Raw genomic sequence first — 113,222 nt, 5'->3', positions numbered from 1 at the left:
GGCATTGCCGCCCGACGAAGAAATAAAGCGCTTGGCGCCGCGCTGCACATAGGTTTGGCAAGCAAAGCCGACGCCGCGAATCTTGAACGAGCCGGGTGGCTGCAGCGCCTCCATCTTGAGCCAGACTTGGCGCCCGGTCGGGCCGGCCATGGCGCTTGATGCGATCAGCGGCGTTTCGATATGCAGGGGCGTACGCGTATTCACAGGCGCGACAGGAAGCGTCATCGTGGTCCCGGGTAAAAATCAAAGTTGGTCGAGCCGCGAACGCAGGTCGGCGGCGTGATTCTGGAAGGCGGCGCGCGCTTCATCGTCCATCTTGCCCAGGTTGCGGTACACCATGGCCAGGCGCTGGTTGCCCGACAGGCGCTCGGCGTTGCGCGCGAAAAAATCCCAGTACAGCGCATTGTAGGGGCAGGCGCGCTCGCCCAGGCGCGCCTTTTTATCGTAATGGCAGCCCTTGCAGTAGTCGCTCATGCGGTCGATGTAGGCCGCGCTCGAGACATACGGCTTGGTGGCCAGCAGACCGCCATCGGCGAACTGGCTCATGCCCACCGTGTTGGGCATTTCGACCCACTCGAAGGCGTCGATGTACACGCCCAGGTACCACAGGTGGACTTGATGCGGGTCCAGGCCCGCCAGCAGCGCGAAGTTCCCGATCACCATCAGGCGCTGGATGTGGTGCGCATGCGCGTCGTCAAGCGACTGGCCGATGGCGTGGCGCATGCAATTCATTTTAGTCTTGCCGTCCCAGAACCACGAGGGCAAGTCCTGCGTGTGGCCAAACACATTGTGCTCGCCGTAGCCGGGCATGTTGGCCCAGTAGACGCCGCGCACGTACTCGCGCCAGCCCAGTATCTGGCGAATAAAACCTTCCACCGCGTGCAGCGGCGCATGCCCGGCGCGCCAGGCATCCTCGGCTTCGGCGATGACTTCGCGCGGGTGCAGCATCTTGGTGTTGAGCGCAAACGAGAGCATCGAGTGAAACAGGCGCGAGGCCTTGCTGCTCATGGCATCCTGGTAGTCGCCAAAATGCGGCAGGCCGTGGTCGATGAACTGGTCCAGATGCACCAGCGCTTCGGCGCGGTTGAGCGGCCAGACGATGCGCGCGCTGTCGGGCCGGCCAAAGCTTTGCACGCCGGCCGCGACGATGGTGTCCCATAGCGCCGTGTGATCGTGCAAGGCGCGCGTGTCGGGCGGCTCGGGCGGCTCGCCGCGCCAGCTCTTGCGGTTCTCGACGTCAAAATTCCATTGGCCGCCAGCCGGTTTTTTGTCTTTCTCGATCAGCACCTTGTGGACAATGCGCATTTGGCGATAAAAGTATTCCATCAGCCACTGCTTGCGGTCGGCAAACATGCGCTGCGCCTCGTCGCGCTCGGTAAGGAAATGTTCGCTGCCAACCATGACGGCGCCAGGAATCGTGGCCAGCTGCTGGTCCAGGCGCCATTCGTCAGGGCACTGGTATTCGAAGGCGGCGCCGGCGTGGCGCTGGCGCAGCCACGCCACGTTGTCGGGGATCGAATGGGTGTTCTCGGCGTCGTCGATGGCCAGGTAGTGAACCTGGTGCCCCCCCGCCCGCAGCGCACGCGCAAAGTCGCGCATGCCCGCGAAGATGGCAATGATTTTTTGCGCGTGGTGGTGAACGTAATCAGTTTCCTGACGCACTTCCATGAGCGTGTAAAGCACGTCGGTGCTAACGGTGGCAAACCAGCTGTGCAGCGGGTTGAGCTGGTCACCGAGGATGAGGCGTAGTGTAGTCATGGTTGAAAGTTTAGCATGGCCGCGTTGACCGCGCTGCACCTGTCGATCTGTCCCGCGAAGCGGTCGCGAACGATGAAGCTGTCGGCCCAGCTCAGGCCGCCGCAGCGTCGTCGGCCACGCTCAACAGCAGCGCCGCCAGCTCGGCCGGATCGACCGGCTTGACCAGATGGTGATGAAAGCCCGCTTCCTGGGTTTTGCGCCGGTCTTGTGCCTGGCCGTAGCCGGTAATGGCAATCAAGGTGGCGCACGCCATGCCCGGTACAAGGCGAATCTGCTGCGCCAGCTGGTAGCCATCCATGTCGGGCAAGCCGATATCGAGCAGGCACACGTCGGGCAAACGCGCGCGCGCCCGCGCCAGGGCTGCCTGCGAACTGTTTTCCGTCATCACTTCGTAGCCGCTGGCTTCCAGCAGCATCGAGAGCATCAGCGCCGCATCGGGATTGTCGTCGACCACCATGATGCGCAAGGCCCGTGCCGGCGTCCCGGCCGGGCGCTGCTCGTCGGGCTGCGCGTGTGCGTCGTCGCCATCGAGCAGCGGCAGGATCAGCGTAAATATACTGCCCAGGCCGGGCCCGTCGCTGGCGGCGAGCACCTGTCCGCCATGCAGCTCGGCCAGGCTCTTGACCACCGCCAGCCCCACCCCCAGGCCGCCCTGCCCCCGGTCCGCGCTGCGTGCGCCCTAAGTGAACAGGTCGAAAACATGCGGCAGCAGGTCGGGTGCAATCCCAATGCCGTTGTCGCGCACCTCGAGCTTGACGTGTGCGCCTTCGCGCGTCATGACCAGTGCAATCTGGCCGCCCTGCGGCGTATATTTGGCGGCATTGTTAAGCAGGTTGGTAATGACTTGCACCACCCGTTTCTGGTCGCCCAGAATGCGCAGCCGCTGCGGCGGCACGCTCACCGCCAGGCCGTGGCGGCGCGCTTCGATGGTCGGTCGCACCTGCTCGACGGCGTCGTTGACGATACCTTGCATATCCTGCGGATTTTTCTCGGTCGAGATCAAGCCGCGCGTCACGCGCGAGACGTCGATCAGGTCGTCGACCAGGCCGGTGATATGGCCCACCTGGCGGATGATGATGTCGGTGATGTCGCGCATGCGCGTTTCGTCCAGCCGCGCGTGGCGCAGCAACTGGGCCGCCGAACTGATGGGCGCGAGCGGATTGCGCAGTTCGTGCGCCAGCATCGCCAAAAATTCATCCTTGCGCCGGTGCGCTTCGCGCAGGTCTTCTTCGGCCTTCATGCGCTCGGTGATGTCGAGCGTGACGCCGCGCACCGAATGCACCTTGCCCGCTTCATCGCAGCGCACCTTGCCGCGGATGTCGAGCCACAGCAGGCGCCCGTCATCGGGCCGCTTGAAGCGCACGATCTACTGGTAGCCGCCTTTGTCGGCAATGGCGCGCGCGCGCGAACGGATCAGGCGCGCGGCGTCTTCGGAATGGATGGACTGGGACATGAGGTCGATATTATTTTCGCTGCGGCCCAGCACCAGCGCCGCATTGTCTAAAAAGTCCATCCGGCTAGAGGCGACGTCCCAGTCCCACACCAGCATGCGCGCCGCGTTCATGCCGTCGGACAGGCGCTCGGCGCTTTCGCGCTGGGCGAATTGGGCGGTGACCGCATCGGTGACGTCGTGGCCCTGCACGAAAATCCCGATGGCCTTGCCATCGTTGCCGAACACCGGCTGGTACAGCATGTCGATATAGCGCTCCGACACCGGCCCGCCCGCCACCGGCTGCACGCGCAGCTTGATGCCGCGCCCGACAAACGGCTCGCCGGTGCTGGTGACCCGGTCGAGCAGCTCTTCGTAACCCTGGCCCTGTACTTCGGGCAGCGCCTGCCACACCGGTTTGCCGATCAGTTCGCGGTGGCCCACCAACTGGTAATAGGCTTCATTGACCATTTCGAACACGTGCTGTTCGCCGGTCAGCACGGCGATAAAGCCGGGCGCCTGGTTGAACAGGTTGCGCAGGTGGCTGCGCTCGTCGTTGATGATGCGGCTCATCGCCTCGTGCATCTGGGCGTGCGTGAAGTGGTCGGCCACGCTGCGCGCCGGTGGCGCCGTCTCCACGGCAGCGACGTGCGAGGTACGGTCGAAGCGGTACAGATCGGTTACGTCGATCGCGTTTTGCGCCACAAAGGCGACCTTGCCGTCCGCACCCTTGACCGGGGTGTGCACCGTGCTCCAGAAGCGCTCATCAAATACCTTGCCCTGCGCCGTTTCGCGCGGCACCGAGTAGCGCAGAAAGGCCGTGGTAAGCGGCTGGCCGCTTTCAATGGCATACAACAGCGAGCTGCGCACTTCCTCGATTGCGGTCGAATCGGGATCGTCCGGGTTTTGCGGAAAAGCGTCGAACACATAGCGCCCCAGCAAGTCGCCCTCGATGCGCCCGGTCGCGCGCAGGTAGGCGTCGTTGACGCCAATGATGTTCAGCTCGAGGTCCATCACGAGGTAGAAATAAGGCGAAACGCGAAACAGCGCTTGAAAGTCGGGCAGAGGATTCATCGCGGAATTGTCTCATACGCAAGCGTGCGCACAAGGGCGCTTGTTGTCGTTTTACACCACGACGGCGCGTGAATATGCCGCTGCGCTTAGTCTTACGCGCAGAGCGCAAATCTTCCGACGGGCGCGTGGGTGAACATCCGATGAATCACGGTCGCGCTGATGGCTAAGATAAACCTACCTGAACAATTTCTAGGAGCACAGCATGAACAAAAACAACCAGGCCGGTGGCCACAACACGCCACAAGGCGGCAACAAATCGGGCTCGTCAGGCAAAGACAAAGCCGGACAGCAGAACCAGCAGTCAAGTTCCAGTGGCAACCAGGGCGGCGCGCGCCAGCAGGCTGACGGCGGCAAACAAGGCCACCACGTGAACCCGGCCGCGCAGCAGGCCGGTTCGCAAGAGCCAAAGGGCAACCAGGGCGGCAAGTAAGCCAACTGTTGATCTGGCGAGGTCGGTGGGGGTCGCGTTTTGCGAAACGCGGCCCTTTTTTCAGTCCAGCTCGATCAGCAAAGGCTGGTGGTCGGGGCCGAAGTTGCCCGGCATGACGCGCAGCTCGCGCACGCGCGGCGCCAGGTCGGCGCTGGCGAAGATGAAGTCGCTCGTAAAAGGTACGGTGCGCTCGTCATGCAGGCAGACGGTAGGCGCGTGCGTCAGCGCGGGATGGCGCACGCGCCACGCATCGCGCATGGCCGGCACGCCATCTTCGTACGGGTCTTGCAGGCGCAGGTACTCGGCTGAACCGGGCAAGAAATTGAAGTCGCCCGTAAGCAGTGCCGGCATGGCGCGCGGTACCGCGCAAAAAGGCCCGTTGTCGCTGTCGCCCGGGCGCGTGGCTGCTGCGTGCAAGCAGGCGTCGCGGTGCAGTTCGCGCAAACGCTCCACTTGCGCCGCGCGCTGCACAAGCGAAAAATATTCAAGATGGGCCGTGCTTACGCGCAGCAAGCCGCGCGCTGTGTCGAGTGTGGCTTCAATGGCGCCGCGCTGCATGCTCATGACGGCGGCATCGGCCGGCCAAGGCAGCGCATGGCGCAGCACCTGCACGACCGGAAAGCGCGAAAAAATCATGTTTCCAAATAGTAGCCTGGCGTCGCCCTCCCCCTGCGTATCGGTGGCTACGCCGGCAAGGGGCGTGTAGCCATGCAGCAGGCGCGCCAGTTGCATGAACTGGTTGCCGCCGTCGGCGCCCGGCAGATCGGTATAGCCGGACGAGACTTCCTGCAGGCAGAGTACGTCAAAGTCGGCCATGTGGCGCAGGTCGGCCACCACGCGCGCGATGCTGCAAGTGTCGCGCAGGCCATGCCCACGCTGGATATTCCATGAAAGCAGTTTCATCTTTGCCCCTCCCAAACGGACAGGCTAGCCCAGCGCTATGCAGTGGGCATGAGGCACATCATTTGTTCGCGGAATAGAAAAACAGGCAGGCGGGCACTGTCCACTTGGCAAGACCACGATATCGCAAATACAACACCATTCGCGTCATTTCTTGTTGAAAAACAAATTACGAATTGACAATAATCATCGAAGAACGATAAGTTAGTGGGAAGCGCCTGCAGTCTGCTTGTTGCAGCCGGCCACGAAGCCATGGCGAGACCAACTACCGGGACCATACGATGAAAACAGCTTTCAAGCGCATCTTGGCCGTTGCAGCGCTGGTTATGGCAGCGCCGATGGCGACCGCGACGGTTCTCAATTTCGATGACCTGACCGGTATCGGCGCGATGAGCTCCTATGGCGGCTTCACTTTCAGCGACTGGAATTATTACGACTTCGCGCAGTCCCCCTACAACCCGGCGTCGGGCCAGACCCGCCTGTTCAGCTTGAGCAACAAGAACGACTTTGGCAGCGCCACCGCATTTACTTTCGAAGGCGCCAGCCTGGCCGGCGACGCGCGCGTGCTCGTGCATTTCAACATGTTCCGCGGCGGTGCCCTGGTCGGCTCATCGGGCACGCTGGAAGTGTCGGACCGCCCGACCTTCCTTTCCAGCGGCTATGCTGGCCTGGTGGACCGCGTCACGGTCTTTAGCAACAAACCCGAATACTTCGTCATGGACGATCTGACCTTTAACGCCGCAGTGGCCGTGCCGGAACCGGGCAGCCTTGCGCTGCTCGTCGCTACCATGGCTGCGATGGCTGCGATGGCTGCGATGGGCTGCGTGGCGGGCCGCCGCAAGGCATCAGCGCGCGCCGTTCCCCAGCAAGCCATCCTGGACGACGGCCTTTGTTCGCCTCGCGGTCCCGGTCAATCCAGCTTAAGGCGGCTGCGCGCGGCCGCCAGCAGGGCGACATCGTAGGGATGCAGGTTTTCGAGGAACAGCATTTCGGCCTGTGCCGGGTCGTCCAGGCACATTTCGAGCATCACCGGACCATCTTCCTCGACGCCCAGAAAATCCTTGCTCCAGCGATTGTTGCGATGGGTGCGCAGGACGTCGCAGCCCAGTTCCGCCAGCGGCGCGGCAACGCCGGCGGCCACGGCCGCCAACTGCCATTCATCCCAGAATTGCACAGATTTCGCGAGATCGTTCATGGTTGTCCAATAAGTAAAACTGCAATAGAAAAAGGGCCACACCTCGCGATGTAGCCCTACAATTCTGGCTCCCCGACCTGGACTCGAACCAGGGACCTGCGGATTAACAGTCCGTCGCTCTACCAACTGAGCTATCAGGGAAAAGAGGCCGCATTATAGCGGCCCGGCAGCAATATTAGAAGTAGTAATTGCCGAAAAGGCCGACATGATTGCCGTCGAATTTGTAATTGGTGCCGCTCACCGTGTACTTTTCGCGGACGTAGCGTATTTTCACGCCAGCACTAGGGGAAAACATGTACTCAACTTCCCCCAGCGCGCCCGTGGTGTTGTCGAACTCGGTGTCGTAGCCGTCAATCACGCCGCTGCTCTTGAGGCGCACGTTGGTCACGTGGCGAATACCGGTGCCGAAGCGCCATTTTGGCGAGACGTGGTAATAGCCGATGACTTCGATCGGATAACGGCGGAAATGAATGTCGCCATTCTTGGCGGTCGAATTGTCGACGTGAAAACCAACGTTCCCCTGCACCGAAAACTGCTCATTGATGCGATGTTCAACACCAACCGTGAAGGCGACCAGGCCGCCCGAATGGATGGTCTGGCTCGAGCCGTCGGTAAATTCGGTCGTCGCAATGTCGTCGCCGCCGCCGGTGATACCCATGCCGATCATGAAGTGGGTCTTCTTGACTGCCAGGCGCGCAGGCTGTTGCTGCGGCTGTGCGCTCTGAGGCAATTGTGCCTGCTGCGCCGGTTGCGCCGACAGGGGAACACCGTTTTGCATGTCGGCATTCTGGGCTTGGGCCGCGCCGATGGAGGCGATGACCAGGGCGATCGAAAGAAAAGTAGTTTTCATGGGAATATAAATGGAGAAATTGGCGAGACACTAAGCTTGTGTTTTGTCCATGCGCATCATGATAAGGAGTTACTTACCTGCAAGCAAATTTAACTATTGCACTTGTAGCAAATTGCCGACAAACAGATACAGGCGCTGCCGATAGCAGCGCAATAACAAAAAAGGCCACGCTTTTCAACGTGGCCTTTCAAATTCTGGCTCCCCGACCTGGACTCGAACCAGGGACCTGCGGATTAACAGTCCGTCGCTCTACCAACTGAGCTATCAGGGAAAAGAGGCAACATTATGTACTTCCCAGATTGCACTGTCAAGATGATGACATTCGCACAAAGTGTTGCCGTACTTCCTGATGCCTTTCGAACCGCGCAGTGCGCGATCCGAAGAAGCAAGATTTTAGAGGACTTTCGCAATCGCGTCAATGACGCGATCAATATTTTTCGAATTGAGCGCGGCAATGCAAATGCGGCCGGTGTCGATCGCATAGATCGCATGCTCGGTGCGCAAACGCTCGACCTGCTGCCGGGTCAGCCCGGAATACGAAAACATGCCGACCTGCTCGCGCACGAATGCAAAGTCGTGTTCGGGAGCCTGTAGCCTGAGTTTTTCAACGAAGGCCGTGCGCATCTCCTTGATCCGCACGCGCATGCCGGCCAGCTCGTCTTCCCACAGGGCGCGCAATTCCGGCGAAGTGAGCACGGTGGCGACCACCTTGCCGCCATGGACCGGCGGGTTCGAGTAGTTGGTGCGCACCACGCGCTTGAGCTGCGAGAGCAGGCGCGCGGCCTCCTCGGCGCTCGCGCCCACCACGCTGAGCGCACCCACGCGCTCGCCGTACAGCGAAAAGGATTTGGAAAAGGAATTGGAGACCAGCAGCGGCCCGCCGGCTGCGGCAAACTTGGCCACGACCGCGCCGTCGGCTGCGATGCCAGCGCCAAAGCCCTGGTACGCCATGTCGAGGAACGGCACCAGGCCGGCGTCTGCCACGGCGGCGACGACTTGATCCCACTGGGCCGCGGTGAGATCGGCGCCGGTCGGATTGTGGCAGCATGCGTGCAGCAGCACGATGGCGCCGCGCGGCGTGGCCTGCAGGTCGGCCAGCATGCCGGCAAAGTCGACGCCGCGGGTGGCCGCGTCGTAGTAGCGGTAAGTTTGGACGGTGAAGCCGGCGCTTTCGAACAGCGCGCGATGGTTTTCCCAGCTCGGGTCGCTGATGTAGACGCACGAACCGGGCGCAAAGCGCTGCAGGAAGTCGGCGCCGATTTTCAGTGCACCCGTGCCGCCGATGGCTTGCACGGTGACGGCGCGCCCGTCTTGAATAATCGGGCTGCCGGCACCAAATACCAGCTCTTGCACCGCCTTGTCGTAGGCAGCCAGGCCTTCGATCGGCAGGTAGGTGCGCGGTGCTTGCTGTTCGATCAATATTTCTTCAGCTTTGCGCACGCAGGCGAGCAGCGGCACTTTGCCGTTGTCGTCATAATAGACCCCGACGCCAAGGTTGATTTTCGCTGGATTGGTGTCGGCGTTGAACGCCTCGGTGATGCCCAGGATCGGGTCGCGCGGGGCCATGTCGATCGCGCTGAACATACTGGCGGAAGCTGTGGAAGTCATCTGGATAAAAGGGTTGTCGGCTGTGGTTGTATAGACAGCGGACCCATATGAACATTGGGTCCGTTTGCGGGACCACCATTCTAACAAAGGTCAGTACCCATGGCAGAACTATCAATTGCAACCGAGAGCGCGCCGAACGTCATCACGTTCCCCGGCTCCCCCTTCAAGCTGCACCAGCCGTTCGCGCCGGCGGGCGACCAGCCCACCGCCATCGCCGGCCTGATCGAAGGCATCAACGACGGCCTGTCGTTCCAGACACTGCTCGGCGTGACCGGTTCCGGCAAGACCTACACCATGGCCAACGTGATCGCCCAGGCGGGCCGTCCGGCCATCGTGTTTGCGCCCAACAAGACGCTGGCCGCGCAGCTGTACTCGGAGTTTCGCGAATTCTTCCCGCAAAATGCGGTCGAGTATTTCGTCAGCTACTACGACTACTACCAGCCCGAAGCCTACGTCCCGCAGCGCGACCTGTTCATTGAAAAGGACTCGTCGATCAACGAGCATATCGAGCAGATGCGCCTGTCGTGCACCAAGAGCCTGATGGAGCGGCGCGACGTCATCATCGTGGCTACCGTGTCGGCCATTTATGGCATCGGCAACCCGAGCGAATACCACCAAATGATCCTGACGCTGCGCGCCAAGGACAAGGTCGCGCAGCGCGACGTCATCGCGCGCCTGATCCAGATGCAGTACACGCGCAACGAAGTGGACTTCGGGCGCGGCACCTTCCGCGTGCGCGGCGACACCATCGACATTTTCCCGGCCGAGCATGCCGAACTGGCGATCCGCCTCGAGATGTTCGACGACCAGATTGAGTCGCTCCAGCTGTTCGATCCGCTCACCGGGCGCGTGCGCCAGAAAATTCCCCGCTTTACCGTCTACCCCGGTTCGCACTACGTCACGCCGCGCTCCACGGTGCTGCGCGCGATCGAATCGATCAAGCTGGAACTGGCCGACCGGCTCGAGTTTTTCCGCAAGGAGAACAAGCTCATTGAAGAGCAGCGCATCGAGCAGCGCACCCGTTTTGATCTGGAGATGATGGCCGAAATCGGCTTCACCAAAGGTATCGAGAACTATTCGCGCCACCTGTCGGGCGCCATGCCGGGCGAGCCGCCGCCAACGCTGGTCGACTACCTGCCCAAGGACGCGCTGATGTTCCTCGACGAGTCGCACGTATTGGTCGGGCAGCTCAACGCCATGTACAACGGCGACCGCTCGCGCAAGACCAACCTGGTCGACTATGGTTTCCGGCTGCCGTCGGCGCTGGACAACCGCCCGCTCAAGTTCGAAGAATTCGAGGGCAAGCTGCGCCAGACGATCTTCGTCTCGGCCACCCCGGCCGAGTATGAAAAAACGCACTCCGACAATGTCGTCGAGCAGGTGGTGCGCCCCACCGGCCTGGTCGACCCGCAAGTGATCGTCAAGCCGGCCCTGTCGCAGGTCGACGACCTGATGTCCGAGATCCAGGACCGGGTCAAGAAGGACGAGCGGGTGCTGGTCACCACGCTGACCAAGCGCATGGCCGAGCAGCTCACCGACTACCTGGGCGACCATGGCATCAAGGTGCGCTACCTGCACAGCGACATCGAGACGGTGGAACGGGTCGAGATCTTGCGCGACCTACGTCTTGGCACCTTTGACGTGCTGGTCGGGATCAACCTGCTGCGCGAGGGCCTGGATTTGCCGGAAGTGTCGCTGGTGGCCATCCTGGACGCCGACAAGGAAGGTTTCCTGCGTTCCGAGCGCAGCCTGATCCAGACCATCGGGCGCGCGGCGCGCAACATCAATGGCGTGGCGATTTTGTATGCGGACCGGGTCACCGATTCGATGCGCCAGGCGATCGACGAAACCGAGCGGCGGCGCGCCAAGCAGCAGGCGCACAACATCTTGCACGGCATCACGGCAGTGGGCATCAAGAAGCAGATCAAGGAGCTCATCGACGGCGTCTACAGCCCGCAGCAGGCGCGCGAGCATATGGAGACCGAAAAGGAAACCGCGAAGATCGAGTCGATGAGCGAAAAGCAGATCGGCAAAGAGATCAAGCGGCTCGAAAAGCTGATGCTCGACCATGCGCGCAACCTGGAATTCGAAAAGGCGGCGCAGGTGCGCGACCAGCTGCACGTGCTCAAGACGCAAGCCTTTGGCGCGCCGGGCACCGACAACGTCGTCTCGATTCTGGGCAAATGAAAGTCAAGCGCATCGTTGCCAACGTCGGCACCGGCGACCCGGCGCGGGCGCAGGTCTTTTACCAGGACGTGCTCGGCCTCGAGCTGTTGATGGATCAGGGCTGGATCAGGACCTACGGGTCCGAGCAGTCCATGCGCTTGCAGCTGAGCTTTGCGTCGGAAGGCGGGGCGGGCACGGCCGCACCGGCGCTGTCGATCGAAGTCGATGACGTCGATGAAGCATGCGCACGCATGGGTGCTGCCGGCTTCATGGCAGAGTACGGCCCGGTCGACGAACCCTGGGGCGTGCGGCGATTTTACGTGCGCGATCCGTTTGGCCAGCTGGTCAACATCCTGGCTCACCAAAGCGCGGCGCCTGGTGGGGCGGAAAAGCGCTAGCGCATTGCGCCAAGGGCAGCGTCACCGAGACATTAGCCATGGCGGAATGCGCTGCGCTTTTCCGCCCTACTTGTTCGCGCAGCTGGCTAAAATCCTTGTCCAGAAGCACGGCGTCCGGTAGGGCGGAAAAGCGCTAGCGCATTCCGCCAAGGCGAGCGTCATGGAGACACTAGCCATGGCGCAATGCGCTGCGCTTCCCCCTACGTGTTCGCGAACTGATTAGCGAAATGCCCCGGGAATTGCTTCGGCAAACGGATACATACCGAAGTATGGCTTGGCTTGCTCCAAGACGCGCGCCACTGACGGGCGCGCCATCAGCCTGTCGAAGTATGCCCGCAATTGCACGCATGCATCGGGGAACGGCTGCACCGTGCCGGCGTAGAACAGCGCCGGCGCCGCCGCGCAATCGGCCATCGAAAACGCGTCCGCGCCCACCCAGGTGCGCCCCGCCATGCGCTCGTCGATCATGTGGTATGCGCTGCCCAGCGCCGCGCGCTGCGCTGGTAAGTCGCCGCCCGCTGCACGCAAACGGTCGAGCACGATCTCCTGCATCGGCCCCTGCACATGATGGTCGAACACCCGATCCCACAGACACACGTCGAGCGCCGCTTCCCACTGCCGCGGGATCAAGATGTGCGGCGCCGCGTGGTGATGGTCCAGGTATTCGATAATGACCGAGCTCTCGGCCACGGTGCGTCCGCGCGCATGTTCGTTCAATACCGGAAACTTCATCATGGGCCAGAGCGCCCTCAGCGCGGCCCGGTCGGCATCATTGCCTAGGTCGATCAAGCGCGGTTCGAACGCCGTCCCGAGCTCGTACAGCGCGACCAGCACTTTGTGGCAGTACGATGCCAGCGGGTGGTAATACAGCGTGGGCGACACCGGTTTCCTCCTGCGATGGCAACAAACGTCATGCTTGCATCAATGGCCGGCCAGCGCAAGCACTGCACCTACTTACGCGTCTTCTTTACATTTCCTTTACAGCTAAGCCCCTAGTCTTTACGACATTTTTAACGGCCCTTCGCTAAGCTAGACTTCCCTGCAAACAAGGAAGCGAGCCATGATCAGAAAAATTTTTGTCGTCAGTGCAGTACTGGCCGCAGGCGCCGTCTCGCTTGCCGCCGCGCGCGTATTTATCGCGCCCGCCATGGGTGCGGCCACCGTGGCGCAACTCGATGCATCCGACTCCGCCTACCACCTGTCGATGTTCCTGCTGTACCTGTCGTCCCTGGCGCCGCTCGTCATCACCTGCCTGTTCGCGCTGGCCCTTCACCTGATGCTGCGCTCAAAAAAATGAAATCACTCACCCTGACCCGTTTAGCGCCGATTGCCGCCCTGCTGCTTGCAGGCTGCACCCCTCCCGAAGTGGTTGAAATCAAACCCAACGAAACGGCCTTCCTGATCCAAATGGACGGCAACAGCAAGACCCAGAAAGCCTTCATGTCGGAAGACTATCTGGCCGAAAACAAGGTCGCGTCCAAGCGCGTGGTCATTGCCTACGTGGGCGTACCGGGCGGCGGCTTTCGCCAGCGCGTGCTCGCCGCCAAGCTGATCACCGTCGACCGCACGCCCGTCACGCGCGAATGGACCCGCTCGAACAAGACCGGCACCAGCATGTCGAACCAGGCCATTTCGGTCGAATCGCGCGAGAGCATCGATTTTACCGTCGGCGTGGTGATGACAGCCTCGGTGCCGGAACAGTTGGCGGCGAAATTTCTTTACCACTACGCCGGCACGCCGCTGTCGAGCATTGCCGACACCAACATCCGCGGCTTCGTGCAGGCGGCCCTGTCGCGCGAATTCGGTTCGCGCGAACTGGATGCGGCAAGAAAAGACAAGGCCGCCATTTTCGCCAAAGTGCTGCAAGAAACGCGGGACACCTTCACCATCAAAGGCATTTCCATCGACAACCTGGGCTACTCGGAAGGCATGACCTACGCCGACCCGGCAATCCAGAAATCCATCAACGAAACCTTTGAAGCGAGCATGGCGGTGCAAAAGGCCGAGCAGAAAGTGCGCGAGGCTTACCAGTTGCGCCTTGCGGCCGAAGAATTTGTCAAAGCGAAGGATGCGTCAATCGCGAAAATCGACCTCGACATCCGCCAGTTGCAGGCGCAAGCGCAGCTGGAATCGGTGCGCAAATGGGATGGCCATCTGCCCGCCAATGTCGTCCCGCAGGGGTCAAGCATGCTGTTCGGGCTGGACAAGCCAGCGGGACGCTAGTGTCCTGAGTTGGAAGTTCGTTGTTTATAAATATTCGGAAATCGCCGAGAGACAAGGAACAAAAGCGGAGCAAGGCCGAGGCCTTGCGAGCATTTTTGACGCAGTATCGCGGGGATTCTCGGGATATTTATACACGAACTTCCAACTCGGGACACTAGCATGCAGTCCAAGACTCGCCCACGCTACTCCATCGCGCGCAGCGTCGATGCGCTGCGCATCGCGATCCCCGTCAAACGCAACTGGCTCGCCATCGTCGCTACTTGCGGCTGGCTTATGCTGGTCGCCGGTGCAGTGCTGGGCGGACATGAAAAACACGCCGCCACCGGGGGCAAGGTCGTGCTGTGCCTGATGCTTGCCTATGGCCTGTTGCTCTTGCTGTGGCAGCTGTTCGGCCAGGAAGTGATCATCGATGACGGGGCCGCCCTCACCTACCGGATTGAATTGTTTGGCTCTGGCTACAGCCGCAACTATGCCACGGACCGCATCAGTTCTCTGCGTACGATCGATTTTTCAGTCAGGTGGTTCAGCTGGCGGCGCGACCGGCTCCCGCCCTTCTGGGGCGAGCGTGCCGGCCCCATCGCCTTTGACTGCGGCACGCGCGCGGTCTGCATCGCCCCCTCGCTCACGCCGGCCGAAGCGCAGGAAGTGCTGGCGATCCTCAAGCAGCGCTTGCCTGCCGGCGCGTTCGCCGCGCGCGCCAGCACTGCGCAATAACACCGCACACGGCCAGTGGCGGCGCCCCGCTGGCCGGCCACCGGCATGTGGCTTATTGCGGCGCCGGCGAGGTCGTCACGAGCGTGCGCTGCACCCAGCCGCCGGACACGTTTTCGCCATCGATCTTGACGAAGCCGTCGCGCTCTTCGCCGGTGGCAATGGCTTCTTCCGAACGCTTGAGCGAGCCCATCAATTTGCTGCTCGAACGTGGTTCGCTGTACACCTTGACCGATGCCAGGCGCGCATACACGCTGGCGCCGCCCGCCACCGGCGTGCCTTCGCGGGTCGATGCGGCCGCATTTACGCGGCTGGCCGCGCTGCTGGACTTTACCAGGCTCGGCTGGTTGCGGATGGTGTTGACGATGCGGTTGTAATTGTCGAGCAAGCTGGCGGCGACCATCTTGCCTTCCGGCGTATTGGTGTAGCCGCCCAGGCTGGTGTAGCCACCGCCGCCCCAGTTCCAGCCCGACACGCCAAAGTCCGTCTTCTTGGCCATGCCTTCGGCCGCCGCCACCTGAATGCCGGAGCGCACGTCGGCGATCAGCAGCGAAGTCTGCGCTTCCTTAAACTTGATGTTGCCGGCGATACCGCCCACGATGCCGCCCAGGCCGCCGAGGAAACGCCCGCCATAGCTGCTCAACGCCGCCCCCATGCCGCCGGTGTCGCCGGCGGTAAATTGCACGCCCGGCGTCATCACGAAGTCAGCCGCCTGCAACTGGCCCTGCCCTACGTTCGAGCCAGCCAGCACTTGCCCGCCGGCGGCCAGGGCGCGCTCTTCCTGCAAGTTTTGCATGGCCACGCCGCGCTCGACGACGGTGAAGCAATGCGATTGCTGGATCATGATGCGCAGCAGCGAAATCGGCGAACCGAGACCGTAACTTTGCAACTGGTGCTGGCTGGCGCCCTGATTTTCGCTCACCGCGATCGTGCCCAGCGGCCGTTCGCAGCGCTCAACATTGCTGCTCGTTTCCTGAGCGTGGACCGGAAGGGCGGCGGCGGCGACCGCAAAAGCTAGGGCGAAAGATTTCATGTTGGACCAGGAAGAAAGTTGTAAACCTATAATTTTAGCAACAATTTTCATGCTGGCTGTATATATCTTGCTATTATCGCCAAGGAGGCAAAAAAGCCACAGGCATCAAGCGCTGCGCGGCTCGTCTGCATTGTGACGCGCGAGCTGCCGGTAGGCCACGGCCGATGCCGCCAACAGCAGCACAATGGCAATGTAGGAAAACAGCCGGTACGGGTTTTTGGCGATGCTGGGAACGGCGTTCGAGGGCATGCTGGCCGCATCCATGTGCAGGTCGTAGGTGGCGCCGATGACCAGTTCACTATCGTTGATGGCATTGGTCAGGTGCAAGCCCTTGCCGCCCCGGTGCACCGTCATTTTTCCGTCGCGCCATACGAAGGTACGGCGTTCGTCGCCGGTCAGCACCGTGCCTACCACGTGTCCGCTGCTGTTGATGTCGCTCGCGTAGCTGTTGCCGTAGCCAATCATCGCACCAAGGTCGATCATGCGCTTGCCGTCATGGACGAAGGCATGCCACTGGCGGTTCGGCATTTCCGAGGCGCCGACGACCATGCCGGCGTCGTTGATCGCCGTGGCCGAGCTCAGGCGGCCGCCCAGCGTGCCCAGGTCGCGCATGCCCGCCACGGGGCTGTAGACAAAGGCGTGGCGGTAGTCGTCGGCAGTGGCGGCGGTGCCAACCACCTGCCCGTGATTGTTCATGCCGCTCGCGTAGCTGACCTTGCCGCCCAGCGTGCCCAGGTCGGTCAGCGCGTCCCCGCCTGCGTAGGCAAAGGCGTGCCACTCGCCTGCCTCGGTATCGGCAAAACCGACGGCCTCGCCGGCGTCGTTGATCGCCATGCCATAGCTGCTCGGCCCGCCCAGCGTGGGCAAGTCGCGCCGCCCGTTCACGCGGTCGAACAAAAAGGCGCGCCAGGTGCCATCGCTCTGGCTGGCAGAACCAACGATTTCGCCGCGCTGGTTGATGCCCTTGGCATCGCTGTACTGGCCGGCGCGCGCGGCCAGCTCGGTCAACACGCCTTTTTCAAACAGCACGCCGCGCTGGCGCCCGGCTTCATCCTGCAGCACGGCGGCGACCTGGCCGCGCGCGTTCACATCGAAGGCGATGGTTGACTCGCCAGCGCGGGTGGTAATGCCGAGCGAACGGGTGGCCGTGGCGGTAGCAGGGGCCACGGGCGTTACCGTGGCGCCATCGGCTGCAACTGCGTGGCAGCAAGACACGGATAGGAAAATGAGGGCGTGAGGCAGTGCAAAATGCATGGTTTGTCTCCGTTTTTGTATGGAATGCCGCCTCGGCCAGCGCGAAAACGTTGACAAAGCGATCTCCAGGAACTATACGGTAAGACTGCGATTTAAAATACACAATTTTGCTATCATATAGCAAATATGCCTACCAAGAGATGGATAGAGGCGGACTCCGGCAGTTACAGCGATTTGACGAAGGCGCGTATGCCCGCCAAAAACATCTCGACCGCCATGGCACTGAGAATGAGCCCCATCAAGCGTTCGAAGGCCGTCATGACCTGCGGGCCAAGTTTTTGCTGCAAGCGCTCGGCGCTCAGGAACACGGCCAGCCAGACCAGCGCGACGGCGGTCAAGGCGCCCACGTGCAGCACGATGTCGGCAGCCGTTTCCGACGAGAACAGCAGCACGGTGGCCAGCGCCGAGGGTCCGGCGATCGCAGGAATGGCCAGCGGCACGATGAACGGCTCGGCGCCGCCCTCCTCGCTCACGCCGAACGGGCCGCCCGGCTGCGGAAACACCATGCGCAGCGCGATCAAAAACAGGATCACGCTGCCGCCGATGCGCAGCGAAATTTCCGACAGTTGCATGGCGGCGAGCAAGTGGCGCCCAAAGAACATAAACAGCAACAGCACCACGAACGCGATCAGGCATTCGCGCACCACCACCTTCCAACGCCTTTCCTTGGGCACCTGCGCCAGGGCGCTGACAAACAGGGGCACGTTGCCGAACGGGTCGGTGACCAGGATGAGCAGGATGAAGGTCTGGATGAAGGTTTGGGTCATGTGAAAGTGGCGGGCGGGATTTGCCTACGGTAGGTTTGTCTACCTGATGCACGATCACACTCGGGTAAAAAGGGCGACCATATTATCACGAGGAAACTTTTACACCTATTCGCGGAGCCTGGGCTACCAACAATACAACGCTGCGCACAGTTGCAGAAGGGCATTGCACTACGCTGGCGCGCCGCTGTGTATGATTATCGGTAGTGACCGATAGTTACCGATAATTACCGGTTAACTCCTTTTTGTTACTCAATTTAAGTTACTCAACATGCAGGCAGCACCGCGCTTCGCAATCATCTTGATGCTGTGCTCGCTATGGTCCGCCGGCCCGGCGCCCGTGCGCGCCGCGGACTCCCAGCCGGAGCGCTGGTCCACGCTCACTCACAGCGCTTTCAGGCACATCGCCGCACCCGGCGGGGCCAGCAGCAACGTCATCGTCCAGGATCTGAACGGTTTCCTTTGGCTGGGCACCCAGGCTGGCCTGATGCGCTGGGATGGCTACACGATGCGGCGCTACAGCGCCGACAACCAGCGCTCGCACGCCCTGCCCGACGGCTACATTCTCAGCCTGCATATCGACCCGCGCGGACGCCTCTGGATCGGCACCAGCGCCGGCGGCCTGGCCCGCTACGACGCCGAGCACGACAATTTTGTACGCTACCCGGCCGGACCCAAGGGCGTGAGCGACACGCGCGTCTCGGCGCTGGCGGGCGACGGCGCCGGCGGCGTGTGGATCGGCACTGGCGCCGGGCTGGACCACATGGGCGCCGACGGCGTGCTGCAACGCGCCGGCAGCGGCGCGCCCACCATTGCCGGCGCCGACCTGCCGCAAGGCGGCATCGAGGCGCTGCTGCGCGACCGGCGCGGCAATCTGTGGATCGGTACACGCCACGGGCTGTTGCGTCGCAACGCCGGGGACAGTGCCTTACTGCCCGTGGCGCTGCCGAGCGCCACCGATACGGGAGCGGCGGCGGCAATCAGCACCCTGTACCAGGACAGCGCCGGACGGGTCTGGGCCGGCACCCGCAGCACCGGCGCGTTCACCATCGCCGAAGGCGCCAGCGTCGCACAGCCGGTCCGGGAAGGCGGCCCCACGCCCAGCATCGAGCACGAGCGCGTGCTGTCGATCGTCGAGGTGGCGCCCGACCAGGTCTGGCTCGGCACCGAAGGCATGGGCATCATGGCGATCGACCCGGAGAGCGGGGCCACGCGCCGCATCCGCCACCAGCCGGACGTGCCCGACAGCCTCACTGACAACGAAGTGGACGCGCTGTTTCGCGAACGCAGCGGCATCATCTTCGCCGCAACCACCAGCGCGCTGAGCCAGTTCGACCCGCATCCGAAAGCCATGGTCACGCTGCGCCAGTCCGGCGCGCCGCTGGACGGCGCGCTTAGCATCCCCAGCATGCTGATGCGGGCCGACGGGCGCATGTGGCTCGGCGTGTCGGGCGGGGGCGTGCACATGGTCGATCCGCTCAGCGGGGGCACCGGCTACCTGGCGCCCGGCCCGGTGCCTTCCGGTTCGGGCTTGCCCAGCGGGCGCGTGCTGGCCATGGCCAACGGGCCGTTCGGCGAAGTCTACCTGGGCACCCAGCAAGGCCTCTACCGCACCGACGCCAATGGCGACAAGCCGGTGCGCGTCAAATTAGCGCCGCGCAGCGCCGACGGCGCGGTCTGGACGCTCGCCTTTCACAACGGTGCGATGTGGATAGGCGGTTTGGACGGGCTATGGCAATTTGCGATGGAAGGCGGCGTGCCGGGCAAGGCGCTGCGCCACGACACCAACAGCCTGGGCGACACGCGCGTCACGGCGCTGCTGCCGCTGGCCGACGGCGCGCTGTGGATCGGCACCAGAGCCGGCCTGGCGCGGATCGACGGCGCCAGCGGCAAGCTCGAACGGCTGCCCACCAGCGCCACGCGCGCCGACACCCTGCCGCCCGGCTATGTGTCGTCGCTGCTGCTGGACCGCCAGCAGCGCCTGTGGGTGGCCATTTTCGGCGGCGGCGTGGCCGTGCTCGAGAAAACCGGCGTTGACGGCAGGCGCGTGTTCCGGCGCCTGGGCAGCGCCCAGGGATTGCCCTATATGGGCGTCAATGCGCTGCTCGAAGACCGCGCAGGCATGATCTGGGCCAGCACCGATGACGGCCTGGCCCGGATCGACCCGGCCACCTTCGCCGTGGCTGCCTTCGGCGCCGCGCAGGGCGTGCACATCCTGTCGTACTGGACCAATTCGCGCAGCATGACCGACCAGGGCGAACTGCTGTTCGGCGGACTCACAGGGATGACGGTGGTGCGGCCCGAGCGCGTGGCGCCGTGGACTTACCAGGCCCCGCTGGTGGTGACGGAGGTCTCGGTGAACGACAGGCCGCTGCCGGAGGGACGCTTCAACGGGACGCCGGGCGCAGTCGGGCACACTGCGGGAGTGATCGAGATCACGCCGCAGGCGCGCGAACGGGGCTTCGCGCTGGCCTTTGCGGCGCTCGATTATTCAGCGCCCGAAAAGAATCGCTACGCCTACCGGCTGCTCGGTTTCGACGCGAACTGGATCAGCGCCGACGCCGGCGCGCGCCGGATCAGCTATAACAACCTGCCGCCGGGCGACTACACGCTGCAGCTGAAAGGGTCGAACCGCGACGGCGCCTTTTCGCCCATGCTGGAAGTGCCGGTGCGCGCGCTGCCCGCCTGGCACCAGACCATCGCGGTGCGCATGCTGTTCGCGCTGCTTGTCGCGGCGCTGCTGGCCGCATTGCTGGCGGCGCTGGTGCAGGGGCGCACTGCCCTGCTGCGGCGCCGCCAGCGCGAGCTGGAAAAACAGATCGGCGAGCGCACCGCCGAACTGCAGGCCAGCCAGCGCCAGTTGGAAATTTTTGCCTACGCCGATCCGCTCACCGGCCTGCCCAACCGGCGCTGCTTCAACGACGAATTGCGCCACATGGGCGCGCGCGCGCTGCGCGAGCAGCACAGTTTTACGCTGCTGCTGATCGACCTCGATCACTTCAAGCAAATCAACGACACGCTGGGCCACGACGCGGGCGACGCGCTGCTGATGGAAGCGGCCAGGCGCCTGCAGTTGGCGGTGCGCGAGTCCGACCGGCTGGCGCGCCTGGGCGGCGACGAATTCGCGGTACTACTGCCGCAGACGGGCGACGCGGCCACGGCGGCGGTCATTTGCGACCGGATCGTGGCCAGCATGGCCGAAGCTATCATGTTCGGCGAGCAGCGCATGCAGATCAGCGCCAGCGTGGGCGCGGCGGCGTCGGGCGAAGTGGGGGGCGACCTCGACGCCCTGTACAAGGCGGCCGATGTGGCGCTGTACGAAACGAAGCATCGGGGACGCAATGGGTGGAGCTGGTACCGGGCGCCGGGTTCGTAGCCAGGCTGGTTTCGCGAGAGCGACGCTGTCGCAAAAAGGGGCAACGGTAGAGCGAAGTCACATGGTCCTGTGAACGCCTCGTAGGGCGGAAAAGGGCAAGGCCCGCATTCCGCCATGCGTCTCGGCGGCGCTTCTCGGAATGCGACATACGCGACAACCGACCCTTTGCAACAGCTTCGTCCGCGAGGAGGACGTGACTGCAAAAAAACGGCGGAGGATCTGTCTGATCGTCCACCGTTGTTGGCTCGTTGTTGGCTCGTTGTTGGCTCTTTGTTGGCTATTACTGCTCGAATTTCTTCATCCATGCCGCCAGCTGGTGCGGGCGCAGGCCGTCGTAGTCTTCGAACGGCTGGTGAATCCACGGATTGTGCGGCAGCTCTTCCAGAAAATAATCCGGACGGATCGACGAACAGCCCTTGAGCCAGATGACGGCCGATTTGACTTCGGTCACGCCTTCAAAATTGTCGGCCAGGTGACGGGTAACCTTGTCGAGCGTGACGCCCGAATCGGCCAGGTCGTCGACCAGCAAAATCCTGCCGGCCAGCGGGCCCTTGGTCATCGTCATGTACTTGGCGATATCCAGGTCGCCGCGCACGGTGCCCGCTTCTTCGCGGTAGGAGCTAGTCGACAAAATCGCCAGCGGCACATCGAAGATGCGCGAGAACACGTCGCCCGGGCGCACGCCGCCGCGCGCCAGGCACAGTACCTGGTCGAACTTCCAGCCCGATTCATAGACCTTGAGCGCGAGGCGCTCGACAAGCCGGTTGTACTCGTCCCAGGAGACCCACAGGTCATTCTGGGTCGATGGTGGGGTTGTCATGTCAGCTCCTTATTCGAATGGGTGGCGCAGGACGATCGTCTCGACCCGGTCCGGACCGGTGGAGACCATATCGATCGGCACGCCAACCAGTTCTTCGATGCGCTTGATGTAGGCGCGCGCGGTCGCCGGCAGGTCGGCCAGCGACTTGGCGCCGACGGTGCTCTCCGTCCAGCCCGGCATCTCTTCATACACAGGCTGGCAGCGGCCCGCGTCTTCCGCGCCCACCGGGAAAATGTCGACGTCGCGTCCATCGAGCTTGTAGCCGGTGCACAGCTTGAGCGTTTCCACGCCATCGAGCACGTCGAGCTTGGTCAAGCACATGCCGGAGACGCCATTGATCTGGACCGAACGGCGCAGCAGTGCCGCGTCAAACCAGCCGCAGCGGCGCGCGCGGCCGGTGACGGTGCCAAATTCGTGGCCGACCGACGACAAATGGTGGCCGACGCCGCCATCCGTTGGCAGCTCGGACGGGAACGGACCGGAGCCCACGCGCGTGGTGTAAGCCTTGGTGATGCCCAAAATGTAATGCAGCATGCCGGGACCGACGCCGGCGCCGGCCGACGCATTGCCCGCCACGCAGTTCGACGAGGTCACGAACGGATAGGTGCCGTGGTCAACGTCCAGCAAAGAGCCTTGCGCGCCTTCGAACAGCAGGTTGCCGCCGGCCTTGTGCGCCGCGTACAGCGCGGACGAAACGTCGCCGACCATGGGTTTGAGGCGCGGGACCAGGGCCATCGCGTCGTCGAACGTTTTCTGGAAGTCGACCGCGTCGGCCTTCAGGTAATTGGTCAGCACGAAGTTGTGATAGTCGAGGTTTTCGCGCAGCTTTTCGGCGAAGCGCTCTTCATTGAGCATGTCGGCGATGCGAATGGCGCGCCGTGCCACCTTGTCTTCGTAGGCCGGGCCGATGCCCTTGCCGGTGGTGCCGATCTTGTTCACGCCGCGCGCCATTTCACGCGCCACGTCGATGGCGACGTGGTACGGCAGGATCGCGGGGCACGCTTCGGAGATTTTCAGGCGCGACGCGACTTCCACGCCGATCGCTTGCAGCTTGTCGATTTCACGCATGATGTCCGGCACCGACACCACCACACCGTTACCGATGTAGCAGGCCACGCCTTCGCGCATGATGCCCGACGGGATCAGCTGGAGCGCCGTTTTCTGGCCCTTGATGACCAGGGTATGGCCAGCATTGTGCCCGCCCTGGAAGCGCACCACGCCCTGGGCGTGATCAGTGAGCCAGTCGACGATTTTTCCTTTGCCCTCATCGCCCCATTGGGTACCGATGACAACGACGTTCTTTGCCACGTTTTTCTTTGACATCACACTTAGCCTAAGTTTTTAAGAATCCAGTTACTCTCTTCGAGGACGAGTACGCGATCGCACTCGAACTCGTCCTGCTCATTGTCGTGACCCGGCAAACTCTGGATCACCACTTCGCCGCTCTTGCGCAGAGCGGCGATGACGTCACGCAGCTCGGGGGCATTGCCCCACGGAGCGCGGATCGAATGTTTGCGTTCGGCCGTCGGCAACAGGCGCGCCAATTCGCGCAAGTCGAGCGAGAAGCCGGTGGCGGGACGGGCCCGCCCAAAAGCTTCGCCGACGTGATCGTATCGCCCGCCGCGCGCCACCGCATTCGGCAGGCCCGGCACGTACAGCGCGAACATGGCGCCCGACTCGTAGGCATAGCCGCGCAGGTCGGCCAGGTCGATCGCCACTTCGGCGCGGCCAAGGGCGGAACCTGCGAGCGCGGCAAGTTCGGCCAGCGCGCGCGTGATGCCCGGCAGCGCGGGGAGCACGGCGCGTGCCTTGGACAGCACGTCGATGTCGCCGTACAGGTTAGGCAGCGCGAGCAGCGCGGCGCGCGTGTCCGACGCATAGCCGACGCTCAGCGCTTCAAGCCCTGGCGTGTCCTTGGCGCGCAGCAGCGCATACAGCGCCGCCTCGTCCTTGCGGGCGGCGCCGTCGTGTTCAAGCAGCGCGCGCACCAGGCCCGCGTGCGACAGGTCGAGTCGCACGTCGGGAAAGCCTGCCATGGCCAGCGAAGCGAGCGCCAGTTCCTGGATCTCGGCGTCCGCTTCGAGGCCGGCGTGGCCGTAGATCTCGGCGCCGATCTGCAGCGGCTCGCGCGTGGCGTGCAGGCCGCTGGGGCGGGTGTGCAAGACGCTGCCGGCATAGCACAGGCGCGTGACGGAGTCGCGGTTGAGCAGGTGGGCGTCGATGCGCGCGACCTGGGTCGTCATGTCGGCGCGCAGGCCGAGCATGCGCCCCGAAATCTGGTCGACCAGCTTGAAGGTGCGCAGGTCGGTGTCCTTGCCGGCGCCGGTCAGGAGCGACTCAAGGTATTCAAGCAGGGGCGGCATTACCAGCTCGTATCCGTACAGACGGAAGTTATCGAGCATCAGGCGGCGCAACTCCTCGATCTTGCGCGCTTCGGAGGGCAAGACATCGGCGATATGTTCGGGCAGGAGCCAGTTCGGCATGGGCTGGGACGCAGTTAAAAATCGGACAATAGAAAGCACGGGGCGCACGATAAACGGTGCGCCGAGCCATCAATTTTACCCGAAAATGGGTGGGGGGATCCAAGAAAAGTTGTCTAGGCGTTTGGGGGCGGCAGGATAAGCACCGCACCGCGCGCACCAACCACATCGTCCCCGCGTGCGCGAGGACGATGTGGGTTAAGCGATTACTTCTTCGCCGGCGCGGCGGCGGCAGCGCCGCCAGGACTGCGGAAGTACTTGAAAAATTCCGAATTCGAGTCCAGCACCATGACGTCCCCATGGCTCTTGAAGGTCGCCCGGTAAGCTTCAAGCGAGCGGTAGAACTTGTAGAATTCCGGGCTCTTGCCAAACGCGTCGGCGTAGATCCTGGATGCTTCGGCGTCGCCCTCGCCCTTGATCTTCTCGGCGTTGGCAAAGGCCTTGGCCATGATCTCGGTGCGCTTGCGGTCCGCTTCGGCGCGCAGCGCTTCAGATTCAGCAATACCAGTCGAACGCTGCTCGTTGGCGGCCTTCACGCGCTCGGCCTTCATGCGCTCGTAGACCGACGCATTGATCGCCTCGGCGTAGTCGACCCGTTTGAGGCGCACGTCGACAATGGCGATGCCCACTTCCTTGGCGTCGACCACGACCTTGGTCTGGATCGCATCCATGACCTTGGCCCGTTCGCCGGAAATCATGTCGTGCACGGTGCGCTTGGTGATTTCAGCGTTCAGCGCTGACTTGACGATCTGCGCCAGCCGATTGTTGGCGCGCGCTTCGTCGCCGTTGAAGCTGATGTAATACAGCTTCGGGTCGATGATGCGCCACTTCACGAATGCGTCGACCATGATGTTCTGCTTTTCGGCCGTGATGAAGCGCTCGGCGTCGGGCGTGTCGAGCGTGAGCGTGCGCTTGTCGAGGTAGACCACGTTCTGGAACGGTGGCGGCATCTTGAAGTACAGGCCGGGCTGGGCGATGACTTCGCCCATTTTGCCAAACGAGAACGTGACCGCATACTGCTTCTGGTTGACCACGAAGACGGTCGACGACAGGATCATGAGCGCGATGATGCCCGTGACGATGAAGGTAAGGATGCGGTTCATTAGCGGATCTCCCGTTCGCGTGTGGATTCGCGACTACGGTTGTCGCGCTGGCGCACCGAGTCGATCGGCTGCGCCAGTTCGGACGGCAGCGGCGCACTCAAGACCGGACCGGACTTGGCGCCCACCGCGCTGTCATTGGCTGCAGTTTGCGCAATCAGCTTGTCGAGCGGCAGATACAGCATGTTGTTGTTGGCCTTGGCGTCCACCAGCACTTTGCTGGCGCTGGTGAAAATCTGCTGCATGGTGTCGAGGTACATGCGGTCGCGCGTGACGGCCGGCGCCTTCTGGTACTCGGCATACACCTGGCTAAAGCGCGCCGCGTTACCGGTGGCGTTCTCGGTGACCATGATGCGGTAGGCTTCGGCATCCTTGACCAGGCGGATCGCAGCGCCTTCAGCCTTGGGCAGCACGTCGTTGGCATAGGCTTCGCCGTCGTTCTTGGCCTTTGCCTTGTCCTGGTTGGCCTTGTTGACGTCCTCGAAAGCGCCTTGCACCTGCTCGGGCGGCTGCACGGTCTGCATGGTCACGTTGGTGACCAGTACGCCAAGCTTGTACTCATTGACCAGCGACTGCATGATGGTCTTGGTGTCGAGGGCGATCTTGTCGCGCCCGCCATAAAGCACGAAGTCGGTCTTGTTCTGGCCGACCACTTCGCGGATCGCGCTTTCGGCAACCTGGCGCACGGTTTCTTCGCGCTCCTTGTTGTTGTACAGCCATTCGATCGGGTCCTTGAGCGTGTACTGCACCGCGAACTGCACGTCCACGATGTTGGCGTCGTCGGTGAGCATCAGCGCTTCGGCCGGCGTGCGCTGGCGCGACGTGCCCCGGTAGCCGATTTCCTCGGTGCGCACCTGCGACACGTTGACCGTCTCGTGGGCCTGGAACGGCGCCGGCCAGCGCCAGTTCAGGCCGGACCTGGCGGTATGGCTGATGGCGCCAAAGGTGGTGACCACGCCCACGTGCCCTTCCTGGACAATGAAGGTGCCGCTGGCCAGCCAGATGAAGCCGGCAATAATGCCAATCAGGCCGGCGGTGACCCTGGCGCCCTTGGCGTCGGGGCGGTAGCCGCCGGGGCCGGGGCCGCTGCCGTCATTGCGCGCGCTGAACAGGCGGTTCAGGCGGGCGTTGAAGTCGCGCCACAACTGGTCCAGGTCCGGCGGACCTTCGCCCGGCTTTTTGCCGTCCTGCTGCGTGGGATGGTTGGGCGACGGTTTCAAACCGAGGCGATTAAGTAGTGAAGCAAGCATCTATCGTGGTCCGACATTGGTGGAGGTTTGCGTTTCGGCCGGCTCTGCATCGTTCATAGAGGCCGGTTCGGCTTCGTCCTGCTCTTGATAAAGGTGACTCTGTCCAGGCGCCGCGCGCGCCATTTCGACAACCGACTCGCGCAACAGGTCGAGTCCGGCGCCGGTATGGGCGCTGATGAACACGCGGCTGATCTTGCCGTCTTCGGCGCGTTCCACGGCCGGCTCCAGGCCCGCCGCGTCGATCTTGTTCCAGACCAGGATCTGGGGAATATGATCGGCGCCGATTTCCTTGAGCACCAGGTTGACCTGCTCGATCTGTTCCATGCGCACGGGACTGGCGGCGTCGACCACATGCAGCAGCAGGTCGGCGTGGATGGTTTCTTCGAGCGTGGCGCGGAAAGCGGCCACCAGCTGGTGCGGCAGTTCGCGCACGAAACCGACGGTGTCGGAAAAGACCACGTTGCCGCAGTCTTCGCCCAGGTACACGCGGCGGCTGGTGGTGTCGAGCGTGGCAAAGAGCTGGTTGGCGACATACACGCCAGCTTTGGTGAGCGCATTGAACAGCGTCGACTTGCCGGCATTGGTGTAGCCGACCAGCGACACGGAAAAGGTATGGCTCTTGCCGCGCGCGCGGCGCTGCGTTTCGTGCTGCTTGCGCAGCTTGGCCAGGCGCGCGCGCAAGGCCTTGACGCGTTCGCCGATCAGGCGGCGGTCGGTCTCGAGCTGGGTTTCGCCAGGGCCGCGCAGGCCGATACCGCCCTTTTGGCGTTCAAGGTGGGTCCAGCCGCGGATCAGGCGCGTGGCCAGGTGCTGCAGCTGGGCCAGCTCGACTTGCAGCTTGCCCTCGTGGCTCTTGGCGCGCTGCGCGAAGATGTCGAGGATCAGGCTGGTACGGTCGAGCACGCGGATATTGATGCGTTTTTCAAGATTGCGCTGCTGGGCGGGCGACAGCGCATGGTTGAAGATGACGATTTCAATGTTCTGGTCCACGCACGCCTGGCCAATTTCGTCAGCCTTGCCGCTGCCTACGAAGTAGGCGGCGTCAGGACTGGCGCGCTTGGCGGTAATGGTGGTGATGGGGATGGCGCCTGCCGACTGCGCAAGCAGCGACAGTTCTTCGACGCTTGCGTTAAAGTCGCCGGCGCCGAAATCGATGCCAACTAGTGCAGCGCGCATAGGCCTCCCGCCGGAGCAGTGACGCCCATGGGCTTACTCAGCTTCTGGATCAAGATTGAGATTGACAGCGCGTGCCGGTACGACGGTCGAGATTGCATGCTTGTACACCATCTGGGTGACGGTGTTACGCAGCAAGACGACATATTGATCGAAAGATTCGATATGTCCCTGCAGTTTGATGCCGTTGACCAGGTAGATCGAAACGGGTACGTGCTCCTTGCGCAAGGCATTAAGGAATGGGTCTTGTAACAGTTGCCCTTTGTTGCTCATAACAGCTCCGTGATGTTGTTGTAGTTAAGAATTGGAGGCGACTCGCGAGTTTTCAAGTGCCCGGGGCATCATTCTCAGATCGTGAATGATGTCTTTGAGCCACTGTAACCTGTTTTACTAAAACCTGTCGTTTGAGCGGCTTACTTTCCACCCTTACTTTCCACCCTTACTTTCCCCTTACTTCGCACCCTTGGCGAATGGATTCTTACCCATCCGTAATTCGATACGCAGCGGCGTACCGACCAGGTTGAACGTATCGCGGAAATGCTTTTCCAGGTAACGCTTGTAGGGCTCGCCGATGGCATTCAAGGCATTGCCGTGGATGACGATGATCGGTGGATTTTGCCCGCCCTGGTGAGCATAACGCATTTTAGGACGGATCGAGCCGTGGCGGCGCGGCTCCTGCTTTTCGACCGCCTCGATCAAGGCGCGCGTCAGGCGCGGCGTCGACAGGTCGGCCGTGGCGGCGGCGTAGGCCGCGTCCACCGACTTCATCATGGGCGCGATGCCCTGCGACTTCAGTGCAGAAATAAAATGGGTTTTCGCGAACGACAGGAAATCGAGTTTGCGGTCGAGGTCGATCTTGATCTCGTCGCGCTGGTCAGACTGCAAGCCGTCCCATTTGTTGACGGCCACCACCAGCGCGCGGCCGGACTCCAGGATGAAGCCGGCAATGTGAGCGTCTTGCTCCGAGATGTCCTGCTGGGCGTCGAGCAGCAAAATGACGACGTTCGCTTCCGAGATCGATTGCAGCGTCTTGACGACCGAAAACTTCTCGATCGCTTCAAACACCTTGCCGCGGCGGCGGATGCCGGCCGTATCGATCAGCGTATATTTTTTGCCTTCGCGCTCGAACGGCACTTCGATCGAGTCGCGCGTGGTGCCCGGCATGTCAAAGGCAATCACGCGCTCTTCGCCCACCAGCGTATTGATCAAGGTGGACTTGCCCACGTTGGGGCGCCCGACGATGGCAATCTTGATGCCGCGGTCGGCTTTTTCGAGTTCTTCCGGTTCGTCCGGGCGCGAGGCGAACGCTTCATTGAGCGCTTCCTCGACCAGGTCGACGACGCCGTCGCCGTGGGCGGCGGAAATCACGTACGGGTCGCCCATGCCAAGCTCGTAGAACTCGGCCACGACGGCGGTGTACTTCATGCCCTCGCCCTTGTTCACCACCAGCATGACCTTGCGGCCCGACTTGCGCAGAAAGTCCGTGATGGTCTTGTCATGCGGCGTCAAGCCCTGACGGCCGTCGACGATGAAGACGACCACGTCCGCTTCAGCGACAGCCTGCTTGGTCTGCAAGGCCATCTGGAACATGATGCCCTCTTTGGCCACGGGCTCGAAACCGCCCGTGTCGATGACCAGGAACGGACGTTCGCCGATGCGGCCTTCGCCGTAGTGGCGGTCGCGCGTGAGACCTGGCTGATCGGCCACGAGCGCATCGCGCGAGCGGGTGAGGCGATTGAATAAGGTCGATTTCCCGACGTTGGGGCGACCAACTAGTGCTATTACCGGCTTCATGGTGTTATTCGACCGCGATGGCGGTCACTGTCCCAGATTGTGTTTGAAAAATCAGATTCGAGCCGACCACCAGCGGTTGCGAGGTGATCGCGCTCCCGTCAGTTGCCGCGCGAGCTAAAAATGCGCCATCTTCCCGTGACAGGAAGTGGATGAAACCCTGGTAGTCGCCCACCGCGATGGCGCGGCCGTACGACACCGGCGTGGAGACGCTGCGAAAACCAAGCTTGTCGTTCTTCCAGACCGACGCGCCGCCTTCGCGGCTGAAGGCCGACACGGCGCCCTTGTCGTCGACGGCGAACACGAAACGCTGGTCGACCGCCACGCCCACGTTGGACGACAGTTCCTTGGTCCAGCGCGGCGCGCCGGTGGCCACGTCAAAGCAGCCTACACGGCCTTGGTAGGACGCGGCGCACACGTCGCTGTCAAACAGCACGGGCGCCCCGCCAATGTCGGTGATGCGTTCCAGTTCGGTGGCGCCGCGCGGCTCGCCCACAGCCGTTTCCCAGCGTGGTGCGCCGGTGGCCAGGTTGAGCGCGAGCAGCTTGCCGCCGGGCTGGGCGATGATGATTTCCTTGCCGACGACGACCATGCCGGGCGCGCCGCGCAAGGTCAGCGGTGGCGACACGCGCTGCACGACCCATTTCTGCTTGCCGCTGACGACGTCGAAGGCGACGATGCGGTTGTCGATCGAGCGCACTACGACCACGCCTTCGGCCACCACCGGCGAGGACAGCACTTCGCTGGACGCCTGCGCCTTCCACAAGGCCTTGCCGTTCATGTCGAACGTCAGGATCATGCCCTTGGTGCCGCCAACGGCGATCAGGCTGCCGTCCGAGCCGACACCGGCGGTCAGGCCGGTGTCGGTCTTGATGCGCCACATCTGGCGACCGCTTGCCGCTTCCACGCGCGCCAAGGCGCCGCCGGCGCCGGCCAGCACCACCGTGTTGCCCACGATGGCTGGGGTAAAGACATAGTTGTCGGCCTTGCCCATGTCGAGCTTCCAGGCGGTGCGCACCGCCATCGAGCCCTTGAGTTCGACCAGCTTGGCGGGCTGGTTGCCCTTGCCCTTGCTGGCGAACGGATTGAGCGAACTTAAGGTCGAGCAGCCGGCCATCATGGCCAACATGCCGATGCCGACAAGCTTCTGGGTAATACGCATAGTGTTTAACCTTGTTCTATGACTGTCTATGACGGGTAGTAAATGCAGCCGCAGCAAAAGCTGGCGATTACGCTGCAGCCTTGGGCGCAGCGGCAGCGTCGGCCGGCACCACGCCGCCGATGGCTTCCAGCTTCATTTCGACCAGGCGGCGGCCAGGATTTTTCTTGTCCATCGCGCCAAGGGCGGCCAGGTAGGCGGCGCGCGCTTCGTTCACCTTGTTCTGGGCCACCAGCACGTCGCCCTTGCGGTCGGCTACCGCGCCGGCAAATTGGGCCATGATCGGGGTTGCCAGCAGCGCCAGTGCTTCATCATAGGCTTTTTCGTCGAGCAGCACGCCGGACAGGCGCAGCTTGGCGATCGCCTTGTATTCGTCGCTGCCGTTGGCGGCGACCCATTGCAGCTGGGCCTTGGCCGCTTTCAGGTCGCCGGCGTCAAAGGCGCTCTTGGCCGCGGCCAGCGCGCTCATCTGAGCGTAACTGCTGCCCTTGAACTTGCCCTGGATGTCGCCGGCCACGCGCTGCACCTGGACATTGTCTTTCGCTTCGAGCGCCGTCTGCAGGTTGTTGTACAGGGTCGAGGCGCCGAGCGCTTCATTGCGCTGGTGGTAGTTCCAGTAATTGTAGGCCGCGTAGGCGCCCAGCACCGCGATCAAGCCCCAGGTGATCAGGTTGCCGAATTTTTTCCAGAACGCCTGCAGGGAGGCGAGTTGTTCTTGTTCTTCGAGATCGTATGCCATGGTCGTGTCGTGTAGTTAAGTGGGTGGGTCAAAGCTTAGCGAGCTTGGCTTAGTGGTGATAGTGCACGTGGTCGTGATCATGGTCGTGGCCACCGACGATCTGGTCCACGAGGTAGTCGACCACTTCATCGAACGGCACGCTGGCTTGCTGCTTATCCTTGTCAACTTCGCGCATCGCTTTCACCACCGCGGTGGCGTTGGCGATTTCATCGTCGCCCAGGATCACGGCAAAGGCGGCGCCGCTGCCGTCGGCCTTTTTCATCTGGTTCTTGAAGCTTCCCGGACCGCTCGCAGCCGCGCAATGTAGCACAACATCGAGACCGGCATCGCGAATTCTCTCGGCCAGCACAAAGGCTTGCATCTGCGCCGCTGCGCCCTGGTGCACCATATACACGTCGCATACGCCCGGATCGGCCATCTCGCCGGCGCTTTTCATCAGCATGATCAGGCGCTCGATGCCCATGGCAAAACCGACCGCGGGCGTACTCTTGCCGCCGAACGATTCGATCAAAGGATCGTAGCGCCCGCCCGCGCACACCGTGCCCTGCGCGCCCAGCTGGTCGGTAACCCATTCGAACACGGTGCGGTTGTAGTAGTCCAGCCCGCGCACCAAGCGCGGGTTGACCGTGTACGGAATGTTGTTATGGTCGAGGATGCGCCTGACGCCGTCGAAGTGGGCGATCGATTCGGCTTCGAGGTAGTCGAGCAGCTTGGGCGCATTGTTCACCAGCTCCTGCATGGCAGGGTTCTTGGTGTCGAGGATGCGCAGCGGATTGGCGTGCAAACGGTTCTTGGCCTCAAGGTCGAGCTGGTCGATGTGCGCTTCGAAGTACGCGATCAGGTCGGCGCGGTGGCGGTGGCGCTCGGGCGCGTCGCCGATCGAGTTCAGTTCGAGGCGGATGTTTTCCAGGCCCAGGTCATCCCACAGGCGGCGGCACAGCATGATCATTTCGGCGTCGATGTCGGGACCGGCAAAGCCGATCGCCTCGGCGCCCACCTGGAAGAACTGGCGGTAGCGGCCCGCCTGCATCTTTTCGTGGCGGAACATCGGACCCTTGTACCAGACGCGCTTGGGGCCGTCGTAGGCCAGGTTGTGCTCGATGACCGAGCGCACCACGCCGGCCGTGCCTTCGGGGCGCAGTGTGAGGGCGTCGCCGTTCATGGCGTCGGTGAAGGAATACATTTCCTTTTCGACGATGTCGGTCACCGCGCCGATGGCGCGCTTGAACAGCGCCGTGTCTTCGACGATCGGCGTGACGATCTTTTGGAAGCCGTAGCTTTTCAAGACCGAGTGCACGGTGTTTTCAAACAACTCCCACAGTGGCGCTTCGGCCGGCAGGATGTCGTTCATGCCTTTGACGTGGGTGATCTTTTCAGGTTTTTTATTTTCGGACATCATTATCTTCGTGTAGACACATCGTCCTCGCGAACGCGGGGACCCAGAGAACCGTTGCTCTGAGCCAAAGTTCCATGGATCCCCGCGTGCGCGAGGACGATGTGCTGTGGCTAACTCGAGTCTGCAACAGCAACTTCTTCTTTACCGTAATTGGTTTGCACGTACTTCAGCACGATCGCCTGGAATTCTTCCACGATGCGCTCGCCGCGCAGCGTGACGACCTTTTGGCCATCGACAAACACGGGCGCCGCGGGCGACTCGCCCGTGCCCGGCAAACTGATGCCGATGTTGGCGTGTTTTGACTCTCCCGGACCGTTGACGATGCAACCCATCACGGCCACATTCATCCCCTCCACGCCCGGATACGCCTTTTTCCATTCAGGCATCTGCTCGCGCAGATAGGTCTGGATGTTGTCGGCCAATTCCTGGAACGTGGTCGACGTGGTGCGACCGCAGCCCGGGCAGGCAATCACCATGGGCGCGAACTTGCGCAAACCCATGGTCTGCAAAATCTCCTGGCCGACGATCACTTCGCGCGTGCGGTCGCCCCCCGGTTCCGGCGTGAGCGAAATGCGGATCGTGTCGCCAATGCCTTCTTGCAGCAGCACCGACAGCGCCGCCGTCGAGGCGACAATGCCCTTGCTGCCCATGCCGGCCTCGGTCAGACCAAGGTGCAATGGGTAGTCGCAGCGGCGCGCCAGTTCGCGGTACACGGCGATCAGGTCTTGTACGCCCGACACTTTGCACGACAAAATGATCTTGTCGCGCGCCAGGCCAATTTCTTCGGCGCGCACGGCATTCTCGATGGCGGACGTGATCAAGGCTTCGTACATCACCGCCTGCGCACTCCATGGCTGCGCGCGGCCGGCGTTTTCATCCATGATGCGCGCCAGCAGCGACTGGTCCAGGCTGCCCCAGTTCACGCCAATGCGCACCGGCTTGTCGTACTGCGCGGCCAGTTCGATCATTTGCGCAAACTGGGTGTCGCGCTTGGCGCCCTGCCCCACGTTGCCTGGATTGATGCGGTACTTCGACAGCGCGCGCGCGCACTCGGGATAGTCGCGCAGCAGCGTGTGGCCGTTGTAATGGAAGTCGCCCACCAGCGGCACGTCGATTTCCATCTTATCGAGCTGTTCGCGGATCAGCGGCACGGCTTGCGCCGCTTCCGGACGGTCAACCGTGATGCGCACCATCTCGGAGCCGGCCCGGGCCAGCTCCTTGACCTGGATCGCGGTGCCGATCACGTCGGCCGTGTCGGTATTGGTCATCGACTGGATCACAATCGGGGCGTCGCCGCCCACCCACACCTTGCGCTCGCCGTGCGCAACCAGCACGCTGCGGCTGGCGCGGCGCGCCAGCGGACCGGCAGGAATGGCCATATTTAAAGAAGACACGGATACCATAAGCAAGAACCTGTTACTGGAGTTTGACGCGCGCAACGCGCCCGCCCGGCGTTGCCGGCAGGGGTACGGCGACGCCGCGCAAGGTGGCATCGACCGCGCTCGGTTTGCCAACAATAAGCATGGCCGGCTCGCCCACGGTGACGGTTTCAATGGTGCCGCCCTTGACCATGCGCGAAAACAGGACCGGGCCTTTTTTCAGGGGCCGCACTTCGACCCATGAATCTTCGCGCACGCTCAAGATCAGCGCATTGGGCGAACCTGGTGCACCTGCCGCAGCGGGCGCCGCGCCGGCAGTGGTGGCGGCGACAGGCGGCGCCACGCCGGCCGGGGTATTGGCCGTCACGCTCGCCGCACCCGGCGTGGTGACCGGAGGCACCGAGATGAGCGGGACGGCATTGTTGATCACCGGAGGATGAGCGTCAACGGGTTTGGCGTCGGTTGGCGCGTCGGCGCCGCTAGGCAGAGCCTGGCCCGAGGCGGGCGACGGCAGCACCGTCACGGTGGCGTCGGCCGGCGTGGTGCTGCTCGCCGCGCCCGGCGCGGCGGCGCCGAACAGGCTGCCGGGCACCAGGCCAAATTGCCACGCGGCAGCGGCGGCGGCAATCACCAGCACAGCGCCGCCGATCAGGCCGAGTGGCAACTTGCTGGTGCGCTTGCCATTGCTGGGAAAGCGCGTCTGCGAAAACGAGGCCGGCTTGTCGCGCCGGATGACGGACGGCGAGGTGTCCGGCGCCGGGCTGGCCTGCGCGATCTGCGCCACCAGCGGGACGGGGTCAAGCTTGACGACCTTGGCATAGGCGCGCACGAAGCCGCGCACCACGGCTGGCGGAGGCAAATTGGCGTAGTCGCCCTGCTCGAGCGCCTGCACCTGGCGCACCGCCAGTTTTAACTGATCTGCTACCTGTTCCACCGTCCAGCCCATCGCTTCGCGCTGCGCTGCAAGGGTTTTGCCTGGAATGCCACCGTTATCCGGCACCGGCGGATCGACCCGTTCTGCACTCATCATGTTCCCTGTCTCACTCATCAAAGGCACCACGCTGGAAGGCGGCGAACTCGGGCGAGCTGGCGTGACGGCGCCGCAATTGCGTTCCCAGGCTCGTCACATTGTCTGCTTCGCCGAGCTTGCGCTCGATCCGGATCGCCAGCCACAGCACGTCGGCGCTCATTGCCTCAGGCTTGGTCTGCGCCTTGAGCATGTTCAAATAAAATCCGGCGCGCGCATAGTCGCGCCGCTGGTAGGCCACCCGCGCCAGGCCTGCCTGGACGGTGGGAAAATCAGGGTCCAGCCGCAGCGCGCTGGTGAAATAGCGCTCGGCCACGTCGTACTGCTTCATTTTCAGGGCGCAGCCGCCGGCATTGGCCATCGCCTTGACGGGCGAGGCATACTTGGGATTCTTGAGCGCGATATCGAATTGCGCCATGGCCGGCGCAAAGCGCCCGGTCTGGCACAAAAAGGAGCCAAAGTTGTTGTTCAGGTCGGCGTTGCCTGGCGCCAGGCGCATTGCGCGCTGGTAGTTTTCTTCGGCCAGGGCTGTTTCGCCCATCGCCGTGTAAATCAGAGCGCGCACGCTGTAGGCGTCGGACAGTTCCGGGTCAGCCATCAGCGCCTGCTTGATTTCGTCGAGCGCGACTTCGTAATTGCCGCCCTGGTAGTAACCGACGGCCAGTTGCAGGCGGATATTGGCGCGCTTGTCGGTCGAGGTCAAGTCGGACGCCGTCTTGAGCTCGGCCGTGCTGCCGCTCGAGCCCGACTTGGAGGCGCAGCCAGCCAGCGCCACCGCCAGCACGAACAGCGCCAGGCGTGGCATGCCATCAACTACTCCGGCGCGGTTCAAGAAGGAATCTCCACGATGCGCCCGAAGTCGGCGCCAAATTTTTTCCGGTATTCGGCCATTTTTTCCATACGCTCCTGCACCCGAGTGCGGTCTTGTACTTCACCGGCCAGCTGGCCGCATGCGGCGTCGATATCGTCGCCCCTGGTCTTGCGAATGGTCGTGACGATGCCGGCGTCCATCAGGATCTGGGCAAAAGCCTTGATGCGCGGATTCTTGGAACGCAACAGGCCAGACTCCGGAAACGGATTGAATGGAATCAGGTTGAACTTGCACGAGACGCCCACCTGGCGGTCGAGCACCAGCGCCACCAGTTCGCGCGCATTGTCGTCGCTGTCGTTGACGCCGTCGAGCATGCAGTATTCAAACGTGATGAAGTCGCGCGGGGCGAATTCAAGGTAGCGCTTGCAGGCTGCCATCAGTTCGCGCAGCGGGTATTTTTTATTCAGCGGCACCAGGGAGTCGCGCAGCGCGTCGTTCGAGGCGTGCAGCGAGACCGCCAGCGCGACCGGCACTTCCTGGGACAGCTTGTCGATCATGGGCACCACGCCCGAGGTCGAGAGCGTGACGCGGCGGCGCGACAAGCCGTAAGCGTTGTCGTCGAGCATGAGCTTGAGGGCGGTGACGGTCGGCTCGAAATTGAGCAGCGGCTCGCCCATGCCCATCATGACGACGTTGGTGATCTGGCGCTCGCCCTTGGGGCCGGGTTCGATGCCCTTGGTGCGGCGCAGTTCGAATTCGGCCATCCACAGCTGCCCGATGATTTCAGACACCGACAGGTTGCGGTTGAAGCCCTGCTTGCCGGTCGAGCAAAAGCGGCAGTTGACGGCGCAGCCGGCCTGGGTGGAAATGCACAGCGTGCCGCGGTTTTCTTCCGGGATGAACACGGTTTCGACGGCGTTGCCGTTGCCCACGTCGACCAGCCACTTGCGCGTGCCGTCAAGCGAGGTATTGTCGCTGACAATGGCCGGGGCGCGCACTTCGGCGCGCGTGGCCAGCTTGTCGCGCAGCGACTTGGCCAGGTCGGTCATGGAATCGAAGTCGCTGGCGCCGAACTGGTGGATCCAGCGCTGCAATTGTTTGGCGCGGAAAGGCTTCTCACCCAAGTCGGCGCAATAAGCGACGAGTTGCGCGGGATCGAAGTCCAGCAGGTTGGTGAGCGTGGTCATATTCAGTATTCCAAAAAAGCCGTTCCGGCGCGATAGCGCAGGCAACGGCGGCAGTGAGGGGCGCCAAAGTCAAGCGCCCTCACCTTGTTGCTGATTACTTCATCTCTGGGAAGAAGTAAGCGATTTCTGCCTTTGCAGCGTCGACAGCGTCCGATCCGTGCACGGCGTTGGCATCGATGGAATCGGCGAAGTCGGCGCGGATGGTGCCTTTTTCTGCCTTCTTCGGATCGGTTGCACCCATCAGGTCACGGTGGGCCAGGACCGCGTTTTCGCCTTCCAGGGCCTGGATCATGACGGGGCCGGAGACCATGAAGTCAACCAGATCCTTGAAGAAACCGCGCTCTTTGTGGGCGGCGTAGAAGCCTTCAGCCTGTTCGCGCGACAGTTGGGTCATGCGGGCGGCGACGACTTTCAGGCCAGCGCCTTCGAAGCGGCTGTAAATTTGGCCGATGACGTTTTTTGCAACTGCGTCTGGTTTGATGATCGACAGGGTGCGTTCGATTGCCATTTGTAAAAACTCCAATAAAAAGAAAGGTTTAATGTCGAGTGTAAGACTCAATCAACCTTTGATTTTACCATATAACACCCCATCTGACGGATATTGCACGGGCCGCCGGGGGAAGTGATAGAGTGGCGCCAGCAAAGCGTTGGCGTCATCAGCAATTCTGCGCTCTTTTTCGCCGCTGTGCTATTCTTTACCAAAGCATCATCGTTTTTCACTTACGGAGGCACATTATGTCAGTCAGTTTCGATAAACAGTACGTCCCGGCGATCCCGGCCGACGACACCCGCCAGCGCGTGCTGCGCAATACCTATTGGCTGCTGGCGCTGTCCATGATTCCAACGGTGCTCGGCGCCGTACTCGGCGTATCGTTCCATATTCCGGTTCCGCGCGGGATTTTCGGCTTTGTCGTGTTCCTGGCCGTGGCCTGGGGCTTCATGTACGCGATTGAAAAAACCAAGGAATCGGCAGCCGGCGTGTTCGTCATGCTCGGCTTTACGTTCTTCATGGGCATCTGGCTCACGCCGCTGCTCACGCGCACGCTGGGCTTTTCCAATGGCGGCACGCTGATCATGCTCGCCTTCGGCGGCACCGCCACCATCCTGACCGTGATGGCCACCATCGCCACCGTCAGCAAGCGTGACTTTTCGGGCATGGGCACGTGGCTGTTCGCCGGCGTGATCGGCCTGATCATCACTTCCTTCGTCGGCATGATCTTCCAGATGCCGCTGTTGATGATCGTGGTCTCGGCGCTCGCAGTGCTCATCTTCTCGGCCTACATCCTGTATGACGTGCAAAAAATCGTCACGGGCGGCGAAACCAATTACATCAGTGCCGCCACTGCCCTGTATTTGGACGTCTACCTGATCTTTTCGCACTTGCTGAGCTTGCTCGGCCTGGGCGGCTCGCGCAACTAAGCGGGGTTCAGCGCAACTAGTCGTTGCCGGAGAAACAAAAAGCCGACCTGCGGGTCGGCTTTTTCATGGGCGCGGCGGTTTCGGCATTCTGCCCCGCAATCACATGTCGCCATCGTCTTCCGCGCTCGCGCCCAGATAGCGGACTACGGCGCAGCCGGCCATGCACAGCAGCGAGGCGATGCGGATGTCCAGGAACAGCACGCACATCAGGCAGCAGAACACGAGCATGGCCATGACGACGAAAGGCCATGGACTGCGTTGCGGCGCAGTTTCTTCAGGCTGGGGGATGGCTGGGGGCGCCAAATGCTTGTCAAGCGATACCATAGTTTTTCCTCTGAGTAAGATTCTCAAAAGTTTATGGCAGCGCGGATATTTCCTAATGACAAGCATCAAGCCTTGGACAGATAGGCAAATTGGCTGGTTTTTTCCAGCCCGGTCAGTCGAGCGCACTGAGGCGTTCGCGCGCCTCTTTGTCCAGCACTGTGGGCGCGGTCAGCGGCTCGCCCGTGCCAGGTTTGAAGAAAGGATTGCGTGCATAGCTGCCGCTCAGGCGGGCGCCAAGCAGCGCGGCGGCAAAGCCGAACAGAACCGGCAGCGCCTTGATGCCGGACGGGGCAACCGGGCCCTTGGCGCTCTCGGTAACCGAACGCATGCGTACGGGACCGAAGTCACGCTCGATGCCGCCCGTGTCCGCCAGACAGGCCGCCGACAGGCCGACATAGGCGAGCTTGTGATTGCGCGAGGTATTGCCAATGGGCGTATTGCAGCAACGCGCGTACCAGCGCAGCATGCCCGCCTGCGACAAGGACATGCAGGCAATTTCCTGCGCGCCGCCGGTCAGCGTAATCTCGCGCGGATGGGTGACGATGATGCTTGATCCGCCCTGCGCGTCGAGCATGTCGTCCGCCCGGCCCAGGTAGTGGGCAAATGCGCGGCAATCCTTGCAGTAGCAGGTGATGTGCGTACTTTTTTCGGCATGTCCCAATTGCGCGCTGAACTTGCCGCACTTGCACTTGATTGCATGATTCATCGTTGACTCCATTGGCATGTACGTCAGAGAGCGGCCCAGGCCAGGCACAGTGCGCCGGCGGCAAACAGGACCACCCAGGACAAATGGCGCGCGCGGGTAATGACCAGCGGCAGCGCTCCTGAGACGAGCAGCAACACCCCGATCAGCCGCGCGATGGCCGGACCATCCCGGTGGTCGGCGATGTGCACCAGCACCAGCGCGAAACCGAGCGCCAGGACGGTGACCAGGTGCCACACGAAACGCAGCGTGTTTTTCGTAAAATCCGTCCCGCCCAGCAATGGCGGCAAGTGCTCGCTGCGCCGGAACAAGCGCATCAACAAGTAACGCTCGCCCAGGTAAGAATGCGCCAGTGCGAGGGCGGCGAGCAATATGGCTGCACACTGTAACATGGTCACTGCCCTTCGCAATGTGGGTCAATAAGATGGGGATGAATAACGTTGGGTGACCGCATACACACCCTGGACCACCTTGGCCATGCGCTTGTAGTCGAGTTTTTCATAGGTGTCGCCCGCGCCGTGGTAGTTGGGGTTGCGCAGGAAGGCCGTATCGGTCACCATCAGCGCCGGCATGCCCGCATTCCAGTAACTGCGGTGGTCCGAAAAATCGACGCCTTGCAGCGCGCGCGGCGCGTTGATCGACAATACCGGCAAGTCACTCGCGCCAGCCATCAATGCCTTGACCTTGCGCGTGGCGCCAAAGCCGCCAAACTTGCCCACGACAGCGATAAAGTCACCGCAGTCGGAGTACAGGTGTTTCATCGCCGGAATAAAATAAGACTGGCTCGCCGGCGCATCGCTGAAGTAGCCGATCATTTCCAGCGATAGCATCAGTTGCACGTCCACCTTGGCCGCTGCCAGCGAGCGGGCATGCCACACGCTGCCCATGTGCTCGCTGCGGTAGTGCGGCGGCTCTTCCGTGGTATAGGCAAGCAGCTCGATGCGGCGCGACTGCCGGCTGCGGCCCAGCAAATGCGCCAGTTCAATCAGGCCGGCAACGCCGCTGGCATTGTCGTCCGCGCCGGGCGTATGGGTGGCAAGGGTGACGGCCCCGGCGCTGGCCTCGCCATGGCTGTCGTAGTGGGCGCCAACGACCAGCAAAGGCCCCTGCTCCGGGCCAAAACGGGCAATGATGTTCTTGTACTTCGTTTCCTGGACCGTTACTTCCTGAACCAAGACCTTCGCGCCCGAGGCTGCAAGTTGCGCCGAAATGTAATGCGCGGCCTGTTCCAGCTTCTCGAACTGATCGGCGCTGCGCGGGTAAAAATCGACCGATAGCTTCTTGACGTGCTCTTCGAGCCTGGCTGGCGCCACCTGCGCACTTGCCAGGGCAGTTGGCAAGGCAATTGGCGTGACCAGCGGCTGCGCGACCAAGGCCAGGCATGCGATGCCACCGGCCCAGATGATGGCAACCGTCACCAGGACGGCGCGGCCGGGGCGCATCAGAGCTGCCTGCCCATGATGAAGTCGTCGAAGTCCTTGCCGCCTACGTGGAAGGTGCGGGTGCCGACCTTGGAAAAACCGCTGCGCTCATAAAAACCGATGGCGGCCAGGTTGTGGGCGTAGACGCCCAGCAGCAGCCGATTCGCCTCCCGTTCAGCCGCATGGCGGACGGCTTCCTCGATGAAACGCTTGCCCACGCCGCCACCCTGAAATTTGCTCAGCACGTAGACGCGCTTGATTTCCGCATCCCGGTTCGATACGCCGGGCAGCGGCAAGTCGGGCGGCGCGACCACCATGAAGCCGACCGGCGCGCCGCCGGGCACTTCGGCCAGCCAATGCTGGAAAGCCGGATTGGCCAGCCACTCCTTATAGAGCTCGAGCGAGTGCGCCTTGCTGCAGTGGGCAATGATGGCGGAGCCCGGCAAAACGTCGGCGTAGGTGTCCAGGAAGGTGCACTGGCCGACCAGGGCCAGCGCTGCGGCGTCGGCGCTGGTGCAGCGCCGGATGTGGATGTCGGTTGTCAAAATGGTCCTGTCAGGAAGTGAAATCTCGCAGCGGATGCTCGCTCACGCAGCCTGCGTCCTTGGCCAGTACGACCACAGCACGCCGATCAGGCTAAACAACAGGATGACAGGCCACTCCATGCCGCCGGTGCCGCCGCCGACCACGAACCAGCCGTTGGGGGCGTGGAAATGGATCAGGCCGAATGTCACCACGATGCTGTGGCCGATGCACGCGGGAACGACAAAGCGCTTGCAGATCAGCGCAAGGCTGCACAGGGTCTGGATGATCAGCACCGACCACGCCAGCGGCGTGCCGAAGGGGTAGCCAAGAGACTCGAGAAAGCCGCCAAAAGCCGGTATATCGGCAGGGTGAAGAAAACCGTGCAGGGGATGCATCAGAATGATCAGGGCAACACCGATACGCACGATATCGATACCGTGCACGGTGTTTGTCGGACGCGCACTGTACAGTTGTTTGAGCATTGGCGATCTCCTGTTGCGCAAGTTGCCTAAGTTGCGTAAGTTGCGTAAGTTGCATAAGTTGCATAAGTTGCATAATTTGCAATTATCGCACAAGCGGCACGACCCAGGACACAAAATATCGGATCGCCGGCCGCGCTTTAGCTTACCGCTTTGGCTTACCTCTGTACCTGCAGGCGCTCGTTGAGCGTGGCGGCCGACAATTCGCCAACGCGGCGCTCAATCAGCAAACCCTTGCTATCGAAAAAAAAGGTCGTCGGAAGCGCCCTGGCATCGAGCACGCGCCCCAGGCCAGGGCGCGCGTCGAGCACGACGTTCTGGAGCGCGATCCCCTGCCCGCTCAGGTAGGCGGTAATCGCAGAGGGCGTTTCGCCCTGGTTGACGAAGATGAAGGTCACTTCCGGATGCGCGAGCTGGGCCTGGCGCAAGACTGGCATTTCGCGCCGGCATGGCCCGCACCAGCTGGCCCACAGGTTGAGCACAACCGGTCTGCCGGCCAGCGCCGGCAGCGACAACGTGCCGCCTTCAAGGCGCGCCAGATGCATCGCCGGCAGTTGCACCGGTGCGCCGGGCGCGGCCAGTGCAAGCAGTGCGGCGAGCGCAAAAACAGCGCCGCCCGCGCCAGCGCCAGACAGCAACGGCAGGCGTTGTTGCCGTTGCCGCCAGCCGAGCAATGCGGCTGTCGCGAAGCCTGCACAGACCCCGGCCAGCAGCGTGAAACCGCCATCGCGAATGTCCAGAATGCCAAGGGGCGCCGCCGCGTACAGCGTTGCATGGCGCGCGACGAAGACCAGCCTGGCGGCAAGCAGCGCGACGGCGATGACGAGCCACAGCGCATTGTCGACATCCAGGGCCCGCGCACGCGCCACCCGGTTGCCGACCAGCAGGACCGCCAGGATGGCAACAAAACTTGCGAGCAAGCCTGCCGAAAACGAGAACGGGCCGAGCGTCATCTCAGAGGGCCAGGTCGAACACCGCCATCGATTCCACGTGCGATGTGTGCGGGAACATATTGACGACGCCCGCCTTTTTTAGCACATAACCAGCGTCGTGCGTCAGGATGCCGGCGTCGCGCGCCAGCGTGGACGGGCTGCACGAGACATACACGATGCGCTTGGGCAGCATGTCCGGGTGGCTGGCGCGCAGGCCGGCCAGCGCCTGCGACAAAGCCATGGCGCCGTCGCGCGGCGGGTCGATCAGCATGCGGTCAAAGGCGCCGAGCGCGACCAGGTCATCGGTTGTGACGTCAAACAGGTTGCGGGTAGAAAAGGTGGTCTTGTCCGACAAGCCGTTGGCCTTGGCGTTCGACAAGGCGCGTTCGGTCAGCGTGGTGCTGCCTTCGATGCCGACCACTTCGCGGCACAGGGTTGCCAGCGGCAAGGTGAAGTTGCCCAGGCCGCAGAACAGGTCGGCCACGCGCTCTTGCGGCTGCACGTCGAGCAAATTGAGCGCCTTGTGCACCAGCACCCGGTTGATCATGTGGTTGACCTGGGTAAAATCGACCGGCTTGAACGGCATCTTGACGTTGAACTCGGGCAGCGTGTAGTACAGCTCCTTGTCCAGCGGATAGAACGGCGCGGCCGTTTCCGGGCCCTTGGTCTGCAGCCACCACTGAATGTTCCACTGGTCGGCAAAGGCTTTCAACAGCGTTTCGTCGGCCGCCGTCAACGGCGCCATGATGCGCAGCACCATGGCGGTGACTTCTTCGCCGATCGCCACTTCAATCTGCGGCATCTGGTCGTAGATGCTCAGCGCGCCGATCAAGCCGCGCAGCGGCACCAGCATCGCGGCCACGTGCGGCGGCAAGATCTTGCAGTCGGTAATGTCGGCAACAAAGGCCGAACGCTTCTCGTGAAAGCCGACGAGCACGGTGCCTTTCTTGACCACGTGCCGCACCGACAGGCGCGCGCGGTAGCGGTAGCCCCAGGTCGGCCCGTACATGGGGCGCATGATGTTTTCCGCCTTGACACGGCTGATGTGCCACAGATTGTCTTCCAGCACCCGCTGCTTCATCGCCACCTGCGCGCCCGGCTCCAGGTGCTGCATGGAGCAGCCGCCGCAGTAGTCGAAATGCTGGCAGTAAGGCGTCACGCGCATGGGCGAAGCCTTGTGCAGCACCGTCATGCGCGCCGCTTCCCAGTTTTTCTTTTTCTTGAATGTGAGGTAGGAGACTTTTTCGCCCGGCAAGGCGCCTTCGACGAAGATCACCTTGCCCGGCGAGCCGTCCTCATTGGCGAGGTGGCCGACGCCGCGGGCGTCCATATCAAGCGATTTGATGTCGAGCGACGTGATGTCGGGCGGTTTGATGTCGAGCATGGTGTCGTGCCAAAAACACGCGCGAAGCGTGTGAACAGGGTCAAAAAAGGGAAAGAAGAGGAGCCGCGCAGCGTTTTAGCCCGCGCGAATCATAACAGCGAATCCCTGCCGACGCCACGGGCAGCCATGGCCCGCTTGAGCTTGACGAGCGCTTCCTGCTGGATCTGGCGCACCCGCTCGCGCGTGACGCCCATTTCTTCGGCCAGGGTTTCAAGGGTGGCCGGGTCGTCGTTGTCGAGTCCGAAGCGGCGCATGACGACCACGCGTTGCTTGTCGGGCAGCTTGGTGAGCCAGTCGCGCACCAGGAGCGTCATTTCGTGGTGTTCGGCGCGCGCATCGGGGCCGTCCTCGCTGTCGCCCGGCAGCATGTCCATCAGGCTCGACTGCGGGTCGTTGTCGAGCGGCGCGTCGAGCGAGGTCGCGTGTTCGGACAGCGCCAGAATATCCTGCACTTCTTCGACCGGGCGCCCGACCAGGTGCGCGATGTCTTCGGCGCAGGCATCCTTGCCGTCATGGTGCTGCGCTTCCAGATGGTATTTGGCGCGCAGGATCTGGTTCAGTTCGCGCACCATGTGCACCGGCAGGCGCACCGTTCGCGCCTGGTTCATGATGGCGCGCTCGATGCTCTGGCGAATCCACCAGGTGGCGTAGGTGGAAAAGCGAAAGCCGCGTTCCGGCTCGAACTTGTCGATCGCCCGCATCAGGCCAATGTTGCCCTCCTCGATCATGTCCAGCAGAACCACGCCGCGGTTGATGTAGTGTTTCGCAATCGACACCACCAGGCGCAGGTTATGCTCGATCATGGTCTGGCGCGCGGAAAAGTCCCCGTTTTTGGCCAGTGTGGCAAAGTGCACTTCCTGGGGCGCGGTCAGCAGCGCGCGGGTGCCGATCTGGTTCAGGTAATGCTGGGTGGTGTCGGTCGACAGTTCTGCGGCCAGCACTTTTTTCAGCTCGTCGACGCTGGCGAGCACCGGGTGGACAGTGGCGTCGGCGGCGTCAGTGGCGCCATCGGGCGCGTCCGCTTCGATCACCGCGTCGTCCATCGGCTCGTCGGGAAAGTCTTCCGAAGCGGTCTCGTCATCGAGCTGGTGCGACTGTGTCATGGGCAACCCCGTGCGCCGGGCGAACTGCAACCCGGCTGATCTAGCGTTTCGGCAAAAACCTCGACGGATCGACGGGTTTGCCCTGCTGGCGTATTTCAAAGTGCAGTTTAACCGAGTCGGCGTCCGAATCGCCCATTTCCGCGATCACCTGGCCCCGGCTGACATTCTGGCCTTCCTTGACCACGATGCTGCGGTTGTGGGCATACGCCGACAACAGGCTATTGCTATGCTTTACGATCACCAGATTACCATAACCGCGGATGCCACTGCCCGCGTACATGACTTTTCCCGTGCCCGCCGCCAGCACTTGCTGTCCAGCGCGCCCGGCAATGTCGATGCCCTTGTTTTTTCCTTCGTCGAAGGTGGCGACGACTTTGCCGTCGGACGGCCACATCCAGCTCAGCTTGTCGTCCTCGGTGGCGCTGACCACGCTGCCCGGCGCCACGCCGGTGCTCGGCACGGCCACCGGCACGCGCGCCGGGACGTCCGGCGCATCTTTGGCGTCGGCTGTTTTTGGCTCGAGGCGCGCAGGTCCATCGCCGCGCAGCTCGGCCAGCGCGGCGTCGGAGTAGGCCCGCTTGTCCCCTTTGGGGCTGGTCTTTCTGGGCACTGGCGGCTGCACCGTGCGCGGCTCGGACGGCGGCGGCGCGGTCACGGGCATGCTCTGCACGCCCGCCACGTTGTCGGGGGGCGCCACGCGCAGCACCTGGTCGACCTTGATATCGTTCGGGTCGGCCAGCTTGTTCCAGGTGACCAGGTCGCGGTAATGTTGCCCATAGTCGAGGGCAATGCGCAGCAGCGTGTCGCCGCGCTTGACGGTATAAAAGCCGCGCTCGTCCTTGGGTTGTTCGGTGGCGACCGGGACGACCGGGCGCAGCTTGAGCGGGCGTTCGACGACGGGGGCTTGGCGCAGGTTGCTGGTACAGGCGCCCAGCAGGCTAGTGATCAGCAGCAGGGTGACTTGGCTTGTTCGTTTCATTCTCATTGTATGTAGGTCGACAATCCTGGCGCGACTTTACGCGGTGCCGGCACACAGGGGGACGAAGTGGCAGCCCTCCAGCGTTTCGCTCGTCCATTCGGACTTGCCGGTGCGCACAATCAGCTGCAGATGCTGGACACGCGCGCCAACCGGGGCGACCAGCCGGCCACCAATGGAGAGCTGTTCCAGCAGCGCCTGGGGCACCTCGAGACCGGCCGCAGCCAGGATAATGCCATCAAAGGGGGCGGCTTGCGGAAGGCCAAGCATACCATCTCCGTAGTGCAAGCGCAGATTGGGGATGCGCATGGGCCGCAAATTGGTCTTGGCCAGCTCGTGCAGTGGCTTGATGCGCTCGATTGAATATACGTCCTGCGCCAGGCACGAGAGCACCGCGGCCTGGTAGCCGCAGCCGGTGCCGATCTCGAGCACGCGGTGGAGCTTGGCGCCGTTGCGCATCACTTCGATCATGCGGGCGACGATATAAGGCTGCGAGATCGTCTGGCTATGCCCGATCGGCAGCGAGGCGTCAATATAAGCCTGGGCCGAGAGCGCCTCGTCGATGAAGCGGTGGCGCAGCACCGCTTCGAGCGCGCCGAGCACCATCTGGTCCTGCACGCCCTGCTTGGCCACGCGCTGCACCATGGCGCGCCGGATCGCGTCCGACACCATCATGTCGGCGCGTGGCGCCTGCATCGGCACCGGCTGGTGGCGCGCCAGCAACTCGGCGTGCGACTTGGAGTGCGAGGCGTGCTGGACCGGCGAGACATAGGTTTTTGCGGCGCCGGGAAGGGCCGCGTTGCGCGTTGCCGTCTGCGGCGTGGCCACCCTGGTCGGCGCATACGCGCTGGCCTGCCCTGCCTTGCCGGTCGCGCCGCCCGTCACCGACGAGAGCGGAAGCGGAAACGTGCTGCGCTTGTCCTTCATTGCAAGCCCCGCTCCAACAGCGTGAGCTGCGTCTTGTGGGTCAGGTCGATCTGCAGCGGGGTGATCGACACTTCGCCCTTGGCGGTGGCGTGGAAGTCGGTGCCTTCGCCGGCGTCGAGGCAAGCGCCGGGCGGGCCGATCCAAAAGATGTCGCGCCCGCGCGGGTCTTGCGCGCGGATCACCGGTTCTGCCTGGTGGCGCCGTCCCAGGCGCGTGGCGCGCAGCTTGCCCAGCGCTTCGTAAGGCAAGTTGGGAATGTTTACGTTGAGCAGATAGGGCGACGGCAATTCGTCGAAACGGCGCAGCACGATGTCGCGCGCCAGGCGGGCGGCGGCGTCCACATGTTCCCAGCCGTGCGCCACTTGCGAGAATGCAATCGCAGGGATACCAAACAGATACGCCTCGGTGGCGGCGGCGACCGTGCCTGAATAGAGCGTGTCGTCACCCATGTTCTGACCGTTGTTAATGCCCGACACCACCATGTCGGGCCGGTAGTCGAGCATGCCGGTGAGCGCGACGTGCACGCAATCGGTCGGCGTGCCGTTGACGAAATAAAAACCGTTGGCCGCTTGCTGGACCGACAGCGGCCGGTCCAGCGACAGGGAATTGGACGCGCCCGAACGGTTGCTGTCGGGCGCTACGACGACGATGTCGGCAATCGATGCCAGTGCGTCGGCCAAGGCCGCCAGTCCCGGGGCCAGATAGCCGTCGTCATTACTGATAAGAATTCTCATGTGACGATTTTACCTGAAGCAACGGTAGCATCGCTCGTCCCCAGCATAAGATTTTCTTCAAGCACTTTGCTCACGCGTGCTCACTGGCCGCCCGCCGTCGCCTCCTTCAATTCTTCTTGCAAAGATGATACTTCGTCTTGTGTAAACGACAGCAAGGCATCCTTGTCATTGTTGTACACCTGCTTGATCAGCGCCACGCCCTTGCGCCGCAATTCGGTGGTGGCGCCTGGGCGCAACACCGATTTGCGCAAGCTGTCGGCCAATTCGCGCGCCTCGCGCTCGCTGCGGTTGTCGATCAGTTGCTGGAGCTGGGCAAGCGCGTGGCCCAGCGTTTCGCACCCGCCGACCCGGTCGCGCGCGTCACGCTCGTCGAAAAATCCCGCGCGCAAGCCGATGACGCCGGCATGCGGCTCGTGCTGGCCGGACGGCAAGGCGCGCTGATTGAGCCGGCGCGCACTGCCCTGCAGCACCGTTTCCTCAAGCTTGCGCGCATCCAGACTGTGACCCTGGAGCGACAGCGTCACTGCCAGCGCCTTTTTGCTGTCAAGCGTACGCTCGTCGTCGGAACCATGCACCCGTTCTGTCATGTTGACGACGTGCTGCTGGAGTCGGCACGCATCGTCCAGGTCGCCCTGTTGGCTGAGCATGGCGGCCAGCCTGCTCTGGCTTGACAGCGTGTCGGGATGCTCGTCGCCCAGGCTGCGCTCGCGCCCGGCGACCAGCGCCTCGACCACGCGCCGCACGCCGTGGATATCGCCCTGGGCGGCGAGAATTTCGGCCAATTGGGCGCGCGCGGCCAGCGTGTGCGGATGGTCGTCGCCCAGGTGCCGCTCGCGTGCGGCCAGCACGTATTGCTGCAGCTTGCACGCGTGGCTCAGGTGACCGCGGTCGAGCAACATGGCGGCGTGTTGCTCGGCGCACTGCAAGGTGTCATGATGCTCCTCGCCCAGCAGCCGTTGGCGCCCTTCCAGGACCCGCTCGTAGACCATGCGCGCGCGCGAAAAATTACCCTGCATGGCATAGGTGCGGGCCTGGCCGGCCAGGCTGTCAAGCGTCATGGTGCTGGTGGGGCCGAACTGTTTTTCACAGGCGTCGTTGACCTGTTCGTGCAGCGCCAGCGCGCGTTCGTATTCGCCCAGCGAAGCGAGGGTGATGGCCAGGGCGCCGCGCGTGGACAGCGTGTCGGGATGGTCGGCGCCGAGCAGGCGGTGGCAATCTTCGTACAGCTTTTCGTGCAGAAAGCTAGCGTCGGGCAAGCGGCCGCAGTCGCGCAGCAGCGCGGCCAGGTTTGCGCGGCTCACCCGGGTATCGCGGTGCGTATCGCCCAGCACGCGCTGGCGCAAGTCCATGCTTTCTTGGAAGCAGGCGATGGCTTGATCGTTCCTGCCCTGCTCCCGATACAGTTCACCCAGGCGGTTCAGGTCGCGCGCCAGCGGCAGCGTGACGTCGGCGCCGCCGTCGGCCGCCAGGGCGCGACTGCTGCCCACGGCTGCGGCCAGGTGCACTTCCGCTATCGATTGCCAGGGAAAGTTGCCGTCGGCCAGCCACTCGAGCAGCGCATTGAAGGTGCGCGCGAGCGAAAAACGGTCGGCGTCGCGCGCGCTGATGCCGGGAAAGGTGTCGCCGCCGACCGTGGCATGGGTTTGTTGCAACTGCACTTCATTAAAATAGCTTTCCAGCGACAAGCGGGACAAGCGGTAACACTGGCGCAGCAGTTTCTCAAGCACGGGCTGGTAGCCGGGAACACCGTTTGCCGGGTTGCCGCGGCGCCACTGGATGCGGCGCTCGCAGTCGGTGCTGTCGATAGCTGACGGCAAGGGGTAAATCAGCAGCGGACGTTGCTCTTCTTCATGGCTGCAGCGGTAGTTGATGGCGCGCGTGACGGCGCCGGCCAGCCCGTCAAGACTGAGTTGGCTGGGCGAAAACAGGCCGACCAGCTTGTCGGGCAGCAGCGTGGTGCAGATGCTGACGGCGCCGGAGCGCCCGCTGCGCGCGTTGACCAGCACGTGCCGGAAGCGCTGCGTGAGGTGGGCGCCAAAGCAGCGAAACAGCGCCGGGCAGGCCGCAAACAGGCTGTCCCAGTCCATGCCGTCGGCGCGCTCGCCGTAAGTGTCGTCAAAGCGGCCGGCGCGCATCAGATACAGCGGACGGCTTTCATCGACCCGTTCCACGTACTGCTCCCAGTCGACCGCTTGCAGCACCTGGCGCGCCAGCGCCGTGTCGTCGCCGCCATCGCTGGCGTTGCCCAGCGCGGCCAGCTGGGCGCGGCAAGCCTCGAAATACTCGACCAGGCCGGGGCGTTCGTCGTGCCGTCCGAATTGATGATGCAAGCCGGGCGCTTCGGTGTCCCAATCGATCATCAGCACGGGGACGGTGGCATTGTTGCGCCCCGCCAGCAGTACGGCTGTGTTCGACAGCGCGATGTTGCGCGCCGTTCCGCTCTCGAAAGCGTAGAACGTGGTCACGTCGCCGGGAGCGCTTATCGGCGGCAATGTAATGCGTTTGGGTTCCATTAGTGCTCCTGTTTTATTTTTTGGGAAAAGCAAGATCTGGCAAATCACGCCACTCAGGTGGGACATCGGGGAGCACGAATTGGTTGCAATCATGGCCCACCGGCGTGTATTTTTTTTGGCACTGATAATGGATCACAATGCGCTCCACGATCTTTTTAATGTCCGGAATAAAGTCCGGATTCGACTTCAGGTCGCGCGTGGCCAGGGTGAAGCGGGAAAAATCCACGTACAAGCTTGAATCGGTAATTTGCGGCGGCAATTTACCGGGGTGCATCGTCATGATGACGGGGATGGTCAGGTGGCTCGGCATCGGGTACCACTGGCCGCGCTCCTGCTCGATCATTTGCATGGCCAGGTACTCGCGCCGGGTATAGCCATGCGCTTCGTACTTGGGGGTGTAAATTAAAATCATGGCGGCGCTTTCGCACATGGCGCGCGCAATCTTGCGGTCAAGATCGTCGCCGCCGCCGAGCTGTTCGGTGTCGATGAACAACTCGTCCTCGTTGTCAAAATGCGGTTCCAGGTAGCAGCGGATGGCGTCCGCCAAGGCCGCCTTGAACTTGTTCATCAGTCCATAACGGGCGTGCGCATAACTGAAGAAACAGCCATAACGGATTGCCATTTCGTACTCCCTTTGCAAAATGCTCACTGGCGCGCTCGCATCTTCGACTTTAACAAGCTCGTCATTTATGGCCTTGCGCTGGCACAAACCGACCCGGCCGGCCGGGTTTGCCGCCGGGTGGAAAAATCAGGCATAATCAAAAATCAAACGGTCGTACTATTTTAAAAAATTCATCTTCTGGAGACGCCAATGAAAGCCGTGGTTTGCAATGCATGGGGATTGCCCGACACCCTGGTGGTGCAAGAGTTGCCCGATCCTGTGCCCGGCCCTGGCCAGGTCGCGCTCGACGTGATGGCCGCCGGTGTGAATTTTCCCGACGTGCTGATTATTCAAGGGGAATACCAGTTCAAGCCCGAGCTGCCCTTCACGCCGGGCAGCGAGCTGTCCGGCGTGGTGCGCGCCGTGGGCGAAGGCGTCGAGCAGCTCAAGGTGGGCGACAAGGTGATCGCGTTTACCGCCCAGGGCGCGTTTGCCCAGCAGATCGTGGTGAACGCCCAAGCCTGCATGCCGATGCCCCCGGGAATGGACTTCGACACCGCCGCCGCCATCACCCTCACCTACGGCACCTCGCACCACGCGGTGGTGGACCGCGCGGCCCTCAAGGCGGGCGAAACCATGCTGGTGCTGGGCGCGGCCGGCGGCGTGGGTCTGGCGGCGATCGAGATCGGCAAGGCGCTCGGCGCGCGCGTGATTGCCGCCGCGTCCAGCGACGAGAAACTGGCGGTGTGCCGCGAGCATGGGGCCGACGCCACCATCAATTACACCACCGAGGATTTGCGCGAAGCGATCAAGACCGCCACCGGCGGCAAGGGGCCGGACGTGATCTATGATCCGGTGGGCGGCATTTACGCCGAACCGGCATTTCGCTCGATCGGCTGGCGCGGGCGCTACCTGGTGGTGGGGTTTGCCAATGGCGACATTCCCAAGCTGCCGCTGAACCTGACGCTGCTCAAGGGCGCGTCCTTGATGGGCGTGTTCTGGGGCGAGTTTGCCAAGCGCGAGCCGAAGGCGAACCTGGCGGCGATGCGCGAACTGATGGGGTGGCTTGCGGCTGGAAAGATCAAGCCGCGCATTTCGGGGCGCTATGCGCTGGCCGACACGGCGGCAGCGTTAAATGACATGGCCGCGCGCAAAGTGACGGGCAAGGTGGTTATCCAGCCCGGGAAGTGACGCGTTTACTCCAAGCATGGCGGCAGGGGCAGACGCTACCTCAGCGACATCGTCCTCCAAACGCGAGGATGATGTGGCCGCAGGTGAGATTTTGCGGGGCAGATGGGAGAGCAGAGCCGGCTATTTCGCGCCGCCCTGCGTGGCAATCCACGCGTCGATCTTGGTTTCCAGCAAGTCCAGCGGCAGGCTGCCCTCGGCCAGCACGGCGTCGTGAAACTTGGCCAGGCTGAATTTGGCGCCCAGCTTGGCCGCCGCGCGCTGGCGCAGTTCCATGATCTTGAGCGCCCCAATCTTGTACCCCAGCGCCTGCCCCGGCCAGGCCATGTAGCGCTCGGTCGCATTGCGCGCATCGTCCTCGGTGTCGCCCGCTTCATCGACCAGATAGCGAATGGTCTGCTCGCGCGTCCAGCCCTTGGCGTGCAAGCCGGTATCGACCACCAGGCGCGCCGCGCGCCGCAATTCCATACTGAGAAAGCCGGCATAGGCATTCGGCTCGTCATACAGGCCCATCTCGCGGCCCAGCGTTTCGGCGTACAAGCCCCAGCCTTCGGCGTAGGCATTGATGCTCGCCACCTTGCGAAACGTCGGCACCGCCAATTCTTGCTGCTTCGATAGCTGGAAGTGGTGGCCCGGCAGGCTTTCATGCAGGAACAAGGCCGTCATCTTGGTGCTGCCATACTGGGCCGGGTCGGGAATCACCGCCCAGAAAATGCCAGGTCGCGCGCCATCCATTGCCGCCATGGTGTAGTGATCGGACGCGCTCTCGCGCGACAGGGCCGGCTCGGGCCGGATTTCGAGCGGGGCCTTGGGCAGCGTGGCGAACAGCTGCCCCAGCTTGGGCTCGATACGCGCGCGCAGGTCGCGGTAAGCTTGCAGTACTTGCTCATCGGTCTTGAAGGGCCGGTAGCGCGGCTGGCTGGCCATCCAGCGCGGCAACGCGCCAGGCGCGCCCGTGTAGCCAACCTTGGGCGCCAGCCGGGCCAGTTCGGCCGTGATGCGCGCCACTTCGGCGACGCCGATACGGTGGATTTCATCGGGTCCGAGCGTGGTCGTGGTGTGGGCCGCCACGTAGGCGCCATACCATTGCGCGCCACCGGGCAGCGCGCCCCAGCCGGCGCTACTGCGCGCTGCCGGCAGGTAGTCGTGTTCCAGAAACCTGGCCAGCTTGCGCAGCGACGGCAGCACCTGGCCGGAAACGGTATTGAGAAAAACGCCCTTCAGGCCGGCTTTCTCACCGGCGTCAAAGGTGTCGGGCAGGCGGCGCGCCGCGTTGAAGTCGCTGGCGGCCGGCGTGGCGCCGGCGAGCGCCTTGATCTGCGCGAGCATGGGCAGCACCAGCGCGCGCGGCAGCACGATATTTTCCTGCATCCCTTCGCGCATGTTGGCAATGGCCGTGTCGATCCACTGCGGCAGCGCGGCGATGCGCTTGTGGTAAGCCTGGTACTGCGCCACGCTCGTCAAGGGCTGCGAACCTTCGCCACCGCCAAGGTTCGCCAGCATCACCGGCAGGCTGTCCATCTGGCTCATCGGCAGCAGATGATCCTTGAACGGCTCGAAGCGCAGCGCTTCATTGACCGTGAAAGCGAGCATGTCGAAGCTCGTCATGTCTTGCGCCGACAGCTTGCTGCGGTCGATCCGCATGAGCTGATCGCGCACATCGTGCAGCAGCGCGTACTGGCGCGCACGCACGCCGGCGTCGATCGTCATCGGCAGCTGGTCGTCGAAGCGGTTGTCGCCCGAGAAGGTGGCGTTGAGCGGCTCGAAGCGCGCCATCTCGTCGTAGTAGCGCACGGCCAGCGCGGCCAGGCGCTGGGCCGCCGTGGGCTGCGCCTTGACGGCAACTACTTCGGCGCCGGATGCGGCTTGGGAAACCGCAGCGGCGAAGGCGCCGCCGAGCGCCACCGCCAGCACCAATTTGTTCAACACTGCCATGATCAATCCTCTGCCGTGGTTTCCGGTTTGAAAAACGCGAGCACGTCCGCTTCCAGGCGGGTGCGTTTGAACGAGGGCAGGCTTTGCCAGACCCGCTTGCCGTACGACTTGGTGATCAGGCGCGGGTCGCAAATCATCAGCACGCCGCGGTCGGTCTCGTCGCGGATCAGGCGCCCGGCGCCCTGCTTCAGGTTGATGATGGTTTCGGGCAGGGTGTGGTGCATGAAGCCGTTCATGCCCTGCTTTTCCATTACCTCGATGCGTGCGGCGAGCACCGGGTCGTCGGGCGGCGCGAACGGCAGCTTGTCGATGATGACGAGCGAGAGCGCGTCGCCGCGCACGTCCACGCCTTCCCAAAAACTCTGGCTGCCCACCAGCACGGCGTTGCCCGCCCTGCGGAACGAGTCGAGCAGCTCGGTGCGCCCGCGCTCGCCTTGTACGAACAAGGGATAATCAAGCCCCCGCTTGGAAAATTCATCGCGCAGTCGCTCGGCCACATGCTTGACCGCGCGGATCGTGGTGCACAGGAAAAAAGTGCGCCCGCCGGCAGCTTCAATGCACGGCAGCGCCGCGTCGACCACGGCGTCGGTGTAGCCGAAGGCGTTCGGGTCCGGCAGGCCGGTGGGCACGTACAGCAAACCCTGCTCTTCATAGTTGAACGGACTTGGCCAGGTCTGCGCCGGCTCGCCGGCCAGCCCCATCTGGTTGGAAAAATGCTTGAAGTCGTTTTTGACCGCCAGCGTGGCCGAGGTAAAGATCCAGCTGCGCGGCGTGCCTTCGCGCTGGTTGGTGAAGATGGGCGCGATCGACAGCGGCGTCTTGTGCAAATGCAGCGACGACGAAAACGCTTCCACCCACAGCACGGCCTCGTCGTTCTCGACCAGCTTGCCCTTGCCGCTCTGCTTCCAGCCGTCCAGGCTGGCGGCCAGTTCCACCGCCCGTACCCGCACCTGCTCGATGGTTTCGGCGCGCGCCGCGTTTTCTTCGAGCACGTCGATCATCTCGGCCAGCTTGTCCTTAAGCGTTTGCAGGGCCGGAAAAAAATCCGATGACGGCATGATCTGGGCCAGCGACAAGCGCATGATGTCTTGCGGGAAGGTCAAGCGCAGGTCGCGCGCCGCTTTCTCGAGCACGGTGACGACCTTGGCCCAGTCCGGCCCGCCGCGCGCATGCGCCAAGCCTTCGGCCAGCACGTCGCGGCACAATTCCAGGATCTGCGAAGTCGACACGGTCTGGCCGAAGAACAGCGTGGCGGTGTCGGGCAACTGGTGCGCTTCGTCGAAAATGATGGTGTTGGCCGACGGCAGCAGCTCGGCCACACCGGTATCCTTGAGCGCCACGTCGGCAAAAAACAGGTGGTGGTTGACGACCACGACGTCGGCCTGCTGCGCTTCGCGGCGCGCCTTCATGACGAAGCAATCCTGGTAGTACTGGCACTCGGTGCCCATGCAGGTGTCGCGCGTGGACGTGACCAGGTTCCAGATCAGCGCGTTTTCGGGCACCTTGGACAGCTCGGCCTTGTCGCCCGAATTGGTCATCTTGATAAAGCGCGAAATTTCACGCAGGTTGCCCACGTCTTCGCGCGAGGTCATGCGGCCGTTTTGCAGCGTGCGTTCCAGATGGTAATGGCACACGTAGTTGGAGCGGCCCTTGAGCAGCGCCACCGACACCGGGGCCTTGAGCGCCGCGCGCACGGTCGGTATGTCGCGCAGAAACAACTGATCCTGCAAATTCTTGGTGCCGGTCGAGACGATGGTCTTGCCGCCCCACAGCAGTGCCGGTACCAGGTAGGCGAAGGTCTTGCCGGTGCCGGTGCCCGCTTCGGCGATCAGGGTTTTCTGGTCGGCGATGGCTTGGGCGATGGCTTTTGCCATTTCGGTTTGCGAGCGGCGCGGCGTAAAGCTGCCCACGGCAGGCGCGAGCGGGCCGCCGGCGCTGAACAGGCGGTCGATGTCGGCATCGTATTTGCCGGCCGGCGGCGCCGGCAAGGCGGCATCGGCAGCGGCATCGGGGGCGTCAGGCAGGGGCGGCGCGCCCGGCGCAGGAGTAGGATCGGTCAAGGTGGCGTTTGTAGTGAAGCGAAGACGAGTCAGGCCGGAACATCCGGCACCAATTGCATTTTCAACAAGGTGATATGGTCTTTCAGCTGCAGCTTGCGCTTTTTGAGGCGGCGCAGTTGCAACTGGTCGTGGTGCCCGTCGAGAATCAGCATGTCTATGACAGCATCCAGGTCGCGATGTTCCACGTCGAGTTCGATCAGGCGGCGCTGGATTTCTTGGACATCTGTCATGGTAAGGTATTCCGTACGGTTTTATTTCGATGACGGCATGGATGCGGAGCCGGAAGCGCATTACAATTTGTGACAAAAAGTGTGCACGGGAAAATGATTTCCGCTTGCAACATTTAGTCTGCCCGGTGCATAGTTTAATATACGGCGACGTTGCAGCCAATATAGATTGAACTCCAGTCCACAAAGCAACATGGTAACGCAGCCAGGACACATCTTACGGATATGAACCAATACAAGTTAGAAGCCGGCACCGCCCAGCACATTGGCGGACGCCCACAGCAGAACGACCGCACCGCCCTGTTCACCGGCGCGCGCGCGCCCGGCTACGTGCTGGCCGTGCTCTCGGACGGCGTGCTGGGCGGATCGGCAGCCTCCGAACAGGTATTGCACACTGCCAAACAGTTGTTTGACGAATTCAAGCCGGGCGACGCGCCCACCCTTGAACGGCTGGCCGAGCTGCTGCGCCAGATCGTGCACGAAACGCACTTGATCATCAAGATGAATGCGTTTACCACCAAGGTCGAGTCGCATTGCAGTTTCGTGGGTTTGATCATCACGCCGGACGGGCGCGCCGTGTGGGCGCATGTGGGCGATTCGCGGCTGTACCGTTTCGTCAAGGGCCAGTGCCTGGTACGCACCAACGACGCCGACTATATCGACTACCTGGTCAGCAGCGAAAAGCTGCCGGCCGATGCAGCCAAGAACCACCGCCACTCCAAATTGCTGGTCAATGTGCTGGGCAACAGCCGCAAGGAACCCTTCGCGACGATTGGTTTTCATGAACACATCGTCGCCGGCGACACGTTCTTGCTGTGCAGCGACGGTTTGTGGCATTTTTTCACCGATACCGAACTGGGCGCGGTCACCACCAAGACCACGCCGCGGCAGGCGTCGGAAATGTTGATCAACAAGGCTACCGAGCGGGCCCAGGGCAAGGGCGACAATTGCACAATGGCGATCGTCAAGTTCGTCAAGCCGCCCAAGGAAGTGAAAAACTACACTGTCCAAAAGCTGGGGCGCGCAGTCTGAGTGAATTCCCGCGTGCGAGCCTGTCGCACAAGGGGCAACAGCACATCAGAGCCACATCGTCCTCGCAAAGGCGGGGACCCATGGAACGGTTCAACTGAGCGAGCGTTCCATGGGTCCCCGCGTGCGCGAGGACGATGATGTTGGGGGTTCCGGTTACGCCATAGCGCGATTTTCGTGCAGCCGGGGAATCGCGTACATTGCATTGATTCTTTTTTGCCGCGTTCTATTTCGCCGCAGCTGCCGCTTTCGCCGCCTTCTCTGCAAGCTTCGCCTCAATCTCCCGCTTGCGCTGCTCCGCCTTTAACCGCCGCTCCTCGAATGCCCTCGCGTTCGCCGCGCGCTGCGGCGCTTCGGCCTGTTGCTGCGCGACGCGCTCGGCCTGCTTTGCCGCATGCTCGGCGCTGCGGTCCTTGAGCATCGCCCTGGGCGCCGGCGCCGTCCGCTCGGGAGCAACGCGGGGCGCGCTCGCCGGCTGGGCCGCCATGCGCGCTTCGCCCTGCTCGAACTCCTTGACCGACTGCGCCACATCGCGGTCGCGCTGATCGACCGCAGCCTGGCGCTTGTAGCGCTCGGCCTCGACTTCAATTGCCCTCAGCACCGCCAGCCGGCTGCGGCGCTTTTCCTTGACCGCATCGAGGCAATTATTCACAAAAAACTTGGCATAGCACAGCTGCTCGCTGGCCGCGAACACCGACTCCGCGGCGGCGCGCTCGCGCGCCACCTCGTCGAGCCGGCGCGATGCCTGCGCCACCGACGCCGAAGGCGCTACCAGCGGTGCGACGGCAGGGGGCAACAGTGCCGTGGTGCAGGCGCCAAGGCTGGCCAAGGCGGCAAGCAGCGCCAGGCGCCGGATAAATGCGGTGATCATGACAGTGTCCTCTTGCTTGTCTGCTGGTCAGGCCAGCGCCTCGGCCGCGCCCCGGCGCTCCGCGTCCATATACTCGCGCGACTGCATTTCAATGATACGCGAGACGGTCCGGTGAAACTCGTTCGACAGCGTACCTTCGGTGTACAGCGCTTCCGGCGGCACCTGGGCCGACATCAGGAGCTTGACCTTGTGGTCGTAGAACACGTCGATCAGCCACGTAAAGCGGCGCGCCTCGGACGACTGCGCAGCCGACATCGCCGGTATCGCCGAGAGCACCACCGTGTGGAAGCGGCTCGCAATTTCCAGGTAATCGTTTTGCGAGCGCGGGCCACCGCACAGCGTGGCGAAGTCAAACCAGATGATGCCGCCGGCGCGGCGCAGGCAGCGGATTTCGCGCCCTTCGATTTTCAAGAGCGGATTTTCGTCATGAATCTCGGCGATTTTCGCGTACGCCGCGCGCAGGGCCGCATCGGCGGCAGCGCCAAGCGGCGTGTAGTAGCTGTCGACCTGTTCCAGCGCGCGCTTGCGGTAGTCGATGCCGGCGTCGACATTCATCACGTCGAGCTTTTCCTTGAGCAGCGCGATGGTCGGCAGCATGCGGTCGCGGTGCAGCCCTTCCGGGTACAGCAGGTCCGGATCGTAGTTGGACGTCATGATGAACGAGACGCCATGGCTGAACAGCGCCGAGAGCAGGTTGTACAGGATCATGGCGTCGGCGATGTCGGAGACGTGAAACTCGTCAAAGCAGATCAGGCGGTATTTCTTGGCGATGTTCTTGGCTACATCGTCGAGCGGATCGGCCACGCCTTTCATATGGTCGAGCTGGCGGTGGACGTCGCGCATGAATTCGTGGAAGTGCACGCGTGTTTTGCGCACCAGCGGTACCACGGAGTAAAAGCTGTCCATCAAAAACGACTTGCCGCGCCCGACGCCGCCCCACAGGTAGACCCCGCGCGGCACGTCCGGGCGGTTGATCAGGCGCTTGAAGGTGGACGAACGCTGCGCGCGGAAATGGACCCACTCTTCATACGCGCGCTGCAGGCGGTCGACGGCGCGCTGCTGCGCTTCGTCGGATGTGAAACCGCGTTCGGAAAGCGCGTGTTGATAGAACTCTTGGACGTTCATTTGCTTGCTGGCTCGGTTGGCTCAAAAACTTCGTCCTCGCGCACGCGGGGACCCTGGGGACGGTTGCTCAGACCAACCGTTCCTTGGGTCCCCGCCTGCGCGAGGACGATGTAATTGCTATTGTAGTGCTAAGTATTTCGCTTAGAAATTGAGCGAACGCTTGTCGATCGCCAGCGCCGCTTCCTTGGTCGCTTCCGACAACGATGGGTGTGCGTGGCAGATGCGTGCGATATCTTCAGCCGAGGCGCGGAACTCCATCGCCACTACCGCTTCCGAAATCAGCTCGGAAGCCATTGGCCCGATGATGTGCACGCCCAAAATTTCGTCGGTCGTCGCATCGGCCAAAAACTTGACCATGCCGGACGTATCGCCCAGCGCCCGCGCGCGCCCGTTCGCCATGAACGGGAAGGTGCCCGACTTGTACGACACGCTGGACGCCTTCAACTGCTGCTCGGTCTGGCCAACCCACGCGATTTCCGGCGAGGTGTAGATCACCCACGGAATGGTATTGAAATTGGTGTGGCCATGCTGGCCGGCGATACGCTCGGCCACGGCAACGCCCTCTTCCTCGGCCTTGTGCGCCAGCATCGGGCCGCGCACCACGTCGCCCACCGCCCACACGTTCGCCAGGCTGGTCTTGCAGTCGTCGTCGACGGCGATAAAGCCGCGCTCATCCAGCTTGAGCCCGACGGCTTCGGCGTTCAGGCCATTGGTGTTGGGCGTGCGCCCGATCGAGATGATCAGCTTGTCGAAAACGGCTTTGACGGCTTCGCCCTTGGCGTCCGTGTATTCCACGGTAACGTCCTTCTTGCCGGGCGTGACCTTGCCGATCTTGACGCCCAGGTTGATGCCCAGGCCCTGCTTGGTGAACAGCTTGAACGCTTCCTTGGCGATCTGCTCGTCGACCGCGCCCAGGAACGTAGGCAGCCCTTCGAGCACCGTCACTTCCGCCCCCAGGCGGCGCCATACACTGCCCATTTCCAGGCCGATGACGCCGGCGCCGATCACGCCCAGCTTTGCCGGCACGCCTTCGATCGTCAGCGCGCCGGTGTTCGACAGGATCAGTTTTTCGTCAAACGGAGCGCCCGGCAATTCGCGCGCGTTCGAGCCGGTGGCCACGATCACGTGCTTGGTCTGCAGCGTGTCGGTCGTAGGACCGCTAGCGTTGATGGTATAGCCGCCTTCCACTGCCGCGCCGAAAGCGCCGCGACCATGGAAAAACGCGACCTTGTTCTTTTTAAGCAGGAACAGGATACCGTCGTTGTTCTGTTTGACGACCACGTCCTTGCGCTTCAACATTTGCGGCAGGTTCAGCGACAAGCCGGCCACGTCGATGCCGTGGTCCTTGAACGCATGGCCGGCATGCTCAAAATGTTCGGACGACTGCAGCAGCGCCTTCGATGGAATGCAACCGACGTTGGTGCAGGTGCCGCCCGGTGCCGGACCGCCCTTGGCGTTGGCCCATTCGTCGATGCAGGCAACCGAAAAGCCCAGCTGCGCTGCGCGAATGGCGGCGATATAACCGCCCGGACCGGCGCCGATGACAACGACGTCGAATTGTTTTGGAGTGCTCATGAACGTATTCCTTTTATTCTTCTGGTACGAATATCCACATCAGCAGATAGATAAAGATGCCGAAACCGGCAAAGATGACGCACAGCGCGAATACCAGGCGCCAGACCCAGGACTCGACGCCCGAGACGCGCGCCAGGCCACCGCACACGCCGCCAAGCGTGCGGTCGCTGCGCGAACGGCGCAGGCGCGCTATTTCGCTGACGAAGTCGTCGCCCGCCGATGGCTTGGCCAGGTTGACCTGGGAGGCCAGTACTTTGGCCTTGGCCTGTTCGTATTCGGCTGCGCTGAGCGCGCCGGCCTGGTGCAGATCGTGCAAACGCTTGATTTCATCCGAGATATTCATGGTGCCACCTCATTCACATAAATCAGCAAGGGCACGCCGCAGGCAGCGCGCCTCCCGGTTACAGATCCAGCAGCAGACGCGCCGGGTCTTCCAGCGTTTCCTTCATCGCCACCAGGCCGAGGACCGCTTCGCGCCCGTCGATGATGCGGTGGTCGTACGACATCGCCAGGTAGTTCATCGGACGCACCACGACCAGGCCGTTTTCGACCACGGCGCGGTCCTTGGTCGCGTGCACGCCCAGGATGGCCGACTGCGGCGGGTTAATGATCGGCGTCGAAAGCATGGAGCCGAAAGTGCCGCCGTTCGAGATCGAGAACGTGCCGCCGGTCAGGTCTTCCAGCGTCAGCTTGCCTTCCTTGGCCTTGTTGCCGAATTCACCGATCTTCTTTTCGATTTCGGCGATCGACATCTGGTCGGCATTGCGCAAGATAGGCACCACCAGGCCGCGCGGCGAACCAACCGCGATACCGATGTCGAAGTAGCCGTGGTAAACAATGTCGTTGCCGTCGACCGAGGCATTGATGATCGGGTACTTCTTGAGCGCGGCGACGGCGGCCTTGACGAAGAACGACATGAAACCCAGCTTGACGCCGTGCTCTTTCTCGAACTTGTCCTTGTACTTGTTGCGCAGGTCGATCACCGGCTGCATGTTCACTTCATTGAACGTGGTCAGAATCGCGTTGGTCGACTGCGACATTACCAGGCGCTCGGCAATGCGGGCGCGCAGGCGGCTCATCGGCACGCGCTCTTCCGGACGCTCGCCAAAGTTGATCGCTGGGGCGGCCACCTGCTGCAGCGCAGGCTTGGCGGCGGCCGGGGCCAGTGGCGCCGGCGCTGCAGGCTTCACGCCAGCCGCCACTGCGCCCAGCACGTCGCCCTTGGTCACGCGGCCGTCTTTGCCGGTGCCGGTCACGTTCGACGTCGTCATGGTGTTGTCGGCCAGGATTTTGGCGGCGGCAGGCATGGCGATATCGCCCTTGGTCCCTGCGGCCGGGGCTGCAGCGGCAGCGGCGGGCGCTTCCACCTGCACCGGCGCGCTCGACACTTCCAGCGGGCTGACCTTGGCGGTGCCTTCGGTGTCGATGATGGCGATCACTTCGCCGGCCATGACGGTGCTGCCGTCGGTCTTGAGGATCTGGATGATCACGCCGGCGTTTGGCGCCGGCAGTTCCAGGACCACCTTGTCGGTTTCGATGTCGATCAGGTTTTCGTCGCGCGCGACCGGCTCGCCGACTTTTTTATGCCATGAAAGCAGGGTCGCTTCAGCGACCGACTCAGACAACACTGGGACCTTGACTTCGATTTGTGCCATGTAAAACTCCGTATCTTGTTATTAGCGGCGCCCCGCTCCTGGCGAGGCGCGAGCGCATCAGTTATTTGGTGAGGATGAAACCCTTGAGCTTCGAAAACGCGGTGTCCAGCAATTCCTTCTGCTGCGCGTTGTGCTTGTCGCCGTAGCCGACGGCAGGCGACGCAGAAGCCGGACGGCCCGCATACGCCAGGCGCTGGCCCGATTCCAAACTTTCAAAGATGTTGTGCTGGATCTGGAACCAAGGTCCCTGATTTTGCGGTTCATCCTGCGTCCATACCAGTTCGGTGAAGTTCGGGAACTTCTTCAGTTCTGCCGCGAACGACTTGTGCGGGAACGGATACAACTGTTCGATACGAATGATGGCAACGTCGCTAACGCCACGCGTCTTGCGGCTGTTGACCAGGTCGTAATAGACCTTGCCCGAGCAAGCGATCACGCGCTTGACCTTCTTGGCGTCGATTTTCTCGTCCATCTCGCCAATCACGGTCTGGAACGCGCCCTTGGCCAATTCCTGCAGCGGCGAACTGGCATCCTTGTTACGCAACAGCGACTTCGGCGTCAAAATCACCAAAGGCTTGCGGAACTGGCGCACCATCTGGCGGCGCAGCAGGTGGAAGATCTGTGCGCCCGTGGTCGGCTGCACCACTTGCATGTTGTTGTCTGCGCACAGCTGCAAGAAACGCTCGGGACGCGCGGAGGAGTGCTCGGGACCCTGGCCTTCGTAACCGTGCGGCAGCATCATCACCAGGCCCGAGGCGCGGCCCCATTTCACTTCGCCCGACGCGATGAACTGGTCGATGACCACTTGCGCGCCGTTGGCAAAGTCGCCGAACTGCGCTTCCCAGATGGTCAGCGTGTTTGGCTCGGCGGTCGAGTAGCCGTACTCAAAGGCCAGCACGGCTTCTTCGGACAGGACCGAATCGATGACCGTGAACGGCGCCTGCGACTCCGACACATTGCACAGCGGGACATAGGTGCCCGAATCCCAGCGCTCGCGGTTCTGGTCGTGCAGTACGGCGTGGCGGTGGGTGAACGTTCCGCGCCCGGCATCCTGGCCCGACAGGCGGATCGCGTAGCCGGACGACACCAGCGACGCGTAGGCGAGGTGCTCGCCCATGCCCCAGTCCAGGTTCAATTCGCCGCGGCCCATCGAGGCGCGGTCAGCCAGCACTTTTTCGACCAGCGAGTGGACCTTAAAGTCGTCCGGCACGGTGGTGATGCGGGTGGCCAGGCGTTTGAGTTCCGTCATCGGCACGGCGGTGTCGGCCGAGTCGGTCCATTTGCGGTTCAGGAACGGCAGCCAGTCGACCGCGTACTTGTTCTTGAAATTGGAAATGACCGGGTCGACCGTGTGCTTGCCGGCGTCCATGGCGTCGCGAAAGGCCGCCACCATCTTGTCGCCCGCGTCCAGCGGCAGCGTGCCCTGCGCGCCCAGCTTGTCCGCATACAGCTTGCGGGTGCCCGGATGCTGGGCGATTTTCTTGTACATCAGCGGCTGCGTCAGCGCCGGGGTGTCCTGCTCGTTGTGACCGAGCTTGCGGTAGCAGATGATGTCGACCACAACATCCTTCTTGAACTGCATGCGGTAGTCGAGCGCAATTTGCGTAGCCAGTACCACCGCTTCAGGATCGTCGCCGTTCACGTGCAGCACGGGCGCTTCGATCATCTTGACCACGTCCGAGCAGTACAGCGTGGAGCGCGCGTCGCGCGGGTCCGACGTGGTAAAGCCGATCTGGTTGTTGATCACGATGTGCATCGTGCCGCCCGTGCCGTAGCCGCGGGTTTGCGCAAGGTTCAGCGTTTCCATGACCACGCCCTGGCCGGCGAAAGCAGCGTCGCCGTGGACCAGGATCGGCAGTACTTGCGCGCCTTCCTTGTCGCCGCGGCGTTCCATGCGCGCCTTGACCGAGCCTTCAACCACCGGGTTGACGATCTCGAGGTGGGACGGGTTGAACGCGAGCGACAGGTGAACCGGACCGCCGACGGTCGAGATATCGGACGAAAAACCTTGGTGATACTTGACGTCGCCCGACGGCAGGTCGTCGCCGTGCTTGCCTTCGAATTCTTCGAACAGTTCCTGCGGCGACTTGCCCAGGGTGTTGACCAATACGTTCAGGCGGCCGCGGTGGGCCATGCCGATGACGATCTCCTGCACGCCTTTTTCGCCAGCGCGCTGGATGGTTTCGTCGATCGAGGCGATGAACGACTCGGAGCCTTCGAGCGAGAAGCGCTTGGCGCCCACGTACTTGGTGTGCAGGTAGCGCTCAAGGCCTTCGGCCGCGGTCAGGCGGTCGAGGATGTGGGTTTTCTTTTCAGCGGTAAAACTTGGCGTGGAGCGGATCGACTCGAGCTTTTCCTGCAGCCAGCGTTTTTCTGCCGGGTCGCCGATGTACATGAATTCGGCGCCGATCGAACGGCAGTAGGTATCGCGCAGCATGTTGAGCAGGTCGCGCAGCGAGCACGTCTCGGGGCCGAAATAGGTGTTGCTGATGTTGAACACGATGTCCATGTCGGCGTCATTGAAGCCGTAGAACGATGGATCGAGTTCAGGAATCGTGGGGCGCTCCTGGCGCTGCAGCGGGTCCAGGTTGGCCCACTGGGAACCGAGGTAGCGGTAGGCGGCGATCAGCTGGGTGACGGCGACGCGCTTGCGGCCCATGTCCGGGTCGGTCGAGGCGGTGACGACGCGGATCGGGCCGGCCTTGGCGCGCTCGGCGAACGATGCAATGACGGACGAATGCACGACGTCGGGCTTGTTCGAGCCGTCGACAGCGGGGACATTCTGCATGGAGTCGAAGTACGCGCGCCAGTTGTCGGGCACAGATCCTGGATTGTCCAGGTAGGCTTCATACAACTCTTCAACGTAGGGCGCATTACCGCCGAACAAATAGGAGTTGGCAGTGTATTGTTGCATCATCTTGCTCACCTTTCTTCGCGCTTCGCGAGTTTGGCGGGTTAATCTAACCTTCCGCGACACGGCCTGACCGGTTAGCGGATTGCACATCAAGTTGTGGGGAAGGACTTTTGTTGCTTGCGAGATTCTTTGAAAAGCACATGAGAATAGCGCACGACATTGTAACGCAACATCAGCAATCGTGAAAAAAGTCAGCGATCATGTTTTCCTCGCGTGCGATCACATGTTGGCGATCACCAAGCATTCGTGATCGCACTGCCAATGTTGACTGGGCAGGTGCTACTCGCCGCCCTGCTCCGGCCCGCGCTCGCCGCGCCCCTCGCCGGCGCCAGGAGGCCGCGGGCGGCCCTCGCGGCGCGCGCCCGGCTGGCGGTCAGCGCCGCCCGTCACCCCGCCAAAACGGTACGACAAGCCCACATACAGCAAGCGGCCATCCACGCGACGCTCGCTGGTTTCCCGCAGCAGCGGCGTGTCGATGACGGTCGAGATTTTGTTCGAGTCAAACAGGTCGGTCACGTTCATGACCAGGTTCAGGCGCGGCGTGAGTGCGTGGCGCAGGCTCAGGTTGGCCGTGGCGGACGGCTCGCGAAAGCCCTGCCCGGTCAGCGTCTTGCCCTGCGCGTTCACGCTGAACTGCAGCTGGTCCTTGGGTGTGGGCTGATAACTGACCCGTGCGCGCCCGCTCAGCGAGCTGCTCTGGCGCACCAGCGCCGCGCCGGTGCTGTCGAAGCTGCGCTGTTCGGCGCGCGCCAGGTTGCCGCTGGTATTGAACGACAGCGTCGGACTGAGTTTGCCGCTCAATGAAAACTCGACGCCGCCGGCGCGGCTCTCGCCCGCATTGTCGCGCGTGGTCAGCAGCACGGTGTCGCTGATGAAGTAGCTGCGCTCGGAGATGGAATCGCGCTCCTTGCGCAGGTAGCCGCGCAGGCTGGTTTCGACAATGCCGAAGCGCGTTTCGTAGCCGAGTTCCAGCGAATCGGACTGCGACGGACGCAGCATAGGGTTACCGGCCGACACATTGAGTTCGTCCCGGTAGACCACGTAGGGGTTCAAGTCACTGCCGTTGGGCCGGCGGATGCGGTGCGAATAGCTCAGCCGCAAGTTGCCATCCTCAGATGCCTTGTAACTCACGTACATGCTGGGAATATAGTTTGTGTAGCTGTTGCTCGCCTCGATTGCGCTGGTCAGCTGATGCACGTCGACCGCCGTATGCTCTACGCGCAAGCCGCCGAGCACGCCCCAGCGCTCGTTCAGGCGCCGCTGGTACGAACCGTACAGCGCCAGATTGGTCTCGTCGACCCGGAATTCATTGCTGCGCGCGGCCACGAAACGCTCCATGCCGCTCAGCGGATCGGTTTCGGCATACAGCGTGCCAAAGCTGTTCTGCATGTCCGACAGTTTGTAGCCCAGCTTGACGATGCCCTTCTCGACCGGGCGCTCGTAGTCGCCCGTGAAATCGGCGACCTTGCTGCCGGTAACATTGTTCTGGCGGCTGCGCCGCTCTGGCAGGCTGCTCGTTGCGTAGGTATTGCGAAACGCGCTGTCGGCACTGTTGTCCGACGAGGAGACGCGCAAATCCATTTTGAAAGTTTCGCCGGGCACACTGCCCTTGCGTTCCAGTCGCACGCCCCAGCTGGCGTTTGCACTGTCGCCGCCGCGCTGAGCGCTGCGCTGGTAGTCGAGTGGGGGTGCGAGCCCGTTTGAGGTGCTGGTGTAGTGATCCATGGTGCGCTGGTCGTTGTCCCGGCGCATCAGACTCGCTTGCGCGCCCAGCACGGTCTTGGCGTCCAGGTTGTAGGTCAAGCCCGCATTGAAACCGGCAGAATTATTCAGCCCGGTCGACTCTGATCGCTGGCTGCTGGACGTCAGCAGGCCGCTGCGCGGATCGGTCCGCTCGCGCGTCGATTCCCCCTCGCTATTGCGCCCGTCGCGGCGAAAGTGCAAGCCGCCCTGGAAGCCCAGCTTGCCTTGCTGATAGCTGCCCGACAGCGCCGTGTTGGCGCGCCCGTCAGGACCAACGTTGGCGTTGAGCACGCCCAGGCCGCCCGGCGTGCGGTTGCGCCGCATGACCAGGTTCAGGATCGGCCCACCGCCGCCTTCGTTGCCAAATTGCGCGCCGGGATTGTTGATCACTTCGATCGATTCGATATCCTGCGACGGCATGGCATTCAGGGCCGCGCCACGGCTGTCGCCCTGGAGCATGGCCGATGGCTTGCCATCGACCAAAATCTGCACATTGGTGCTGCCGCGCAGGCTGACCGTGCCGTCCGGGTCCACCGTGACGGACGGCACGTTGCTTAAGGCATCGGCGGCAGAATTATTGGTCGTGGCGGCATCGGACTTGACGTCGTAGACCTGGCGGTCGATGCGATTGGTCGGGCGCTCGCCCTCGACCGTGACGACGGGCGCCACCGCTGGCTTGGCGGGCTTGGCCGCAGGCGTGGTCACTGCCGGCGTTTGCGCGTTGGCCACCGTGCCGGCGCTCAGCGCGGCGAACGCCGCAAAAATCAGTGGGGTGCGAATTGCTGGATTCATCAGAGCGTAGTTTGCAGAAAATGTACGTACGGCGGCAACCAAAAAAAGCGCCGGGCCTCCATTTTTGAAGGAAACGGCGCTGTCGCATGAAGGAAGGATTGGTGCAGCCAATCCCTCGCTACCACAAGCTTATCAGAATGCGATGCTGGCAGACAATTGTGAAAATCGCTTCGGGCCGAGCGTGAAGCGCGAACCGCCATTGTTCAGTGAATTGACATAGAACTTGTCGAACAGGTTGTAGACATTGAGCTGCAAGCTGACATGCTTGCTCACCTTGTACGACAGCACCGCGTCGGCCACCGCGTAACCGTCCACCTGCGGCACGTTTTGCGTCGCGGCATTCAGGGTTGGGTCGATCAAGCGCTTTTGCTCCGACACGTAGCGGGCGCCACCGCCGACAGTGAGCTTGTCGTTGACCTTGTAGCTCGACCAGACGGTGGCGGTGACGTCCGGCGACCAGCGCACCTGCGCGCCGGCTGCATTGGCGCCGGTGGTGCCTTCGACGATCTTGTTCTTCATTGTCGCCACGCCCGCCGTGACCTGCCAATTGCGGGTGAACTGCCCGACCATGCCCAGTTCCAGGCCCTGCACGCGGCGCTTGCCCAGCTGCGAATAGGTATTTGTCGGCGCATCGAGCAAGCTGATTTCATTCAGGTTTTCCGTGCGATAGACAGCCGCCGTCAGTGCCAGCGTCTTGGCCAACGTCTTGCCCAACACGTCCCACTTGGTGCCGATTTCAACGTTGCGCGTGGTTTGCGGAACCATGTTCGGCGCGTTGACATTGCCGGCGCTTGCACTAAGCGCAAAGTTGCTGCTGCCAGGCGGTGTTTTTGACGTGGCGAACGCTGCATAGATGCTGCCTTCGGGCACCGGTTTGTACAGCGCGCCGGCCTTCCAGCTGACCAGCTTGCCCGAATCTTTCAGATAAGGCGCAGCGACGACGGTCCCCACCGGCAGGCTCGGGTGGCTGGTGGCCGTGGACAGGGAGGCCGAATTGGCCTCGGTGTTGTAGTGCTCCACCCGCAGGCCGCCGTTGAGGTGGAACTTCTCGCTCAGCTTGACGGTGTCGAACGCGTACGCTGCCGCAGTGGTCGTCGCGCCGCGCGTGTAGACGCCATTGAGTACGGGCGCAAGCGCGGTGACGGCATCGTTGACGCCCGGCTTGTACAAATTGGCAGTATTGTTGCCGTTGACGATGCCAAGGCCGCTGCGCCCAAACGCATTCTGCTTTTCCGACATGAATTCAAGGCCGCTCGAAACGGTATGCGCCACGCCGCCTAGCGTGAATTCAGTCACCAGGTTGGTCTGATTGGCAAGGATCTCGTTATCTTGCAGTACCGACTGGCGCGTTCGCGCGATGGTCCAGGTGGACGGCGCGCTGCCGGCGGTGGCGGTAATGGCATTCATGCCGGTCAGAATGCGATCAATGTTGGACTTGCCGTAGCGGGAAACGTTCGACAGTTTGCTGCCACCGGCCAGGTCGTGCTCAACCTTCACGGTCAGCATATCGGCATGCACCTTTTCAAAATCGCTGTCAATGCCGTAAAAATTGTGCGAGTCGACGCGCGCGCCGGCGCGTACCGCTGCGTCCCCGTTATAAAAGCCCTTCAGGCCGATACTGGGAATGCCGCCGTCGGGCAGCTTGTCCTGGCGGATGTGCTGCGATTGCAGCGACACGCGGGTGGGCGTGCCCAGACCCAGCGCCAGCGAAGGCGCAATGCCGAGCGCGGAGTTCTTGACATGCTTGCGCCCCGTGACGCCGCCATCTTGCGCCATCACGTTCAAGCGCAGTGCGCTGGTCGCGCCGAGGGGCCGATTGACATCGGCCGTGATGCGCTTGTTGCTGGCGCTGTTGATGCTGGCGGTACCCGTGTTGAAGTCGTCCGTCTGGGCGTTCTTGGAGGCCAGGTTGATATAGCCGGACGCGGCGCCGCGGCCAATGTCGGCTCCGGCGGGGCCTTTGGATACTTCGATCTGTTCAATATTGAAGGCGTCGCGCGTGACGGCGCCGAGGTCGCGCACGCCGTCGACGAAAATCGACGACTGGGTGGCAAACCCGCGCATCTGGAAGGTGTCGCCGGCGCTGGTGTTGCCGTTTTCGCCCATTTGCAGCGTAATGCCGGGCGTGTTGCGCAAGGCATCGACAATTGACGAGGCGCCCTGCTCGGCAATCAGTTCCTTCTTGATGACCGAAATGGTCTGGGTCGTGTCGAGCAGTGGCTGGGTCAACTTGGGTGAGGATACCTTGTTAGCCTTGTAAGGTACGTCGGCAGTGGCGGTGACGGTGGTTTCCGGCATCCGCGTTTCGGCGCCGGCGCTTTGAGCATGGACCTGGGCCTGGGCGAGCAGCGGAGCACCAAGCGCGGCGAGCGCAATGAAGGAGTAGGCCAAGGACGAGGGGGCGAGCGAGGGGCGTGCGGATAGGTGCTTGCGGTTGCGGATATAAGACAAGGTGTTCTCCCAGCGAATCGGATGATGGAACTGGCTGGCTGGGCTGCGCGGCTTGGCTGGCTAAAAATCATTGAACGCGAATGATAATCATTCTTATTACTGATGGCAAGCGCTATTTGGCAACAGAAATTTACATTCTTTCATGTTGACTCATCAAATGATAATAGTTATCATTTGCATCCACTCATGATTCAAAGGCCACGATGTCGTCCGTCCCCAGCGCCAGCCGCGCGGTTTGGCTCAAGAACCTGCACCGCTGGCATTGGATTAGTGCAGCGCTGTGCCTGCTCGGACTGTTGATGTTCGCCGTCACCGGCTTTACGCTCAATCACGCCTCGCAAATCGAGGCCAAGCCGCAGGTTGTCAATCGCAAGGCGGCCCTGCCCGCCACGCTGCTTGCCCAGTTGGCTGGCGGCGCGGCCAAACAAGCGCTGCCCACGGACGTGGCGGCATGGGCCAGGAAAAGCTTCAACATCGACGTGGCCGGCGTGCCTGCGGAATGGGAAGATGGCGAAGCCTACGTGCCGCTGCCGCGTCCCGGCGGCGACGCCTGGCTGCGCATCGCCGCCGACGGCGCCGCCGAATACGAAAAGACCGACCGCGGCGCCATCTCATGGCTGAACGACCTGCACAAGGGGCGCAATACCGGCGCCGTCTGGAGCTGGTTCATCGACATCTTCGCCATTGCCTGCCTGGTGTTTGCCATCACCGGATTTTTGATCATGAAACTGCATGCGGCCAACCGGCCCTCCACCTGGCCTGTGATCGGCCTTGGCATCCTGGTGCCAGTGCTGCTCGCCCTCCTATTTACTCATTAAGCTGACCTATGAAACTACACCACACGCTGGCCTTGGGCCTTCCGATGCTAAGCAGCTGGGCCGTCGGCGCCGAGCTGGCAGTCAAGTTCGAGATCCCGCAACTGAACGTGGCCGAGTACCACCGCCCGTATGTCGCCATGTGGCTGGAAAGCGCCGGCAAGCCGGCCGTGACCAACCTGGCCGTGCTGTACGACGTTAAAAAGAAGGAAAACGGCGGCGCCAAATGGGTCAAGGACTTGCGCACCTTCTGGCGCAAGAGCGGGCGCGACATGACGCTGCCGATGGACGGCGTGAGCGGCGCCACGCGCGCCACGGGGGAGCAAAAAATGAGCTTTGGCCCTGCCCTCAACCAGATCGACAAGCTGCCCGCCGGCGACTACCAACTGGTCATCGAGGCGGCGCGCGAAGCGGGCGGGCGCGAACTGGTGCGCGTGCCGTTCAAGCTGCCGCTGTCCGGCAAGCAAACGCACACCGCGCGCGGCCAGGAAGAACTGGGCGCCGTCACACTTCAGATCAACCCTTAAGGCCTCAGCCATGACCATTCGATACATCGGCAAGACCCTGCTGGCGCTCGCGCTGGCCACACTGTCGCTGCAGGCCAGCGCGCACCGTCCATGGCTGCTGCCACAGCAGACCAACGCCGAAGGCAAGGAGCCATGGGTGACGATTGACGGCGCCGTGTCCGAAGGCTTGTTCGACATCGACCACCAGGCCCTCAAGCTCGACGCGGCCATGGTCACCGATCCGGATGGCGCCGCAACCCCCGTTCCCACGCCGCTGATGGGCAAGCAGCGCAGCAGCTTCGACCTCAAGCTGACCAAGAACGGCACCTATAAAGTGAGCCTGGTAACGAGTGCCGTCATGGCCAGCTACAAGGAAGCCGGCGGCACGGAGACCAAGCGTTTCCGCGGCGCCGAAGCGGAACTGGCCAAGGCCATTCCGGCTGGCGCAACTGAAGTGCGCACGATGCGCTCGCACAACCGGCTGGAGACTTTCGTCACCGCCAACCGCGCCAGCAGCGGCGCGCTCAAGCCGTCCGGCGTGGGACTGGAAATGGTGCCCGTCACGCACCCGACCGAGATGCGCAGCGGCGAAAAGGCGACCTGGCGCTTCCAGCTCGATGGCAAACCGCTGCCCAACTTTGCCTTCAGCTTCACGCCAGGCGGCGTGCGCTATCGCGGCGTGCTCGGCGAGCAGCGCCTAGTCACCGATGCCAAGGGCGAGAGCTCGATCAAGCTGCCGGCGGCCGGCATGTACTGGCTGCACGCCGCTTACCCGCCGGCCATGGAAAAAGGCTTGCCAGAGACGGGACCGGCCGACACGCGCCGCTTCAGCTACGCTGCCACGCTCGAAATCCTGCCGGAGTAAAGAGCACCGTGCGCCGCGTCCTCGTTCCCACATCGCTCTCGCCCGGCCAGATGGCGCTGGGCAGCGCCGTGTATGACGCGGCCGGCAGCACCATGGGCACCTCGTGGAGCGCGCGCGCCGTGCTCGCGCCGGGCGAGCAGGCGGCCAACGTCGGCGCCCTCGCCGCACAACTGCAGCGCCAGCTCGACATCGTGGTCGCGCAAATGAGCCACTGGGAGAGCGACTCGGACCTGAGCCGCTTCAACAGCGCGCCTGCCGGCTCCTGGCACCAGTTGCCGTGCGCATTTTACGAAGTGCTCAGCTATGCGCTGGAGGTGGCCGACGCCAGCGGCGGCGCTTACGATCCGTGCAGCGGCGCGCTGGTCAATTGCTGGGGCTTTGGCGCGCACGGGCGCTACGACGAACCCGATTTTCACCCGCCGTCCGACAGTGAAATCACGGCCATCATGGCGCGCCAGGACCGTTCGCGCCTTGCAGTTGAAGCTGCGGCGCGCCGCGTGCTGCAGCCGGGCGGCGTCCAGATCGACCTGTCATCGGTAGCCAAAGGATATGCGGTCGACCAGCTGGCCGCCAGCCTCGAGCTGCGCGGCGTGCACCACTATCTGGTGGAAGTGGGCGGCGAACTGCGCGGCGCTGGCGTGAAGCCGGACGGCCAGCCGTGGTGGGTCACGCTCGAAGGCGTGCCCGACGCGGGCGAACAGGCGTCGACCGTGGTCGCCTTGCACGGGCTCGCGGTGGCCACTTCAGGCGACTACCGGCGCCACTACCAGCATCGCGGCGCCCGCGCCTCGCACACGCTCGACCCGCGCACCGGCTACCCTATTGAGAACAACATCGCATCGGTCACCGTGCTGCACCAGTCCTGTATGGCGGCCGACGCCTTGTCCACCGCTTTGTCCGCGCTCGGCGTGGAAGCCCGCATGCATTTCGCCGAACAGCACCGGCTGGCGGCACGCTTCCTGCTGCGCGGACCAAGCGGACTGGAAGAAGTGAGCACCACTGCCTTCCAGGCGATGCTGCAATGATCAACATTGATCCGGCGCGCTGGGCCCTGGCTGGCGCCATGCTGTTTGCCTACGCGGGTGTCTGCGTGGCGACGTTGCGCGGAAAACGACGCGCCGCTGCCCCCGCAGGCCAGGCCGACTGGCTGGTGGTGCACGCAAGCCAGACCGGCACCTGCGAATTTTTGGCCGAGCGCACGCGCGCCACGCTGGCCACTGGCGGCCTGACCGTGCAAGTGGCGAGCATGGACGACATCGGCGAGACCGAACTGCTGGCCGCGCCACGCATCCTGTTCATCGTCAGCACCTACGGCGAGGGCGATGCGCCCGACAGCGGCGCGCGCTTTGCCCGCATGCTCGCAAGCAGCACCGCAGACTTGTCGCGGCTGCACTACGGCGTACTGGCATTGGGCGACACCAGCTATGCGCACTTCTGCGGCTTTGGCCGTAGCATGGACGCGGCGCTGGGCGCACGCGGCGCCCGGTCGCTGTTCGCGCGGATCGAAGCGGACCGCGTGGCGCCGGCCGCGCTGCAAGCCTGGCAGCATCACCTGAGCCACCTGGCAGGCACCAGCGACGCGCCCGACTGGAGCGCGCCGCAATACGGACAGTGGCGCATCGCCGCGCGGCGGGTGCTCAACGCAGGCAGCGCGGGCGCACCCGCGTACTTGCTGTCGCTGCAACCGGTGGACGGTGCGCTGCCGGCCTGGCAGGCGGGCGACCTGGTGCAGGTAAGCGCACCAGCGGCGCCCGATTATCCGCGCGAATATTCGATTGCATCGCTGCCGGCCGACGGCAGCATTGAACTGCTGGTGCGCCTGCACCTGCATGAAGACGGCAGCGAAGGCGCCGCCTCCGGCTGGCTGTGCACCCAGGCCGGCAAGAACGACACAATCGCACTGCGCCTGCGCGAACACAAGCGCTTTCACGCCGGCGCCAATGCACAGCGCCCGATGATCCTGATCGGGAACGGCACTGGCATCGCGGGCCTGCGGGCCCACCTGAAAAGCCGCGTGGCAAGCGGCGCGGCGCGCACCTGGCTGGTGTTTGGCGAACGCAACGCGCAGCACGACTACCTGTTCCAGCATGAGATCGAAGAATGGCAGCGCAGCGGCGCCTTGGCGCAGCTGGATTTGGCCTTCTCGCGCGACGGCGGGGCGCTGCGCTACGTCCAGCACGTGCTTGCCGCGCGCGAAACACCGCTGCGCGACTGGGTCGCCCAGGGCGCGGCCATTTACGTGTGCGGCAGCCTGCAGGGAATGGCGGGCGGCGTACACGACGCCCTGGTTGCCGCCCTGGGCCAGCAACAACTCGACCAGCTCGACGCTGCTGGCCGCTATCGACGGGACGTCTATTAAGCCATGATGCTGCACATACCCGAAGTACTGACGCGCGAGCAGGTGGCAGCCATGCGCCGCGCGCTGGACGAGGCCCACTGGAGCGACGGCCGCGCCACGGTCGGGCCGCAGGGCGCGCAAGTCAAGCGCAACCGCCAGCTGCCGGAAACGTCGCCGCTGGCAGTGGCACTGGGCGCCGAGATCCTCGCGGCGCTGGCCAGCCACGCGCTGTTCATATCGTCTGCGCTGCCGCTGCGCACCGTGCCGCCGCTGTTCAACAGCTACGCCGGCGGCGAGCATTACGGCCTTCACGTCGACGGCGCCGTGCGCAATGTGCCGGGCAGCGTCCTGCCGCTGCGCACCGACCTGTCGTGCACCTTGTTCCTGGCCGATCCCGACGAGTACGACGGCGGCGAACTGGTGGTCGCGGACACCTACGGCACGCATGAAGTCAAGCTGCCCGCCGGGGACCTGATCCTGTATCCGTCGTCAAGCGTGCATAAAGTGGAGCCGGTTACGCGCGGCACGCGCGTGTGCTCGTTCTTCTGGATCCAGAGCATGGTGCGCGACGACGCGCGGCGCGCCATGCTGACGGAACTGGACCAGACCATCTTGCGCCTGCGCCAGCGCGTGGGTGACGTGGACGACGTGGTCTCGCTCACCAGCCACTATCACAACCTGCTCAGGATGTGGGCCGAACTGTAATAGCGCGCTACATCGGCCACCTTCTGTGGCCCATCCATTTCTATTGATCTGGGTCAAGGCGCCGTCCATTGCAAGTGCGTGACTATTGTTGCAACGCAAAACGCATCAGTACGCACTCCAAAAGAAAGCAAAACATGAAACGCTCCATCCTCTCCCTGTCGATTGTTCTCGCATTCGGCGGCGCCAGCACAACTGCTTACGCCGACCACAATGCACCGGCCGCTGCCATTCCTACCGTGGTGATTTCGGCCAAGCTGCTGGAGAGTTACCCATACCGGATGGAGGCAAGCAGCGACAGTGCGGGCCTGCTGGCCGGCACCCCCGGCTTTGCCGTGGCCACCAGCGGCGGCGTGTCCGGACTGCCGATCGTCAACGGCCTGGGTGACGACCGGCTCAAGATCCGCATCGGCGCCATGGAAGTGACCTCGGCCTGCGCCAATCACATGAATCCGCCCATGTCCTACCTGGACCCCAAGCAGGTGCAGTCGATCGAACTGAGCGCCGGCGTCACGCCGGTTAGCAACGGTGGCGACAATATCGGCGGCACCATCAACATCAGCACGGCGGTACCGGTGTTCGCCAAGCCGGGCGCGCCCTTGCGTACCGAGGGCAGCGTATCCTTGACCACCCGCAGCGTCAACCAGACCGTATCGGTGGGCGCCAGCGGCGCCATCGCCAGTGAACGCTTCAGTTTCTCGTTCGACGGTGCGCAGGCCAAGGCGCACAGCTACCAAGATGGCAATGGACGCACTGTCCTGGCCAGCATGTACAAGAGCACCAACCTGGGCGTCACGCTCGGTTACCGCCAAGACGGCCACCGCCTGACCCTGCGCGCCGGCACCCAGCGCATTCCCTACCAGGGCTTTCCCAACCAGTACATGGACATGACGGACAACACGGCCGACCATACCACGCTGGCTTACCTGGGCCAATATGGCTGGGGCGAACTTGATGTCACCAGCTACTGGCAGCGCACCAAGCACAAAATGGGCTTTTTCACGCCGGAGCGCAAAGGCGCAATGCCCATGCTGACCGAGGGCCGCAACTTCGGCTACACGGCGCGCGCAACGCTCGCGCTGAGCGAGGATCAGCTGCTGCGTGTCGGCCATGAATACCATGGCTTCAAGCTGCAGGATTATTGGCCCGCCGTCCCCGGCTCGATGATGATGGGGCCGCAAACGTATGTGAACATCAAGGATGGCGAGCGCAGCCGCCTGGCGCTGTACGGCGAGCTGGTCAGCCATATTGGCGCGAACTGGATCACCCAGCTGGGCGCGCGCCACGAACGGGTGCGCGCCGATGCCGGCGCGGTGCAGGCCTACGCCAGCAATATGATGAACGCGGCCGACGCGGCAGCGGCGCAAGCCTTCAATGCCCGATCGCGCCAAAAAAGTGACGGCAACCTGGACCTGACGGCAACCGCGCGCTACGAACCGGGATCAAGCTTCGACCTGGAACTCGGCTACGGCCGCAAGACGCGTTCGCCCAACCTGTATGAGCGCTTTGCGTGGGGCCGGGGCGTGATGGCCATGACGATGACGAACTGGTTTGGCGATGGCAACGGCTATGTGGGCAACGTCGACCTGAAACCGGAAATCGCCCAAACCCTCAGCGCGACCATGCACTGGCACGGAGGGCAAGGCAGCAACTGGTTCGTGAAACTGGCGCCGTACTACAACCGGGTGAACGACTACATCGACGTTGACACGGTCGGCGCCTTCAATCCCTACCAGTCGCAACAGGCGAAAGGCGCGCTGCTGCGCTTTGCCAACCACGACGCCACGTTGTATGGCGCCAACCTGTCGTGGAAAGCGCCGGTTGCGCGCAAGTCCGCGATCGGCGAGTTGAACTTCACCGGTTACGCATCGCTCACCCGTGGCAAACGGAATGATGACGGAGCGCTTTACCGCATGATGCCGCCCAATGTGTTGCTGGCGCTCGAACAGCGCGACGGCGCCTGGAATAGCCAGTTCGAAGTCAAGGCCGTGGCCCGCAAGGACCGCATCGACAGCCGCCGCCTGGAGAGCGTTACCAGCGGTTTCGCGCTGCTCAATGTCCGCACCGCCTATCAGTGGAAGAACGGCCTGCTGCTCACCATGGGCATCAGCAATCTGATGGACAGGGCCTACAATGACCCGCTGGGCGGCGTCTACCTTGCCGGACTTGCGGCGGACAAAGGCGCGCTGACCACCCTTCCCGCTCCCGGTCGCTCAATCGACATGGGCATTTCGCTGCGCTTCTGAACCCGCCGCTGCGACGACTGTAAACGCGATACACTGGGACTTTCTTCGTCCCGGATCATCGCTTGAGAGTCTCCATCGGTCACCGCCTGTTCGTCTCGGTCCTGCTCGCGATCCTCGCCGTCGCGGCGACCGCCATTACGCTAATGCGCCAGAACGTGATGAACAGCTTTGGCGAGTACGCAGTCAACATCGAGCTTGACCGGCTGGAGCAACTCTCGGGCGACATAGCGCGCCAGTACCAGGCGCGGAAAAACTGGGACTTCATTAGCGGCGATCGCGCCCGCTGGATCAGCGCCGAACTGGCGCGCCTGCAGCAGCAGCGGATGCGCGTGGCGCCCCCGGTGCCGCCGGCGCCGCCGGAACCCCCAGTGCCACCGCAACCACCTTACCCGGGCCAGGCGATAGAACCACCGCCCCTGCCGCCGCCGGCTTTGCAGGCTGAGCAAGCTGACATGGTGCAGCCGGAAGACCGCGAGCTGGTCGACCGCCTTGGCCTGCAAGACCGCGTGACCTTGCTCGACGCCGACGGCCGCTACCTGGCCGGGCGGCGCAGCGCTGGCGAGCCTGGTGCGCGGCGCGCCATCAACGCCAATGGAAAGTCGTTTGCCTACCTGGTGGTGGCCAGGGCCGCGCGGCCGAGCGACGCCATGTCGGGTGTATTTTTGCAGCAGATGAAGGACAGCCTGTGGGTCATCCTCGCGGCCAGCCTGGCCTTAAGCGGCCTGGCCGCGGTGCTGCTGGCGGCGCACTTTCGTAAGCCCATTTTGCGCCTGGCCGACGGTGCCCGGGAACTGGCGGCCGGCCGCTACGACACGCGGTTGCCGGTGGCGCGCAGCGACGAACTGGGCGAACTGGCGGCCAGCTTCAACGCGCTTGCGCAAAAGCTCGATCAGGTCGAGGCGTCGCGCCGCCAGTGGGTGGCCGACACCTCGCACGAACTGCGTACGCCCCTGTCGGTGCTGCGCGCCCAGCTCGAAGCGGTACAGGACGGCGTGCGCCCGGCCAGCGCCGAAGGCACCGCGGCGATGCTGCGCCAGGTGCTGTCGCTTAACAAGTTGATCGACCAGCTGTACGCATTGGCGCGCGCCGACGTCGGCGAAATCGACTACCAGCGCGAGACGCTCGACCTGTGGCAGCTGGCCTGCGAACAGGGCGCAGCATTCGCCGAAAAATTCGCCTGCGCCGGCATCGCTTACTCGGTCGCTTGCGAACCGCGTCCTTGCATGGTGCAGGCTGACCGGGAGCGCATGCGCCAGGTCCTGGCCAACCTGTTCGAGAACTGCATCCGTTATTGCGGCGAGGGTTCGGCCATCGTCATGGCGGCGCGCGAACTTGACGGCGTAATCGAGTTGACGATTGACGACAGCGGAGCGGGCGTGCCGGACGACGCGCTGGCCCATCTAGGTCAGCGGTTCTACCGGGTGGAGGGCTCGCGCAGCCGCGCGCACGGCGGCGCCGGCCTTGGCCTGGCGCTGTGCCAGCGCATCGTCAGCACGCATGGCGGCCAGATCGCCTTTGCGCGCTCAAGCAAAGGTGGCCTGCAGGTACGGGTGCGCCTGGCCGTGGCGCCGGCATGAGCGCGCGCGTCTGCAGCGTCTTTATTGTCGAAGATGAACCGGAGCTGGCGGCACTGGTCGCCGATTACGCCCGCGCAAGCGGCTACCTGCCCACCGTCTTTGGCGACGGCGCCCAGGCGCTGGCCGCGCTCAAGACCGGCGTTCCCGACATGCTGGTGCTGGACCTGATGCTGCCCGGACTGGACGGCCTGTCGCTGTGCCGCGCCGTACGCGCGTTCTCGGACGTACCGATCATCATGGTTACGGCGCGGGTGGAGGAACTTGACCGCCTGCTCGGCCTGGAAAGCGGAGCGGACGACTACCTGTGCAAGCCTTTCAGCCCGCGCGAGCTGATGGCGCGCATCAAGGTGATCCTGCGCCGGGTGCAGCCGGGTGCGCCGGCCAGCGTGTGCGTGATCGACGAGGCGGCGCAGCGGATCAGCATCGCCGGGCATGCGCTGGAGCTCACGCCGAGTGAATTTAATATATTGGCCGGCATGGCGCGCCGGCGCGGCCACGTATTTTCACGCGCGCAGCTGCTGGACCTGGCACGGCAGGACAGCCTGGACGTGTGTGACCGCGCCGTCGACAGCCACATCAAGAACCTGCGGCGCAAGATCTCGGCAGTGCTGCCGCAGCAGGATGCCATCGGGTCGGTCTACGGGCTGGGATACCGCTTCGAACTGTAGTCGCGCTGCAGTCGCATCTGGCTCGCCGCCTAGATCGACATGCCGGGCAATTCCATGCCGTTCAGACGGCGAAACAAGGTCAGTGCAAACGAATCGGTCATGCCGGATATGTAATCGGTCACGCCAAGCAGGCGCTCATAATCGGTGGCGCCGGTGGCAAACTGCAGGGGCATGATCTGCACCAGTTTTTTGTGTGCTTTGGTGCGCATGTTCTCTGGCGTGAGCAACGCCGGCACAAATTTAGTCAGCAAGCCACCAAGGATGTCGAAGCCCGCCGACTCGATTTGCAGCACCGTGGGCGTGGTGTAGATTTGCGCCTGCGAGAGCGCCGATATTTTCTTGAGCTCCGCGCAAAACGCCGACTGACTCACCAGATCGCGCTCGAACGTGCCGGCCATGATGGCGGCGTAGTTATCCTTGAATACCTCGACCGCCGCGCCAACGAGGTTGCCGATGGAGCGGGCGCGCAGGTATTCTATGCGGCCTTCATCGTCTGCAATGGCCAGGTACGACGCGCCCGGCTTTTGCCCACCAGGGAAAGCGATTGGCCACAGCAGCCTGCGCGCCTGTTCGAAGCTCACCCGGCACAGGCGATGTCCGTCTTCCAGGTCCACGATGCCATAGCAGATATCGTCGGCCGCTTCCATCAAGAACGCAAGCGGATGGCGGGCATGGGCGCCGTTGGCCTTTTGCATCAGCCCAGTTCCCAGCGCGACGGCCGCGAAATTGGCGGCGTCGTGCGTGTAATAGCCGAACTTTTTTTCGCTGACATGGCCCTTGGTGGGCGCGGCCAGCGATGAACCGCGGGGATATTTGGCATACGTTGCCAGCACGGCGTAGGTGAGCTGGAAGCCGCCTTGGTTGACCGCATTTTGCAAGCGCGTCACCAGCCTGAAGCCTTGTGCATTGCCCTCGAACTTGAGCAGGTCCTGCCTTTCAGGTTCGGCCAGCGGGTCGAGGTAGGGCGCGCCCTCCAGCGCGAACCACGACTGGATCGCGTCTTCGCCCGAGTGACCGAAAGGCGGATTGCCGATGTCGTGCGCCAGGCATGCCGCTGCGACGATGCTGCCGAAGTCTTGCGCGACCATGCCGGACAGCGCAGCCTTGGCCAGGATGAATTCGCCGCACAGGGTGCCGAGCGAGCGGCCGACCGACGCCACCTCAATGCTGTGGGTCAGGCGCGTGCGCACGTAGTCGCTTTCGGCAAGCGGGAACACCTGCGTCTTGTCCTGCATGCGCCGAAAGGCGCTGGAATAGACGATGCGGTCCCAGTCGCGCAGGTACTCCGAGCGCGATTCCCCGGCGCCATCGGCCGTTTCGCGTCCCAGCCGCCGGGTCGAGGTCAGCAAGTGCCAGTCCATTGTCATTGTCGCGCCTTGGGTTGTTTGTGCGCCGTGACGATAACACGGTTCTTGCCCACGGTTTCTCCACAATTAGGGGCCACACTCGCGTTTGTCAGTCAACCAACCAGGAGAAAACCATGAAGCCAGTTTCCATCATGCTGTGCGCGGCCTTGTTTGCCGCAGCGGGCGCCAGCCAAGGCGCACAGCACGGCAATTGTCCGGACCGGGGCCGCTGCCTCGTGGCGCCGATTCCGCCGGTCCCGCCCGTTCCACCCGTTCCACCGCTGCCACCGGTACCACCGTTGCCAGCCGTGTCAGCCGTCCCGCCTTTGCCGCCACTGCCGCCCGTGCCGTCACCGCCACCGCCGCCGACGATTCCCGACGCCGCGCATGAGGCCTGCGTCGGCAAGGCGGTGGGAACGAACATGACATGGTCAGATAAAAAGGGCTTGCGGATCAGCGGCGCGTGCCAACGCGACAGCAAAGGAATGTACCTGGACGCGTCGTCCATCGAGAGCCGTTCGTAAGCGCGCTCGCTCCGGCTGGACAATCTGGCCGGCGTAGTCTATTTTAGGGCTATGACCGAGCCGCGCCCACGCACCATCCGCCATCCGCAGCTGCAGCAAGAGTCGCCGCGTCCGGTGCCGCCGGTCCAGCCGGCGCTCGAGGATTGTTGCCGCAGCGGCTGCACGCCCTGCGTCTTCGACCTGTACGAAGACGACATGGAACGCTATCGCGCCCGCCTGAAGGCTTGGGAAGCGCGCAGGGCCGCGCACAACTGAAAGTCACGCCTGCCGCGAAGTCATTACAATATGGCATCGATTTTTGTTGCAGGAGATAAGTATGTTTGAGCTCAGCGTTCCGTGGTGGGAACTGATCGTACGCGCGGTTCTTGTGTTCAGCGTGCTGCTGCTGATGGTGCGCGTGTCCGGACGGCGCACCATCGGCCAGTTCACGCCGTTTGACCTGCTGGTGGTCATGCTGCTAAGCGAAGCGGTGTCCAATTCCCTGACCGGCGGCGAGGATTCGCTGGTGGGCGGCCTGATTGTCGCGGCCACGCTGGTGGCGCTGAACATGGGCGCCTCTTTCCTGTCGTCGCACAGCAAGACCATGGCCGAAGTGCTTGACGGCTCGGCGGTTCTGCTGGGGCGCAACGGAAAAAGCTTCGACGCAGTGATAAAAAAATGCCGCCTGTCTGAGACCGAGGTCAAGGAAGCGCTGCACGAGGCCGATTGCAAGCTCGAGGAAATGGAATTCATGTTCCTCGAGGCCGATGGCAACATCACCGTGCAAAAAAAGCGTTAAGCGCTATTTCTCCGGCGGCGAGCCCACAGCGCGCGCACTTTGCCTAGTCCTAACGAACGCCACGGCCTTCGCTGTCGATGATCTAATTTCAAGGTCGGACCGCATCACGATGTCGCATTTCTCTCAAACTTTTAACCGGAGAAAATCATGAATTGCGTCGTATCGAGCCTTGTACTTTCTGTCACCATGCTGCTCAGCTCGGCGGCCTTTGCCGCCACCACCAGTTACCGTTCCGCCATGAGCGGTCCAAGCGAGCAGCCGCCCAATGACTCGCCCGGCGCGAGCATTGCCACGGTCGTGTTCGACGACGCGGCCATGACCATGCTGTTCTCCGTGCCGTTCATGAACCTGGTTGCCGGCAGCACGGTCGCCCATCTGCATTGCTGCACGCCGGAGCCACTGATCGGCACGGCGCCGCCTGCCATCGGTTTCGACGACTTCCCCGTCGGCGTCCAGACCGGCCTGTATGAACGGCTCTACAGCCTGGCTGACCCCAACACCTACGAGCCGGCATTTCTGGCCGCGCATGGCGGCACGGTCGATGCGGCGCGCGCCTTTTTGCTTCAGGGAATAAACAGTAACCAGTCCTACCTGAACATCCACTCTACCGAATACCCGGCCGGGGAAATACGCGGCTTCCTGGTGGCCCTGGCCAACCCTGTGCCTGAACCGTCATCCTGGCTCATGCTTAGCGTGGGGCTCGCCGGTATCGGCTTTTGCGCGGCCAAGCGGCGCGCAGCTTAGCGCAGGCCGGGACTATAGCGGGCGGCCCACGCACCAACAGCGGCCGGCCAGAACGCGCGCAGCGAATCGGCTTGGGCAATTGGCAGGCCAAGGCTGGCAGCCGCTTGCATCAGCACAGATAGCGACTCGGCGTCGTTTGCTGGTGTTACCGCCAGCGCGCCCGTTTGCTTGGACAGCTTCTCGCCGTTGGCATTGCGCACGACCGGCACATGCAGGTAACGCGGCGTGGCTGCACCGAGCAGGCGCTGCAGGTAGATCTGGCGCGGCGTCGAATCAAGCAAGTCGGCGCCGCGCACGGTGTCGGTAACGCCTTGCTCGGCATCATCGACCACGACAGCGAGCTGGTAGGCCCAAAAACCGTCGGCGCGTTTGAGCACAAAGTCGCCCGAGTCGCCGGCCAGGTGCTGCACCACGGCCCCGGCAAGGCGGTCGTCGAAGGCGATTTCATCGGCGCCTGCTGCGGGGTCGGGAACGCGCACGCGCAGGCTGCGCATGCTGCGTCCCGCCGGCAAGCCGTGGCGGCAGGTGCCGGGATAGATGGCAGCGCCGTCAGGGGCCGTGCCAAGGCGCGAGTCGGCAATTTCGCGCCGGTTGCAGCCGCAGGGATAGCAGTGCGCAGCGAGCTTTTCGCAGGCGGCTTGGTACAAGGGCTGGCGACTGCTTTGCCAGACGACGTCGCCGTCCCAGTGCATGCCAAGTTGGGCCAGCAGCGCGAGGATGGATTGGGCGGCACCGGCGGCGGTGCGGTCTTCGTCGACGTCCTCGATGCGCACCAGCCACGTGCCGTGGTGCGCCTTGGCGTCCAGGTAGCTGGCGACGGCCGCAACCAGAGAGCCGGCGTGCAGGCGACCCGTGGGCGAAGGCGCGAAACGGCCAACGTAGTGCGCTAGCTGCACTGGGTTACCTGGCGCCTTCTACTGCGCCGCTGGCTTGATTTCCACCACCGGCTTGGCCTCGGCCGGCGGCTTGGCTTCGTGTTTTTTGACCAGCTTGGTGACCTTGTCGGCCACTTCGTTGGGCACCGCGATCGAGAGTTGATAATGCTCGATCTCGAAGCCGGTGTCGGTCTTGCGCATCACACCACTGGCCTGACAGACGCCCATTTGGGTGTCGAGCAATTCATCGAACCAGATGAATTTTTTATCGGACGACATGTAGATATTGCGCTTGGTGGATTTGAACGACCAGGCAGATTTTCGATCGAAAAAACGCTTGGCCCAAGCCTTGAATTGTTCGCGGTTCCACAACTCGTTCTTGTCGGTACCGATATAGATGCCGTTGGGCGCGATCTTGTCGAAATAGGCCAGGCGGGCGTGCGCCGCGTCGTCATGCCACTCGTCGATGAAGGCGTTGATCTGCTTGCGCTCGGCCGCGTCGCCGCTGCTGGTTTGCGCATGGGCGCCCACGCTGAACAGGGCTATGCATATAGATAAAATGAAATTTTTCATGGAAATTGCTGGTGAGTGGTCGCTGAATGATTGTACACTTCCGGCGAAATGTAACTTATTTAAAAACGTAGAAGAAAAGTCATGCGAAGGACTATCATTCACTGATGATTTGCCAGAACAAAATCCGAGGAAATCCGATGCGTATGTATGTTCTTGCAGCCATGATGGCCGCGAACGTTGCGCTGGCCGCGCCTGAGCCGGCCAGCACTGCGCCCGCGCCCCAGCCGGCCAGCACCGCACCCACGCCCGCCCCGGCAGCGCAGCCCGCGGCGGCGGTCATTCCTGATAACTGGGCCGTGGCGCCGCCGGCTGACAAGACGCTGGTCAGGCGGGCGATCCAGCAAACCTTCGAGGACGAGAAGGAGATCGCCATTGCCGAGTCAAAGCAGAAGGCGATACCGCGGCGCTACACTGCCAGCTCGCATACTGAGCAGGACAAATATGAAAAATTCGCTGATCAATTCGATGAAGCCAAAGTGCCGGGCTGCCTGCGGCCGGACGCACTGAAACATCAGCCGACGTTTATCTTCGGCGGGCTGCTGGCACTGCCGTTTATCGCGGTGGCGGCCATTCGGGGGAAGTGTAATTGAGGCTGGTGCGGCTCTAAAACCATCGGGGAACAAAGGGGCAGGAGCGGGGCTGCAGTTGGACCAGTATCACAAGCCGCCAGGGTTCGAGGTGATGCGAAAGTGGCAGTGCAGCAGTACGACGCCAATTCGAAAGGCACTGGAAAAACCAGATCGGAAGGGGTAAAATATATCGCGCGGGTCGGGTGCATTTCTTTCTACAGAATGACTGGTCGGAACCTTCATCAGGACTGAAATGCGGTTTTTTCCGACCCGTCTTCATACACGGCATGTCAAAAAAAGGCGAGCCAACGGGTTCGCTTTTTTTGTGCACCACTTGCAACGATCAGCTGCTCGACAGGCTTCATGTCCCGCGCTGGCGAACCAGCTTGCGAGGGATCCGTGATACGCGTCACTGTTTCATGCACCAGGCAATGGGCAGTGACGCATTGTCGGCTTAATTACCGAGAGTCTTGAAGTAAGCCGCGTGTGCCTTGGAAAATTCATAGTTATTGAATTTGTCCCAATTCACTGACCACGTCATCAACCCACGGAACGTAGGGTAAGCCTGGGCCGGCTTGTAGCTGCCGCAGCTCGTACCCTTGACCAGGCAATCGAACGCCTTCTGTGTGTCGGCCGTCGTCATCTGACCGCTACCGGCTGCTTGCACGTTTGCCGGAAGACCAAAACCTACCTGGTCTGGACGCAAACCCGGCCAGAAGTTGGCGGCGTTGCCTTCGATCGGGAAGCCCGTGATCATCATGTCAGACAAAGCCACGTTGAAATCAACGGTGCCTGCACTGTAGTAAGTGCCATTCGCGCCGGCGACAGGGCCGGAATTATAGTGCTGCGCATGCACGATGGTGAGGAAATCCCGCACTGCGTGGATCACTGGAAGATACACGCCATTCCGGGTATCGGCCCCACCCCAAACGCCAGAGCCGTAGAACATACGTCCGCCATGGAGCAACAGCGTTTCTGGTGCCATGGTGAGAACGAACTTGGCGCCGTACTTTGCTTTTAGGGTTTTCAATGCAGAGATCAAGTTGACCACGACTGGTGTAGTCGGGTTCTTGAAGTCCCTGTCGCCATTATTCAGATAGATGGAATGGCCCTCGAAGTCGATATCCAGACCATCAAGGCCCCAGCGATCGATAATCGCCGACATCGATTTGACAAATGCATCGCGTGCTCCGGTGGACTCCAGAGAAACCTGGCCATTTGCGCCGCCGATTGAAATCAGCACTTTTTTGCCTGCAGCTTGTTTGGCCTTGATTGCTGCGAGGAAGTCCGCGTCGCTTTCAGCGTTCGGGCACTCAGCCACCGGACAACGGTTGAAGTGCAGATTGCCGGAGGTAGCAGAATCCGGTTCTGCAAAGGACAACTGGATAATGTCCCAATCGTTCGAAACGTCGGCCATACGAATGTAGCCAGAGCCGTTTGCAAAGCTTGCGTGCATATACCCAACTAGCACTTGTTTCTTCATGCCTGTTGGCGTTGGTGTCGGCGTCGGCGTTGGCGTCGGCGTTGGCGTCGGCGTCGGCGTCGGCGTCGGCGTCGGCGTTGGCGTTGGCGTTGGCGTTGGCGTTGGCGTCGGGGTAGGAGTCGTACTGCAGGTTCCGCCGGTCGTCCACAAGGTTGGGGTGTCCTTCGGATTCCAGTTGGTGCCGGCATAAGCGGTGTGGGTCGACAGCGCCTTGTAGGTAATACCAAGGTAGCTCACCACCTGGCCAACCGTGTACGTTTTGCCTTCGGCCCACACCGCGCACGTGGTTGGCGTTGGCGTTGGCGTTGGCGTTGGCGTTGGGGTTGGGGTTGGCGTAGGCGTGGGGGTTGGCGTTGGCGTAGGCGTGGCTCCGCAAGTGCTGGTCACCGTCCATGGCTTGCCGCTGCCTGCAGAACCATTGCTGGTCGATGGATTGTTGCCTTGTGTCCAGAACGCTGCTGTGTAATTAATGCCGTTGTAGCTGACGGTCGCGCCGCCGTTGTAAGCCGTGGCGCTCGACCAGGCTGCATAACATACCGTTGTGGTAGCGAGCAGGGCCGTCTGGCGTTGAGGAGGCGTGTCGGCGGCGGTGCCGCCGCCGCAGGCGGCGAATGTGCCGCCCATCAGACCGGCAACAAGGGTGTTAATGAGGGTACGGTTCAAGGCTGTCTCCATATATTCTAGTTATTGAGATGTCCACCAAACATGGACGGTAGTGCCGACCCAACCGCCGTCGCCAAATTGCTAATGGCGACCAGTGCATCGCGCAGGCAAAAGTCGTTTAAATAGGATTGGGCGTTGCTACGAGTGAAGGATGCGAGCCTTGAAATTGGTAGTCAAGTGGTTTTATTTTATTGCTTAGATAACCAGACCAATTTTGCGAAATCTTTGAAGTTGAAGAGGCTTAGGCCCAGCGACCGTGCGGGGAGAAATGCATACCAATTTTATAGATTTTCGCATTGGTATTGCTGCGAAGATGGTGAAGATTGGTCGTGTTTGCTTTCTCACCCCGCGCTGCAGTCCTCGTAAAACTCGTTGACACTCAATTAGTTGCAGTACGAAATCATGGAAAATAATGCGCACGGCAACGGGGCGGGCCAGGAGAGGTCACTGAGATTGAGAGAATTTGAAGAAAAAAAAGCGAGCCAACGGCTCGCTTTTTTTGTGCACCACTTAAAAATCAGCGCTGCTCGACGGACTTGACGTCGCGCGCTGGTGAACCGATGAACAGCTGACGCGGACGGCCAATCTTCTGCTCCGGATCTGAAATCATCTCGTTCCATTGCGCGATCCAGCCAATGGTGCGCGCCATCGCAAAAATACCCGTGAACAGCGACACCGGAATACCCAGCGCCGATTGGACGATACCGGAGTAGAAGTCGACGTTCGGATACAGCTTGCGCGACACGAAGTATTCGTCTTCCAACGCAATTTTTTCCAGCGCCATGGCTAGCTTGAACAAAGGGTCGTCGTGCAAGCCGAGTTCTTCCAGCACTTCGTGGCAGGTTTCGCGCATCAGCTTGGCGCGCGGGTCGAAGTTCTTGTACACGCGGTGACCAAAACCCATCAGCTTGACGCCGGAGTTCTTGTCTTTGACCTTGGCGATGAACTCAGGGATATTGTCGACGGTGCCGATTTCCTTGAGCATGTTCAGTGCCGCTTCGTTGGCGCCGCCGTGAGCCGGGCCCCACAGGCAAGCGATACCGGCAGCGATACAGGCAAACGGGTTCGCGCCCGACGAACCGGCCAGGCGGACGGTCGAGGTCGATGCGTTCTGCTCGTGGTCTGCGTGCAAAATCAAAATGCGGTCCAGCGCGCGTACCAGCACCGGATTGACGACATACTCTTCGCACGGATTGCCGAACATCATGCGCATGAAATTGGCGCTGTACGACAGGTCGTTGCGTGGATACACGAACGGCTGGCCAATCGAATACTTGTACGACATGGCAACGAGCGTCGGCATCTTGGCGATCAGGCGGATCGCCGATACTTCGCGGTGATGCGGGTCGTTGATGTCGAGCGAGTCGTGGTAAAACGACGCCAGTGCGCCGACGGTGCCAACCAGGACCGACATCGGGTGCGCGTCACGACGGAAACCGCGGAAGAAAAATTGCATCTGCTCGTGCACCATGGTGTGCTTGGTCACGGTGTCGCTGAACTTCTGGTTTTCGGCCGCGTTTGGCAGTTCGCCGTTCAGCAGCAGGTAGCAGGTTTCCAGGAAGTCGCATTTAACGGCCAACTGCTCGATCGGGTAACCGCGGTACAGCAGCTCGCCCTTGTCGCCGTCGATGTAGGTGATCGACGAATTGCAAGCCGCCGTCGACATGAAGCCCGGGTCATAGGTGAACTTGCCGGTCTGCGCATACAGCTTGCGGATGTCGATGACGTCCGGGCCGATGGTGCCCTTGTAGATCGGCATTTCGATGGGCGTGCTGCCATCGGAAAAGGACAGTGTTGCTTTAGTATCAGAGATGTTCATGGCACTTCCTTCTTGGGAGGTGAAGTCTTCAAAATAAAAATTACGAAACTGGTCGTTACTGGTCGCTACCGCTCGTTACGACAGCGGCTCACCCTATGCCTGGCGCAAGCGCGCCAGCAAGGCGCGCACATGCGGCAGATCGACTTCACCTTCGGGCTCATGGCGCGCCAGGATCAAGTCCATCAGCGGGTTGTCCGCCAGATCCAGCAAGCGCGTAAGCGCGTCGACTTCCTCGTCGGTAAGGCTTTCCTCGTTCGCATCAAGAAAGCGCGTGAGGATGATGTCATTCTCGAGCAGGCCGCGGCGACTGCGCCAGCGCAGCCGGGCTCGGTTTGCCGGATCGGATTGATGCGTAGTCACACTTGAGCCTGTCATTCGGTCGACACTATACACCGCCTGCGATTTATAAGCAGTACGGTACTTTTACTGTATAAAACACGCCGATTTTGCCGCTGTTAGCCCTATGTTGACGGGCTTGGCTTGTTGCGAAGGGGCACGGCACAGCGCGCCCCTTGCCTGCTCAGCGGCAAATCCCACTTAAATTGCGCGCCGTACCATCAGTTCCTTGATCTTGCCGATCGCCTTGTTGGGATTTAATCCCTTAGGGCAGACGTCGACGCAGTTCATGATCGAGTGGCAGCGGAACAGGCGGTACGGGTCTTCCAGGTTGTCCAGGCGCGCGCCGGTCGCTTCGTCGCGCGAGTCGGCGATAAAGCGGTAGGCTTGCAAGAGCCCGGCCGGGCCGACGAACTTGTCCGGATTCCACCAGAACGACGGGCAGGAAGTCGAGCAGCAGGCGCACAGGATGCACTCGTACAGGCCGTCGAGTTCTTCGCGTTCGGCCGGGGTCTGCAGGCGCTCTTTTTCAGGCGGAATCGAGTCGTTGATCAGGTACGGCTTGATCGAATCGTACTGCTTGAAAAATTGCGTCATGTCGACGATCAGGTCGCGGATGACCGGCAAGCCCGCCAGCGGACGCAGCACGATCGGCTGGGTCAATTCGTTCAGGTTGGTGGTGCATGCCAGACCGTTCTTGCCGTTGATGTTCATCGCGTCCGAACCGCAGACGCCTTCGCGGCACGAGCGGCGCAGCGAGATCGAATCGTCCACATCGGACTTGATGCGCTGCAGCGCGTCGAGCAGCATCTTGTCGGTGTCTTGCAGTTCGACGGTCACGTCTTGCATGTACGGCTTGGCATCCTGGTCGGGATTGTAGCGGTAGATTTTCAGTTTTACAGTGCGTGTCATGGTAATGACCTTAGAAAGTACGTGGTTTCGGCTTGAAGGTATCAACCGTCAGCGGCTTGGTGATCACAGGCTTGTACTCGAGGCGATTGCCCTCGGAGAAGAACAGCGTGTGCTTCATCCAGACGTCGTCGTCGCGCGTCGGGTAGTCGCTGTGCGCATGGGCGCCGCGCGATTCCTTGCGAGCTACCGCCGAGGTGATGGTCGCTTTCGCCGTTTCGATCAGGTTGTCCAGTTCCAGCGCTTCCACGCGGGCGGTGTTGAACACCTTGGATTTATCCTTGAACGAGACATGCTTGCGGCGCTCGTCAAGCACCATGATTTCCTTGTAGCCCTGGGTGAGCAGCGCATCGGTACGGAACACGCCGCAGTACTTCTGCATCGTGGCGCGGATCGCGTTGGCAACGCCCTGCACGCTTTCCGTGCCGGTCGACGTTTCCAGCCGCTCCATGCGGCCCATGGCATAGTCGGCGGCGCCGGCCGGCAAGGGCTTGTTGTCCTTTTGCTTCAGGTTCGACGCGACAATGTGATTGCCCGCAGCGCGGCCGAACACGATCAGGTCGAGCAGCGAGTTGGTGCCCAGGCGGTTGGCGCCGTGCACCGACACGCAGGCGCATTCGCCAATCGCGTACAAGCCACCCACCACAGCCACCGGATTGCCGTCTTTTGGTGCGACGACCTGGCCGTGGATGTTGGTCGGAATGCCGCCCATCTGGTAGTGAATCGTCGGCACCACAGGAATCGGTTCCTTGGTCGCGTCCACGTTGGCGAACTTGTGGCCAATTTCCAGAATCGAAGGCAGACGTTTGGCGATGGTCTCGGCGCCGATATGGCGCAGATCCAGCAGCACGTGGTCTTTCAACGGACCGCAGCCGCGCCCTTCCTTGATTTCCTGGTCCATCGAGCGCGACACAAAATCGCGCGGCGCCAGGTCTTTCAGGGTCGGCGCATAGCGCTCCATGAAGCGTTCGCCATCGCTGTTGATCAGGATGCCGCCTTCGCCGCGCACCCCTTCGGTAATCAAGACGCCCGCGCCGGACACGCCGGTTGGGTGGAACTGCCAGAATTCCATGTCCTGCAGCGGCAGGCCGGCGCGCGCCGCCATGCCCATGCCGTCGCCGGTATTGATAAAGGCGTTGGTCGACGCTGCAAAAATACGGCCTGCGCCACCGGTCGCAAAGACGGTGGTCTTCGCTTCCAGGATCATGCATTCGCCCGTTTCCATCTCAAGCGCAACCACGCCCACGCAGTCGCCGTCGGCGTCGCGGATGATGTCGATCGCCATCCACTCGACGAAGAAGTGGGTGCGGGCGCGCACGTTGCGCTGGTACAGCGTGTGCAGCAGCGCGTGGCCGGTACGGTCAGCCGCCGCGCAGGCGCGCTGCACTGGTTTTTCGCCGAAGTTGGCGGTGTGCCCGCCAAAAGGACGCTGGTAAATGGTGCCGTCAGGGTTGCGGTCGAACGGCATGCCGAAGTGTTCGAGCTCGTAGACGACCTTGGGTGCTTCTCGGCACATGAATTCGATCGCATCCTGGTCGCCCAGGTAGTCGCCGCCCTTGACGGTGTCGAACATGTGCCAGTACCAGTCGTCCTCGGACATATTGCCGAGCGAGGCGCCGATGCCGCCCTGGGCCGCCACGGTGTGCGAACGGGTCGGGAACACTTTCGACAGCACGGCCACGTTCAGGCCGGCTTCCGCCAGTTGCAACGACGCGCGCATGCCCGAGCCGCCGGCGCCGATGATGACCGCATCGAAGCGGCGGGTAGGTAAACCTTTTTTGATTGCCGACACGATTACAGCCCCCAGAGAATTTGTACGGTGTAGAAGGCGCAAGCGACCAACCACAAGATGGTGATGATCTGCAAGGTCAGGCGCAGGCCGACTGCCTTCACGTAGTCCATCCAGATATCGCGCATGCCAACCCAGGCGTGGTAGTACAGCGCCAAGAAAGTGACCAGGCTAAACAGCTTGAACCACTGCTGTGCGAACAGGCCGGCCCAGCCTTCATAGGTGAAATTTTGGCCCGTCAGGAAAGCGCCCAGCAGCGTGAAGGTGTAGACCATCATGACAACGGCGGTGATGCGCTGCGCCAGCCAGTCTTTCAGGCCGTAGTGGGCGCCGACGACGAGGCGCTGTGTGCCAACGTTATTTTTAGCCATTAGAAAACTCCGAACAGTTTGAGACCGGCGAGCGCGGTCAGCAGCAGGCTGAGGATGAGCACGGTCACGGCGCTATTGCGCGACGAATCTTTTTCAATCGCCAGGTGCACGTCCATGAACAGGTGGCGTACGCCGGCGCAGAAGTGCTGCATGTAAGCCCAGATCAGGCCGAGCAGGAGTACCTTGACCAGCGGGTGGCCCAGGATGCCCTTGAAGTACGCGAACGACATTTCCGACTGCACGCTCGAGTGGAACAGGTAGAGCAGGAATGGCAGCATCAGGAACATGCCGGCGCCGCTGATGCGGTGCAAGATGGATACCCAGCCGGCCGGCGGCAGGCGGTAATTGCGCAATTCCGTAATATGGATGTTTCGGAATTCGGGCCGTTCTTTTCGTGGTACTTCTTTCACGGCTTCGGACATAACAAACCTCCCCTTGACTGACTTTTTAAATGTGTAACTCGTAATTATCACCAATTTTGGTGTGCTGCACCAATATCTAAACTGGTATTGGGGAAAATAAGCGGGACATCATGCAACTTCTGGTACTTTCTTCGTGGTAGTCATTTTAAACGCTATGCATAATTCGTGCTGCCGGCGGGGGTATCGTCGATTCGGTACAAGCATGTCAAAGCCGGCGCCTCCCCACATCGTCCTCGCGCAGGCGGGGACCCATGGAACTGTTGCACAGAGCCGATGTTCCATGGGCCCCCGCGTGCGCGAGGACGATGTGGTGGCCTGGCATTGCGTCGCACTTAAGCCATCATTTCTACCTCACCAACTACGACAGATCATTCTGATAATGATGATGCGACGTCAAGTAAATCCCCCGGCGCAACTCCACCGCCTTGTCCCCATACGTGTACGACACCCGCTCCGCGCACAGCAGCGGGGTACCCTCGGCCACATGTAAAAACTGCGCGGCGCCGGCATCGGCCGCCACGGCCCGTATCTTTTCATTCGCGCGGATCATGCGCGTGCCGAACTCCGATTCGAACAGTCCATACATCGGCCCCTTGTATTCGACCAGCCGTTCCGCGGTTAGTCCCTTGAACAGCAGACCCGGCAGCCACATTTCTTCCAGGATGGTCGGCGCGCCGTCGAACGACATCACGCGCTTGATGTACACCACCGAGTCGCCGGACTTGAGTTCGAGCAGGCGCGCCACTTCGGCCGGCGCGCGCATGCGCTTGACTTCGATGATCTTGTTGTCGGGCTGGTGCGGTACGCCTTCGTCGGGCATCAGCCGCAAAAAACGAAAGTGCGCGCGCGCCTCGTGGTGGGTCGAGACGAACGTGCCCTTGCCCTGGCGCCGCATGACGATATTTTCAGCGGCCAGCTCGTCGATCGCTTTGCGCACCGTGCCCTGGCTGACCTTGAAGCGCGACGCCAGCTCCACTTCGCTAGGGATCATTTCGCCCGGCTTCCACTCGCCCGACTGCAGACCCTGCGTGATCAGGGCCTTGATTTGCTGGTAAAGCGGACTAAAGGTGGGCGCACTGCCCGCCGCGGTGCCGGACATGCCCGTCCCGCTGGCCGTAGTACCATTGGTGCTTGTCGGAGGGTTGAGGACTGTAGTCATAGACAGCGATTTCAACACAAAAGGGCTTTCCAGTCTAGTAATAATCACTCTAGGTTATGTGTCTTATATAAGACATATGATACGAATTGACAGATCACTCACACAAGCCTACACTCGCGGTCAATCCGGCATGCGCGCGAGCGGGCAATGCACGATACCCAGAACGCCAGTTTTGGTATCATGTTGGTTTTCCGAACAAGCGTATCCTCCTGCTTCGACCGTTTTCTTTCCCACTTGGAGATTCACATGGCTAAAACCCCACTGCGCGTTGCCGTTACCGGCGCGGCCGGCCAAATCGGCTATTCCCTGCTGTTTCGCATCGCTAACGGCGATATGCTGGGCAAAGACCAGCCAGTCATCCTGCAATTGCTCGAGATCCCCGACGAGAAAGCACAAAAAGCGCTCAAGGGCGTGATGATGGAAGTTGACGATTGCGCCTTCCCGCTGCTGGCCGGCATGACTGCCCACGCCGACCCGATGACCGCCTTCAAGGATGCCGACTTCGCCCTGCTGGTCGGCGCCCGTCCGCGCGGCCCCGGCATGGAACGCAAGGACCTGCTCGAAGCGAACGCCCAGATCTTTACCGTGCAGGGCAAGGCCCTCGACGCTGTCGCTTCGCGCAACGTCAAGGTACTGGTGGTGGGCAACCCGGCCAACACCAATGCCTTCATCGCCATGAAATCGGCGCCGTCGCTGCCGGCCAAGAACTTCACCGCCATGCTGCGCCTGGACCACAACCGCGCGCTGTCGCAAATCGCGGCCAAGACCGGCAAGCCGGTCGCGTCGATCGAAAAGCTGTGCGTATGGGGCAACCACTCGCCAACCATGTACGCCGACTACCGCTTTGCGCAAATTGACGGCGCGTCCGTCAAGGACATGATCGGCGACGACGCCTGGAACCGCGACACCTTCCTGCCAACGGTCGGCAAGCGCGGCGGCGCCATCATCGAAGCGCGCGGCCTGTCGTCGGCAGCATCGGCCGCCAACGCGGCGATCGACCATATGCACGACTGGCACATCGGCACCGACGGCAAGTGGACCACCATGGGCATTCCATCGGACGGCTCGTACGGCATCCCGGAAGGCACCATGTTCGGCTTCCCCGTCACGGTTGCCAATGGCGAGTACACCATCGTCCAGGGCCTGGCCATCGATGAATTCTCGCAAGAGCGCATCAACCTTACGCTCAAGGAATTGACCGAAGAGCGCGAAGGCGTTGCCCACCTGCTGGCGTAAGCAGTGACGCGCCGCCTCGCCCCTGTCGGGCGAGCGGCGCTGTTTTGCCTAAAAAGTTGACTATGCACCCATCCGAGGTTTTATTCCAGGGCAAACGACAGCCCCTGCTTCTGCCAGCCTGCGATCACTACGCCGGTTCCGAGAAGCTGATGCTCAAGTCGATGGCCTTGCAACAAGAGCTTGGTCCCTTGTTCGACATCACGTTCGATTGCGAAGACGGCGCCACCGCCGGCGCCGAGCCGGAACACGCCCAGCTGATCGTGCGCCTGTTGAACGATGAGGCGAACAAACTCAATCGCATCGGCGTGCGCGTGCACGACGTCGAGAGCGCATTTTTCGCCGGCGACGTCGCCGTCATCGTCGGCGGCGCCGCCCAGCGCCTGGCCTATGTGGTGCTGCCCAAGGTCGACAGTGTCGACGACGTTGCCCGGGCCATCGAGCTGATCAACAAGCATGCCGCCAAGGCGGGCCGCGACAGCATGCTGCCGGTGCACGTGCTGATCGAAACCCACGGCGCCCTGCGCGACGCCTACGCGATTGCCGCCCTGCCCCAGGTCGAGTGCCTGTCGTTCGGCATCATGGATTTTGTCTCGGCCCACTACGGCGCCATTCCCGGCGCCGCCATGCGCACGCCGGGGCAGTTCACGCACCCGCTGGTGGTGCGCGCCAAACTTGAAATCGCCGCTGCCTGCCACGCCCACGGCAAAATCCCGTCGCACAATGTCACCACCGACGTGCGCGATTCGGCCGTGGTGGCCAATGACGCCCAGCGCGCCGCCGTCGAATTCGGCTTTACCCGAATGTGGAGCATTCACCCGGACCAGATCAAGCCGATCATCAAGGCGTTTACGCCGCGCCTGTCTGAAGTGAACGAAGCGACCAATGTCCTGGCCGACGCCATCAAGGCACAATGGGGCCCGATTTCGCAAAACGGACGCTTGCATGACCGCGCCAGCTATCGCTATTATTGGACAGTTCTTCAGCGCGCCAAGCTTGCAGGCCTCGCGTTGCCCGACGCCGCCATCGCAATTATCAATTTCGACACCAACCCGGAATCCACCTGATGTCCCACCTGATCAGCAAGACCCTGCTCGCCCTTGGCATTGCCATGGCAGCACCAGCAATTTGCGCGGCCCCTGCCGCGGACACCAAAAAGCCAGCCAAAGCCAAAGTCAAGGCCAAAGGCAACGCCAAGAAATCGGAAGACGACGCCGGCGCACTGGTCCCGACCACGCCGGAAGCAGAGCCTGACGTTACCGACAACAAGGTCGTGCAATTTACCTGCGAACTTGGCAACACCGTCACTGTCTACAATAACGAAACGGACGCCAGCTCGATCGCGGTGCGCTGGAGAAAGCGCCTGCATCGCCTGAACCGGGTCGGCACCACCACGGGCGCGCAGCGTTACGAAAATCCGAATTTCGGCCTGGTCTGGATCGGCATTCCTTCCAAGGGCATGCTGCTCGACTCCAAGCTCAATCGCCAACTGGCCAATGAATGCAAGAACGCTGAACAGGCAAATCCGCTGTTGATGGCGGACGGCGCCAAGACCGCACCGGCGCCACTGGTTGCACCGGTGGGCGGCACGGTTGTTGTGCCCATGTTGCCGGCGGGCGCCGTTGCGCCAGCGCCAGGCACGCCTGGGGTAGCTGCGGCCGCCGCAACCGGCGCTGTTGCGGCGCCGGCGGTGGCAGGCGCGGTTGTTGCGTTGCCGGTGGCAGGGTCCGTTGCCGCGCCAGCTGTGGCCGGTGCGCCGGTTACTGCGGGCGTTGCCGCGCCAGTTAAAGCTGGCGTTGCAGCGCCGGTGGCTGCCGGCGTGGCCGTTCCCGTCACTGCCGGGGTCGCGGCGCCGGCAACAGCCGCTGTTGCAATGCCGGTCAAACCGGCGGGCGCAGCGCCGGTTGCTGCGGGTGTTTCTACCCCGACGGTTGTCGCCGCCCCTGCAGGCGCGGTAGCGGGTTCGGCTGTGGTTGGCGCGCCAATCGCCCCCGCCACCAAGGCTGTTGGCGCAAGCCCGGTCGCGACTGGTATGCCAGCGCCAGCTGTTCCTGCGTCAGTTCAGCCATCGGTTGTGGCATCGCCCGCAGCGCCTGTGGCCGTAGCACCAGCAACGCCGGCACCGGCTGCCAGCGCAACCATGGCGCCGCTGTTCAAGCCGACCGGTGCGAGCGCACCAGTGCAGAGCGCCCCGGCAGCCGCACCGGCACCTGCGCCGGCTCCTGTTGTTGCGACGCCAGAATCGACCCCGCCGGCGCCGAGCGGCACGATGGCGCCACTGTTCAAGTCGACCACGACGGCGCCAGTCAAGCCGGCAGCAGTCCCATCGACGGGCACCACGGCGCCGCTGTTCAAGCCGTCCGCCACCACGCCGCCAGTGCAGCCAGTACCACCGGCGGTAACGCCGCAAGTGCAACCGACGCCGGTCCAGCCGCTGATGGTGACGCCGCAGGTGCAGCCACCTGCAAGTGCGCCCGCAGTGCAGCCACTGGTTCAGCCACTGGTTCAGCCACTGGTTCAGCCAATGAGCGTCACGCCGCCAGCGCCGGTCAAGCCGGGGACCGTCACGCAGAAAACCTACGAACCGAAAATTCCCGCGACGACGCCATCGGCGCCGGTTGAGCCGGCCACGACGGAACCACAAATCAAGCCATAAGTACGCAAACAAGATGCGTCGCATAGACGCATCGCATTACAGTTATCAATAACAAAATACCCCACTGAAGGAGAGGTCATGTCCCGCAACACTCTGAACACGCTCAAGGATTTCAAACTGTCAGCCGGCCAGAAAGGCAAGTTCTACTCGCTGCCAGCACTCGAGAAAGCCCTGGGCGTGAACATCTCGCGCCTGCCGGTGTCGATCCGTATCGTTCTCGAATCCGTGCTGCGCAATTGCGACGGCAAGAAGGTGACCGAAGAACACATCAAGCAGCTGGCAAACTGGGCGCCGAATGGCGATCGCACCGACGAGATTCCTTTCGTCGTGGCGCGCGTTGTGCTGCAGGACTTCACCGGCGTGCCGCTGCTGGCCGACCTGGCTGCCATGCGTAACGTGGCAAGCAAAATGGGCTTGAACCCGAAGAACATCGAGCCCCTGGTGCCGGTGGACCTGGTGGTCGACCACTCCGTCACGATCGACCATTACCGCGAGAAAAACGCGCTCGACCTGAACATGAAGCTGGAATTCTCGCGCAACAACGAGCGCTACCAGTTCATGAAGTGGGGCATGCAAGCGTTCGATACCTTCGGCGTCGTGCCGCCGGGTTTCGGCATCGTCCACCAGGTCAACCTCGAGTACCTGGCGCGCGGCGTGCACAAAGCCGGCGACACTTACTTCCCTGACACCCTGGTCGGCACCGACTCGCACACCACCATGATCAACGGCATCGGCGTGGTTGGCTGGGGCGTGGGCGGCATCGAAGCAGAAGCGGGCATGCTGGGCCAGCCGGTTTATTTCCTGACCCCTGACGTGATTGGCGTGAACCTGACCGGCGCGCTGCGCGAAGGCTGCACCGCGACCGACCTGGTGCTGACCATCACCGAAATGCTGCGCAAGGAAAAAGTTGTCGGCAAATTCGTCGAATTCTTCGGCGCCGGCACCGAAACGCTGTCGCTGACCGACCGCGCCACCATTGCCAACATGGCCCCGGAATACGGCGCGACGATGGGCTTTTTCCCGGTCGACGACGCCACCATCGAATACTTCGAAGGCACCGGCCGCACCGACAAAGAAATCACCGCCTTCAAGAGCTATTTCAAGGCGCAGGGCATGTACGGCGTGCCACGCGCGGGCGACATCGACTACACGCGCGAAGTCTCGCTCGACCTGTCGACCGTCACGCCATCGCTGGCAGGCCCGAAGCGTCCGCAGGACCGTATCGAAATCGGCAACGTGCGCAACAACTTCATTGAACTGTTCTCCAAGCCAACCACGGAAAACGGGTTCAACAAGAACCCGGCCGACCTGACCAACCACTACGAGACCACCAACGGCGTCAACGTCAAGAATGGCGACGTGCTGATTGCCGCGATCACCTCGTGCACCAACACCTCGAACCCGAGCGTGCTGCTGGCGGCCGGCCTGTTGGCCAAGAAGGCTGTCGAAGCGGGCCTGACGGTCGCACCACACATCAAGACGTCGCTGGCCCCCGGCTCGCGCGTGGTCACCGAATACTTGACCGCAGCCGGCCTCATGCCGTACCTGGAGCAGCTCGGCTTCGGCCTGACCGCGTACGGCTGCACGACCTGCATCGGCAACGCCGGCGACCTGACGCCTGAACTGAACGCAGCCATTGCCGAGAACGACATCGTCGCTTCGGCCGTACTGTCGGGCAACCGCAACTTTGAAGCGCGGATCCACCCGAACATCCGTTCCAACTTCCTGGCCTCGCCGCCGCTGGTAGTCGCTTACGCGATTGCCGGCAACATGACGGTTGACCTGATGACCCAGCCGGTTGGCAAGGGCACCAACGGCAAGGACGTTTATTTGGGCGACATCTGGCCAACCTCGAAAGAAATCGGCAAGCTGATGAAGTTCGCGATGAACTCGGAAGTGTTCAAGGCAAATTACGCCGACGTCAAGGGCGCGCCGGGCAAGCTGTGGGAAAACGTCACGACCACCGAAGGCCAGGTCTACAACTGGCCGAAGTCGACCTACATCGCCGAGCCGCCGTTTTTTGACAATTTCGAAATGATCCCGAAAGCGGCTGCGACCGGTATTTCGGATGCCCGCGCGCTGGGCGTGTTTGGCGACTCGATCACCACCGACCATATTTCGCCAGCCGGTTCGATCCAGGAAAACGGCCCGGCGGGCAAGTGGCTGCTGGCCAACGGCGTCATGAAAGCGGACTTCAACTCGTACGGCTCGCGCCGCGGCAATCACGAGATCATGATGCGCGGCACCTTCGCCAATGTGCGCATCAAGAACCGCATGATCCCGGCCAAGGCCGACGGCTCCGCAGTAGAGGGCGGCATCACGATTCACCAGCCGAGCGGCGAACAGATGTCGATCTACGACGCGGCCATGAAGTATGTCGGCGACGGCGTACCGACGATGGTGTTCGGCGGCGAAGAGTACGGCACCGGCTCGTCGCGCGACTGGGCGGCCAAGGGCACCCACCTGCTGGGCGTGAAGGCGGTTATCGTGCGTTCGTTCGAGCGTATCCACCGTTCCAATTTGGTGGGCATGGGCGTGCTGCCGCTGCAATTCATCGGCGACGACAGTGTGGTCACGCTGGGCATCACCGGTGACGAAACGTTCGACTTGAAGGGCCTGGAAGGCGAGATCAAGCCGCAGCAATTGGCAACGCTGGTGATCAAGCGCGCCAACGGCGACGTGCAGGATGTCAAAGTCTTGCTGCGTATTGATACCCCGATTGAGGTCGATTACTACAAGCATGGCGGCATTCTGCCGTTCGTGCTGCGCCAACTGCTGGCCGCATAAACCAGACTTCATCAGCACACAAAACGCCGGGTTTTCCCGGCGTTTTTTTTGGCAGTCTAGTTATATTTATATTATTATTGTTTCAATGATAAAATTGACTCACTTCGACGTTCGGTGACTGAAGAACTTGCTTCCGCGCCCGGTGTCGCTGACCGCAATGTCCTAATCGAAAAGGCTCTCCTCTTGGCAATCACTGCAACCGCCGGCACCGTTTCTGCCTCAGTCAAACCGAACCGGCCCTCTTTGGCTGACATGCAGTTGCACTATCCTGCAACTAATGTTTCGCGCGATTTCCTCTACAACGGCAAGATCAAGGGTGAGTTTATCGGTCAGGAGAAAACAAAATACCTGCAGAACACCTGCGCGACCCGAATGTCGTATGCACTCTTGAAAAGTGGATTTGCCCTATCTAAAACCGCCGACCAAGATTCCAGCATGCGTGGCGCTGATGGCAAGTGGTATTGGATCCGATTGAATGAATTGCGGGATGAACTCGTAAAACGTTTTAAGGGATTCGATGCCGAGCTGAAGTTCGATCCGATCCCGAAGGAAGCGACGGAATGGCATCCAAAATTTCTTGAGGTTTGCGCCGCGCGCAAGGCAAAGGGTCAACAATTCATAAACACACAGTTAGCGGGAAAAAGCGGAATCATCGTGTTCAAGGTTGCGGGCTGGGAGCTCGCCTCCGGCCACTTCACGATGTGGGATGGCAAAAAAAAGGAGCTTGCTTTTGCCACAACCCATGGGGATCCTAGCAACATGCACTACTATTTCTGGTTCACCTATATGGGAGACCTTGGCCTTGGACCAATCGAGTATGTGACCCATATTGGGTTCTGGGAGCTGAAATGAGAGCTTTTTGTATCGGTATTCTGCTGACCCTGGCTTGTTTGGCCAGCGGGACTGCTGCGAACGCGTCCAACAACAAAGTGACCTGTCCCAAAGGCAAATGGACCGCAGCCTGTTTCGAACACAAGGCAGAGGAAAGACGCATCAAGCCGGAATATCTGGGCCGCGTAAAATTTCAGCGGAACGGCTTTGCTGTCGTCCATCTCGAACCGTACGAAACGGTAGCGGTCAACCGAAAGGGGATCGTGGTCGTTCCTGGCATCGAATCTGGCAATTACGATTATCGGGACGCAGAAGGCGGCATTGCGACCTTTTCGGTCCCGGCAAAAAAATCAACAAGCAAATTTGATCAGTACAACTGCGGCTTTTTTCGGCTGTCCGACTTCAAGATCATCATTCCTCCCATCTATAACCGCTGTGGTTCGTTTCACCAGCAAAAGGCATTCGTTTGCAAAAACTGCAGACCGGACTGCATAGAGTGCAATAGGGAAGCGTACTATGGCGGCGAGGGTTTTGTAATTAACAAGAAACACGAGATTTTGAAACGTGTTTCGCTACCCAAACTCCCCAGTTGCAGCACAGTAGAAGGCGTCGGGGGCTATCCGAAAGATCAGCCGTGCCGGCCACCGGATGGGCTGGCTGGGGACTAGATTTCCAAGAAAGCGTAAAGACAATGTGCGACTCAGAAAGAATCTATGGCTGGTGAAATCATTCGGCAAGGCGATCCTACCGATCACGGCGGCAAGGTGCTGGAGGGTTCGATGACGGACATCTGCCACGGCAAGCCGATTGCCTACATAGGCCATAAAGTGTCCTGCCCAAAATGCAAGGGAACTTTCCCGATCATCGAGGGAGTCTTGACGACCACGTTCTACGGCAAGGGTGTGGCGCTCGCGGGGATGAAGACATCCTGTGGCGCCACGCTCGTCGCCACCCAGTTTACCGATATCGTCGACACGGGCGGTGGATCATCCGCCGGCGCGGCTGCCGCAAAATCTGCTGCAGCTACAGCCGCCCTGGCGGATGCCGCAGCAGTTGCAGCGGTTGCCGCCGCAGTGAGCGCGCCTTCCCCAAAAGCGAAAAAAGATGACGACAAGCAGAAAAAAGTCACGGCTGTTTCATGGTCTTACGGCGCTGAGGAAACCCCGGTCAGCGGTGTTTCGCGCTTCTACGTAGACCTGAATTTGCATGTGAAGACGGAAAACTATGCACCAGGCGAGATGGTCGACATTCTGATTGAAGATGATCGGGGCGCGGACGTGCTTGAAGGAGTGAAGAAAATTACTTTACGTGCCAAGGTCGGCGCTGATGGCAGTGCCAAACTGATGAACGCGTTCGCCGGCAAAACGCTGATCACTGTTCATGAAGAGGCGGCGGCATGAGCGGAGGGTGTAAATAATTTCGCTCGCCGCATGGCGTCGCTAGCGCAGCCGTTCACAGAAACGCCGGGTTCGCCCGGCGTGTTTTTTGCGCCTGCGATGTGTATGCACACAGGCGCTCTTATCATCTGACCAACCCGATTTCCCCTCTTCTTGCGCTGTCTTCATCCTCCTATTCGGAATGCACTACAATAGGGCCGATAAGGGTTTATCATTGTTCGAAACACCAGCTCAGTCCATCCACTTAAAAAAGATCCTTATTCGCCATGCGTCGTCCATCCAAAGATTCTTCTCATAAACTGTCGGCCGAAAGCCAGCGGCTGGTCAGCATCAGCCAGGCAATCGTGCAGGCTGCCAGCCGCATCGAAGAGCGGGCCCTGGAACGCCAGTTGGATACGCAACTTCAAAAGCTGCTCAAGACCGGCCATCAGGACACCGTCGACACCACCCTCAACGTACTGTTCAAGGAAGACCTGAACGCCTACGACACGCTGATGGAAGGCGTCGAAGCGGTCAGCGAATCGTCCGTCATGGTCGACCAGCACGAAGGCGTCGAAACCACCTACCAAGCGCTGTTGGTGGCCGCGCCCATCCTCGCATGGACGCGCTTTTCTATCGCTTCGGGCACTATCCCGGCCGACATCCTGTCCACGCTGTCGGCCCATTTCGGCGCCCACCTGCTGGCCGATGGCGTGCGCATGTCAATGGCCCCTACCCTGTTCGCAATCGACCAGCTGCCGCGCACCCACGCCGAAACCTACGCCGCCACCCACAAGCTGGCGCAGGCCGCCTATAAGGGCACTGCCATCAAACCCATCGCCAAGCCGGCTGAAACCGCGCCCTTTTTGGCCGACACGCGCTACCTCTTGATCGCCGTCGTGGCGCCGCTGGGCGCGCCGCTGTTTCGCTGGCAGGCGCCGCAGCACCAGATGAATTTCACCATCGAACGCGCCAACGCGCTCGAGCAGTGGCGCACCCAGGCCACCGACACCGTCACGCGGCTCTTGCCTGGCTGCGGGATCGAACTGCTGCTGCCCGAAGCGTATTACGTGGCCTGCCGCGAAGCCGACAAACTGATCCGCCCGGTCTCGATCCGCGCTGCGATTCACTACCTGACCAATACGCTCGGCGTTGAACCGTCCGACCTGCGCGCCGTCGTCGCCGGCTTTGGCGAAGAGTCGGCCGAAGGCCAGATCGACGAATACCGCGTCGGTTTTACCATGCGCCAGGCGACGGATGTCATCTACGGCATCGTGTGGCCGCTGTATGGCCAGGAAGACGAAGACGGCACGCCAATTGAAGGCTTGATCAGCGCCGGCATCGGCGGCCTGGAAGACCAAAAGGCGCCGCTCGACGAAATCCTCGCCCACCTCAATGACGCGGGCGTCACGCACGTCAAGCGCCACAGCGAACGCTATATCGCCGAGTATTGCGACGATTGCGGCGGGCCGCTGTTTGCGGATCCGGTCGGTGAGCTGGTGCATGCCGAAATGCCCGACGATGCGCCGGCGGGCAGTGAGCACTTCCACTGATCGATTCAAAAAACCCGGGGCCTCCGGGTTTTTTTTCGTGGCACTTCATGGCGTAATGCGCTACGCTTTTACGCCCTACGTAGCGCTTGCCGGGTATCGCGTGGAACGTAGGGCGGAAAAGCGCGCAGCGCGCCATTCCGGCAAGCGCCGCCAACGGCCCCGCTCCCACCGGTGCTATGATCTGCGCAAACAAACGCGGAATGCATCATGATTCAATTCGACGCCCTTACCAAAACCTACGGCGCCTTTGCCGCCGTCAAGCCGCTCTCGCTCACCGTCCGGCCCGGCGAGGTGTTCGGCTTCCTTGGCCCGAACGGCGCCGGCAAGACCACCACCATCCGCATGATGATGGGCATCCTCGCCCCGAGCGCCGGGCGCGTGCTGATCGATGGCTTCGACTGCCACAAGGACGCCACCGACGTCAAACGCCGGGTCGGCTACCTGCCCGACAATCCGATTTTTTACGACTTCCTGCGCGGTCGCGAAATCCTGCAGTTCGTCGCCGAGATGCACGGCTTTCCAAGAGGCCAGGCGCAAGAGCGTGCCGCGCGGTTGCTCAAGGAACTCGGTCTGATGGACGTGACCGAAGAATTTGCCGTCAACTATTCCATGGGTATGAAGAAAAAGCTCGCTCTGGCCTGCGCGCTGATCCATGATCCCGCCGTGCTGATCCTCGACGAGCCCATCAACGGGCTCGACCCGCGCGCCTCGCGCGACGTGCAAGAGCGCCTGCTGGCAGCGGCCGCGCAAGGCACCACCATTTTTGTGTCGACCCACTTGCTCGACATGGCCGAAAAGCTGTGCGACCGGGTCGCCATCATCCACCACGGCGCGCTGGTGGCTACCGGCACGCTTGACGACATCCGGGCCAGCGTCTCGGCTGGCGGCTCGCTGGAAGAACTTTTTCTCAAGATCACTGACGACAGCGGCGAGCCGGCTAAATGACGGCGCGGCGCGCAACCACGCCCGCACGCGCCATCTGGCTCATCGCGCGCCTGCGCCTGCAGCGCCTGGCAAACATGGTGACGCGCTTTCGGTTCGGCCCAAAAAAACCGGGCAGCCGTCCCGCCACGCCTGCCAAGCAGCGCATCGGCTGGGTGCTCTCGGCATTGCTTGCCATGGCGATGCTGCTGTCGGTGCTGAATGTGTCGCGCCAGTCGATGCTGAACATGCAGTGCTTTTTGGCGCCCGCGAGCGCCTGCCTGCAGGTGCGGCACAACGGCGAGCCCGCGCGCGTGAACCTCGATGCGGCGGCCGACGAGCTGCATGCCGGGCCGCTCGCGCCACCAGTCCGGGCGGCACTGACGCTGCAGCTCTCGCTGCTGTTCCTGGTGAGCGTGATGCTGCCCCTGAGCAGCCGGGCGATTGCCGCTGCCGACTGGGACCTCGAATGGCTGGTCACGCTGCCAGCGCGCCGCGCCACGCTGCTGCGCGCTCGCGTGTTCGAACGCACGCTGGTCAACCCGACCGGCTGGATCCTGCTCGCGCCGTGCTGCACGATGCTAGCCTGGTATGCGGGCTTTCGCTGGAGCGCAGCATGGATCGGCGCCGCTGGCGCCCTGCTGCTGCTGCTGCCGCTGGCGGCCATGCTGCGCACGCTGGCCGACACCGGCCTGCGCATGTCGCTCGCGCCCTCGCAGCTGCGCAATGTGCAGGCCGTGATGGCAGTCGTGGGCTTGCCGTTCATGTACCTGGCCTACGCCTTCGGCACCATGCATGCCGGCTCACCCATCCTCGCCATCGCACGCAGCGCGCCGCCATGGATGCTGTGGACGCCGCCCGGACTGCTGCTGCGCACCATCGACGCCGCCACGCCAAGCGAAGCGCTCGCCCGGCTCGCCTTGTTGCTGCTTGAGCTGGCGGCGCCGCTGTGGGCCGGCATGCATCTGCTGCGCTACCAGCTCCGCCACGGCGTGGTGGCGGCCGGCGCCCGCGAAAGCGCCCGCAGCACGCCGCGCACTGCGCCCGCCGGCCGGTTTGCGCGCCTGCTGCCCGCCTCGCCCATCAAGCGGCGCGAACTGCGCCTGCTCAGCCGCGACCGCAACTTCCTGATCCAGAGCCTGCTGCTGCCGCTGATCATCGTCGGCAGCCAGCTGCTGTTGACCGGCTCGCCCGATGCGCTGGCCGAGATCGCCAGCAGTCCCAAGTTCATGGCGGGCATGGCCTTTGGCATCGGTTCGTACATGCTGTTGCTGTCAGCCTTCCAGACCTTGAACAACGAGGGCCAATCGCTGTGGATGCTGTACACCTTTCCCCGTTCGCTGGAAAGCGTGCTCAAGGAAAAGGCGCAATTCTGGGCCGCGCTGGCACTGGTCTATCCGCTGCTCATCCTGGGCGCGGCGCTGTGGTTTGCGCCCGGCATGGCGGCGGCCACGCTGAGCCGCTTTGCGATGGTGCTGGCCGGCGTGCCGATCTTTGCGGTGATCGCGGTCGCGCTTGGCGTGTTTGCCTGCGATCCGCTGGCAGAAGACGCGCGCAACAAGATCAAGCCAAGCTACAGCTATCTGTACATGATGCTCTCCGGCCTGTACATATATGCGGTCAGTGCCGACCTCTGGTCCCACAAGCTGGTGCTCCTGGTGCTGATGGCCTCGCTCGCCGCCGCCTTGTGGCAAAAGGCCCGCGACCAGCTGCCCTACCTGCTCGACCCGGCTGTCGCGCCGCCGGCGCGCGTATCGACTGCCGACGGCCTGATTGCGGCAATGCTGTTTTTTGTCTTGCAGGGCGCGATCCTGCTGGCGTTCACGGCACTGGCAAAAGTACCGCCGGGCGAAGCGCTGGTGGTGGCTTTTAGCGCCAGCGGCGTGCTGGTCTACGCCACCATGAGGCTGGTCTACTGGCTGGGAAAAACCGGCGGCGTGCCTGCCATGCTGGCAGGTCCACCAGCCGCAGCGCTTGGGTGGGCCTTGGGGGGTGGCGCCGCGGCTGCCGCCTTCGCACTGGGCTACCTGCACTTGATCGCACGCTGGCAGCTGTTCCCGGACGCTTTTGGCGCGGCCGGCAAGCTAGAAGGCTACTTGCTGTTCCTGCTGGCCGTGGTGGCCGCGCCCCTGTGCGAAGAATTCATTTTTCGCGGCCTGGTCTTTGGAGGCTTGCGCCGTTCGATGGGCCTGGTGCCGAGCATGCTGATGAGCAGCGCGCTGTTTTCCATCATCCATCCTGCGGCGTCGGTGCTGCCGGTGTTCGTGCTCGGACTGTGCACGGCCTACGTGTACGACAAGACGCGCGCCCTGCTTGCGCCAGTGCTGGTGCATGCGCTGTACAACGCCGTTGTGCTCGTGCAGTAACCGGTCTACCTCACTGTCTGCCTGACTATGAATTTAACCATGAACGTTCGCATGACCGCCTGTCGCCTCCTCCTTGCGCTGACTGCCTGGGTGCTGCTGGCAGAAGGCGCGTGGGCGTGCCGAGGGCCGTTTTCCGACCCTGGGCATGTCAAACTGGAGCGCTACGAGCAAGCGTTTTTGGGTAAGGTGCTGGCCGTTGGGAAAGGCGCGCCGGTGAACGCCGGCATGCCCAACGCCTATACCCCGGAGCTGACGATCATCCAGGTGACGCGCACCTGGGGCAAGCATCGCGCAGCAACGCTGATCATCAACGATGTTTTTCTTGCCGTTGGCGGCCCCGATTGCGTGCAGCTTTTGTTGCCGAAGGTGGGCGAACAATGGCTGGTTGTCGCTACCGAGCTGCCGACGGGCGAATTCGCATCCTCGTCATTAAAAAGTTTCCCGATAGTCGGGCCGGCCGACGACCTTCCAGACTTTGCCGCGTTCAAGAAAAAGCATGGCGCAGGACGAGCGCCCGGCGTTGCTACACCATGTCCTGCACCAGGCTCGCAGAAGCAATATCAAGCTGCGTCAGGCCCTCGCGCCCGTAGTCAAGATACACCCGGGTGCCATCGCGCTGCCCCCTGATGCCGACGACGACTGCGCCCCCCAATTCAGGGTGCCGGACCGCTTGCCCGATCTTCTTGTTAAATGGAAGATAGGGGCAGGTCCACTGCAATCCCAGCAGCGATGGCGCCGCATGATCGTAGCGGCGGATAAAATCGATCACCTCGACCTCCCCCTTATGGCGCTCGATGAGCGCGTCAAGACCGGGATCGCGCTCCAGCAAGGCGAGAATCAAGTGGGCTGCCGGCGAGACGCGAACCAGCGTCGGCGCCTCCGATAATTCACGGTTGCAGCCAGCAAGGTCGCGGCAGCGGTCGAGAAATGGCAGCACCTGGCCAAGCAGCAAGGGTGCCAGCGCCTGCACGGCGGCGTCAACCTGCGTGATGTCGGCCACTTCAAAGGCTGACTTGCGGCCATCGGGAAAGGCATGGAGCGCCACCGAGAACGTGGCGCTGGCGGCAAAGGCATCCGGATCGTCCCGCTTGCCCACCAGCGGCACGACGATCGCTTCGAGCGCGTCGTAGCGCACCAGGAAGGACATTCTGAATTCCCAGGCATCGAAGCGGCTGTTGATCGCAAAATGCACGCGCTGGCGAGCGCCTTCGAGCAAGCGCACGCAGTTGCCGCCGGCCTGCTCGCGCACGAAGCCGTGGGGCGCGAAGATATTGAGCAAGGCGGCGTTGACGGCGTAGCGCGCGTCGGCCTTGGTCATCCTGGTCACCCAGCTGGTGTAACCCAGGTCATACTGCGCAACGCTCGGCAGAACGGCGTCCGAGGCCGTGCGCACGCGCCGGTAAAATTTGTCGTAGGTGTGCAGGCCGAGGCTGCGCGCGGTCTCGAACACAAAGTCGGTGACCTTTTGCTCGTTCTGCGATACGCCCAGGATGAAGACGCGCGCATCAGTCACGCCGGTAACGACGCCGTCGATCCAGACATCGTCCGCCTCGGCCGCGTAAAGGTCGTTCGGGAAGCGCTCCATCAGGCGCGCCGCCAGGACAAGAAACGTCGGGTTTTGACCCACGGGCGCGGCCGGCGCCGCAGCGATCAGGCTCCTTGCCTCGTCCACGCTGCGCGGCTCCGGCCCCTCCCACAGGTAGATGAAATTCATTTCATGCGGTCCAGGCCGAATACGGCAGCTTGACCAGGCTGGAATTGAAATAGCGCCGGTCGTGCGTGACTTCCGCGCCGATCCAGTCGGGCTTGTCGAAGCGCTGGTCTTCGGTCGCCAGTTCGATTTCGGCCACCACCAGGCCCGCGTTGGCGCCCAAAAACTCATCGACTTCCCAGATGTTGCCGGCAAAGGCAATCCGGCGCCGGTATTTTTCGATGATGGGCTGGTGGCACAGGCGCTCGAGCAATTCGTTGGCGTCGGCCAGCGCAATCGGATACTCCCATTCGCCCCGCGTGGCGCCCGTGCTCAAGCCCTTGATGGTCATGGTGCCTTGTTCGCCTTCGACGCGCACGCGCACGGTGCGCTCCGGGTCCGACGACAAATAGCCCTGGCGCAGCAGCACCGGCTCGCCCAGCGCGCGCCAGGCGTCGCCGGTGAGCAGGAACTTGCGCTCGATCTCGACGCCCACGGTCAGTCCAGCGAGCTGAGGATAGGCTGCAGGATTGCCTTGCCCAGCTCGGCACTGCGCGGGCCATTCCAGCCGGTGTAGGCATCGGGCAAGTCGGCATTGTCCTTGAACGGCATTTCCAGCGTCAGCGACAAACACTTGAAGGTGTGGCCGATGTACTTGGAAGCGAGCGTGAGCATGTCTTCGTTGTACTTGCTGGCGGCATAACCGTGGACGTTCTGGAAGTCCGGGCTCGACAGCATGTACTGGTCCACGAACGCTTTTTGCTTGGCGGCGCGCTCGGGCGTGAAGTCGGCCAGCATTTCGTTGCCAGCGACGAAGTTGTAAGGCAATGCTTCGTCGCCATGAATGTCGAAGAACATGTCGCAGCCGACTTCATGAATCTTGTTTTTGACGCACAGTACTTCGGGGCTGCGTTCAAGCGACGGCGTCATCCATTCGCGGTTGAGGTTGGCGCCGGCCGCGTTGGTGCGCAGGTTGCCGCGCACCGCGCCGTCGGGATTCATGTTCGGCACGATGTAAAACACGGCGCGCTGCAAGAGCTTGCGCGCGATCGGGTTGGCGGAATCGAGCAGCGCATCGATCATGCCTTCGACGAACCATTCAGCCATCGTCTCGCCCGGGTGCTGGCGCGCGATGACCCAGATTTTTTTCTCGGCCGCAGGGTTGCCAATGACGACCAGGTTCATGTCGCGACCTTCGATCGAGCTGCCCAGGTCGTGCACGCGCGCGATGGGATTGTCGGCCACTTCGCCCAGCAGCGTCAGGTGGCGTTCCCACGAGTACGGCTCGAAGTAGGCGTAGTAGACGCTGTCGAGCTCGGGCGTGTGGGTGACCGTCATCACCTGGCCGTCAAAGGTGGTGGGCACGCGGAACCAGTTTTCGGTGTCGTAGCTGGCGGCGACCTGGTAGCCTTGATACCCGCCCGGATAGGTAGCCTTGCCGGCATTCAAGAAGCGGATCGTGCAGGCCTGGTCGCGCGCGCCTTGCAGGCGGAAGTGAAACCACTGGTGGATGTCTGCGTGCGAATCGGCGCGCAAGTTCAGGTCGATCTGGTGGGCATTGTTGGCCTGTACCACTTCGATGGCGCCGGAATCGAATTGCTGGCTGATTTTGATAGGCATGAAGGCTCTCTTGTTAGTGGTTTCACAATGAAGGCATGATACCGGATTAAACGTCGGCTGACGCTGCCAGGAAATCGATGAGCGCGCGTATTTTGAGGGCAATATGGCGCCCCGGCACATACACCGCGTGAATCATGCGCCGGTGCGGATCGCCCACTTGCCAGTCGGCCAGCACGGGACGCACGCGGCCGTCGGCCAGCGCGGCGCGCGCCGCAAAGTCGCTGACCAGGCCAATGCCGCCGTCCGCCTCCACCGCCGCCATCACCGCCGCGCTGTTGTTGATGGTCACGCGCGTTGGCACCGCCACGCTGGCGGTCTCGGCGCCGCGCTGCATGCTCCAGCTGCCGCCCAGCTCCGCATGGCGCAGGCAGATGCAGCGGTGATTGGCCAGCTCGGCCGGCGTGGCGGGCACGCCGTGCGCGTCGAGGTAGCCGCTTGAAGCCACCAGTACATACGTCAGCGCGCACAATGGCCGCGCGGCCAGGCCTGGCGCCAGGTCGCGCGCGATGCGGATGGCCAGGTCTTCGCCCTCCTCGATCAAGTCGACGGTACGGTCGACCAGGGTCAGATGGACGTCAACGTCGGGATACCGGGCCAGAAAGAGCGGCAGACGGGGCGCCAGCCACATTTGTCCGAATACGATGGGCGCGGTCACGCGGATCACGCCGGTGGGCTGGGCGCTGTAGCGGCCGGCCAGGGCATTAACTTCACGCGCTGACGCCAGCATGCGCGTGCAGCCGGCATGGACCTGCGCGCCCAGTTCGGTCAGCGACAGCGAGCGGGTGGTGCGCTGGAGCAAGCGGGCGCCCATATGCGCCTCGAGCCGCGACACGTGGCGGCTGACGGCGGAGGTCGCGATGCCGAGCTGGCGCGCCGCTGCCGAAAAGCTCCCGCTATCGACAACCTGGGCAAAAATCGCCATTTCCTTGAGAAGTTCCATGATTTCACGGCGTTCTCAAAGACCAAGTGCAACACCTTCTGCTGTAAGGTGCCGCCATGGCAAAAATCTACAAACATCTGACTAC

General features: G+C 62.5%; 103 protein-coding genes, 2 tRNA genes and 1 pseudogene (1 of these 106 running past the window's edge). 36 read left to right on the top strand and 70 right to left on the bottom strand.

All coding sequences use genetic code 11. The features are described 5' to 3' along the window. From ACP7BV_RS06085 to ACP7BV_RS06070, 4 genes and pseudogenes are all read right to left on the bottom strand, one after another. On the bottom strand, window positions 1-225 hold the start of the coding sequence (locus ACP7BV_RS06085; protein WP_426102552.1) for a pyridoxal-phosphate dependent enzyme. It extends 735 nt beyond the left edge of the window; 225 of the gene's 960 nt are visible here — the first part of the coding sequence; the start codon lies at window positions 223-225; its stop codon lies beyond the left edge, outside the window. A gap of 18 nt (window positions 226-243) precedes the next feature. After that, complete coding sequence (locus ACP7BV_RS06080) at window positions 244-1,758, bottom strand: cryptochrome/photolyase family protein (RefSeq protein ID WP_426102550.1); 1,515 nt, start codon at window positions 1,756-1,758, stop codon at window positions 244-246. A 91-nt stretch (window positions 1,759-1,849) separates the two neighbouring features. Next, window positions 1,850-2,998, bottom strand: a pseudogene (locus tag ACP7BV_RS06075) (hybrid sensor histidine kinase/response regulator). A 126-nt stretch (window positions 2,999-3,124) separates the two neighbouring features. Beyond that, entirely contained in the window at window positions 3,125-4,261 is a 1,137-nt protein-coding gene (locus tag ACP7BV_RS06070) for a PAS domain-containing protein (protein ID WP_426102548.1), read from the bottom strand. Window positions 4,262-4,463: 202 nt separating this feature from the next. Between ACP7BV_RS06070 and ACP7BV_RS06065 the strand changes: the two genes are divergently transcribed. Next, the gene (locus ACP7BV_RS06065) at window positions 4,464-4,691 is read left to right on the top strand and encodes a hypothetical protein (protein ID WP_426102546.1); all 228 of its coding nucleotides are present in this window, start codon (window positions 4,464-4,466) and stop codon (window positions 4,689-4,691) included. 60 nt (window positions 4,692-4,751) lie between these two features. On the opposite strand, the gene ACP7BV_RS06060 is transcribed toward ACP7BV_RS06065, so the two are convergent. After that, a complete protein-coding gene (locus ACP7BV_RS06060; RefSeq protein ID WP_426102544.1) occupies window positions 4,752-5,594 on the bottom strand; it encodes an endonuclease/exonuclease/phosphatase family protein in 843 nt (280 codons plus the stop codon). Between the two features lie 278 nt (window positions 5,595-5,872). Between ACP7BV_RS06060 and ACP7BV_RS06055 the strand changes: the two genes are divergently transcribed. Beyond that, the gene (locus tag ACP7BV_RS06055) at window positions 5,873-6,553 is read left to right on the top strand and encodes a hypothetical protein (RefSeq protein ID WP_426102542.1); all 681 of its coding nucleotides are present in this window, start codon (window positions 5,873-5,875) and stop codon (window positions 6,551-6,553) included. On the opposite strand, the gene ACP7BV_RS06050 is transcribed toward ACP7BV_RS06055, so the two are convergent. The 5 genes from ACP7BV_RS06050 to ACP7BV_RS06030 all read right to left on the bottom strand — a co-directional run bounded on the left by ACP7BV_RS06050 (window position 6,502) and on the right by ACP7BV_RS06030 (window position 9,244). Continuing rightward, window positions 6,502-6,786, bottom strand: a complete 285-nt coding sequence (locus ACP7BV_RS06050) for a hypothetical protein (protein WP_426102540.1) — start codon at window positions 6,784-6,786, stop codon at window positions 6,502-6,504. The two genes, ACP7BV_RS06055 and ACP7BV_RS06050, sit on opposite strands and share 52 nt — an antisense overlap. Before the next feature lie 65 nt (window positions 6,787-6,851). Next, window positions 6,852-6,927 (bottom strand) — tRNA-Asn (locus ACP7BV_RS06045). A gap of 34 nt (window positions 6,928-6,961) precedes the next feature. Next, a complete protein-coding gene (locus ACP7BV_RS06040) occupies window positions 6,962-7,636 on the bottom strand; it encodes a hypothetical protein (RefSeq protein ID WP_426102538.1) in 675 nt (224 codons plus the stop codon). Between the two features lie 195 nt (window positions 7,637-7,831). After that, window positions 7,832-7,907: transfer RNA gene (locus ACP7BV_RS06035), tRNA-Asn, on the bottom strand. A 122-nt stretch (window positions 7,908-8,029) separates the two neighbouring features. Next, on the bottom strand, window positions 8,030-9,244 hold the full coding sequence (locus tag ACP7BV_RS06030) for an amino acid aminotransferase (protein WP_426102536.1): 1,215 nt from the start codon (window positions 9,242-9,244) through the stop codon (window positions 8,030-8,032). Between the two features lie 99 nt (window positions 9,245-9,343). On the opposite strand from ACP7BV_RS06030, the gene uvrB reads away from it, so the two are divergent. Both uvrB and ACP7BV_RS06020 read left to right on the top strand, forming a co-directional pair. Then, the gene (gene uvrB / locus ACP7BV_RS06025; RefSeq protein ID WP_426102534.1) at window positions 9,344-11,431 is read left to right on the top strand and encodes an excinuclease ABC subunit UvrB; all 2,088 of its coding nucleotides are present in this window, start codon (window positions 9,344-9,346) and stop codon (window positions 11,429-11,431) included. Then, complete coding sequence (locus tag ACP7BV_RS06020) at window positions 11,428-11,808, top strand: VOC family protein (RefSeq protein WP_426102532.1); 381 nt, start codon at window positions 11,428-11,430, stop codon at window positions 11,806-11,808. The genes uvrB and ACP7BV_RS06020 overlap by 4 nt, the downstream gene beginning before the upstream one ends. Before the next feature lie 219 nt (window positions 11,809-12,027). Here ACP7BV_RS06020 and ACP7BV_RS06015 read toward each other — a convergent pair whose 3' ends face one another. Beyond that, complete coding sequence (locus tag ACP7BV_RS06015) at window positions 12,028-12,690, bottom strand: glutathione S-transferase family protein (protein WP_426102530.1); 663 nt, start codon at window positions 12,688-12,690, stop codon at window positions 12,028-12,030. Window positions 12,691-12,868: 178 nt separating this feature from the next. On the opposite strand from ACP7BV_RS06015, the gene ACP7BV_RS06010 reads away from it, so the two are divergent. The 3 genes from ACP7BV_RS06010 to ACP7BV_RS06000 all read left to right on the top strand — a co-directional run bounded on the left by ACP7BV_RS06010 (window position 12,869) and on the right by ACP7BV_RS06000 (window position 14,745). Continuing rightward, entirely contained in the window at window positions 12,869-13,105 is a 237-nt protein-coding gene (locus ACP7BV_RS06010; RefSeq protein WP_426102528.1) for a hypothetical protein, read from the top strand. After that, entirely contained in the window at window positions 13,102-14,031 is a 930-nt protein-coding gene (locus ACP7BV_RS06005; protein ID WP_426102526.1) for a hypothetical protein, read from the top strand. Before ACP7BV_RS06010 ends, ACP7BV_RS06005 begins: the two co-directional genes overlap by 4 nt. A gap of 159 nt (window positions 14,032-14,190) precedes the next feature. Then, window positions 14,191-14,745: a hypothetical protein gene (locus ACP7BV_RS06000; protein ID WP_426102524.1), complete on the top strand. Its 555-nt coding sequence runs from the start codon at window positions 14,191-14,193 to the stop codon at window positions 14,743-14,745. 52 nt (window positions 14,746-14,797) lie between these two features. On the opposite strand, the gene ACP7BV_RS05995 is transcribed toward ACP7BV_RS06000, so the two are convergent. The 3 genes from ACP7BV_RS05995 to ACP7BV_RS05985 form a co-directional block, all read right to left on the bottom strand. Further along, a complete protein-coding gene (locus ACP7BV_RS05995) occupies window positions 14,798-15,775 on the bottom strand; it encodes a CsgG/HfaB family protein (RefSeq protein ID WP_426102522.1) in 978 nt (325 codons plus the stop codon). A gap of 105 nt (window positions 15,776-15,880) precedes the next feature. Next, complete coding sequence (locus tag ACP7BV_RS05990; RefSeq protein ID WP_426102520.1) at window positions 15,881-17,029, bottom strand: HAF repeat-containing protein; 1,149 nt, start codon at window positions 17,027-17,029, stop codon at window positions 15,881-15,883. A 164-nt stretch (window positions 17,030-17,193) separates the two neighbouring features. Next, window positions 17,194-17,796 (bottom strand): MarC family protein, encoded by a 603-nt coding sequence (locus ACP7BV_RS05985; RefSeq protein WP_426102518.1) that lies wholly within the window; start codon window positions 17,794-17,796, stop codon window positions 17,194-17,196. 268 nt (window positions 17,797-18,064) lie between these two features. Here ACP7BV_RS05985 and ACP7BV_RS05980 point away from each other — a divergent pair, with 268 nt between their 5' ends. Then, window positions 18,065-21,169, top strand: coding sequence for a diguanylate cyclase domain-containing protein (locus ACP7BV_RS05980; protein WP_426102516.1), 3,105 nt, complete (start codon window positions 18,065-18,067; stop codon window positions 21,167-21,169). Window positions 21,170-21,449: 280 nt separating this feature from the next. On the opposite strand, the gene ACP7BV_RS05975 is transcribed toward ACP7BV_RS05980, so the two are convergent. The 16 genes from ACP7BV_RS05975 to ndk all read right to left on the bottom strand — a co-directional run bounded on the left by ACP7BV_RS05975 (window position 21,450) and on the right by ndk (window position 37,989). Continuing rightward, window positions 21,450-21,989 carry a phosphoribosyltransferase gene (locus tag ACP7BV_RS05975; protein WP_426102514.1) on the bottom strand — a complete coding sequence of 180 codons (540 nt, stop codon included), beginning with the start codon at window positions 21,987-21,989 and terminating at the stop codon, window positions 21,450-21,452. A gap of 9 nt (window positions 21,990-21,998) precedes the next feature. After that, window positions 21,999-23,312 carry an adenylosuccinate synthase gene (locus ACP7BV_RS05970; protein ID WP_426102512.1) on the bottom strand — a complete coding sequence of 438 codons (1,314 nt, stop codon included), beginning with the start codon at window positions 23,310-23,312 and terminating at the stop codon, window positions 21,999-22,001. Between the two features lie 5 nt (window positions 23,313-23,317). Next, window positions 23,318-24,472, bottom strand: a complete 1,155-nt coding sequence (locus tag ACP7BV_RS05965; protein WP_426102510.1) for an ATP phosphoribosyltransferase regulatory subunit — start codon at window positions 24,470-24,472, stop codon at window positions 23,318-23,320. A gap of 203 nt (window positions 24,473-24,675) precedes the next feature. Then, entirely contained in the window at window positions 24,676-25,572 is an 897-nt protein-coding gene (hflC, locus tag ACP7BV_RS05960) for a protease modulator HflC (RefSeq protein WP_426102508.1), read from the bottom strand. Continuing rightward, window positions 25,572-26,819 carry an FtsH protease activity modulator HflK gene (gene hflK / locus ACP7BV_RS05955; protein WP_426102506.1) on the bottom strand — a complete coding sequence of 416 codons (1,248 nt, stop codon included), beginning with the start codon at window positions 26,817-26,819 and terminating at the stop codon, window positions 25,572-25,574. Before hflK ends, hflC begins: the two co-directional genes overlap by 1 nt. Beyond that, a complete protein-coding gene (gene hflX, locus ACP7BV_RS05950; RefSeq protein WP_426102504.1) occupies window positions 26,820-27,995 on the bottom strand; it encodes a GTPase HflX in 1,176 nt (391 codons plus the stop codon). A gap of 33 nt (window positions 27,996-28,028) precedes the next feature. Then, entirely contained in the window at window positions 28,029-28,265 is a 237-nt protein-coding gene (gene hfq / locus ACP7BV_RS05945; protein WP_106756584.1) for an RNA chaperone Hfq, read from the bottom strand. Window positions 28,266-28,442: 177 nt separating this feature from the next. Continuing rightward, window positions 28,443-29,786 carry a ribosome biogenesis GTPase Der gene (gene der, locus ACP7BV_RS05940; RefSeq protein ID WP_426102501.1) on the bottom strand — a complete coding sequence of 448 codons (1,344 nt, stop codon included), beginning with the start codon at window positions 29,784-29,786 and terminating at the stop codon, window positions 28,443-28,445. Window positions 29,787-29,790: 4 nt separating this feature from the next. Then, complete coding sequence (gene bamB / locus ACP7BV_RS05935) at window positions 29,791-30,945, bottom strand: outer membrane protein assembly factor BamB (protein ID WP_426102499.1); 1,155 nt, start codon at window positions 30,943-30,945, stop codon at window positions 29,791-29,793. 67 nt (window positions 30,946-31,012) lie between these two features. Next, a complete protein-coding gene (locus tag ACP7BV_RS05930) occupies window positions 31,013-31,681 on the bottom strand; it encodes a YfgM family protein (protein ID WP_426102497.1) in 669 nt (222 codons plus the stop codon). 49 nt (window positions 31,682-31,730) lie between these two features. Next, on the bottom strand, window positions 31,731-33,077 hold the full coding sequence (gene hisS / locus ACP7BV_RS05925) for a histidine--tRNA ligase (RefSeq protein WP_426102850.1): 1,347 nt from the start codon (window positions 33,075-33,077) through the stop codon (window positions 31,731-31,733). Window positions 33,078-33,187: 110 nt separating this feature from the next. Then, window positions 33,188-34,480, bottom strand: a complete 1,293-nt coding sequence (ispG, locus tag ACP7BV_RS05920) for a flavodoxin-dependent (E)-4-hydroxy-3-methylbut-2-enyl-diphosphate synthase (RefSeq protein ID WP_426102495.1) — start codon at window positions 34,478-34,480, stop codon at window positions 33,188-33,190. A gap of 13 nt (window positions 34,481-34,493) precedes the next feature. Next, complete coding sequence (locus ACP7BV_RS05915; RefSeq protein WP_426102493.1) at window positions 34,494-35,486, bottom strand: RodZ domain-containing protein; 993 nt, start codon at window positions 35,484-35,486, stop codon at window positions 34,494-34,496. A gap of 10 nt (window positions 35,487-35,496) precedes the next feature. Next, window positions 35,497-36,315, bottom strand: coding sequence for a type IV pilus biogenesis/stability protein PilW (gene pilW / locus ACP7BV_RS05910; RefSeq protein WP_426102491.1), 819 nt, complete (start codon window positions 36,313-36,315; stop codon window positions 35,497-35,499). Continuing rightward, window positions 36,312-37,481, bottom strand: coding sequence for a 23S rRNA (adenine(2503)-C(2))-methyltransferase RlmN (gene rlmN / locus ACP7BV_RS05905; protein WP_426102489.1), 1,170 nt, complete (start codon window positions 37,479-37,481; stop codon window positions 36,312-36,314). The genes pilW and rlmN overlap by 4 nt, the downstream gene beginning before the upstream one ends. Window positions 37,482-37,575: 94 nt before the next feature. After that, entirely contained in the window at window positions 37,576-37,989 is a 414-nt protein-coding gene (ndk, locus tag ACP7BV_RS05900; RefSeq protein ID WP_426102488.1) for a nucleoside-diphosphate kinase, read from the bottom strand. A gap of 227 nt (window positions 37,990-38,216) precedes the next feature. On the opposite strand from ndk, the gene ACP7BV_RS05895 reads away from it, so the two are divergent. Next, window positions 38,217-38,900 (top strand): Bax inhibitor-1 family protein, encoded by a 684-nt coding sequence (locus ACP7BV_RS05895; protein ID WP_426102486.1) that lies wholly within the window; start codon window positions 38,217-38,219, stop codon window positions 38,898-38,900. A gap of 99 nt (window positions 38,901-38,999) precedes the next feature. Here the strand turns inward: ACP7BV_RS05895 and ACP7BV_RS05890 are convergent, their stop codons facing one another. The 14 genes from ACP7BV_RS05890 to ACP7BV_RS05825 form a co-directional block, all read right to left on the bottom strand. Further along, window positions 39,000-39,224 (bottom strand): hypothetical protein, encoded by a 225-nt coding sequence (locus ACP7BV_RS05890; protein ID WP_426102484.1) that lies wholly within the window; start codon window positions 39,222-39,224, stop codon window positions 39,000-39,002. 112 nt (window positions 39,225-39,336) lie between these two features. Further along, window positions 39,337-39,930 carry a DUF6151 family protein gene (locus ACP7BV_RS05885; protein ID WP_426102482.1) on the bottom strand — a complete coding sequence of 198 codons (594 nt, stop codon included), beginning with the start codon at window positions 39,928-39,930 and terminating at the stop codon, window positions 39,337-39,339. Window positions 39,931-39,953: 23 nt separating this feature from the next. Continuing rightward, on the bottom strand, window positions 39,954-40,319 hold the full coding sequence (locus ACP7BV_RS05880; RefSeq protein ID WP_426102480.1) for a hypothetical protein: 366 nt from the start codon (window positions 40,317-40,319) through the stop codon (window positions 39,954-39,956). Window positions 40,320-40,343: 24 nt separating this feature from the next. Then, window positions 40,344-41,369, bottom strand: a complete 1,026-nt coding sequence (locus ACP7BV_RS05875) for a M28 family peptidase (RefSeq protein WP_426102478.1) — start codon at window positions 41,367-41,369, stop codon at window positions 40,344-40,346. Then, window positions 41,369-41,893, bottom strand: a complete 525-nt coding sequence (locus ACP7BV_RS05870) for a GNAT family N-acetyltransferase (protein ID WP_426102476.1) — start codon at window positions 41,891-41,893, stop codon at window positions 41,369-41,371. Before ACP7BV_RS05870 ends, ACP7BV_RS05875 begins: the two co-directional genes overlap by 1 nt. A gap of 42 nt (window positions 41,894-41,935) precedes the next feature. Next, complete coding sequence (locus tag ACP7BV_RS05865; protein WP_426102474.1) at window positions 41,936-42,355, bottom strand: DoxX family protein; 420 nt, start codon at window positions 42,353-42,355, stop codon at window positions 41,936-41,938. Between the two features lie 155 nt (window positions 42,356-42,510). Then, window positions 42,511-43,305, bottom strand: a complete 795-nt coding sequence (locus tag ACP7BV_RS05860; RefSeq protein WP_426102472.1) for a prolipoprotein diacylglyceryl transferase family protein — start codon at window positions 43,303-43,305, stop codon at window positions 42,511-42,513. A 1-nt stretch (window position 43,306) separates the two neighbouring features. Continuing rightward, window positions 43,307-44,668: a 23S rRNA (uracil(1939)-C(5))-methyltransferase RlmD gene (gene rlmD / locus ACP7BV_RS05855; RefSeq protein WP_426102470.1), complete on the bottom strand. Its 1,362-nt coding sequence runs from the start codon at window positions 44,666-44,668 to the stop codon at window positions 43,307-43,309. Window positions 44,669-44,757: 89 nt separating this feature from the next. Next, window positions 44,758-45,771, bottom strand: coding sequence for an RNA polymerase sigma factor RpoS (rpoS, locus tag ACP7BV_RS05850; RefSeq protein WP_426102468.1), 1,014 nt, complete (start codon window positions 45,769-45,771; stop codon window positions 44,758-44,760). Window positions 45,772-45,811: 40 nt separating this feature from the next. Next, complete coding sequence (locus ACP7BV_RS05845) at window positions 45,812-46,750, bottom strand: peptidoglycan DD-metalloendopeptidase family protein (protein ID WP_426102466.1); 939 nt, start codon at window positions 46,748-46,750, stop codon at window positions 45,812-45,814. Window positions 46,751-46,786: 36 nt separating this feature from the next. After that, window positions 46,787-47,674, bottom strand: a complete 888-nt coding sequence (locus tag ACP7BV_RS05840) for a protein-L-isoaspartate(D-aspartate) O-methyltransferase (protein ID WP_426102464.1) — start codon at window positions 47,672-47,674, stop codon at window positions 46,787-46,789. Then, window positions 47,671-48,408, bottom strand: a complete 738-nt coding sequence (gene surE / locus ACP7BV_RS05835) for a 5'/3'-nucleotidase SurE (RefSeq protein WP_426102462.1) — start codon at window positions 48,406-48,408, stop codon at window positions 47,671-47,673. The genes ACP7BV_RS05840 and surE overlap by 4 nt, the downstream gene beginning before the upstream one ends. Window positions 48,409-48,488: 80 nt before the next feature. Beyond that, window positions 48,489-50,921 (bottom strand): tetratricopeptide repeat protein, encoded by a 2,433-nt coding sequence (locus ACP7BV_RS05830; RefSeq protein ID WP_426102460.1) that lies wholly within the window; start codon window positions 50,919-50,921, stop codon window positions 48,489-48,491. Window positions 50,922-50,934: 13 nt separating this feature from the next. Next, window positions 50,935-51,543, bottom strand: coding sequence for a toll/interleukin-1 receptor domain-containing protein (locus ACP7BV_RS05825; RefSeq protein ID WP_426102458.1), 609 nt, complete (start codon window positions 51,541-51,543; stop codon window positions 50,935-50,937). 189 nt (window positions 51,544-51,732) lie between these two features. Here ACP7BV_RS05825 and ACP7BV_RS05820 point away from each other — a divergent pair, with 189 nt between their 5' ends. After that, window positions 51,733-52,713 (top strand): NADPH:quinone oxidoreductase family protein, encoded by a 981-nt coding sequence (locus tag ACP7BV_RS05820; RefSeq protein WP_426102456.1) that lies wholly within the window; start codon window positions 51,733-51,735, stop codon window positions 52,711-52,713. A 120-nt stretch (window positions 52,714-52,833) separates the two neighbouring features. On the opposite strand, the gene ACP7BV_RS05815 is transcribed toward ACP7BV_RS05820, so the two are convergent. The 3 genes from ACP7BV_RS05815 to ACP7BV_RS05805 all read right to left on the bottom strand — a co-directional run bounded on the left by ACP7BV_RS05815 (window position 52,834) and on the right by ACP7BV_RS05805 (window position 56,935). Beyond that, on the bottom strand, window positions 52,834-54,645 hold the full coding sequence (locus tag ACP7BV_RS05815; protein ID WP_426102454.1) for a DUF885 domain-containing protein: 1,812 nt from the start codon (window positions 54,643-54,645) through the stop codon (window positions 52,834-52,836). Between the two features lie 2 nt (window positions 54,646-54,647). Next, entirely contained in the window at window positions 54,648-56,669 is a 2,022-nt protein-coding gene (locus ACP7BV_RS05810) for an ATP-dependent DNA helicase (RefSeq protein ID WP_426102848.1), read from the bottom strand. Window positions 56,670-56,734: 65 nt separating this feature from the next. Next, the gene (locus tag ACP7BV_RS05805) at window positions 56,735-56,935 is read right to left on the bottom strand and encodes a YdcH family protein (protein ID WP_073212909.1); all 201 of its coding nucleotides are present in this window, start codon (window positions 56,933-56,935) and stop codon (window positions 56,735-56,737) included. Between the two features lie 222 nt (window positions 56,936-57,157). Between ACP7BV_RS05805 and ACP7BV_RS05800 the strand changes: the two genes are divergently transcribed. Next, window positions 57,158-57,964: a PP2C family protein-serine/threonine phosphatase gene (locus tag ACP7BV_RS05800; protein ID WP_426102452.1), complete on the top strand. Its 807-nt coding sequence runs from the start codon at window positions 57,158-57,160 to the stop codon at window positions 57,962-57,964. Between the two features lie 223 nt (window positions 57,965-58,187). Here ACP7BV_RS05800 and ACP7BV_RS05795 read toward each other — a convergent pair whose 3' ends face one another. From ACP7BV_RS05795 to ACP7BV_RS05760, 8 genes are all read right to left on the bottom strand, one after another. Next, window positions 58,188-58,832: a hypothetical protein gene (locus ACP7BV_RS05795; protein ID WP_426102450.1), complete on the bottom strand. Its 645-nt coding sequence runs from the start codon at window positions 58,830-58,832 to the stop codon at window positions 58,188-58,190. 27 nt (window positions 58,833-58,859) lie between these two features. Next, a complete protein-coding gene (gene zapE / locus ACP7BV_RS05790) occupies window positions 58,860-59,957 on the bottom strand; it encodes a cell division protein ZapE (RefSeq protein WP_426102448.1) in 1,098 nt (365 codons plus the stop codon). A 141-nt stretch (window positions 59,958-60,098) separates the two neighbouring features. Beyond that, window positions 60,099-61,532 (bottom strand): dihydrolipoyl dehydrogenase, encoded by a 1,434-nt coding sequence (gene lpdA / locus ACP7BV_RS05785; protein ID WP_426102446.1) that lies wholly within the window; start codon window positions 61,530-61,532, stop codon window positions 60,099-60,101. Window positions 61,533-61,545: 13 nt separating this feature from the next. Continuing rightward, a complete protein-coding gene (locus ACP7BV_RS05780; protein ID WP_426102444.1) occupies window positions 61,546-61,875 on the bottom strand; it encodes a PspC domain-containing protein in 330 nt (109 codons plus the stop codon). 58 nt (window positions 61,876-61,933) lie between these two features. Then, window positions 61,934-63,187 carry a 2-oxoglutarate dehydrogenase complex dihydrolipoyllysine-residue succinyltransferase gene (gene odhB, locus ACP7BV_RS05775; RefSeq protein ID WP_426102442.1) on the bottom strand — a complete coding sequence of 418 codons (1,254 nt, stop codon included), beginning with the start codon at window positions 63,185-63,187 and terminating at the stop codon, window positions 61,934-61,936. Between the two features lie 61 nt (window positions 63,188-63,248). After that, a complete protein-coding gene (locus ACP7BV_RS05770; protein ID WP_426102440.1) occupies window positions 63,249-66,104 on the bottom strand; it encodes a 2-oxoglutarate dehydrogenase E1 component in 2,856 nt (951 codons plus the stop codon). A 276-nt stretch (window positions 66,105-66,380) separates the two neighbouring features. Next, window positions 66,381-68,636, bottom strand: coding sequence for a TonB-dependent receptor domain-containing protein (locus ACP7BV_RS05765; protein WP_426102438.1), 2,256 nt, complete (start codon window positions 68,634-68,636; stop codon window positions 66,381-66,383). A gap of 132 nt (window positions 68,637-68,768) precedes the next feature. Next, entirely contained in the window at window positions 68,769-71,087 is a 2,319-nt protein-coding gene (locus ACP7BV_RS05760; protein WP_426102436.1) for a catecholate siderophore receptor Fiu, read from the bottom strand. A gap of 203 nt (window positions 71,088-71,290) precedes the next feature. Here ACP7BV_RS05760 and ACP7BV_RS05755 point away from each other — a divergent pair, with 203 nt between their 5' ends. The 9 genes from ACP7BV_RS05755 (at window position 71,291) to ACP7BV_RS05715 (ending at window position 80,804) form a co-directional block, all read left to right on the top strand. After that, a complete protein-coding gene (locus ACP7BV_RS05755; RefSeq protein WP_426102434.1) occupies window positions 71,291-71,905 on the top strand; it encodes a PepSY-associated TM helix domain-containing protein in 615 nt (204 codons plus the stop codon). Window positions 71,906-71,913: 8 nt separating this feature from the next. Continuing rightward, a complete protein-coding gene (locus tag ACP7BV_RS05750) occupies window positions 71,914-72,429 on the top strand; it encodes a DUF2271 domain-containing protein (protein WP_426102432.1) in 516 nt (171 codons plus the stop codon). Window positions 72,430-72,439: 10 nt separating this feature from the next. Further along, on the top strand, window positions 72,440-73,273 hold the full coding sequence (locus ACP7BV_RS05745) for a DUF4198 domain-containing protein (protein ID WP_426102430.1): 834 nt from the start codon (window positions 72,440-72,442) through the stop codon (window positions 73,271-73,273). Between the two features lie 8 nt (window positions 73,274-73,281). Further along, window positions 73,282-74,298 carry an FAD:protein FMN transferase gene (locus ACP7BV_RS05740; protein WP_426102428.1) on the top strand — a complete coding sequence of 339 codons (1,017 nt, stop codon included), beginning with the start codon at window positions 73,282-73,284 and terminating at the stop codon, window positions 74,296-74,298. Next, on the top strand, window positions 74,295-75,632 hold the full coding sequence (locus tag ACP7BV_RS05735; protein WP_426102426.1) for a sulfite reductase subunit alpha: 1,338 nt from the start codon (window positions 74,295-74,297) through the stop codon (window positions 75,630-75,632). The genes ACP7BV_RS05740 and ACP7BV_RS05735 overlap by 4 nt, the downstream gene beginning before the upstream one ends. Before the next feature lie 3 nt (window positions 75,633-75,635). Next, the gene (locus ACP7BV_RS05730; RefSeq protein WP_426102424.1) at window positions 75,636-76,316 is read left to right on the top strand and encodes a Fe2+-dependent dioxygenase; all 681 of its coding nucleotides are present in this window, start codon (window positions 75,636-75,638) and stop codon (window positions 76,314-76,316) included. Window positions 76,317-76,450: 134 nt separating this feature from the next. After that, window positions 76,451-78,559 carry a TonB-dependent receptor plug domain-containing protein gene (locus ACP7BV_RS05725; RefSeq protein WP_426102422.1) on the top strand — a complete coding sequence of 703 codons (2,109 nt, stop codon included), beginning with the start codon at window positions 76,451-76,453 and terminating at the stop codon, window positions 78,557-78,559. Between the two features lie 62 nt (window positions 78,560-78,621). Next, entirely contained in the window at window positions 78,622-80,136 is a 1,515-nt protein-coding gene (locus ACP7BV_RS05720) for an ATP-binding protein (protein WP_426102420.1), read from the top strand. Further along, the gene (locus ACP7BV_RS05715; RefSeq protein ID WP_426102418.1) at window positions 80,133-80,804 is read left to right on the top strand and encodes a response regulator; all 672 of its coding nucleotides are present in this window, start codon (window positions 80,133-80,135) and stop codon (window positions 80,802-80,804) included. The genes ACP7BV_RS05720 and ACP7BV_RS05715 overlap by 4 nt, the downstream gene beginning before the upstream one ends. Window positions 80,805-80,833: 29 nt before the next feature. Here ACP7BV_RS05715 and dgt read toward each other — a convergent pair whose 3' ends face one another. After that, on the bottom strand, window positions 80,834-82,171 hold the full coding sequence (dgt, locus tag ACP7BV_RS05710) for a dGTP triphosphohydrolase (RefSeq protein ID WP_426102416.1): 1,338 nt from the start codon (window positions 82,169-82,171) through the stop codon (window positions 80,834-80,836). 113 nt (window positions 82,172-82,284) lie between these two features. On the opposite strand from dgt, the gene ACP7BV_RS05705 reads away from it, so the two are divergent. The 4 genes from ACP7BV_RS05705 (at window position 82,285) to ACP7BV_RS05690 (ending at window position 84,196) form a co-directional block, all read left to right on the top strand. Next, entirely contained in the window at window positions 82,285-82,674 is a 390-nt protein-coding gene (locus tag ACP7BV_RS05705; RefSeq protein WP_426102414.1) for a hypothetical protein, read from the top strand. A gap of 51 nt (window positions 82,675-82,725) precedes the next feature. Beyond that, window positions 82,726-82,929, top strand: a complete 204-nt coding sequence (locus ACP7BV_RS05700) for an oxidoreductase-like domain-containing protein (protein ID WP_426102412.1) — start codon at window positions 82,726-82,728, stop codon at window positions 82,927-82,929. A gap of 61 nt (window positions 82,930-82,990) precedes the next feature. Further along, window positions 82,991-83,452 carry a DUF421 domain-containing protein gene (locus tag ACP7BV_RS05695; RefSeq protein ID WP_426102410.1) on the top strand — a complete coding sequence of 154 codons (462 nt, stop codon included), beginning with the start codon at window positions 82,991-82,993 and terminating at the stop codon, window positions 83,450-83,452. 147 nt (window positions 83,453-83,599) lie between these two features. Continuing rightward, window positions 83,600-84,196 (top strand): CHRD domain-containing protein, encoded by a 597-nt coding sequence (locus ACP7BV_RS05690; protein WP_426102408.1) that lies wholly within the window; start codon window positions 83,600-83,602, stop codon window positions 84,194-84,196. Here ACP7BV_RS05690 and gluQRS read toward each other — a convergent pair. Both gluQRS and ACP7BV_RS05680 read right to left on the bottom strand, forming a co-directional pair. Continuing rightward, complete coding sequence (gene gluQRS / locus ACP7BV_RS05685) at window positions 84,193-85,092, bottom strand: tRNA glutamyl-Q(34) synthetase GluQRS (RefSeq protein WP_426102406.1); 900 nt, start codon at window positions 85,090-85,092, stop codon at window positions 84,193-84,195. The two genes, ACP7BV_RS05690 and gluQRS, sit on opposite strands and share 4 nt — an antisense overlap. Before the next feature lie 18 nt (window positions 85,093-85,110). Further along, window positions 85,111-85,644 (bottom strand): nuclear transport factor 2 family protein, encoded by a 534-nt coding sequence (locus tag ACP7BV_RS05680; protein ID WP_426102404.1) that lies wholly within the window; start codon window positions 85,642-85,644, stop codon window positions 85,111-85,113. 143 nt (window positions 85,645-85,787) lie between these two features. Between ACP7BV_RS05680 and ACP7BV_RS05675 the strand changes: the two genes are divergently transcribed. Next, window positions 85,788-86,234 (top strand): hypothetical protein, encoded by a 447-nt coding sequence (locus ACP7BV_RS05675; protein ID WP_426102402.1) that lies wholly within the window; start codon window positions 85,788-85,790, stop codon window positions 86,232-86,234. A 433-nt stretch (window positions 86,235-86,667) separates the two neighbouring features. On the opposite strand, the gene ACP7BV_RS05670 is transcribed toward ACP7BV_RS05675, so the two are convergent. The 8 genes from ACP7BV_RS05670 to ACP7BV_RS05635 all read right to left on the bottom strand — a co-directional run bounded on the left by ACP7BV_RS05670 (window position 86,668) and on the right by ACP7BV_RS05635 (window position 95,104). Further along, window positions 86,668-88,359 (bottom strand): chitinase, encoded by a 1,692-nt coding sequence (locus ACP7BV_RS05670; protein WP_426102400.1) that lies wholly within the window; start codon window positions 88,357-88,359, stop codon window positions 86,668-86,670. A 517-nt stretch (window positions 88,360-88,876) separates the two neighbouring features. After that, window positions 88,877-90,178, bottom strand: coding sequence for a citrate synthase (gene gltA, locus ACP7BV_RS05665; RefSeq protein WP_426102398.1), 1,302 nt, complete (start codon window positions 90,176-90,178; stop codon window positions 88,877-88,879). A 93-nt stretch (window positions 90,179-90,271) separates the two neighbouring features. Further along, entirely contained in the window at window positions 90,272-90,553 is a 282-nt protein-coding gene (locus ACP7BV_RS05660; protein WP_426102396.1) for a succinate dehydrogenase assembly factor 2, read from the bottom strand. Between the two features lie 162 nt (window positions 90,554-90,715). Continuing rightward, on the bottom strand, window positions 90,716-91,426 hold the full coding sequence (locus ACP7BV_RS05655) for a succinate dehydrogenase iron-sulfur subunit (protein ID WP_426102394.1): 711 nt from the start codon (window positions 91,424-91,426) through the stop codon (window positions 90,716-90,718). Window positions 91,427-91,436: 10 nt separating this feature from the next. Beyond that, window positions 91,437-93,215: a succinate dehydrogenase flavoprotein subunit gene (gene sdhA / locus ACP7BV_RS05650; protein WP_426102392.1), complete on the bottom strand. Its 1,779-nt coding sequence runs from the start codon at window positions 93,213-93,215 to the stop codon at window positions 91,437-91,439. 2 nt (window positions 93,216-93,217) lie between these two features. After that, complete coding sequence (gene sdhD / locus ACP7BV_RS05645) at window positions 93,218-93,583, bottom strand: succinate dehydrogenase, hydrophobic membrane anchor protein (RefSeq protein ID WP_426102390.1); 366 nt, start codon at window positions 93,581-93,583, stop codon at window positions 93,218-93,220. Next, the gene (sdhC, locus tag ACP7BV_RS05640; protein WP_426102388.1) at window positions 93,583-94,005 is read right to left on the bottom strand and encodes a succinate dehydrogenase, cytochrome b556 subunit; all 423 of its coding nucleotides are present in this window, start codon (window positions 94,003-94,005) and stop codon (window positions 93,583-93,585) included. Before sdhC ends, sdhD begins: the two co-directional genes overlap by 1 nt. Before the next feature lie 358 nt (window positions 94,006-94,363). Beyond that, window positions 94,364-95,104 carry a GntR family transcriptional regulator gene (locus ACP7BV_RS05635; protein WP_426102386.1) on the bottom strand — a complete coding sequence of 247 codons (741 nt, stop codon included), beginning with the start codon at window positions 95,102-95,104 and terminating at the stop codon, window positions 94,364-94,366. Between the two features lie 306 nt (window positions 95,105-95,410). On the opposite strand from ACP7BV_RS05635, the gene ACP7BV_RS05630 reads away from it, so the two are divergent. From ACP7BV_RS05630 to ACP7BV_RS05580, 11 genes are all read left to right on the top strand, one after another. After that, window positions 95,411-96,400, top strand: a complete 990-nt coding sequence (locus tag ACP7BV_RS05630) for a malate dehydrogenase (RefSeq protein ID WP_426102384.1) — start codon at window positions 95,411-95,413, stop codon at window positions 96,398-96,400. 62 nt (window positions 96,401-96,462) lie between these two features. Next, window positions 96,463-97,464: an HpcH/HpaI aldolase/citrate lyase family protein gene (locus tag ACP7BV_RS05625; protein WP_426102382.1), complete on the top strand. Its 1,002-nt coding sequence runs from the start codon at window positions 96,463-96,465 to the stop codon at window positions 97,462-97,464. Continuing rightward, window positions 97,464-99,053, top strand: a complete 1,590-nt coding sequence (locus ACP7BV_RS05620; protein WP_426102380.1) for a hypothetical protein — start codon at window positions 97,464-97,466, stop codon at window positions 99,051-99,053. The genes ACP7BV_RS05625 and ACP7BV_RS05620 overlap by 1 nt, the downstream gene beginning before the upstream one ends. A gap of 78 nt (window positions 99,054-99,131) precedes the next feature. Next, on the top strand, window positions 99,132-101,840 hold the full coding sequence (gene acnA, locus ACP7BV_RS05615) for an aconitate hydratase AcnA (protein WP_426102378.1): 2,709 nt from the start codon (window positions 99,132-99,134) through the stop codon (window positions 101,838-101,840). A gap of 114 nt (window positions 101,841-101,954) precedes the next feature. Next, window positions 101,955-102,692, top strand: coding sequence for a T6SS effector amidase Tae4 family protein (locus tag ACP7BV_RS05610; RefSeq protein ID WP_426102376.1), 738 nt, complete (start codon window positions 101,955-101,957; stop codon window positions 102,690-102,692). Further along, window positions 102,689-103,339 carry a WG repeat-containing protein gene (locus ACP7BV_RS05605; RefSeq protein WP_426102374.1) on the top strand — a complete coding sequence of 217 codons (651 nt, stop codon included), beginning with the start codon at window positions 102,689-102,691 and terminating at the stop codon, window positions 103,337-103,339. Before ACP7BV_RS05610 ends, ACP7BV_RS05605 begins: the two co-directional genes overlap by 4 nt. Window positions 103,340-103,384: 45 nt before the next feature. Further along, entirely contained in the window at window positions 103,385-104,071 is a 687-nt protein-coding gene (locus ACP7BV_RS05600) for a PAAR domain-containing protein (protein WP_426102372.1), read from the top strand. A 263-nt stretch (window positions 104,072-104,334) separates the two neighbouring features. Then, a complete protein-coding gene (locus tag ACP7BV_RS05595) occupies window positions 104,335-105,600 on the top strand; it encodes a DUF2863 family protein (protein ID WP_426102370.1) in 1,266 nt (421 codons plus the stop codon). A 207-nt stretch (window positions 105,601-105,807) separates the two neighbouring features. Continuing rightward, entirely contained in the window at window positions 105,808-106,545 is a 738-nt protein-coding gene (locus ACP7BV_RS05590; protein WP_426102368.1) for an ABC transporter ATP-binding protein, read from the top strand. Further along, window positions 106,542-108,887 (top strand): CPBP family intramembrane glutamic endopeptidase, encoded by a 2,346-nt coding sequence (locus tag ACP7BV_RS05585; protein ID WP_426102366.1) that lies wholly within the window; start codon window positions 106,542-106,544, stop codon window positions 108,885-108,887. The genes ACP7BV_RS05590 and ACP7BV_RS05585 overlap by 4 nt, the downstream gene beginning before the upstream one ends. Window positions 108,888-108,926: 39 nt before the next feature. After that, a complete protein-coding gene (locus ACP7BV_RS05580; RefSeq protein WP_426102364.1) occupies window positions 108,927-109,514 on the top strand; it encodes a hypothetical protein in 588 nt (195 codons plus the stop codon). Here ACP7BV_RS05580 and ACP7BV_RS05575 read toward each other — a convergent pair. Genes ACP7BV_RS05575 through ACP7BV_RS05560 form a run of 4 tightly spaced genes read right to left on the bottom strand, consistent with a single transcriptional unit; the run spans window position 109,411 to window position 113,137 of the window. Continuing rightward, on the bottom strand, window positions 109,411-110,601 hold the full coding sequence (locus ACP7BV_RS05575; RefSeq protein WP_426102362.1) for a hypothetical protein: 1,191 nt from the start codon (window positions 110,599-110,601) through the stop codon (window positions 109,411-109,413). The two genes, ACP7BV_RS05580 and ACP7BV_RS05575, sit on opposite strands and share 104 nt — an antisense overlap. 1 nt (window position 110,602) lies before the next feature. Continuing rightward, complete coding sequence (locus ACP7BV_RS05570; RefSeq protein WP_426102360.1) at window positions 110,603-111,073, bottom strand: CYTH domain-containing protein; 471 nt, start codon at window positions 111,071-111,073, stop codon at window positions 110,603-110,605. 2 nt (window positions 111,074-111,075) lie between these two features. Further along, window positions 111,076-112,197 (bottom strand): M14 family metallopeptidase, encoded by a 1,122-nt coding sequence (locus ACP7BV_RS05565; RefSeq protein ID WP_426102358.1) that lies wholly within the window; start codon window positions 112,195-112,197, stop codon window positions 111,076-111,078. Window positions 112,198-112,243: 46 nt separating this feature from the next. Then, window positions 112,244-113,137 (bottom strand): LysR family transcriptional regulator, encoded by an 894-nt coding sequence (locus ACP7BV_RS05560; RefSeq protein ID WP_426102356.1) that lies wholly within the window; start codon window positions 113,135-113,137, stop codon window positions 112,244-112,246. Window positions 113,138-113,222 lie beyond the last annotated feature (85 nt).

The sequence above is a fragment of the Massilia sp. TSP1-1-2 genome, from assembly GCF_049896185.1.
GTDB lineage: Bacteria > Pseudomonadota > Gammaproteobacteria > Burkholderiales > Burkholderiaceae_D > Telluria_A.
Note: the sequence above shows the minus strand (reverse complement) of the source record. Positions and strands in the feature narration are given on the sequence as shown.

Excerpts from the sequence above, each read along its gene's own strand:
- ACP7BV_RS06080 (WP_426102550.1), bottom strand. The coding sequence starts at position 1,758 with ATGACTACACTACGCCTCATCCTCGGTGACCAGCTCAACCCGCTGCAC.
- ACP7BV_RS06070 (WP_426102548.1), bottom strand. The coding sequence starts at position 4,261 with ATGAATCCTCTGCCCGACTTTCAAGCGCTGTTTCGCGTTTCGCCTTAT.
- ACP7BV_RS06065 (WP_426102546.1), top strand. The coding sequence starts at position 4,464 with ATGAACAAAAACAACCAGGCCGGTGGCCACAACACGCCACAAGGCGGC.
- ACP7BV_RS06060 (WP_426102544.1), bottom strand. The coding sequence starts at position 5,594 with ATGAAACTGCTTTCATGGAATATCCAGCGTGGGCATGGCCTGCGCGAC.
- ACP7BV_RS06055 (WP_426102542.1), top strand. The coding sequence starts at position 5,873 with ATGAAAACAGCTTTCAAGCGCATCTTGGCCGTTGCAGCGCTGGTTATG.
- ACP7BV_RS06050 (WP_426102540.1), bottom strand. The coding sequence starts at position 6,786 with ATGAACGATCTCGCGAAATCTGTGCAATTCTGGGATGAATGGCAGTTG.
- ACP7BV_RS06040 (WP_426102538.1), bottom strand. The coding sequence starts at position 7,636 with ATGAAAACTACTTTTCTTTCGATCGCCCTGGTCATCGCCTCCATCGGC.
- ACP7BV_RS06030 (WP_426102536.1), bottom strand. The coding sequence starts at position 9,244 with ATGACTTCCACAGCTTCCGCCAGTATGTTCAGCGCGATCGACATGGCC.
- uvrB (WP_426102534.1), top strand. The coding sequence starts at position 9,344 with ATGGCAGAACTATCAATTGCAACCGAGAGCGCGCCGAACGTCATCACG.
- ACP7BV_RS06020 (WP_426102532.1), top strand. The coding sequence starts at position 11,428 with ATGAAAGTCAAGCGCATCGTTGCCAACGTCGGCACCGGCGACCCGGCG.
- ACP7BV_RS06010 (WP_426102528.1), top strand. The coding sequence starts at position 12,869 with ATGATCAGAAAAATTTTTGTCGTCAGTGCAGTACTGGCCGCAGGCGCC.
- ACP7BV_RS06005 (WP_426102526.1), top strand. The coding sequence starts at position 13,102 with ATGAAATCACTCACCCTGACCCGTTTAGCGCCGATTGCCGCCCTGCTG.
- ACP7BV_RS06000 (WP_426102524.1), top strand. The coding sequence starts at position 14,191 with ATGCAGTCCAAGACTCGCCCACGCTACTCCATCGCGCGCAGCGTCGAT.
- ACP7BV_RS05995 (WP_426102522.1), bottom strand. The coding sequence starts at position 15,775 with ATGAAATCTTTCGCCCTAGCTTTTGCGGTCGCCGCCGCCGCCCTTCCG.
- ACP7BV_RS05990 (WP_426102520.1), bottom strand. The coding sequence starts at position 17,029 with ATGCATTTTGCACTGCCTCACGCCCTCATTTTCCTATCCGTGTCTTGC.
- ACP7BV_RS05985 (WP_426102518.1), bottom strand. The coding sequence starts at position 17,796 with ATGACCCAAACCTTCATCCAGACCTTCATCCTGCTCATCCTGGTCACC.
- ACP7BV_RS05980 (WP_426102516.1), top strand. The coding sequence starts at position 18,065 with ATGCAGGCAGCACCGCGCTTCGCAATCATCTTGATGCTGTGCTCGCTA.
- ACP7BV_RS05975 (WP_426102514.1), bottom strand. The coding sequence starts at position 21,989 with ATGACAACCCCACCATCGACCCAGAATGACCTGTGGGTCTCCTGGGAC.
- ACP7BV_RS05970 (WP_426102512.1), bottom strand. The coding sequence starts at position 23,312 with ATGTCAAAGAAAAACGTGGCAAAGAACGTCGTTGTCATCGGTACCCAA.
- ACP7BV_RS05965 (WP_426102510.1), bottom strand. The coding sequence starts at position 24,472 with ATGCCGAACTGGCTCCTGCCCGAACATATCGCCGATGTCTTGCCCTCC.
- hflC (WP_426102508.1), bottom strand. The coding sequence starts at position 25,572 with ATGAACCGCATCCTTACCTTCATCGTCACGGGCATCATCGCGCTCATG.
- hflK (WP_426102506.1), bottom strand. The coding sequence starts at position 26,819 with ATGCTTGCTTCACTACTTAATCGCCTCGGTTTGAAACCGTCGCCCAAC.
- hflX (WP_426102504.1), bottom strand. The coding sequence starts at position 27,995 with ATGCGCGCTGCACTAGTTGGCATCGATTTCGGCGCCGGCGACTTTAAC.
- hfq (WP_106756584.1), bottom strand. The coding sequence starts at position 28,265 with ATGAGCAACAAAGGGCAACTGTTACAAGACCCATTCCTTAATGCCTTG.
- der (WP_426102501.1), bottom strand. The coding sequence starts at position 29,786 with ATGAAGCCGGTAATAGCACTAGTTGGTCGCCCCAACGTCGGGAAATCG.
- bamB (WP_426102499.1), bottom strand. The coding sequence starts at position 30,945 with ATGCGTATTACCCAGAAGCTTGTCGGCATCGGCATGTTGGCCATGATG.
- ACP7BV_RS05930 (WP_426102497.1), bottom strand. The coding sequence starts at position 31,681 with ATGGCATACGATCTCGAAGAACAAGAACAACTCGCCTCCCTGCAGGCG.
- hisS (WP_426102850.1), bottom strand. The coding sequence starts at position 33,077 with ATGTCCGAAAATAAAAAACCTGAAAAGATCACCCACGTCAAAGGCATG.
- ispG (WP_426102495.1), bottom strand. The coding sequence starts at position 34,480 with ATGGTATCCGTGTCTTCTTTAAATATGGCCATTCCTGCCGGTCCGCTG.
- ACP7BV_RS05915 (WP_426102493.1), bottom strand. The coding sequence starts at position 35,486 with ATGATGAGTGCAGAACGGGTCGATCCGCCGGTGCCGGATAACGGTGGC.
- rlmN (WP_426102489.1), bottom strand. The coding sequence starts at position 37,481 with ATGACCACGCTCACCAACCTGCTGGACTTCGATCCCGCGCAACTCGTC.
- ndk (WP_426102488.1), bottom strand. The coding sequence starts at position 37,989 with ATGGCAATCGAACGCACCCTGTCGATCATCAAACCAGACGCAGTTGCA.
- ACP7BV_RS05895 (WP_426102486.1), top strand. The coding sequence starts at position 38,217 with ATGTCAGTCAGTTTCGATAAACAGTACGTCCCGGCGATCCCGGCCGAC.
- ACP7BV_RS05890 (WP_426102484.1), bottom strand. The coding sequence starts at position 39,224 with ATGGTATCGCTTGACAAGCATTTGGCGCCCCCAGCCATCCCCCAGCCT.
- ACP7BV_RS05885 (WP_426102482.1), bottom strand. The coding sequence starts at position 39,930 with ATGAATCATGCAATCAAGTGCAAGTGCGGCAAGTTCAGCGCGCAATTG.
- ACP7BV_RS05880 (WP_426102480.1), bottom strand. The coding sequence starts at position 40,319 with ATGTTACAGTGTGCAGCCATATTGCTCGCCGCCCTCGCACTGGCGCAT.
- ACP7BV_RS05875 (WP_426102478.1), bottom strand. The coding sequence starts at position 41,369 with ATGCGCCCCGGCCGCGCCGTCCTGGTGACGGTTGCCATCATCTGGGCC.
- ACP7BV_RS05865 (WP_426102474.1), bottom strand. The coding sequence starts at position 42,355 with ATGCTCAAACAACTGTACAGTGCGCGTCCGACAAACACCGTGCACGGT.
- ACP7BV_RS05860 (WP_426102472.1), bottom strand. The coding sequence starts at position 43,305 with ATGACGCTCGGCCCGTTCTCGTTTTCGGCAGGCTTGCTCGCAAGTTTT.
- rlmD (WP_426102470.1), bottom strand. The coding sequence starts at position 44,668 with ATGCTCGACATCAAACCGCCCGACATCACGTCGCTCGACATCAAATCG.
- rpoS (WP_426102468.1), bottom strand. The coding sequence starts at position 45,771 with ATGACACAGTCGCACCAGCTCGATGACGAGACCGCTTCGGAAGACTTT.
- ACP7BV_RS05845 (WP_426102466.1), bottom strand. The coding sequence starts at position 46,750 with ATGAAACGAACAAGCCAAGTCACCCTGCTGCTGATCACTAGCCTGCTG.
- ACP7BV_RS05840 (WP_426102464.1), bottom strand. The coding sequence starts at position 47,674 with ATGAAGGACAAGCGCAGCACGTTTCCGCTTCCGCTCTCGTCGGTGACG.
- surE (WP_426102462.1), bottom strand. The coding sequence starts at position 48,408 with ATGAGAATTCTTATCAGTAATGACGACGGCTATCTGGCCCCGGGACTG.
- ACP7BV_RS05830 (WP_426102460.1), bottom strand. The coding sequence starts at position 50,921 with ATGGAACCCAAACGCATTACATTGCCGCCGATAAGCGCTCCCGGCGAC.
- ACP7BV_RS05825 (WP_426102458.1), bottom strand. The coding sequence starts at position 51,543 with ATGGCAATCCGTTATGGCTGTTTCTTCAGTTATGCGCACGCCCGTTAT.
- ACP7BV_RS05820 (WP_426102456.1), top strand. The coding sequence starts at position 51,733 with ATGAAAGCCGTGGTTTGCAATGCATGGGGATTGCCCGACACCCTGGTG.
- ACP7BV_RS05815 (WP_426102454.1), bottom strand. The coding sequence starts at position 54,645 with ATGGCAGTGTTGAACAAATTGGTGCTGGCGGTGGCGCTCGGCGGCGCC.
- ACP7BV_RS05805 (WP_073212909.1), bottom strand. The coding sequence starts at position 56,935 with ATGACAGATGTCCAAGAAATCCAGCGCCGCCTGATCGAACTCGACGTG.
- ACP7BV_RS05800 (WP_426102452.1), top strand. The coding sequence starts at position 57,158 with ATGAACCAATACAAGTTAGAAGCCGGCACCGCCCAGCACATTGGCGGA.
- ACP7BV_RS05795 (WP_426102450.1), bottom strand. The coding sequence starts at position 58,832 with ATGATCACCGCATTTATCCGGCGCCTGGCGCTGCTTGCCGCCTTGGCC.
- zapE (WP_426102448.1), bottom strand. The coding sequence starts at position 59,957 with ATGAACGTCCAAGAGTTCTATCAACACGCGCTTTCCGAACGCGGTTTC.
- lpdA (WP_426102446.1), bottom strand. The coding sequence starts at position 61,532 with ATGAGCACTCCAAAACAATTCGACGTCGTTGTCATCGGCGCCGGTCCG.
- ACP7BV_RS05780 (WP_426102444.1), bottom strand. The coding sequence starts at position 61,875 with ATGAATATCTCGGATGAAATCAAGCGTTTGCACGATCTGCACCAGGCC.
- odhB (WP_426102442.1), bottom strand. The coding sequence starts at position 63,187 with ATGGCACAAATCGAAGTCAAGGTCCCAGTGTTGTCTGAGTCGGTCGCT.
- ACP7BV_RS05770 (WP_426102440.1), bottom strand. The coding sequence starts at position 66,104 with ATGATGCAACAATACACTGCCAACTCCTATTTGTTCGGCGGTAATGCG.
- ACP7BV_RS05765 (WP_426102438.1), bottom strand. The coding sequence starts at position 68,636 with ATGAATCCAGCAATTCGCACCCCACTGATTTTTGCGGCGTTCGCCGCG.
- ACP7BV_RS05755 (WP_426102434.1), top strand. The coding sequence starts at position 71,291 with ATGTCGTCCGTCCCCAGCGCCAGCCGCGCGGTTTGGCTCAAGAACCTG.
- ACP7BV_RS05750 (WP_426102432.1), top strand. The coding sequence starts at position 71,914 with ATGAAACTACACCACACGCTGGCCTTGGGCCTTCCGATGCTAAGCAGC.
- ACP7BV_RS05745 (WP_426102430.1), top strand. The coding sequence starts at position 72,440 with ATGACCATTCGATACATCGGCAAGACCCTGCTGGCGCTCGCGCTGGCC.
- ACP7BV_RS05735 (WP_426102426.1), top strand. The coding sequence starts at position 74,295 with ATGATCAACATTGATCCGGCGCGCTGGGCCCTGGCTGGCGCCATGCTG.
- ACP7BV_RS05730 (WP_426102424.1), top strand. The coding sequence starts at position 75,636 with ATGATGCTGCACATACCCGAAGTACTGACGCGCGAGCAGGTGGCAGCC.
- ACP7BV_RS05725 (WP_426102422.1), top strand. The coding sequence starts at position 76,451 with ATGAAACGCTCCATCCTCTCCCTGTCGATTGTTCTCGCATTCGGCGGC.
- ACP7BV_RS05715 (WP_426102418.1), top strand. The coding sequence starts at position 80,133 with ATGAGCGCGCGCGTCTGCAGCGTCTTTATTGTCGAAGATGAACCGGAG.
- dgt (WP_426102416.1), bottom strand. The coding sequence starts at position 82,171 with ATGACAATGGACTGGCACTTGCTGACCTCGACCCGGCGGCTGGGACGC.
- ACP7BV_RS05705 (WP_426102414.1), top strand. The coding sequence starts at position 82,285 with ATGAAGCCAGTTTCCATCATGCTGTGCGCGGCCTTGTTTGCCGCAGCG.
- ACP7BV_RS05700 (WP_426102412.1), top strand. The coding sequence starts at position 82,726 with ATGACCGAGCCGCGCCCACGCACCATCCGCCATCCGCAGCTGCAGCAA.
- ACP7BV_RS05695 (WP_426102410.1), top strand. The coding sequence starts at position 82,991 with ATGTTTGAGCTCAGCGTTCCGTGGTGGGAACTGATCGTACGCGCGGTT.
- ACP7BV_RS05690 (WP_426102408.1), top strand. The coding sequence starts at position 83,600 with ATGAATTGCGTCGTATCGAGCCTTGTACTTTCTGTCACCATGCTGCTC.
- ACP7BV_RS05680 (WP_426102404.1), bottom strand. The coding sequence starts at position 85,644 with ATGAAAAATTTCATTTTATCTATATGCATAGCCCTGTTCAGCGTGGGC.
- ACP7BV_RS05675 (WP_426102402.1), top strand. The coding sequence starts at position 85,788 with ATGTATGTTCTTGCAGCCATGATGGCCGCGAACGTTGCGCTGGCCGCG.
- gltA (WP_426102398.1), bottom strand. The coding sequence starts at position 90,178 with ATGAACATCTCTGATACTAAAGCAACACTGTCCTTTTCCGATGGCAGC.
- ACP7BV_RS05660 (WP_426102396.1), bottom strand. The coding sequence starts at position 90,553 with ATGACAGGCTCAAGTGTGACTACGCATCAATCCGATCCGGCAAACCGA.
- ACP7BV_RS05655 (WP_426102394.1), bottom strand. The coding sequence starts at position 91,426 with ATGACACGCACTGTAAAACTGAAAATCTACCGCTACAATCCCGACCAG.
- sdhD (WP_426102390.1), bottom strand. The coding sequence starts at position 93,583 with ATGGCTAAAAATAACGTTGGCACACAGCGCCTCGTCGTCGGCGCCCAC.
- sdhC (WP_426102388.1), bottom strand. The coding sequence starts at position 94,005 with ATGTCCGAAGCCGTGAAAGAAGTACCACGAAAAGAACGGCCCGAATTC.
- ACP7BV_RS05635 (WP_426102386.1), bottom strand. The coding sequence starts at position 95,104 with ATGTCCGGCACCGCGGCGGGCAGTGCGCCCACCTTTAGTCCGCTTTAC.
- ACP7BV_RS05630 (WP_426102384.1), top strand. The coding sequence starts at position 95,411 with ATGGCTAAAACCCCACTGCGCGTTGCCGTTACCGGCGCGGCCGGCCAA.
- ACP7BV_RS05625 (WP_426102382.1), top strand. The coding sequence starts at position 96,463 with ATGCACCCATCCGAGGTTTTATTCCAGGGCAAACGACAGCCCCTGCTT.
- ACP7BV_RS05620 (WP_426102380.1), top strand. The coding sequence starts at position 97,464 with ATGTCCCACCTGATCAGCAAGACCCTGCTCGCCCTTGGCATTGCCATG.
- acnA (WP_426102378.1), top strand. The coding sequence starts at position 99,132 with ATGTCCCGCAACACTCTGAACACGCTCAAGGATTTCAAACTGTCAGCC.
- ACP7BV_RS05605 (WP_426102374.1), top strand. The coding sequence starts at position 102,689 with ATGAGAGCTTTTTGTATCGGTATTCTGCTGACCCTGGCTTGTTTGGCC.
- ACP7BV_RS05600 (WP_426102372.1), top strand. The coding sequence starts at position 103,385 with ATGGCTGGTGAAATCATTCGGCAAGGCGATCCTACCGATCACGGCGGC.
- ACP7BV_RS05595 (WP_426102370.1), top strand. The coding sequence starts at position 104,335 with ATGCGTCGTCCATCCAAAGATTCTTCTCATAAACTGTCGGCCGAAAGC.
- ACP7BV_RS05590 (WP_426102368.1), top strand. The coding sequence starts at position 105,808 with ATGATTCAATTCGACGCCCTTACCAAAACCTACGGCGCCTTTGCCGCC.
- ACP7BV_RS05585 (WP_426102366.1), top strand. The coding sequence starts at position 106,542 with ATGACGGCGCGGCGCGCAACCACGCCCGCACGCGCCATCTGGCTCATC.
- ACP7BV_RS05580 (WP_426102364.1), top strand. The coding sequence starts at position 108,927 with ATGAACGTTCGCATGACCGCCTGTCGCCTCCTCCTTGCGCTGACTGCC.
- ACP7BV_RS05575 (WP_426102362.1), bottom strand. The coding sequence starts at position 110,601 with ATGAATTTCATCTACCTGTGGGAGGGGCCGGAGCCGCGCAGCGTGGAC.
- ACP7BV_RS05565 (WP_426102358.1), bottom strand. The coding sequence starts at position 112,197 with ATGCCTATCAAAATCAGCCAGCAATTCGATTCCGGCGCCATCGAAGTG.
- ACP7BV_RS05560 (WP_426102356.1), bottom strand. The coding sequence starts at position 113,137 with ATGGAACTTCTCAAGGAAATGGCGATTTTTGCCCAGGTTGTCGATAGC.